Below are 112,966 nucleotides of genomic sequence, written 5' to 3'. Positions count from 1 at the left end.
CCCAGCGCCTGGGTCTCTTCCCGCAGCAGGCGGATGGCGGTTTCACCGTCCATCTCCGGCATTTGCAGATCGATCAGCAGAAGATCCCAGCAGGCTGCGCGCCAGCGCTCCAGCGCTTCCCGACCGTTGTTCACTACCTCGCAGCGGTGACCCAACTGCTCCAGCAGCCGTCTGGCGACCTTCTGGTTTACCAGGTTGTCCTCGGCGAGCAGGATATTTAGCCCGGTCTGGTCCCTGACCGGTTGCGCAACGGGGGCAGGCGTTGTCGTCACCACCGGCGTGGGCACCAGTATGCCGGCGATAACCTGATGCAGTTCGCGCTGCGCCACCGGTTTATGCAGATAGTGGGCAATGCCGATGCGCTTAAGCATATTGGCGTCAAAATGACGGCTCATGGAGCTGAGCATAATAATCTGGCTTTGCCGGGCTTCAGGCAAAGCGGAGAGCTCCAGCGCCAGGGATACGCCGTCCATATCCGGCATCTGCGCGTCCAGCAGGATCAGCGGCCATGGCGGGCCTTCGGCGGCCCGGCGTAGCGCCTCGCCAGCGTTGTTCACGCAGGTTGGCATCAGTCCCATCTGGCGAAGCATGGCGTCAAGCAGGCGCAGGTTGGTGCTGTTGTCGTCAACCACCAGCACCCGCTGGTGGTTGAAGCGGCTCAGCGGGGCGCTACCGGAGGCTGCGGCGTTCAGGCCTTCCAGCGGCAGGGTGAAGGCAAATTCGCTGCCTGCCCCAGGCTGGCTCTCCACCGTCAGCTCACCGCCCATCAGGCTGACCAGGCGGGCCGAAATGGTTAACCCCAGTCCGGTGCCGCCGTAGCGACGGGTGGTGGAGCTATCGGCCTGGCTGAAGGCCTCGAAGATCGCCTTTTGCTTCTCCGGGGCAATGCCGATGCCGGTATCGCGAATGCGAAAGCGCCAGCGGTTGTCGTCCTCGGCCGGCGCTATCGCCAGCAGGACCTCCCCCTGATGAGTGAACTTCAGGGCATTACCCAGCAGGTTGGTCAGGATTTGCCGCAGCCGGGGGCCATCGACGATCAGCACCTCAGGCACCGCAGGGGAGATATCCACCAGCAGCTCAATGCCCTTTTCGCTGGCGGCAGGCATATGCGGGCGGATCAGCGACTGAACAAAAGGGCGGATCTCCAGCGGCTCTACGTCCACCTGCATCTTGCCCGACTCAATGCGTGAAAAATCAAGAATGTCATTGATAATGTGCAGCAGCGACTGGGCTGAGCTCATCACCAGCGAAAGGTACTCTCGCTGCTCCGCGGTCAGCGGCGTGTCGAGGCAGAGCTGCGTCATGCCGAGAATGCCGTTCATCGGGGTGCGGATTTCGTGGCTCATATTGGCGAGGAAAGCGCTTTTCGCTTCGTTCGCCTCGCGGGCCTCCTTCGCCGCCTCAATGGCCAGCAGCTCTGCGGCTTTACGCCGGGTAATATCCTGCAAGGTGCCGATCACCCGCTCTGCCTGCTGCTGCATGTTGAGGGTGACGATCTGCCCCGAGAGCAGCATCCAGCGCCAGCCCTGCGTCGGGTGCTGGACGCGAAGCTCACATTCAAAAACCGGCATGTGCTCGTTTTGCGAGGCGATCATCGCCTGCTGCAGAGTGGCGCGATCGTCCTCGTGGACCAGGTTGAGCATAAAGCGCAGCGGAAAGCGCCACTGCGCCCGCGACTGGCCGACCATCGCCAGCAGGGTGTCATTCACCTGCAGGCTGTCGCCGGAGACCTGCCAGTCCCAGATGCCGATCTGGATCGACTCCGCGGTGAATAAAAAGTCATCATGCAGTTGATGACGCGAACGCCGGGCCTCGTCAAGCTCGGTGATGTCGGTATGCAGGCTGACAATCCCGCCATCCGCCAGCCGCTGATGCTGAACGTAAATCCGGCGGTTGCCCGACTGGCGGACCTCGCAGTGGTTCGTCTGGCGGCAGTTGCGGATAATCGCCTCGCGCAGCGTCTGTTGCCGGCCTGGGTCGATGTTATATCCGGCATCGATAAACTTCTCCGCCAGGCTCTCAAGAGAGGCGCCGACGGCGAGCCAGGGCGCGATCGTTGGATAAAACAGCGCCACCTTATCATTCCAGGCCTGCAGTCGTTCGCGCTCATCGTAGATCATCACCGCCGAGGGCAGGAGGTTAAGGTCGTTATGGTTAGCGGCATGCATGATTACTGGCCAACAGTTTGATAGTGGAGCTCCGCCTGGCGGCGCAGATACTCGAGCCCAGGGGCGATGGCCATTGCCCATGCGGTGAGGATCTCCTCATCGCACAGCGGATCGCAGGCGCGGACGGTTTTGAGCATCGCTTCCCGCCAGAGGGCAAAAAACCGCGGCGGTAGACGCAGGCCTTCCTCGCTCTGCGCTCGCGCCAGCCGTTCCAGAAAATCGGGTACAAATAGGTCGCCGTTGACCGCCAGCATGGCGAAAAAGCTCTTAAAGATCATCTGCTGGCCTTCCTCACCGGAGCGTTGGGAGAAGTGTTGCTCGGTTTCCGGTGACATATGGATAAAGGTGCTGTAGAAGGCCTGGAAGAAGCGCTGTTTGTCGTGCTCTGGTACGACGCGATTCAGGCTGGCTTCAAAGAGATCGCGATAAAACTTCATGGTGCGCTCCTCATGACCCGTTCGCCCGGCAGGCAGCGGCGGGGCGGGTTAAATTCGTCCGTCGCGCGGTGGGCAAAGTAGCTGTTGTCATCCGCGAGGCCGTTTTTGAACAACGGCCCGGCGTTGTGTTTGTAAAACAGCGCCTCCAGCACCATGGCGTTGGTGGAGAGGGTGAGGGTGGCGTTGACGTCGCCGGTGGCCTCGACCCGTCCTTCAAACCAGCCGCGCTGCGGGTCGTTAAGATGGGTAGTGACCGCCATCAGCGCATCGGTATACTCGGTTTCCCACAGCGTCCACAGGACAAAGACCGCTTTGGTGGTCACCTGCGCCAGCCGGGGGTAGTACTTCCCGTCGTCCCCGAGCGTATTCCAGGCGTAGCCATTCCCCCAGACGGTGTCTTCCACGTGCCAGGGCGCCTGGGTAAGCGAAAAATCGGCCCGGGCGGTAAGCACCTTATCCTGCGTCCAGCGCGTTTTCTGGCTGAGCCATATCCCTTCCGCCCGCTCGCGCATGGCTTTTTGCGCCATCTCCGGCACGCCGGGCGGCTGCCAGCCGAACTCCAGTCCAGGCAGCATGGCGGGCAGTGTAGAGAGCACCACGGGTTGCCAGGTGGTTCGCGGGTCGCGGTCGTCAACGGCGAGGCGGCGCTGATAAATAATCACATGGCGCGTCGGGGGGGAGAGGGCCTTGCCGGCCGGAAATCCCCACAGGCGAAACGCGCTGGCGGCGTATTCACTGTCTCCCAGCCGGAGCTCCTCGCGGATCGTCCGCTGACCGTTCTGCAGTGAGGCGGACCACAGCTCCCCGTCTTTATCGATAACCGGACAGAAGTTCCAGCGCAGGACAATTTTATCAATGTATTCACCATACTGCGGTGCGCGTTCGGCGGTGAGCCGCAGGGCGAGCATCAGTCGGGCCATATCTTTTGCTGACCAGCCGCTGGCCGCCGGTTTGCCGCTGAAGTCGACAGGGGTCGCGGTCTGAGTGGAGTATAGCCTGCCCGGCGAACCGCCGTCGGTCAGCGTCAGGCGATTGAGGGTGCCGAGCAGGGGCGTCAGGCGGGCGTCGAATTCCGCTTCCTTTACCAACCCCAGCTCTCTGGCGGCGAGCAGGGCGATAAGGGTGTCGCCCATCTGCCATAGCGTTGCGCGGGGCTGTTTGTCGCTGCCGTTGACCAGGCCGGTTTGCGGCTGGGTATTGTTCTCGACGTACCGCCAGGCGATCTGCGCCCACGTGCGCTCCTGCGGCGTCAGGCTGCTGATGCGGGCAGTGGTGTGCCAGCCGCCTTTGGTCAGCCAGCGCCACCCCGCGCCTTCGCGATAAAACAGCGCCAGGGCGATAAGAAAAAGGACGACGGCGATGGCCAGCCAGCGGGCTATGGTTTTAAGCATTGCGCGGTCACCGGCGGAAGTTTAACGGGCTCGTCAGCCTTGCAGGCGGCACACTGGCAGGCCTGGCAGGCGGGTTTGGTGCGCTGGGTGGTCCCGGTCTGCTCGCACCATGTTTTGACGGCGGGGGTGTTGCTCAGGAACGGGCGATTGCGCGGGCCGTTATTGGGTTCAAAGAGATCCACCAGCTTCTTGTCCCACAGCGACGGGGCGAAATCGCGGTTTTTCGGATTGTCGCTGGAAAACTGCAGCAGTTTTCCCTCCTTTTTAAATAGCAGTGCTTCCAGCATGATGCCGTTGTTGTTGGCGGTAAACTCATTGATTGGCCCGTCGCCGTTCTCATACAACCCCTCGTAATAGCCTTTTCCCGCTTCGTTCGCGTTTTCAATGGCGTCCAGCAGACGATCGGTATAGGGCGAGTTCCACAGCACCCACATCCCCATCGCCGCTTTGAGCGACACGGCGGCGCTATTCGGTACGAACTGGCCCTTGTCGGTTATGGTGTTCCAGTTAAAGCCGTCGCTGAACACGGTGTCATAGACAAAGTACGGGGATTTATCGAGCTGATGCTCGGAGCGGGCGGTGAGGATCCCGGTGATGGCGTAGCGATTCTCCTGGGCCTGGTAGACCCGGTCAGCGAAGTTTTTCATCCAGGGATGGGAGTACTCGCGCGGGCTGTTGTTCCGGTCACCAGGGTTATCAAAGCCAAACTCCATGCCATACAGCACGTAGGATTCACTGACCACATAGTTATGCTGGCTGGTTTGCCGTGGGTCGCGCGAATCATAGGGGACCAGCACGCAGTAAATCTCCGCCAGCTCGTAGGGCTGCGGCCGGCTGGCCTGACAGGTGTTAAATCCCCACAGCTGAAAGCCTGCCGCGCCGTACTCCTCGTATCCCAGACGGCCTTCCTGAACGTATTTGGGCTGGCCGTTTTCCAGATACGCCCCGTACAGCGTGCCGCAGGGATCGACCACATGGCTAAAATCCCACCCCAGCACCACATTATCGATGCTGTTGCTGTATTCCGGATAGCGCTCCTTGATCACCTTCAGCCAGATCAGCATTCTGCCGATATCCAGCGCCGAAAAGCCGATTTCACCCGGCTTGTTCTGGTAGTTAACCTTTTGTCCGCTTATCGTGTTATAGGCTTTGTTGGGTAGTTCGTTACGGAATAAATCGAGCTTATTCAACGTGGCGAGAAACTTCAGCATCCGACGGTCAAACTCCGCCTTATCAATAATCCCCAACTCACGGGCTGCGGTCATCGCGGCCAGATAGGAGGCGCTGTCCCACATGGTGGTGGAGGGGTATTTGTTCACCGCATTCACCAGCCCGGTGGTGGGCTGAAAGTTGGCGACGAAGTATTGCCAGGCGTTTCTGGCGATAGTCATCTCCCTCGGCGTCAGCTCCCCGCTGCGCGGGGCGTATTCCGCAGCCGGCAGACCGGTCGCGGCCTGCGCGCCGGAGAGCGAGAGCCACAGCGCCATGAGTCCGGCCAGCAGGGGAAAACGGGAAAAATAGGTCAGCTTCATGGCGTTGCTCCTGCTGAGGACGAGGGTAGAGGGGCAGGGCTCAGGCAGGCCAGACACAGCATCTGCCCCCGGGAAATGTAGGCCAGGCTTTCCAGCACGATCGCGTTGGTATCGCCGTCAATAACGTCGTTGACGCTGCGGTTGAGATTTAACCCTCGCTGCCAGCCCTTGCCCGGGACCTGCAGCGTCTGCACCTGCTGGCGCAGCGCCTCGCTCCAGCTATTACGGAACAGGGCGTACCAGGCAAAGGCGGTGCGGGTGGAGGTGATCGCCATTTGCTCCGGGGCGGCGCTGCGTGGGGCGAAGGCGCTCTGCGGCTGCCGGTTCGCCAGCGCGCTGGCATAATCCGGCGCGGGCTCGGCGTAGTCAGTGCTGATCGGCGGCTTGCTGACCCTCAGGCTATGACGGCGCTGCTGGATTTGCATGATGCGCCAGGCGATCTCCGCACTCTGCGCGTCAAAGCCCAGCTCAAGTCCGGTGAGCAGGTACGGCAGGCTGATCAGTGAAGGCTGCCGACCCCAGGGCGTGCGCAGCCCCTCGTCGGGCACCATGATGCCGTCGATATCGATCATCTGCTGCCCCTGCGGCGGGTTGGTCACCGCCAGCCCCGCCGCGCTGTCGATCAACCGCAGCGTATGGCTGGCGTACAGCCGGTAGCCAAAGCTGTCCCGCGGTTCATCTGCCGCCAGTGCCCAGTGGTGCAGCGGCGCCGCGGCCTGGCTGGCGGGGCTGTTGCTGATGAGCGCGCCGACCCGCCACTGATTAAACAGATCCCGCACCGCGGCGGCGTGCTGAGGATAGCGCCAGAGCAGGGTTTGCAGGGCGGTGAGCAGGCGTCCCATACCGATGGCGGAGGAGTCCGGGTTGCCGAGGATCTGCAGCGTGTCGGCATGGTACTGAGCGGCGGGCAATCCCTGGGCGTTGAGGGGCAGTTGACCGAGGGTAAACAGGGCGGCGGCAATGCGCTCATCACCTTCGGCGGCGGTCACAATATGCAGCTGCTCTGCGGCGACCACGGCGAAAAGATAGCTGCCGACGCTCCACAGGCTGAGCCAGGGTTCGCCATCGTGCGCGTTGGCCAGGCCGTTTGGCTGGGTATTGTTGACATAATACTGCCAGGCCACCCGCGCCCAGATCGCCTCGTCAAAGGTCAGCTCGCGCGGGGGAGGGAGCGGCGGAAAATCCTGGCTCAACGTCATCCCGCCGCTGCTCTCGACGCGCGCGGGCATTTGTTTTTCCACCCACACGACAATCGCAAAACCCAGCAGGAAGCCAATGAGGATAGTGAGATAGCTGCGCGCGGATAGCAGGGCGTCGCGGATCCTCATCGGCTCGCCTCCTGCTCTTCGGGGGGCGTCCACATGGCGGCGAAGATCAGTGGCAGCATGGCGGCAATATTCACCGCGCCCCAGAAAATGTTGATGACGTACCCGGAGGGGTCGTCAACCTGGCCGCGCACCACCTGAATACCGCCCCATATCAGCCCCGTCAGGGTGAGCAAAACGATGGCAATTTGCGGCTTGACGAGATAGAGAAAACGGCCCGTCTGTCGCTCTTTCGGCGTAACGTGAAATTTGATCTGCTCCCCGCGCAAAACGGTGTCCAGCGCCCGCAGATTCATCGAGAAAAAGGAGAGGTAAGAGGCCCGGCCGTCCCAGGCAGAAATGCCCCAGGTGCCGAACATAAAGGCCAGTTCGGAGACAATAAAAAAGGGTAAAAAGTGCAGATAGAAAGGGGTAGACCACGCCGACACCGGCGGAATGCCGGTGAAGAGATAGATAACAGGCGAGATCAAGAACACGGTGTTCCACACGCAGGCCAGATACGACCAGAAGGTGGTCGCGTACATCAGCGTTTGCGGCAGCGAGAGTTTAAAGCGGCGTCGGTTGAAGATGTTGTCATGGAACAGGATATCCAGCGATCCGGCGGCGTACTTAAAGCGCTGGATCATCCACGTCAGCATATCCTGCGGAGAGAGCATTTTCGACTCGATCCGCGGGTGCATTACCGAGCGCCAGCGGCGGGCAGCGTCGCCGTGCAGCAGGATGGAGGTATAAATATCTTCCGAGACGTGGAACTTATAGGGCGTCAGTTCAGTATCGAAGGCAACGTGGGGGCGCATGGCGTCCTGCAGCGCTTCCCGCGTTGCCGGGTCGCGAATATCCAGCGTATGACGGTCGATCTCGGCATCAACGCTCCAGACGTAGCTGCGCAGCGCCGCCTGCATCACCGCTTCCCGTCGGTGAACGGAGGCGGCGCCACAGCAGAACGCGGCGTTAGCCCAGTTGCGGCGCCGTAAAATCACGTCGTAAAACATGCGCGGATCGTTGAAAAAAGGATCGCGACCAATGGTCACCGGACCGACGATTTTCTGCGCCAGCCAGCCCACGCCATAGCCTGCGCCGCCTGCTTTACGCCGCAGCCAGCGCGCCAGATCCTCCCCCTCCGGGAGATCGAAAAACCATTGTGGGGTCTGCACCCAGGCGACGTCCGGATCGCGAAAATAGCCGAGCGTGTGGCTCAGCAGGGTCGGGAAAACGCGGGTATCGGCATCACAGATGATCAGAAAGTCGCCATCGGTATGTTCCAGCCCGTTGCGCAGGTTACCGGCCTTATAGCCGATATTGCTCTGACGGGTGATATAGTTCGCCCCCTCCTGCTCGCAGACCGCCTTCATCTCCGGGCGACGCCCGTCGTCAAGGACATGCACCTTATAATCGAGCGGACCAGGATAGGTCATCCGCATGGCGTCACGAATCGACAGCCTGACCAGCTCCACATCTTCGGAATAGGTGGCGATAAACAGATCGACTTTAATCGGCCTCGACTCCACCGCTTCATCCGCGCGCAGACAGTCGTTGATCTCCGTCGGGGGGACCCCTGGCGGAGGATCTTTTTCCTGCCATAAATTAATGGTGAACAGAACTGTGCCAATCCACGCCAGGGTTTCCGCCAGCACCAGAGGGATCGCATACCACAGTGCGTCCGTGTTTAAGGAGGCGGTCCAGCGCCAGTAAATATAATTAGCGCCAAGCACCAGGGCGGCCACAGCTAATACCTGCCAAATCATTCTCACCCAGCGCGGGGTGCTGAGCGGTTCAGGCGGTCGGCGATGTTCAAAACGGGAAAAATAAAAATCCATAGCAAGGATATCCTGATTCCGCGCTGGGTTTGAATGACAGGTCTGTTATCGATTGGGGGCGTTCTGCAGAACGCACAGGGGCTTATAAATAACAGTAAAGTGAGTGTAGATGGTGGCGCAAAAATTTCAACAGCGCGAACTGATAGTCACCGGGATGACTTAACATAGTGTGATACACGCCGGCGGAATTTATAAAACGAGCATTGCAAGATAGCCCATTCTACACTATCTAAATAATTTGTAATAAATGTTGCAGGGTAGACGGCAGGATCCCTAATGAGCCAGGTTGCTTCAGCGATTTCGCAAAAAGAAACTCATAAATCAATGCCCTGGCGTTACTCTCTGACCGGGGATCGCGACCTGCGTATCGACTTTATGCGCGGTATTGCTCTCGTGATGATGGTGGTGGCGCATACCGAAGTGATGTCGATATTTAATATTTTCAGCTGGGAACGATTTGGTTTGACCACCGGTGCCGAGGGCTTTGTGATCCTGTCCGGCTTCATGTTAGGGATGCTAAATCGTGTCAGATTACAAAAGGCAGTATTACTGACGGTGAGCTGGGGGCTTTATCTTCGCGCATGGAAAATATATCAGGTTAATATTATTATTATTGTCTCTTTTCTTTTGCTGAGATATTTGCCTTATATTAATGTCTATGAAGTCACTCATTTTACCGACCGCTTTTCCGGGACCAGTTGGTCGCTCTATCCGCTAACCCCGCAAATAAAAGAGACGTGGTTTAACATTATCCTCTATCTGCAGATTGGCCCGCATCAGACGCAGATCCTCGGACTCTATATTTTTTTGTTATTGCTCAGCCCGCTGTTTCTGGGAATGCTGCAAAAGGGTCACGTCTACCCATTACTGGGCGCCTCGCTGCTGGTATACGGCTGCTGGCAACGCTGGCCGATACGGGTCACGCCCTGCGAATTTGAATTCGCCTTTCCCCTGCTGGCCTGGCAATTTATCTTTGTGCTGGGCATGTGCTGCGGCTGGTACAAAGCGGAACTGATCTCTTTCGCCCGCACGCCGCCCGGCAAAGTCGCCGTGGCGGCGCTGGTGTTCATCGCGCTTATCCTTGCGTTTGTCGCCCAGAACCATACCAATCCTTTTATGCCGCCCGCGCTGCTGATGCACGTAATCCCGCCGGCGGATTTTAACGCCTTTTACCATACCTGGGCGGCGAAAAACGGCCTCGGTCCGGTACGGATCCTCAATGATGTCAGTCTGATGGTCACCATTTATCTGCTATTGACCTGGTGCTGGCGCCCCCTTAACCGGCTGGCAGGCTGGTTTTTAATCCCGCTCGGGCAGCGTTCGCTCTACATCTTTATTTTGCATGTTTACATCGTGCTCGCCGTAAGCCAGCTGGTCACCTTCGATCTGTGGCGCCAGGCGTGGATAGAGAACACCTTGGTCCATGCCGCAGCGCTGGGCGTTCTGTGGCTGATGGCCAAATACCGCGTCGCCGCACGCTGGATACCTAACTAAGGAAGGGCAAATGCGGGAGAAATATATGCTGGCCTGCGCGCTATGGTGCGCCATCGCAGGTGCGGAAGGCGCAGAGAAGAACGACGCACAACCGCTGCGTGACAAAAATGGTGAACCGGTGCAGGCCGGCGTGTTTACCAGCCGCTGGGGACGGCTTTTTTCCGGGAATGACAAGGTGTTTTCGGGAGCGCTGAGCTTTAGTTCGGGTTTAAAAGAGCAGTGGATGACCGTCCCCAACAGCTCAGACAGCGCAGAACAGAAGAAAAAATATAATCAGACGCTGAACCTCAGCCTGCAATACTCGCCCTACAGCTTCTGGTTCGCCAACGTGACATCCCGTTTACCGGTGACTGACACCAGCCGCTATACCGCCGATTTTCGCTATAGTTTTGGCTACGACGACTGGCATGCCAACACCTTCAGCCTGGTTTACAGTAACTATGGCGATAACCACTTCTGGACCTCGGGCAGCAAGCGTCACACCTATTTTGAGCAGGGGGCGATTACCCTGGCGTATAAGTTTTCGCTGCCGAAGCCCATGGAGCATGCGCTGTTGATTAACAAAGGCGACGCCATTATCTGCCAGGCAGGCTACAGCTGGGTGCCGCGTTATTACGATCTGGAGAGTAACGATATCCGCAAAAACAAAAATGTGCTGCTTGGGGGGTGTGGATATACCTTTAAACAACATTTTTTTGTGCGCGCCACCGCCTTCTGGTATCCGGACAGTAGTCAGCAGCAGCCGTGGAATGGCGATTATAGTTACAGTTTTGGCTACGCGGGCTATACGCCGGGATCGTTCTCTGTGCAGTATGCCAACTATGCCGGTACCCGCTACCCGGGGCATGACAGCGGCAGCGGCAAGTTTCGTGAAGGCACGATCAGCCTTATCTGGTTCTTGCCGATTTAGGAGGCGCGATGTCGGCACAGCACGTCCTGATTGTTGAAGATTCGCTGGTTTATCGTCGGCTGCTAAGTCGGATGTTGACGCAGTGGGGCTATATCGTCAGTGAGGCGGAAAACGGCGTCGACGCGCTGGCGATCCTCGAAAACCAGCCTGTCAGCCTGGTGATAAGCGACTGGGAAATGCCGGAGATGAATGGCCTGACGCTGTGCCGGGAAGTGCGCCGCCGCCAGTTTGGTCACTACGTTTATCTGATATTGCTCACCGCCCGCGAAGATCCTGGCGATCTAACGCAGGGGTTTGAGGCCGGGGCCGATGATTTTCTCAGCAAACCGGTAGAGCAGAGCGAGCTGCGGGCGCGGCTGCACGCCGGGGCGCGGATCCTCTCCCTCGAGGCTGACCTCGCCGCGCGCAATGCGCGGCTGAGCGAAGCGCTGCGACAGATTGAACAGGATCTGGAGCTGGCGGCGCGCATTCAACAGTCGGTTCTCCCGGCTCATCAGCTGCGCCATCAGGGATTTTTCGCCGACTGGATTTTCCTGCCCTCGGCCTGGGTGTCGGGGGATATTTTTAACGTCTTCCCGCTGGGCGATCGTCTCGGATTTTACTGCGTGGATGTCTCCGGACACGGTGTGGGGGCGGCGATGATGTCGCTCGCCGTCGCCCGCCAGTTTCTGCATGGCAGGGCCGTTGAGCGCTTTCTTTTTACGGCAGACAACCAGCCGGCGTCGCCGGCCGAGGTGGTGGCGATCCTCAATGGTCGTTTTTGCAGTGACGAAACAGAGATCGTCAGCTATTTCACGTTGATCTATGGCGTGATCGACCTGCAGACCGGTGCGGGCAAACTCTGTCAGGCCGGGCATCCCACGCCTTTTATCGTTAGCCCGGACGCTACCGTCCGCCCGGTCGGCAGCGGCGGGGCGCCGGTGGGGTTGATAGACCATCTCTCGTGGGCAGATGTCAGTTTTTCGCTGGCGCCGGGAGAGCGGCTGTGCCTGTTCAGCGACGGTATCACCGAATGTGAAAACCGGAGCGGTGAACAGTTTGGCGAGGCGCGTTTGCAAGCGTGGCTGCAGGACAGCGTGACGCAGCCGCTGCCCGCGCTGCTGCCGCGGTTTGCCCGGCACCTGATCCGCTGGCGCAGCGGCGACGCGCAGGAGACCCAGGCGATGGCCGATGATGTTTCACTCTTGATTATTGAACGTACAGGGGACAGTGATGAAAATTGAAACTGAACGGCAGGACTCGGTGACGATCCTGACGCCGGCGGTGCGTCGGCTGGATGCTTCCGTCGCGGTAGCCTTTAAGGCGGCAATCGCCCAGGAGATAGGCGAAGATAGCACCGATCTGATTGTTGATTTCAGTAAAATCGATTTTATCGACAGCAGCGGTTTGGGAACGCTGGTTTCCCTGATGAAAATGATGAACGGTAAAGGAGAAATGACACTGTGCGCGCTGAACCCCGGCATTCGCAATATGTTTACCCTGACCAGGATGGATCGTATTTTTCGTATTTGCGAGGATCGCACTTCAGCCCTTGCGCAGTTCAATCCGTGACGCGCCCGTGAATAACGTCATGAATTTTCCTGCCCAACTCAGCTCGCTATCACCGCTGGCGGCGTGGCTGGCTCAACAAATGGCGCCGCTGTCCGTCGGGGAGGAGTGGCGCTTCGCGCTCGATCTTGCCGTCTGTGAGACGGCCACCAATATCATTCGCTATGCGTTGCATGAGGATCGGCAACGTGTTTTTCGTGTCGAATTTATCGCGGCGGAAGACCGGGTGACGCTGCGCTTTATTGATGCGGGAGAGGTCTTTCCGGCCGAGCGCCTGGCGCTGGCGCGTGGCGATGAGCGCTTCGATGTCGATCCGTTAGCGGAAAGCGGCAGAGGTTTGCGGCTTATTCTGCGCGCGGTGGACTATTTTAATGTGGAAACCCGCGCCGGGGAGAATGTGACGACCCTGATAAAAGCGTTGCCGGATGCCGCTCTTCGCCATTCCACCGACGATCGCGTCAGGTGAAGGAACAGAGCTTGCCCCCAGGTGAATCCCCGGGGGAATTTTCCCGCCCGCGTTCACCCTCTTCATCCGTCTTATGGCTGGGCCTGAGCGGTGGACAGCGCGCCCAGGTGATAAGGGCGAAGAGTATCTAACGTCATCATGGCCGATTTGCAGAAAATGCATTTCGCACCAAAGGGATTTTTTTCCGTCACGTCAAACTGGGACGTTCTGTACTGGGAGCCATGGCAGCATGGGCATCTAAAATGGATATGTTCAATCATAATGTAAACCTTGTATGGGTAATGTTCTGTTGAAAAGACAATGGTCGTTTTCAGGGAAATTAATGCGGCTGATTTTTGTTAGGAGTAAGCCGGGTATTGGGTCAGTCGGAGGGCTTGTTTAACGAGCCAACAGGGGGCTGACAGGGCCTGTTTACAGAAAAAGAAAAATACTAACGGGACTGCTCAAAGGAAGGTGGTATCAGGGATAACGCCTGGAGATGAGAACACGTACTTAGATAATAACTTTTCGTCTGGTAAATCAACTTAACGATTAACGCACGAGCCGCAAATAATAGCAAACATTATTTTAGCCTTCCGGATGCCTGCTGCGCCAGGAGCGCCTTCATCAGCGCCGTCACCCAGTCGATAAATACCTGTACCCGGGCAGAGAGCTGCCGGCTGCTGGGGTAGAGCAGGGAGAGCGGCAGCGGCGCAGGGCGAAAATCAGCCAGCACCTCCGTTAACACACCGGATGCCAGATCGCGCGGGTTGAAGCTCAGGGCTCGCGGGCGATCGCGCTGCCCTTCAGCGCCGGCGAAACCGACACCTTTGACGGGTTTGTCAGCGCCTTTCAGGAGGCGCTGACGGCGCTGGGGGCCGATCGGTTTCATTACCTGGTTAATAATGCCGGCAATGCCAGCGGCATGGGGTTTCTGAATGCTACCGAAGCGGAGTTCGATGCGCTTTATCGCATCCATGTGAAGGGGTTTTTTTTCCTCAGCCAAAAATTATTGCCGCTGCTGGCGGATGGCGGGCGAATTGTGAATATCTCGTCCGGACTGACCCGTATCGTGATGGCGAACCGGGCGCCCTATGCGATCATGAAATCTGCGGTGGAAACCCTGACCCGTTATATGGCGTTTGAGCTGGGCGGCCGCGGGATCACGGTAAACTGCGTAGCGCCGGGCGCCATCGCCACGGATTTCAGCGGCGGGGTGGAGCGGGATAACCCGCAGGTCGCTCAGGCGGTGGCGAACATGACGGCGCTTGGCCGACCGGGGGTGCCAGAAGATATCGGGCCGATGATCGCCTCGCTGTTATCCGATGATCATCGCTGGGTTAATGCTCAGCGCATTGAAGTTTCCGGGGGAATGCGCATCTGAGTCGAGGAGATAACCCGGCCAGCGTATCGCTGAGCTGGTCAGGTTTGACTGTAGCGGAAACGGCAGCTCGAAAACCGCCGGCCGGTAAGCAAGAGAGCACCAGCGCGGCGATAGTCCATTTGTCTGGTCAGAGAAAATGCGTTACTCCGCCAGCAGGGCGGCGAATTTCGCCAGCCACTGCGGGTGGGCCGGCCAGGCGGGAGCAGTGACCAGATGGCCGTCAACATGCGCCTGATCGATACCGATATCGGCATAATGCCCGCCGCTCAGACGCACCTCCGGGGCGCAGGCCGGATAGGCGCTGCAGGTCCGCCCCTGCAGAATACCGGCGGCGGCCAGCAGCTGTGGCCCGTGGCAGACGGCGGCGATAGGTTTACGCGCGGCGTCGAACGCCTGTACCAGTTTAATCACCTGCTCGTTCAGACGCAGATACTCCGGCGCCCGGCCGCCGGGGATCACTAGCGCGTCGTAATCCTCGGCCTTCACCGCGGCAAAATCGGCGTTCAGGGTGAAGCGGTGCCCCGGCTTTTCGCTGTAGGTTTGGGCTCCGTCAAAATCATGGATCGCCGTCATCACATAGTCGCCGGTGGCTTTATCCGGGCAGACCGCATCGACCTGGTGGCCAATCATCTGCAGAGCCTGAAAAGGGACCATCGTTTCGTAATCTTCGGCGTAATCGCCGACCAGCATCAGGATCTTCTTGCTCATTATTTTTACTCGTTGTGGGAGAAAGGTGTCATAGATATAGCCTGGCGATCCGCAGAATGCGACCTCCTCAGGATGCTGAAGACGGTGGCATGCGCATCTTGTAACCGGGTTCATGTTTTTTTGGTAACGGCAACTTTTTCGCCAATGCTAATGTCTGTTACCACAGAAAAGCGTCCTGTTCAGGGGCACACCGCGCTGCAGTAAAAACGGCGAGCGCAGCGGCAATATCGTGCCGCAGCAGCTGTGGGATGGCATGGAAAAGGGGTTTTAATTCTGAGCCTTGAGGCACCCGGCGGCGCGGTGGCGCGAGAGGTTTGTTATCTAAGTCTGGCGCCGGGGACGGATCCGCAAAGCGCACCAGTCCCCCGGAGGCGAGACTGATCCTCACCGAAGATCGTATTTTATGGCGATCGACAGCTTGGCCTGATGAATCCAGTGGACCATGACGTCAGGACAGCGGCGTGGCAAAGCGCGCGCCGCCGCCGTGGGTCATCAGGCGCCAAACGCTCCGTCGATGGTGTGCATGGCGCCTGTGACAAACGACGCCTCCGGACCGGCCAGCCAGGCTACCATGCCCGCTACCTCTTCCGGTCGGCCATGACGCTTAATGGCCATAAAGCTGTGCATCAGCTCTTTCATTGGGCCGTTCTCCGGGTTGGCGTCGGTATCAATTGGGCCGGGCTGGACGACGTTGACCGTGATGCCGCGCGGGCCAAAATCCCGTGCCAGACCGCGCGCCAGCCCCTGCAGGGCTGACTTGCTGAGCGCATAGGCCGCCATTCCCGGCACCGGCATGCGATCGCCATTGACCGAACCGATGACAATAATGCGCCCGCCTTCCGGCATCCGGCGCGCTGCTTCCACGGAGGCATGGTAGGGGGCATGAATATTGATGCGGAACAGGCGATCGATGGCATCGCTGTCCTGCTCCAGGGCATCGCCAAAAATGGCGATCCCGGCATTGACCACTAACACGTCCAGCGGGCCGCTGTCTCGGACCAGGCTTATCACCGCATCGCGATCGGCGCTGTCCGCCTGCACCGCCGTGCTGCCGGTCTCCGCCGCCAGCCGCTCGGCCGCCTCCGGCGAACCGGAATAGCTGAACCTGACCGACGCGCCGTCGGCGACAAAGCGCCTGACGATCGCCGCGCCAATTCCCCGACTTCCACCTAAAACCAGCACTGATTTGTTGTGAAACGCTGTCATATCCCGCACCTCATGATATTGTAGTGATGATTACAATATGCTGCGGCAAAACAGGCTGTCAAGGATTAATATAGTGACCACTACAAAACAAGGGCGTACCCCGGGGCGCCCCCGTCAGTTCAATGCGGAACAGGCTATTGAAACGGCTCAGCGCCTCTTTCACGCGCGAGGCTACGACGCGGTGAGCGTGGCCGATCTGACCCAGGCTTTCGGCATCAACCCCCCAAGCTTTTATGCCGCTTTCGGCAGCAAGCTCGGCCTGTATACCCGCGTCCTGCAGCGCTACAGCCAGACCGGGGCCATCCCCATAGAGACGCTGTTGCAGGACGACCAGCCGGTGGCGGCGTCGCTCATCGCCGTGCTGCAGGAGGCGGCTCGACGATATGTAGCCGATCCGGCCGCCGCCGGCTGCCTGGTGCTGGAGGGGGGACATTGTCAGGATGCCGACGCTCGGGTGGCGGCAGGCGAATGGCATGCTGCGGCGAGGGCCAAAATCCAGCAGTATATCGCCCGCCATCACCCGCAGGATGCGCTGCGGGTGACTGACTATATGGATACGCTGATGCTTGGTCTGTCGGCGAAAGCGCGGGAAGGGGATAGCCTCCCGCGTCTTCTGGAGACCGTGCGGCTGGCAGGCGTGGCGCTGGAGCGTATCCTGCCGGCCTGAGTGGTCAGATAGTCTGTCCGCCCGAGACTTCGATCCGCTGGGCGGTTACCCAGCGGTTATCGTCACGCAGCAGGCTGGCGATCATCGGCCCAATATCCTCGGGAACGCCCACCCGTCCCAGCGCCGTCATCGCGGCAAACTGCGCGTTAACACTCGCGTCGTCCCGCACCAGCCCGCCGCCAAAATCAGTGGCGATAGCCCCGGGGGCGATGGTATTGACGGTGATGCCGCGCCCGCCCAGCTCGCGGGCCATGTACACGCTCAGCATCTCCACGGCCGCTTTGGCCGCAGCGTAGGCGGAGAAGCCAGGATATGAGACGCGAGTCAGTCCGGAAGAGAAGTTAACGATCCGTCCACCGTCAGCCAGCAGCGGCAGCAGGGTTTGAACGAGGAAAAACACCCCCTTGACGTGGACGTTAAACAGCCCGTCGAACTGCGCCTCGCGCGTTTCGGCCAGCGGGGCAAATTCGCCGTGTCCCGCGTTATTGATCAGATGATCGAAGGTGTTCCGTCCCCAGACGCTGGCCAGCGCAGCGCTCAGGCTGTCGGCGAAGGCCGGAAAGCGGGTGGTCTGCGCCATATCCAGCGGCAGGGCGATGGCCTTGCGGCCGCGAGCGTGAATGTCGGCCACCACCGCTTCCGCCTGTTCAATATTGCCGCGGTAGGTGACGATGACGTCCCCGCCCTGGCGGGCGATATCCAGTGCGGTCTGACGGCCAAGGCCGCGGTTGGCGCCGGTGATAAGTGCAATCTTAGTCATGTTCGATCCTCTCTGGTATGTGGAGTCCTTACAATAGGGGGGGGCCTACCAGACCGGGTTGCCCAATCCTTGTTATTTTTTGCCCATTCCTCTCCATACACTCCCCTCTGGCGGGAAATAGCGCATACTCAGGCTGTAAAATTTGCCTGAAAGGATCTTATGCGCGACGAACTCTTCGCTCTCTGCCGCCGGTATGCCGATGCTCATGTCGATAGCAGCGGGGTGGCGGTCACCCCGGTTTCCGGCATCACCCTGGTGCGGGCCCTGCACCCCGGCGATCTGCAGGCGGCCATCGCCAGGCCGTTAGTGGCTATGCTGCTGCAGGGGCGCAAAAGCGTGACCACCGGCCTGGCAAGCTTTGACTACGGTCCGGGGGAGGCGATGGTGATCGCCGCGGATGTTCCCACCACCAGCCAGATCACCGAGGCCAGTCAGCGCTTTCCCTATTACGCGCTGGTGCTGGAGCTGGACCTGGCTATCCTGCGCGAGCTGCAGGAGGCCGGGCCATCTGGTCCGGATGAGGCGCCCCGCGTCGGTATCGAACCGATGAATGCTGACGTGACGGACGCCGCTTATCGGCTGGCAAGGCTGTTTGATCAACCGGGGGCGCTGGCGGTGTTAGGCGAAGGGCTGCGGCGGGAGCTGCATTACTGGCTGTTGCAGAGTGTTCACGGGCCAGCCATCCGGGCGCTGGGCGCTGTAGACAGCCATTCGGCGCGGATCCGCCGGGCGGTGGCGATGCTGCGCCGGGATTTTATGCAGCCAGTCAGCGTCGACGCGCTGGCCGACGCCGCCGGCATGAGCGTCTCTGTCTTTCACCGTCATTTCCGCGCCATGACCACCTTGTCGCCCCTGCAGTTTCAGAAGCAGTTGCGCCTGATCCACGCCCGCCGCCTGATGCTGGCGGAAGGGATGAGCATTGCCCAGGCGGCCGGCGAGGTGGGCTATATCAGCGTGTCCCAGTTCACCCGGGAATACGCTCGCCTGTACGGTGCGCCGCCGGGCCGCGATCGCCGACGGGAGAAAATGAGCACCTGACCTGGCGCGCGGGATGGCGGCGGCTCCTCCCTGAGCCGGGTAGCGGTGGTTCAGTTGTCGAGTGTCGCCGTAATATGCACTTTGTTGCCCATTCGCGCCTCAATGATCCGATAGGCGGTTGCGCCCTCGCGGGCGGCCTGCTGGCGAATTTTGCTCTCCGCGTTGTCCAGGGTATCGCCGGTGACGGTGATGGTTCTGGCGTTGACCGCCAGCGGCAGCAGACAACTCAATACGATCAGTGGAATTAACTTTTTCATCTTCATTTTCATTCTGTCCTGTGAGAGAAAATCAGCGCGCGGCCTGCAGCCAGCCGGCAATGTCCTGGGTCGGCAGATGGTGGCGGGCATTCCAGGTGTCGCCCATCGGCCACCACACGCCATCCCCCCGGGCGAAGGCAGCGCGATAGCGCAGCATGGCGTTATCCGGGTCCGTCCGCAGCTGGTCCAGCAGGGCGGGCAGGGTGTGAACGGCTTTGCTGAACGTCTGCTGCGTCACGCGCTCCACGGTTTCCGCCAGCTGGCGGTAAGAGGTCGTTTCGCCGGCAACAAACACCACCTCGTTGACGATCCGCGGCTGATGCAGATAAATCGCGGTGGTCAGGCGGCCAATATCCGCCGGCGAGGTGACGGTCACCTGGGTGTCCCAGCCGCCAAGGGCGTGAAGGGTTCGGGTGGATAAATTCACCACATCGAAGTCTGGCTCGAAGAGAAAGCTGGTAAACATGCCGGTGGAGACAATGACCCACTCCGTGGCCTGCTGCGCGCGCAGCAGGGTCCGGACATCATACTGCTCGTCCCACACCGGCTGGCCGCTGCCTTTGCCGACCACATCGTAATTGACGCCAAACTGCCAGGGAAAATAGCGGGGCACTCCGGCGGCCAGCACCGCGCGGGTAATTTTTAGCTGTGTCCCCGGACCGGCTACAAAGCCCATGCAGTTAATCACGGTGGTGAATCCGCTAAACTGACCAGCCAGCGTCTCTATGTCGCTACCGGCAATGTCGACGGCGAGAAAGGTGGCCCCGGCGTCGGCCAGCGCCCGGTGGTTTGCCGACCGCAGCTGGCCGGCTTCATCCCAGGCCGCCGGCGAGACGATAACCGAGACCGCGCCCTGGCGCTGGATCACCGCAGGTACCAGCGCATCCAGTACGGCGGCGCCCAGTTGTCCCGCTCCCAGCACCAATACCTTTTCCTCGTGGTTAAGATTATCAGATTTCATTTTAACTCCTTACTCAGTTAAGCCTTGTATTGACTGGCTACAGGCTCAGTGTAGGGGGGGGGGCATCATTAGATAAGAACAGGATTTCGGGTTAGACTGTTCGTCTTAATGGGATAATAACCGCCAGTGGAGAACGAAATGGACAGACTGGATGCCATGCAGTTGTATGTTGCGGTTGTGGATGCCCACAGCTTCGCCCGGGCGGCGGAGGTGCTGGGGCAGCCGCGCTCAACGGTGTCGCGGGTAGTGAAGGAGCTGGAAGCCTGGCTGGGGGCGCAGCTTCTTCAGCGCACCACCCGCAAGCTCAGCGTGACGGCCGAGGGACGCCGGTATTACGCGGAGTGTAAACGGCTGCTGGCCGAGATGGCGGCGATGGAAGCCTCCTTTCCCGGCCGCTCGGCCCAGCCCGCCGGGCGGTTCAAGGTGGGGATGCCGCAATCTCTTGCCCGGCACTGCGTATTGCCAAGGATCGGCGAGTTTCTGCAGCAGTATCCTGACCTGGAGTTGATCCTCTGCTCAAGCGACAACGTGGAAGATATTATCCAGGAGGGATTCGACTGCGTGATCCGTAGCGGACAAATCGAAGATTCCACCACCCTGGTGGCGCGTCCTCTGGCCCGCTACCGCTGGATGGTCCTCGCCTCGCCGGCCTGGCTCGCGGCCCACGGCCGGCCGCAGAGCATCGACGAACTGCACCAGCACCGGGCGGTGGGCTACCTGAAACACCGTACCGGGCGGACCATCGACTGGCTTTTCTCCCTCGATGACGGCGATTGCGCGATCCGCATGCAGGAGACGCTGGTGGTCGACGATACCGATGCCTATATCCAGGCCGGCGTTCAGGGGCTGGGCCTGATCCGCATCGCCAGCTATCTGGCGCAACCTTATCTGCAGAGCGGCGCGCTGGTCGCCTGTCTGGAGCAGGCCGCTTCTGATCTTCCCCTGTCGCTGGTTTATCCGCAAAACCGCTATCTGCCGCCGGCGGTACGCGCGTTTTATGACTGGAGCAGACGCGTTCTGCAACCCCCGCTCAGCGAGGCCTGATGTCGGTGGCATTCGCTCCCGCTATGGTCCGCGCATGGCCTGTTTTATCCTCGCTATCAGCCAGTTCAGCGCCGGATCCTGCGCCCGGCGTTTGTGACGCAGTATACACAGGGTAAATTCCGGGTAGGCCACCGGCGGGGCGTCCCCGCGCAGGGCATACTGCTCCTGCCAGCGCTGCGCCAGCCCCTGGGGGACGGTGGCGAAGAGCGGCAGGGTGGTCAGCAGCAGGGGAAAGGTGGAGAAATTCTGCGTGGCAAAGCGCACGCGCCGCGCGAGTCCCTGACTGGCGAGCTGGCGGTCTATTTCCCCGTGGCCGGTTTCGCGATAGGCCACCATCACATGTTCCCAGGCGACGAAATCGCCCACCGACAACGGCCCGCGGCAGGGGATCTGCTGCGGCGACCAGAGAGTGGTCACCCCCATGCTCATCACCGGTTCACTGACGATCTCCCCGCGGCTCTGTTTGTTGAGGGATACCGCGACATCAATGCGATCCTCCTCCAACAGCTGGCGTACCTGGAAGGGGTCGGCGGCTAGTGTCTGGAGCGACACCCCGGGCGCCTCCTGCATCAGTCCGGGTAACAGCTGGGGCATCAGCCAGTGTTCGCTCCAGTCGCTGAGGCCGACGCGGAAAAGCTGCTGGGCGCTGGCGGGGGAAAACTCCCCGGCGCCAAACATTGCCGAATGCAGGTGTTCCATCAGCGGCTGCAGCTCGGTCATCAGCGCTTGCGCCCGCGGCGTCGGCAGCATGCCTCTGGCGCTGCGCACGAACAGTGGATCGTCAAACATCTCGCGCAGCCGTTTCAGCGCCCCGCTGATGGCCGGCTGGCCAAGATGCAGCGCCTCTGCGGTGCGGGTGACGCTGGCTTCGCGGTACAGCACCATCAAGACCGTCAACAGATTCAGATCGATACGACTAAAATCATTTTCAATGATTTTCTTCATTATAATAATCAATTTGAATGTGGGTTATCCCGGCAGCATAGTGAATATCACCCCGATAAATCAACCAGCGCAATGCGTGCGGAGGGAGTGATGCAAGCTTACCAGACAGGCGACAGCCTGATATTCAAAGTTCCGGAGCGCGAGATTAGCCTGCAGCCGGCGGCGCTCTATCCCGCAGCGTTCCCTGCGACGGAGGCGGACGCCGATAATCAGCCAATCGCGCTGTCGATCCACAGCTGGGTGGTACAGACTCCCCACGATCTGATTGTTATCGATACCGCCACCGGCAACGGCCGGGAACGCGGCGGCAATCCGCTCTATCATCAACTTAACACGCCGTATCTGGAGAATCTCCGCGCCGCGGGAGTGAACCCGGAGGAGGTGACCCTGGTACTACTGACTCACCTGCATACCGACCATGTCGGATGGAATACCGTCTGGCAGGACGATCGCTGGGTGCCGCTGTTCCCCAACGCCCGCTACCTGTGCTCGGCAAAAGAGCTGACGCGGGTGAAAAACAGCGAACGCTACCGGGCGCTGTGGCTCGACAGCCTGCTGCCGGTGATCGAAGCCGGCCTGCTGGAAACCGTCGATGTGGCGGCCCGGCCGCGGGTCGGCGGGCGGATCGCCTTTGTGCCCACCCCCGGCCACAGTCCGGACCATGCCGCGCTGATCCTCGCCGCCGGAGATGATTACGCCTGTTTCTCCGGCGATCTTCTTCATTCCCCGCGCCAGTTTACCCATCCGCACTGGAACTCGGCGTTCTGCGGCGATCCCCGGCAGGCGGAAGCCTCCCGACGGGAGATGATGGCGTGGGGAGCCAGCCATCATGCTCAATGGTTCACCGGGCATTTTGCCGGGTCTTCCTGCGGCTGGCTGGAGGAGGATAAGCAAGGTGACTATCGCTGGCGAGAGGCCGGGCAACAAGCTGCAGATAAGGGGAAACAGTGATGAATAATACGCAAAGCGTGTTGGTTTTTGGCGCCACCGGTCAGCAGGGCGGCTCGGTGGCGCGGGCGCTGCTGCACCGCGGCTGGCGGGTTCGGGCGCTGGTCAGGGATCCTTTCTCCGCCGGGGCCGTCGCGCTGGCGGCACGGGGAGCCGAGCTGGTGGTGGGTACCTTTGAAGACCGGGCGGCAATGCGATCGGCAATGGCCGGGGTCGACGGCGTCTTCAGCGTCCAGCCCAGTTCGCCGGGAGGGACGGTGACCGATGAGCAGGAGGTACGCTACGGGATAACCATCGCCGACCTCGCCGTCGAGTGCGGGGTGAAGCATCTGGTGTACAGCTCCGGCAGCGCGGCGGGGGAGACGCCCACCGGCGTAGCGCATTATGACACCAAAGCGGAAATTGAACGGCATATCCGCCGCCTGCCGCTGGCGGCGACCATCGTGCGTCCCGCCACCTTTATGGAGCTGTTGGTGATGCCCGGTTTTGGCCTTGATGAAGGTCATTTTCACTTTTTTATGCTGCCAGAGGGGAGGATGCAGGTGCTGGCGGTGGAGGATATCGGCCATCTAGTCGCGGCAGTTTTTGCCGCGCCAGCGCGGTTTGCCGGCAAGACGTTCGAGATCGCCAGCGACAGCGTGACCGGCCGTCAACTGGAGGCGTTATTCTCCGCGGCGGCGGGACGGCCGATCCCCTATTCGCGATTTTCCGATGAGGTGCTGGCCGCCAGCCCTTTTCTGCACAAGCTGACCGGGCTGGTGGACGACGGGCGGCTGGCCGGGCACGCCGACCTCGACGCCATGCGCCAGCTGCATCCGCAGCTGCACACCTTCGCCGGCTGGCTGGCGGGCCCCGGCCGTCCCGCCTTCGAGCGGGCGCTGACCAGCGGGGCCAGCTGGGCGTTTAATCGTTAAAGGCGATACCTCCTCTGCGCCGGCGTCTCGGTGTTTGGCCCGGCGTGACGACCTGCGCAGGGAGGGCCTACAGGTCGTTAAGACAACTCACGAGGAGTACGATTGTAAAATTTTAAGCGGTTTTCACGCACAACGATAGGTAAAAGCGAACATCCAGAATTTTCAGCCGCTTACAATGGAGGAAACACTCTGGGATCGCCTGAATAATGACAATTTACCGATGGGCTTCGGCCTGCCTGTTAAGCATGACCTGCGCCGCTACGGCGGCGGAATTTAAAACCATCGAGGCCGATCTGCTGGCCTCCAACCGGCTGTTCTGTATGACCGGCTATGATCATAAGCCGATCGGCGTGGCGTGGGAGAGCGTCAAATATAGCCGCTATCAGCCGCAGTCGGATGGCGACCGTATTTTCAGCGACACCGTCTCCCGGCGCTTTCTGGAAGAGGAGAATAAGACCGCCTTTTACAATGGCGCCAAATATCGCGTACTGGGTAAACCCGCCAGCGCCTGCTATGACTATTCCGCCGCGCGTATTCAACGCATGGCGGGCTACCTGAAGGTGTAACGGCCCCGCGAGGCGGGCGCTAAAACAGCGCCAGCCGGGCGAGACGGTCCAGCGCGTTGCTCAGCGCGTCGTCCCCAGCCGTCAGACTGATGCGGATAAACCCTTCGCCCCCTTCGCCAAAACCAGTGCCTGGCGCCACCAGAATATGCGCCTCCTGCAGCAGCAGGCGGGCAAACTCTTGTGAACGGTACCCGGGCGGCACGCTCAGCCAGAGGAAGAACGTGCCTTGTGCGGTACGAACCGGCCAGCGCAGCGCGGCCAGTCGACGCAGAACCCACTCCCGGCGCTGATGATACGCCTCCGTCAGCTGCGCAATCCGTTCTGCCGGCAGGCTGAGCGCGGCGATCGCCGCATCCTGAATCGCGCCAAACACCGTGCTGTAGCTGTGGGTGTGCAGCTTTTTAAATGCCCGAATGATCGAAGCGTTGCCGACCGCGAAGCCGAAGCGCCAGCCGGCCATATTAAAGGTCTTGGAGAAGGTGTAGGTTTCCACTCCCCACGCCTTCGCGCCGGGCTGAGAGAAAAGGCTCAGCGGCGCGTCACTGGCCGCGCTGCCGATGGCCGCATAGGCAAAATCGTGCAGGATCGGCACCTGGTGACGGTGGGCAAACTGCAGGGCGCTGGCGAACAGCGCCGGCGTGGCGAGGGCGCCGGTGGGGTTATGCGGATAGTTAAGCACCACCAGCCCGGCCTTGGCAGCCACCTCCCGGGGGAGGTCGTTAAAATCCGGCAGGAAATGGTTCTCAGCCCTGAGCGGCAGGCCATAAAACGTCGCCTGGGACTGCAGCGCCGCTGAGCGATAAATGGGATAGCAGGGATCGGTGGAGATGAGGTATTGCCCGGGACGGAGCAGCGCCCGCGGGATGCCGCCAATACCGATATGCGAGCCCTGAAATACCGCGACTTCGCTGTGCGGATCGAATTCCACATCATACTGGCGGCGATAAAAATGGGCGATCGCTTCGCGGACCTGCGGCTTGCCCCAGAATGAGGGGTAGCCATGGTTTTCACGACGATGAATGGCGCTCTGCAGCGCGTCAATCACTTCCGGCGGGGTGGGTTGATCCGGACTGCCGCTGGAGAGGTCGATCAACGGCAGCATGTCGGTGTTGACCTCCGCGGCCAGGTTTTCCAGCAGGCTGAACAGATTCTCTTCCAGGGCGTCCACCAGCGGTGAAGCAGCAAAATCAGGCATAATTTTCCCGGTTTACGTCATCAATAATCTGCCATCTTTAAGGGATTTATGGCGCCTGGCTAAATAACAATATCTGCAAAGGATGATTATTTTTAGGATATGTCGGGATGGCAAAAGGTTATGAGGAATAAGCAAAAGGAAATCCGGCGTTCTGGCTTACAACCCTCTTGCGGCTGTGATTTAATCGCTCAATATCGCCAACCTTCCAGGAAAATACCTTATGAACAAGTCAGTTGCGCTCGGGATGACGCTCGCCCTGTTATCCGCTACCTCTTTTTACGCCACCGCAGATCAAATTATTCGTATCGGCTTCAATCCCGGGCCGTATAAAGAGCAATTTGAAAAAGGGGTCGCCCCCTATTTATTGAGTAAAGGGTATAAAATCGAATATAAAGATTTTAGCGACGGTATTCAGGTCAATGACGCGGTAGCCCGCGGTGATATCGAAGCGAATATTATGCAGCATCCGGTATACCTGAAAGCGATCAATGAGCGGCTGGGGGCCGATAACGTGGGCATTGTGCAGGTACCCACACCGCCGATGGGCCTGTATGGCGGTAAACTGACCACCCTGGGCACCCCGGCAGCCGGCACGGTGGTGTCGGTGCCAAACCAGCCGTCGAACGAATATCGCGCGGTGCTGGTGCTGGAAAGTCTGGGCTGGGTGAAGATTAAACCGGACAGCGATCCCGCCACCTTTTCCCAGCGCAACATCGTTGCTAACCCCTATAAAATCGTGCTTAAGGAGATGGACAATGCCCAGCAGGTTCGCGCGCTGCCGGACGTCGACTATGGCCTGATTCAGGGCAATTTCGCCGTTTCCAGCGGCATGGCGCTCACCTCGGCATTAAAGCTGGAGGCCGCCACCAGCCATTTTATTAACGTCGTAACCGTTGCCGGTAAAAATCAGAAGGCGCAGTTTGCCAAAGATATTATCGACGGCTATCACTCTGCCGATTTCAAAAAATATATTCTCAGCCATCCGCAGTATGATGGTTACCTGCTGCCTGATTATTTAAAATGAATAACGCAATGATAGAATTTCGCCATGTCAGTAAAACCTTTTCCAGAAAAGGGCATCCGGTTCTGGCCCTGCAGGATATTAATCTCAGTATCGACCGGGGCGATATTTTCGGCATTATTGGCTACAGCGGCGCAGGAAAAAGCACCTTATTGCGGCTGATTAATCGGCTGGAAACGCCGGGCGAGGGCGAGGTGGTGTTGAATGGTGAGCCGCTACAGGACTGCAGCGGCCAGCGACTGCAGGCGATCAAAAAAGATATCGGCATGATCTTTCAGAATTTTAATCTGCTGAATTCGAAAACGGTATTTCATAACATCGCTATCCCGCTTATTTTGCAGGGCCGCGACAAGGCCTTTATCCAGGCGCGGGTTGCGGAGCTGCTGGCGTTTGTCGACCTGAGCGACAAAATGCACAGCTATCCTAATGAGCTGTCGGGAGGGCAAAAGCAGCGGGTCGGTATCGCCCGGGCGCTGGCCACCAACCCGTCGGTGCTGCTGTGCGATGAAGCCACCTCGGCGCTCGACCCCCACACCACGGTACAGATCTTACTGCTGCTGCAGGAGATTAATCGCCGCTATGGCATCACCATTGTGCTGATTACTCATGAAATGTCAGTGATCCAGAAAATCTGTCACAAGGTGGCGGTGATGCAGGCCGGGCGCATTGTTGAGCAGGGGACGGTGTTCGATCTCTTTGCCCAGCCGCAGCATCCGGTCACCGCCAGTTTCGTGCAGTCGGTGGTGCACGATCGCCTGCCGCAGCGGGTGGCGTCGCTCCTGCAGCGCGATAACGGCGCCCGGGCTTTACGCCTCGAATTTATCGGCGCGACGGCCCGGCAGCCGATCATTAACCACCTGATCCGCGAGTATGCTGTCGAGGTGAATATCCTGTTTGCCAGCATGTCCGAAGTTCAGGGCCGGATACTGGGATTTATGATTGTGCAACTCCTCGGCGAGCCTGACGAAACCGAAGGCGCTATCACCCATCTGGCCGACGCAGGAGTGAAAATCACCCATGTTTGATCTGATTGATACCGCCATTACCGGCGAGCAGTTTCTGCTGGCGCTGCATGATACCCTGATTATGGTCGCCATCTCACTGGGCTTTGGCGCGCTGATCGGCGTCCCGCTGGGAATTGTGCTGGTGGTTTGTCGTCCCGGCGGCATCGTGGCCAACCCGGTGGTGCATCAGGCGCTGAATCCGCTGATTAACGTGCTGCGCTCGCTGCCGTTTATCATTTTGCTGATTGTGATCCTGCCCTTCACCAGGCTGCTGGTGGGCACGACTATCGGCACCGCGGGGGCCATCGTGCCGCTGATCGTTTTTGTCGCCCCCTATATTGCCCGGCTGGTGGAGAGCTCGCTGCTGGAGGTGGATGAGGGGATCCTTGAGGCCGCAGACGCCATGGGCGCTACCCCTCTGCAGTCCGTCTGGCACTTTATGCTGCCCGAGGCGGCGGCGTCGCTGATTCTGGCCCTTACCACCGCGACCATCGGTCTGCTTGGCGCGACCGCCATGGCGGGAACGGTGGGCGGCGGCGGGATCGGCGATCTGGCGATCACCTACGGCTATCAGCGCTTCGACGCCTTTGCCACCCTCACCACCGCCCTGGTGCTGATTGTTATTGTCCAGCTTATTCAGACGCTGGGTACCCGCCTGGCTCGCCGGCTGCGTCGCGAATAACCGCTAATCCGCGCCGGGGTTGCCCCGGCTAGCGTGCGCAGACCGCGGCGAAGGCGCTGGCTACCCGCGCAATATTGCCGTGGTTGAGCCCGGCCACACAGACCCGACCGCTGGCGATCAGATAGATGCCGTGCACTTCGCGCAGAACGTCTACCTGATCGGCGCTAAAGCCGGTGTAACTGAACATGCCGCGCTGGGTCAGCAGATAGGAAAAATCCTCCGCCGGCAGGGCTGTCTGCAGGGATTTCACTAGCGCGACGCGCATGGCGCTGATGCGGGTGCGCATGGCCTCCACTTCTTCCTGCCACAGGGCATTCAGCTCGGGATCGTAGAGCACCTGCGACACCACCTGGGCGCCAAACCCCGGCGGGCTGGAGTAGTTGCGGCGCACGGTGGCTTTCAACTGGCCCAGCACGCGCCCGGCGGCATCGGCATTGTCACAGACCACCGACAGGCCGCCGACACGCTCGCCGTACAGCGAAAAAATCTTCGAGAACGAGTTACTAACCAGCGCCGTCAGCCCGGCGCTGGCGATGGCGCGGATGGCATAGGCATCTTCATCCAGCCCACGGCCAAAGCCCTGGTAGGCAATATCGAGGAACGGGATCAGCTCCCGGGCGATCAACACCTCAATCACCCGATCCCACTGCTCGGGGGTGAGATCGGCCCCCGTCGGATTATGGCAGCAAGGATGGAGCAGCACGATGCTGCGCGACGGGAGCTGCTGGAGGGCGGCAAGCATGGCGGGGAAATTGACCCCGCGAGTGGCGCTGTCGAACCAGGGATAGGTATGCACCTCGAAGCCCGCCCCGGCAAAGATGGCCACATGGTTCTCCCAGGTCGGATCGCTGACCCAGACCGCGGAGTCGGGGAAGTAGCGCTTGAGAAAATCCGCGCCCACCTTCAGCGCGCCGGAGCCGCCCAGCGTCTGGATGGTGGCGATGCGTCCGGCACGCAACGCCGGATGATGTTCGCCAAACAGCAGCGTCTGGACCGCGCGGCGATAGGGCGCCAGTCCCTCCATCGGCAGATAGAGGCTGGCCTTTTGCAACTGGCTCTGTAGCCGGTCAGCGGCCTGGCGGACCGCCTCCAGCTGAGGAATGATGGCCTGCTCGTTATAGTACAGCCCGATGCTGAGGTTAACTTTGTCTGCCCGGGGATCCTGTTGAAAGGCTTCCATCAGCGACAGGATAGGATCGCCCGCGTAGGCGTCGACGTTCTGGAACACAGTGGTTACTCCTGAAATGACCGTTAAAGGTGAAGCCATTACACCGCATAGCGTCCGGGGCGGTGGTTCATGGCGATAATCGAATTCAAAATCACGGCGCCGAGGACAGAGACCAGCAGCATCGGCAGGCTAACCACCCACAGGGAGGCGGTGACGATGCAGGCGTCCACTACCATCTGGAATTTACCGGCGCGGATGCCGCTTTTATCCTGCAGATAGAGGGCCAGAATATTGACGCCGCCGAGGCTCGCTTTATGGCGGAACAGCACCACAAAGCCGATACCGACCATGATGTTGCCGAAGAGGGTGGCGTAATAGGGGTTCAGGCGATCGACATGGATAAAGTAGCCGTGCAGGTCGGAGAACAGCGACACCAGTCCGACCGCGCAGAAGGTTTTCAGCGTGAAGGCGGCGCCCATCCGCCGGACGGAGAGCCAGTAGAAGGGCAGATTAATGGCGAAGAAAACCACGCCGAACGGCAGGTGGGTGGCGTAGTGGATCAGAAAGGCCATGCCTGCCGTCCCGCCGGTCAGGGCACCGGCCTGACGAAACAGGATAATACCAAAGGAGATCATTAGCGTGCCGAACAGCAGCGCCAGGGTATCCTCCAGCCAGGTGTGGGTCAGTTTTTCAGGGGAAAGGACGTTATCCATAAATAAGCACTATCTTTTCGTTAACAAGGATAAGCGCTTGTTTGCAAAAATCGCACCAGCGGAGAGTGCCCGGGCGATCGTTTGCGGAAAAAATAGCCGTGGTTTAGCCTAACCTGTTGTTCTGACAGGAAGAGAAAATTGCACGGGTCGTGCGTTTTATGGTTTCCTAATGCGTGAATTGTGCGAATTTGCCGCTTGTCGCGCATTGTCTGGCCCCGCGTCTGCACCAGCGCAGGGCACTGTGCCCCGGTTCAGCGCAGCGGGGTCGTGCCCGGCATCAGCTGGCCGTTCTCTTTCAGGCGGTTGAGCACAACGGCAGTTTTCAGATGGGCCACCCCTTTGTTTTGCGCCAAAATATGGCTGATCAAATGGCTCAGACCGGGCAGGTCCGGGACCGTTACCCGCAGCAGATAATCGGCGTCGCCGGTGGTTTTCCAGGCGTCCAGAATGGCGTCCACTTCACTGAGCATCTGATGAAAGCTCTCCACGCATTGCGGGGTGTGATTCAGCAGACGCACCTCAATCAGGCCAAGCATCTCCTGCCCGGCGGCATCCGGCGCCAGACGCGCATGGTAGCCGAGGATAAGCTGCGCCTGTTCAAGGGCGATACGGCGGCGCGAACACTGGGAAGCGGACAGTCCGATAAGCTCGCTCAGTTCCTGATTGGTTAAACGGCCATTGGCCTGCAGCAGGGTAAGAATTTTCAGATCATAGTCGTCGATGTTGTACATAGTGGCCACTAGCGGAACGTAAAAGTGGCTAACAGCCTAACAGTTTTTTGCCTGGCGTGAAGCCTGGGCGGACGGCGGCAAAGCGGATGCACCAAAACGGGTCAGGTTCATGCATTAAGTCGCTCTTTTTCTCATGATCTGTGCGTAATCTGGCCATTTTTCGCGTGTGATGCGCCAGGTCAGCGCCGCGATGAGCAGCTACCGGAACTGATACGAAAACAATAATTGAATATAATTCAATGAATTACTTTTTGTCTGCTGCTGCGCGGCGTTCCGCTGGCCTGAAAGTTGCTACCGGCGAAAGTGACTTTTTACAGACAGGGGCAGGTCAGAGATGACAACGCAGCAAGAGCATCAGTTAAAACGCGGGTTAAAAAACCGCCACATCCAGTTGATTGCCCTCGGGGGGGCGGTCGGCACCGGACTGTTTTTAGGTATTGCGCAAACGATCCGTATGGCAGGCCCTTCGGTCCTGCTGGGATACGCCATCGCCGGGGTTATCGCCTTCTTTATCATGCGTCAGCTTGGCGAAATGGTGGTAGAGGAGCCGGTGGCGGGTTCGTTCAGCCATTTCGCCAACCGCTACTGGGGGCCCTTCGCCGGGTTTATGTCAGGCTGGAATTACTGGGTGTTGTACGTGCTGGTAAGCATGGCGGAGCTGACGGCGGTGGGGATCTATATTCAGTACTGGTGGCCGGAGGTACCCACCTGGCTGTCGGCGGCGATCTTCTTCGTGGCGATCAATGCCATCAACCTGACGCACGTCAAAGTGTATGGCGAGCTGGAGTTCTGGTTCTCGATTGTCAAAGTGGCCGCCATCATCAGCATGATCGCCTTTGGCTGCTATCTGTTATTTAGCGGTCACGGCGGCCCGGCGGCGACGGTGGCCAACCTATGGCAGGACGGGGGATTTTTCCCTAACGGCATCACGGGCTTGGTGATGGCTATGGCGGTGATCATGTTCTCCTTCGGCGGGCTTGAGCTGGTGGGGATCACCGCGGCGGAAGCCGATGAGCCGCATAAAACCATTCCCAAAGCCACCAACCAGGTGATCTACCGGATTCTGCTGTTTTACGTGGGGTCGCTGGCGGTCCTGCTGTCACTCTACCCGTGGCGGAACGTCGTGGAAGGGGGAAGCCCTTTTGTGCTGATCTTTCACGCCATTGACAGCAATATTGTGGCCAACGCCCTCAATCTGGTGGTGCTCACCGCCGCGCTGTCGGTCTACAACAGCTGCGTCTACTGCAACAGCCGGATGCTGTTCGGCCTGGCTCAGCAGGGCAACGCCCCGCGTGCGCTGCTGCGAGTGAACCACCGCGGGATCCCATTGACCGCCCTGGCGGTATCCGCCGTCGCCACGGCGCTTTGCGTGGTGATTAACTATGTGATGCCCGGGAAAGCCTTTGCCCTGCTGATGGCCCTGGTGGTGGCCGCCCTGGTCATCAACTGGGCGATGATCTGCATCACTCATCTTAAGTTCCGCCGCGCGATGCAGCGGGCCGGGAAGGTAACGGCTTTCCAGAGTTTCGCCTATCCCCTGACAAACTGGCTGTGTCTGCTGTTTCTCGCCGGGATCCTCGGAGTGATGTATCTGACCCCGGACATCCGCATCTCCGTCTGCCTGATCCCGGTATGGCTGCTGATCCTTGCCGCAGGCTATCTGCTGCGCAGGAAAAGCGCGCTGGAGCCGGTGGCGGCGCTGGAGGAGCGTTAATCTGCGATGCCCTGCGTGGCGGCAGGGCGATATTGTTGCGCTGAAAACATATAGCGCCAATATATAGGATGGTTTATATAATTACGATAAATGATAACTAACAATATCACGCTGAATATAAATGAGAATGTGAGGTGACCGCGCGCTTTTTATTGATCTTGCGTACCGCTTTGCTACTATCCAGCCGGCATTGAGTCTTTATTTTATAATGCCTGGAAATGGAATGGTAAAATACATAATGGAGTAGGGTATGAAGCATGTGCACAAGCTGGCCTGGATTGGCCTGTTCGTCAATATTATTATCTGTTTTGTCGCGCGTAATTTATTACTCGATGAAGGACAACTGAATTTCCATAGTCGGGTGGACAGCATGTGGTCCTGGCTGGTTCTTGCCCTGTTTATCGCCGTGGTGGTTCAGGCGCTCAGCATTATGCTGTCTGGCCGCTATCCTTATATGGCCATTGTGCTAGCCTTTATTGGCGGTATCGTGATGATACCCATCAGCATGATCTTTCTGGTCGGCAGCCTGTTCAGCTTTCAAACGCGGATTAACGCCGGTTTTACCCCGTGGCGGTCAACAACCGGGGCGATGAGCCGCGACGATAATCACCAGCTATTAACCTTTAATGCATCCGCTTTTTATCCGCAGGGAGCGCTGGCGCTCATCGCCGGGATAATTATCTTAATGATTGGCATGGGTATTGGCGGCGTATTTATTGCCGCCGGTATTCTGGCGCTGTGCAACGGCTATCGTCTGCAGAATCGGGTGGTGATTGGCGTCAGCGGCGAGTCGATGATATTTACGCCGGGTCTCTATGCCGACACCTACATTATTCCTTTGCGCGATGTAGTTCTCGCTGAGCGCGGCAGTCATGATGCGAAAGTCCGGCTGCTCATCCCGTCGACAGGCAGAAGTATCACCTTGCGCAAAAAAATGCTCGCCGGCGATAACGTCAGCGACACCTTCGCTGCGATCCTTGCAAAACTGACCACCGTTTAGCGCCGGCAGGAAGAAAAGCCGCCAGCGACAACGAGGGCCCTGGCGGCGGAAGGGGAAACATCAACGGCAGGCGCGTCGGCCTGGCCTTTGGTATACAGCAACAGGCTGCCTGTTAATCCACGTTAGTAAAATAATCGCGCGCGGCGGTCTCGACGCGCTTCGCGTCCAGCCCGGTCTTCTCAGTGATCTGCTCGATAAACGGTTTAAATTTTTCGTCCATCACGTTCCCTCCTTCCCAGTGGGCGACGTAAAATTTGCACTGATAGCGATAAAAATGGAGAGTGGTATCTCCTAACGTGTAGTACATGAGCTTCTCCTGTCCGGTATTGCGGTCACCGCGTCCACAGCGTCAGCAACCTTTTTCTCATCACGATCGATCTGTTCTCTATCCTCCTCCCAATTGGCTGAAATTTCCAGCGGTGCTTTACGCAAAAAGGCAGGATAAAGAAAGGATAATCTGCTGACAGGCAGTGATTATTTCTGGAGTCAGGGCGGTGACCCGGTTACCTGCGGGCCGCGCAGATAACCGGAGTAGCGACAGGCTTAGCGCAGCGCGTTGCGCTCGTCGGCGGTCAGGTCGAGGGTCTGCGCCACGCCGCTTTCCGCGGAACGCACCGCCGCTTCCAGAACGGCCATTACCGCCAGCGCTTCAACCGGTGGCACCGGATTGGCGATCTGGCCCTTCAGCGCGTCGCGGATCTGCATATAGTACTGGCGCTGATCGCCCGACGGGGTAGGCTGAGTTTGGGCCTGCAGCGAGGCGTCATAGATCACCAGCTTGTCATCATCCTGACCCCAGCCGGCGCTCCCCGCTACCACACCCGCCAGCAGCTGGCTCTCCTGCTGGTCGGCCCGCGCTTTGACAACGCTGCCTTTATCGCCATGCACCATGAAGCGCGAGGAGCCCCCCGCGACCAGCATGCTGCAGTGGAGGATCGCTTTATGCGCCGGGTAGTTTAACACCACGTGCGCCCAGTCGTTGATCTCTGCGCCGTCGCGCAGGGTGGCAATGTTGCCCTGTACCGACTGCGGCAGACCAAACAGCTGCAGCGCCTGATCGATCAGGTGCGGGCCCAAATCGAACCATAAGCCGCTGCCGGGAACGTTCTGCTCGCGCCAGCGGACGCGGACTTCCGGGCGGAAACGGTCGAAATGGGACTCAAAATGTTTCACCGTGCCGATGGCGCCCTGCTCAATAACCTGACGGATCCCGAGATAGTCGCTGTCCCAGCGGCGGTTATGGAAGACGGAGAGCAGGCGCTGTTTCTCCTGCGCCAGGGCGATCAGCTCCCGGGCCTCCTGCATATCAAGGGTAAAGGGTTTGTCCACCACCACATGCTTGCCGGCGTTCAGCGCCAGGCGGGCCAGCGGCGCGTGCGTGGCGTTGGGGGAGGCGATGACCACCAGATCGACATCCGGATGCTGGACCGCCGCTTCCGGGGAGGCGATCACCGTGACGTCCGGCAGGTCGCGTTTGACTTTTTCTTCATCACGCGAGGCGACGAAGGCCAGGTTCAGGCCCGGCACCGAACGGATAAGCGGCGCGTGGAAGGTCTTACCGACGAAGCCATAGCCAATCAGGGCGATATTTATCGTGTTGTTACTCATCAGGTTCTCCGCGTTGTTAAGCGTCAGCAATATGTACAGAGAGGGCAGGGTCATCCCCCAGCTCAGGCCAGGGACGATCGAGGAAAAGATGGTGTATGTCGCTGAGACCGGCCACCAGCCAGGGTTCGCAATGGTTGACTTTGGTATGGTCCGCCACCAGCCAGTGTTCCGCGCTGGCGGCGAGCATGGCGCGTTTTACGTCGGCATCGGCCTCCTGGCTGGCGCTCAGTCCAAGCTCGGCATGCAACGCGCAGGCGCCGAGAATCGCGATATCGGCGCGGTAGCGCGACACCAGCGACAGCGTGGCGCTGCCGGCGAACAGCCGCTGCTCACTGTCCCACTGGCCGCCAAGCAGGATGAGCTGGATATCGGCGCGGTCGCTAAACAGCTGGGCGATATCCAGCGACGCGGTGATCACGGTCATGGGGCCTTTCAGCTGGGTAGCGACGGCCAGCAGGGTACTCCCGGCGTCGAGAAACAGCGTCGAGCCGGAGGGGATGCGCGCGGCGACCTGCTGGCCGAGACGCTGCTTGGTTCCGGGGAGCAGGGCGTTTCTTCCCTGGCGCGTCATCGCCGGGACGTTAAGCGCGATGGCGCCGCCGTGGCTTTTCTGCAGTACGCCCTGGTTTTCCAGCTCGCTGAGATCCCGGCGTATGGTATCGGCCGATACCTGCAGCGCATCAACCAGTTCGCTGATGCTCAGCTGACCGGTTTCACTTAGCCGGTCGAGGATGTGTTTTTGTCGGGCGAGCTTATGCATGACGAGAGACTCCGCAAGTTGACGCAATAAGCGGCATAATACAGCATAAAGTCGCAAAATAAACCGCAAAAAGTCGCACTGAGGCGCGCAAAACCTGAAGAACTTGATTTCACTACACTTTAACGTTAAATGAGGAAGGTGGGCGCGGCCCGGGGGAAAGCGCTTTTTAATGAAGCGATTAGCCCCTTTCACCGGGCAATAAACAGCGAAAAAGCGCGCTTTCGCGTACCTTATACAGAGTGCGTGCAATGTGACAGGCATGGATTAACGGAGGTTGAGTGGACGCGATTAAAGGCTCGGAGTTGCAGATACCGGACGCGATCTTCGCGTGGGTGCTCGACGGGCAGGGGGGCGTGAAGCCGCTCGCCGATAACGATATTATCGACAAAGAGAAGCCCTGCTGGCTGCATCTCAACTATACCCATAGCGACAGCGCCGACTGGCTGGCGGCCACCCCGCTACTGCCCAATAACGTGCGCGATGCCCTAGCAGGCGAGAGCACCCGACCACGGGTAACGCGGATCGGCGACGGGGCGCTGATCACCCTGCGCTGCATCAACGGCAGCACCGATGAACGCCCAGACCAGCTGGTGGCGATGCGTCTCTATATGGATGAGCGGCTGATCGTCTCCACTCGTCAGCGCAAAGTGCTGGCGCTCGACGATGTGCTGGGCGACCTGAAGGAGGGCAATGGGCCGACGGACTGCGGCAGCTGGCTGGTGGAAGTCTGCGACGCGCTGACCGATCATGCCAGTGAGTTTATTGAACAACTGCACGACCGAATAATCGACCTCGAAGACGACCTGCTCGATCAGCAGGTGCCGCCGCGCGGTTTCCTTGCCCTGCTGCGTAAACAGCTGATCGTGATGCGCCGGTATATGGCGCCGCAGCGCGATGTTTACGCCCGGCTGGCCAGCGAGCGCCTGCCGTGGATGAGCGACGATCAGCGGCGGCGGATGCAGGATATCGCCGAGCGGCTGGGGCGCGGGCTGGATGAGATCGACAGCTGCATCGCCCGCACGGCGATCATGAGCGATGAGATCGCCCAGATTATGCAGGAGTCGCTGGCGCGGCGGACCTATACGATGTCCTTGATGGCGATGGTGTTTCTGCCCAGCACCTTTTTAACTGGCCTGTTCGGCGTCAACCTCGGCGGGATCCCTGGCAACAGCTGGCATCTGGGGTTTAGCCTCTTCTGCCTGATGTTAGTCGTTGTCATCGGTGGTGTTGCATGGTGGTTACATCGCAGTAAATGGTTGTAAAGAATCGCCTTTTAGCAGCGACGATGCCGGGAAAACCCGGCAATGTTTGAGCGAAATCAATAAACCCTCTACCCATTCAGGGCAATATCTCTCTCGCAGGTGAATGCAACGTCAAGCGATGGGCGTTGCGCTCCATATTGTCTTACTTCCTTTTTTGAATTACTGCATAGCACAATTGATTCGTACGACGCCGACTTTGTTGAGTCGGCTTTTTTTTTGCGCTCTCCTGACCAGCTTCTACGCTTACTAAGACACCCGACGGTCTTCAGGCCGTTTACGCCTGCGGGTACGCCCGTATCACTTTCCGGGAGGCCACTATGCATTACGCTTCAGGGCTGACAGCCCAGTCTATCCCCATCTCGCCCGAGCCGAACGATCCGGTTCCTTTACCCGATCCACGACCGCGTCCGCAGCCGCAGCCCGATCCGCCGCCTGATGAAGAGCCGATTAAATTGTCGCATCAGGCGCGGAGATCTGCGAGGATACGCGCCTGCAGATCGTCTGTCCTTTAATACGAGAATACATTGTGACCGCTTTTTCTACCCTGACTGTTTTACCTGCCGCCCAATTAGCCAACCTTAACGAGCTGGGTTATCTGTCGATGACGCCGGTTCAGGCCGCCGCCCTGCCGGCGATCCTCGCGGGGAAAGATGTGCGCGTGCAGGCAAAAACCGGCAGCGGAAAAACGGCCGCCTTCGGGCTGGGTCTGTTGCAGCATATCGATCCGTCGCGCTTTGAGACCCAGTCGCTGGTGCTGTGTCCGACCCGCGAACTGGCCGATCAGGTTGCCGGCGAGCTGCGCCGTCTGGCGCGCTGCCTGCCGAACATCAAGATTTTGATGCTCTGCGGCGGGCAGCCGTTTGGCGCCCAGCGCGATTCACTGCAGCACGCCCCGCATATTATCGTCGCCACTCCGGGCCGTCTGCTCGATCATCTGCAGAAGGGGACGGTCTCTCTCGACGCGCTGCAGACCCTGGTGATGGATGAAGCGGACCGCATGCTCGATATGGGCTTCAGCGACGCCATCGACGAGGTGATCCGCTTCGCGCCGGCTGACCGGCAGACGCTGCTGTTTTCCGCCACCTGGCCTGCGGCAATCGCGGCGATCAGCGGCCGGGTGCAGCGTCATCCGGAAACGATTGAGATTGACAGCGTCGATGCGTTACCGGCTATCGAACAGCAGTTCTTTGAAGTTTCCCGCCACGGCAAGATTGCGCTGCTCCAGCGTCTGCTCAGCCAGCATCAGCCGGCGTCCTGCGTGGTGTTCTGCAATACCAAGCGCGATTGCCAGGCGGTCTGCGATGCGCTCAACGCCGCCGGGCAGAGCGCATTATCGCTGCACGGTGACCTCGAGCAGCGCGACCGCGATCAAACGCTGGTGCGCTTCGCGAACGGCAGCGTCCGGGTTCTGGTGGCGACCGATGTCGCTGCCCGCGGCCTGGACATCAAATCTCTCGCGCTGGTGGTGAACTTCGAGCTGGCCTGGGATCCGGAAGTGCATGTGCACCGCATCGGCCGTACCGCCCGCGCCGGCGAACAAGGTCTGGCTATCAGCTTCTGCGCGCCGGAAGAGGCGCAGCGCGCCACCATTCTGGCCGACATGCTGCAGTTATCCCTCAACTGGCTGCCGGCGCCGGCGGGTAACGCTATCACGCCGCTGACGGCGGAGATGGCGACGCTGTGCATCGACGGCGGAAAAAAGGCGAAAATGCGCCCGGGGGATGTGCTGGGGGCGTTGACCGGTGATATGGGATTTGATGGCGCCGATATCGGCAAAATTAACGTCCACCCGGCCCACGTCTATGTGGCGATCCGCCAGAATATGGCGCAGAAGGCGTATAAGCAGTTACAAAACGGCAAGATCAAAGGCAAAGCCTGCCGCGTACGACTGCTGAAGTAAGGGCAGAATAGCGCGTCTCAGGCGGCGGCCTGAGACGCTTGCAGGTTACTTCACTTCCACTACGTTCAGACGCAGCTCATCCAACCGGGCGTCCTCTTCCTCCGGCTGCCAGCCGGCAGGCTGCAGGGGAATCTCTTCCCTGTCAAACGCTAAATCGCCGCCGTCCACCACCTCGGAGCCGTGGGTGATGCCTTTAAAATCAAACAGATTAACGTCGCTCAGGTGCGAAGGCACCACGTTCTGCATTGCGCTAAACATGGTTTCAATGCGTCCCGGATAACGCTTATCCCAGTCGCGAAGCATATCGGCGATCACCTGGCGCTGCAGGTTAGGCTGCGAACCGCACAGGTTGCAAGGAATGATCGGGAAGCCCTTGGCCTGGGAGAAACGCTCGATGTCCTTTTCGCGGCAGTAGGCCAGCGGGCGGATGACGATGTGTTTGCCGTCGTCGCTCATCAGCTTCGGCGGCATTCCTTTCATTTTGCCGCCGTAGAACATATTCAGGAACAGCGTCTGCAGGATGTCGTCTCGATGATGGCCGAGGGCAATCTTGGTGGCGCCAAGTTCGGTGGCGGTACGGTAGAGAATGCCGCGACGCAGGCGAGAGCACAGCGAGCAGGTGGTTTTCCCTTCCGGGATCTTCTCTTTGACGATGCCGTAGGTGTTCTCTTCAACAATCTTATATTCAACGCCCAGCTGCTCAAGATACGCCGGCAGAATATGCTCCGGGAACCCAGGCTGTTTCTGGTCGAGATTCACCGCCACCAGCGAGAAGGAGATGGGCGCGCTTTTCTGCAGGTTACGCAGGATCTCCAGCATGGTATAGCTGTCCTTGCCGCCTGACAGACAAACCATAATGCGGTCGCCCTCTTCAATCATATTGAAGTCGGCGATCGCCTCACCGACGTTGCGGCGCAGACGTTTCTGCAGCTTATCGATGTTGTATTTCTCTTTCTTTGTAAGTTCTTGATTTTCTTGCATTATTAACATTCTCAAAATCTAAAAGGGGCATATAGGGGGCAAAATGTGTTAAAGCCCAAGCCGGGAATTCAACATAGAAACCTGGTCGCCGTTCATCTCTTCTATCCATGTACTATAAACGTCGTACACCATTTGCGCGTTTTCATGCCCCATCTGATTGGCTATAAAAGACGGGTTTGCGCCAGCCGTCAGGAGCCAGCAGGCAAAAGTATGCCGCGTATGGTACGGATTCCTGCGGCGAATGCCAGCGCGTTTTACTGCAGCTTCCCATCTACTGCCTATGCTGCTGTGCGAGTAGCAGGGTTTTTGCTCGCCTTTCCGTCTCCGCGGCATGAAAACAAATCGCAAATTCTGTTCCTCGCTTGAGCCGTATTCCCTGTGGTGAAACGTGATAGTGGATACCGGATGTCCAGCTGTCAGTTCATGCTGCGCTTTCAGCGCGTCCAGGGCAGGGCCAAGCAATTGTATCGTCCGATTTCCTGCTGCTAATGCCATACCGAGGCCTTTTGCTGAGGCGCTGGTGAGAGGTAACTCGCCGGAGATGTGCCGGGCGTGAGAAACCGTAAAAGCACCTGGGAAGCAATAAAATACCCGGCAATCAGTGCCGGGTTTTGGGGCTCACATAAGATTGGAAATCTGGCTGTAAGAGAGGTGTTTACTTTACTTGACCCTAAATGATAAGTCGAAACTCCTCATTTTTTAATGGAATATAGGTGAATGGAAGCGTTATAGGGAAGGAGTAGCCCTGCGGAAGAATGGCGATGCCTCAATCCCCCGCAGAACGCAAAGCGCGCAGCTAACCCGGCTGTGATATATAATCCCCTCCATACCAGCGGGGATGAAGAAGTGGATCCGCATCCTCCGGCGTTGCATGAAAAAGGCGTATTAGGGATCTATAGACATAAGGAAAACAACAATTGGTATCGGTTATGAAAAAAACATTACTTCTGGTTTGCGCTGTTCTTATATCAAACTTGGCACTTGCTGCAGGAAATAAAGAAGAAGTGGTGCCTGTGCGGATAAGTTGCCCTAATCCTTATTATCCAGTTTCTGCCATGGCTAATCGGATTAGTGGCACTGTAAATTACGCTGCCTCAGTAAATGAAAAAGGGGAAGTAACTTCTGTTGAGACAACTGGTGCTGAGCTCTTTTTTAGAGAAACAAGATCAGCAATGAGAAAATGCAAGTATGAGCCCGGAAAGCCAGGCATTGCGCGTGGAACAATAAGATTTCGTCCATCTCAACCGTAAATACTGCTAGCCTACCTGGATTTTCTGTACTGAGAGATCTAGCAGCCTGATGCTCTTGCAATGGGAGTCGAGCCAAGTGATGTTATGTTGGCAAGCTCTAGAGATTTACCTGGCAAAATCACTGGTTAAGGGGAGCAGGTTAGTCATGGTTGGCTGAAAAAAAACTGGAGACGAGTTAGGCTCTCCTGTTCCCAGTGTGATTGCTGAAAAATTTCGTGGCTGTGAGTTTTCGAACTTTCATTCATTCGGAGAGCTTTCAGGAAGGCGGTTTCTGATACCACTGAGCTAACTGAGCGGTTTGACAAGCTAGCTTAGGGGGTATCAAGTTAGAAACATGGTCGTTCATTCGTAAAATGAGCATGTCGGGGGAAGGCTTAAACATGAATTAGAACACGCAAAAGCTATTAAAATACCGGTGATGTGTATGGTATTGAGAACTGGCGAGTTATGATGCACAAAAAGCCATGTCGAAGTTCACTAAGCAATGGTGGTAAATGATGGACAATAAAAAAAGCATTTCTGATTACACCGAATCTGAGTTTTTAGCTTTTGTGAAAAAGATATTTAATCCGGATAATACAACCGAAGATGAAGATGTGCAAAATGTTTTAGAGTTTGAACGTATCACTGAACACCCTGATGGTTCTGATGTAATTTTCTATCCTCCAAAGGGCCGAGAGGATAGTCCGGAAAGGGTTGTTAAGGAAGTGAAAGAATGGCGGGCCAGGAATGGCAAGCCTGGTTTCAAAGAGTAGCTGATCGGTACAGTTGCGTTATCTTACCTATCTTAACGTGATAATAGATGACTTCTGATTGAAACTCGCGCCGGCGGTTTTTTATTACGTTGAATTTATTATCGGTGAAAGTAGTTCACAATTTTGATTTTTTATCAACCAGCCCTAAAGATGCCGTCGGAGCCTGAGCAACTTCCTTAACTTATGCGCTTTGAGGGCATTCCCGATGCAAAAGGCAATCAGAACACCAAGGTCTGCTTTCAGCAGGGTGCGGGTATTATCAGGTTATTGGATTTTAATAGCCTCAATCAATTACGCCCCCTGATTCCTAACGTTGTCCACCGCTCGGAAAACGGGGTGCCATGTGAAATGATCAGCAGGTACCGCACCATCTGCAATTATCTCATTCACCTCTTTTCCTCGAATAGCCTGCCTCATCCATTCCCAGGTGGATTCAGGTGCCAGGACCAGCGGCCGGCGCTGTGGGGGCTGGCTGTATGTAAATATAAAATAAATTCAGTTGGTTGGAGGGGGCACAACTTATTGGTGTTGTACATTTTTACTAATTTCTTGATTTTGCAGCATGTAATAGTGGCTCAATTCATAGTGTGGCATCAGAAGAGCACGCGTTGTGCCAGCCGCTGGACAACGTGGCGCTGGCGCGTAGCAATTAATGAGGTCTGACAGACAACCGTGGCGTGTATGGTACGGATTCAGGGGCGGAATGTCAGCATCTTTCCGGCACTTTCCGCTGCGGGCAGGCAAGCTGGTGGAGCAGAAGTAAAAATAAACAGCCCGCCGGGCGGCGGGCTATGGCGCTAGCGGACGACCAGCACCGAGCACTCGGCGTGGCGGACCACCGCGGCGGCGTTGGAGCCCAGCAGATAGGTGGTGATATCCGGCCGGTGCGAAGCGATGATCACCAGGTCGGCGGGTAGCGACTTGGCCAGCGCGAGGATCTTATCTTTTGGCGATCCTTCGGCAACGTGAAAATGTTTCCGATCTTCCGGGATAGAGAACTGTTTCGCGAGTTCTTTAAGCTGCGTTTCCGTTCCTTCACGCAGCTCATCCATACCAGGCAGTTCGGCGGTATAGGCCATTCCCAGTGAGGCATAATAAGGCAGGGAAGGGATAACGGAGAGGAAATGGACCTCAGCGTCGTCAATCCGCGCTTCCGATTCAACGTGACTGATAATGCGTTCAGTAAATTCTTTATCAGAGATATCGATGGGGACAAGAATCATTCTGCTCATAAAACCTCCTGTTTAAGTATCCCCTCATATTGTACGGCATTATGACACGTTTTGTATCATGACCGCAGTCACACTTTGACATTAACGTGACTTGTGTTCGGGAAATTTTCCCTTTATCACGCCGTCATAAAACCGACCTTTTGACACCACCTGTAAAAAGTCACGAAAAATACGCGGTGGAACGCCGGTATATTGCAACGGCGGCTGGTGATAAAAACAAATTTCCAGCGTGGCGGAGGCGTCATCATAGGCGACAGAGATAATTCGGGAAGATTTAACCGGGTGATGATGCATGATGGACGTCCTCGGGCAGGCACTGACTGAGCACGACTATATCACTAAACGGACGCTTATTTTAAGCGGTGGGATATATTGTTTTGTTTTAGCTGCTGCGATGCAGAGAGAGAAAGCCCGCCGGAACCGGCGGGCTGGCGCATCAGAACTGGTAAACCAGGCCCAACGCGACGATGTTGTCGGTAGAGATACCGTTGTCTTTGTAGAAGCTGTCGTTGTCATCCAGCAGATTGATTTTGTAATCAACGTAGGTGGACATATTACGGTTGAAGTAATAGGTGGCGCCGACGTCCATATATTTGACCAGATCTTTATCGGCGTAGCTGCCGGTATTATAGAGATCTTTGCCTTTGGACTGCAGATAGGAGATAGCCGGACGCAGACCAAAGTCGAACTGATACTGAGCGGTGACTTCGAAGTTTTGCGTTTTGTTGGCCACGCCGTCGTTGCCGTAAGGGGTCATGTTGCGGGTTTCAGAGTACATGGTCGCCAGGTAGATATTGTTGGCGTCGTACTTCAGGCCAGCGGTCCAGGCTTCAGCTTTATCGCCACGGGCGTTGGTCTGGGTCATCTGGTCGTTGGTACGGTCAGATGAGGTGTAGGCCGCTGCCGCGCTGATGCCCATGCCGAAGTTATAGGAGGTAGAGAGACCGAAACCGTCGCCGTTGTCAAAGCGAACATCGCTGTCGCTGCTGCGGTTGTTGGTGCCGACGTTGATGTCCTGGGCGTTCTGGCCTTCGTTTTTACCCTGATACTGCAGGGCGAAGTTCAGACCGTCTACCAGACCGAAGAAGTCGCTGTTACGGTAGGTCGCGACGCCGTTGGCGCGGCCTGCCATAAAGTTATCCGCATAGGTGTAAGAGTCGCCGCCGAACTCCGGCAGCATATCGGTCCAGCCTTCGACGTCGTACAGCACGCCGTAGTTACGACCGTAGTCGAAGGAACCGTAATCGCCCACTTTGATACCGGCGAAGGCCAGACGGGTCCACGCCTGATCGCCGGCGCTTTCGGTATTGTTGGCCTGAACGTTGTATTCCCACTGGCCGTAACCGGTGAGCATATCGTTGATCTGGGTTTCGCCTTTAAAGCCAAAGCGAACGTAAGTTTGGTCGCCGTCTTTTTTCGAGTCGCTGGAGAAATAGTGCAGACCGTCTACCTTGCCATAGACATCTAATTTATTTCCGTCTTTATTATAAATTTCCGCCGCATGCGCGGCGCCAGCGGCTAATAAAGCCGGAATAACGAGGGCCAGTACTTTTCTTTTCATGAAGAAATTCCTTTAACTGTTTTTATGTTTTAGCTTCCGGGAAGGAAGTGAACTCATGCTAAAGGAGCGGTCTGAGATATGATAAGACTCAATTGTTACGATATAAGTAAAATCTAAATAAAATAATACTGAAGTAATGGTGATAATTATGATGAATACATCTTCAACTAATATACAAAATAAAAATTATACATATTCAGTTTGATCGCGTATTATTCGAGCGTTATATGCCTTTATTGTCATGCCAAGCATTTTTATTTGCCGTCGCATTCTGCGGAATGATTTTGTTATCGGTAAAACGACAAGCCCGAACTTCATGTTCGGGCTTTTTTTATGGCTGCGGGATGGAAAATAACCTTAGCTCTCGCTCGGTGATTTCTCCGCTTTGCCAGCCAGCTGGGCGAGGAAGTCGTAGCGCTTCTGCAGGTCGGCGGCAGCATCTTTCCACAGCTGCTCCGCCACTTCCGGCTGCTGGGCGTTCAGGCGACGGAAGCGTTGCTCATTGAGCAGCGTCTCAGCCAGGGCGTCTGACGGTGGGCGAGAGTCGAGCGCCAGCGGGATCTTGCCTTCTTCCGCCCGACGTGGGTCGAAGCGGTAGAGCGGCCAGAAGCCGGTGGCGGTCAGCTGACGCATTTGATCGTGGCTGAGCGCCAGATCGTAGCCATGCTCTTCGCAAGGACTGTAGGCGATGATCAGCGACGGCCCCGGATAGGCTTCCGCTTCCTGAATCGCTTTCACCGTCTGGTTCAGCTGCGCGCCCAGCGAAATCTGCGCCACATAGACATGACCATACATCATCATGCTGACGCCAAGATCTTTGCGTGCCTTGCGTTTACCGTGCTCGCCAAACTTAGTGACCGCCCCCAGCGGGGTGGCTTTTGACGCCTGGCCGCCGGTGTTGGAGTAACACTGGGTATCCAGCACCAGAATGTTGACGTTTTCCGTCAGGCTCAGCACATGATCCAGGCCGCCGAAGCCGATATCGTAGGCCCAGCCGTCGCCGCCGATCAGCCAGACGGATTTCTCCACCAGCGCGTCGGCATCGGTCAGCAGCTCTTTAGCGCCTTGCACGCCGGTCAGCGCCTGGCGCAGGGCCGCCACCTGTTCACGGCGCGCTTCCGGCGTCGCCTCGGCATGCAGCGCCGCGTTCAGCTCTGCCGGCAGCTGGTCGGCGAATTCGCTCAGCAGGCGCATCACGCGCTGACGATGTTGATCGACGGTTAAGCGGAAGCCGAGCCCGAATTCAGCGTTATCCTCAAACAGCGAGTTGGCCCACGCCGGGCCGCGGCCGTTGGCGTCGGTCGTGTACGGGGTCGAGGGCAGGTTGCCGCCGTAAATGGATGAGCAGCCGGTGGCATTGGCAATCAGCATCCGGTCGCCATACAGCTGGGTCAGCAGTTTGATATACGGCGTTTCGCCACAGCCGGAGCAGGCGCCGGAGTATTCAAACAGCGGGCTGATCAGCTGCGAAGTGCGGATATCAATACGCTCCAGTTTGCTGCGGTCGATTTCCGGCAGGTTGAGGAAGTAATCGTAATTCACTTTCTCCTCTTCCACATGCTCCAGGCGCGACATCATATTGATGGCCTTGATCTCCGGATTCTGGCGATCTTTTGCCGGGCACACTTCCACGCACAGGTTGCAGCCGGTGCAGTCTTCCGGGGCGACCTGCAGTACGTATTTCTGCCCGCGCATATCGCGGGACTTGACGTCCAGCGAGTGCAGACTGGCAGGGGCGTTCTCCATCTCTTCCGGTGCGACCACTTTGGCGCGGATCGCCGAGTGCGGGCAGGCGGCGACGCAGTGGTTGCACTGGGTACATAGCGCTTCCTTCCAGATGGGGATCTCTTCGGCGATGTTGCGTTTCTCCCAGCGCGTGGTGCCCATGGGCCAGGTGCCGTCCGGCGGCAGGGCGGAGACCGGCAGCGCATCGCCGAGACCGGCCAGCATCGCGGCGGTGACCGTTTTGACGAAATCCGGCGCGGCGTCGGAGACCACCGGCGGGCGGTTCGGACTGTTGGCATTCACCGGCTGCAGCGGCACTTCCGCCAGCGACTCGCGGGCCAGGGCCAGCGCCTGCCAGTTGCGTTCCACCAGCTCCTGGCCTTTGCTGCTGTAGCTTTTGGCGATGGCCGCCTGCAGTTCCGCCAGCGCGCTGTCGCCAGGCAGGATGTGAGTCAGATGGAAGAAAGCCATCTGCATCACGGTATTAATGCGCGCCCCGAGGCTACATTCGCGGGCGATCTTCGCCGCGTTGACCACGTAAAAACGCGCTTTTTTCTGATTCAGGGTGGCCTGCACTTCCTGCGGCAGGCGGGACCAGACTTCATCGGCGCTGTACGGCGTGTTGAGCAGGAAAATGCCGCCGGGCTTCAGCCGCTCGGCCATCTGGTATTTATCGATAAACTGCAGCTGGTGGCAGCCAACGAAATCGGCCTGCGAAATCAGATACGAAGAACGAATCGGCTTTTCGCTGACCCGCAGATGGGAGACGGTCAGGCCGCCCGCCTTCTTCGAGTCATAGACAAAGTACCCCTGGGAGAACCACGGGGTGGAATTGCCGATGATTTTGATATTGTTTTTGGTGGCCGACACGCTGCCGTCGCTGCCGAGGCCGTAGAACAGCGCTTCGAGCTTGGCCTCTGATGGCAGAGTATTTTCGCCCAGCGGCAGCGACAGGTTGGTCACGTCGTCATAGATGCCGACGGTAAAGCGCGGCTTCGGCTGGGCGGCCTGCAGCTCATGGAATATCGCCAGCACGCATTCCGGACCGAACTCCTTGGAAGAGAGACCGTAGCGGCCGCCGATGGTCCGCGGCAGCGTCTCGCGCTCGCCGCGGTTAAAGGCTTCCGCCAGGGCGGTCATCACGTCGAGATACAGTGGCTCCGCGTGCGCGCCAGGTTCTTTGGTGCGATCCAGCACCGCCACCGCCCGGGCGCTCTCCGGCAGCGCTGCCAGCAGGTGGGCGGCGGAGAATGGGCGATAGAGGCGCACTTTCAGGACGCCGACTTTCTCGCCGCGGCTCAGCAGTTCATCGACCACCTCTTCGCAGGTGCCGATGGCCGAGCCCATAATGACGATCACGCGTTCCGCCTGCGGATGGCCGTAAAACTCAAACGGTTTGTACTGGCGGCCGGTGGCGGCGGCGAAGTCATCCATCGCTTTCTCGACATGATCATAAACCGCGTCGTACCACGGGTTGGTGGCCTCCCGCGACTGGAAGTAGGTGTCAGGGTTAGCGGAGGTCCCGCGGATCACCGGGTGTTCCGGATTGAGCGCGCGCTGGCGATGCTCAGCGATTTTCTCCTGCGGCAGCAGGGCGCGAATCGTGTCGTCCGCCAGCGGGGCGATTTTGTTGATTTCGTGCGAAGTGCGGAAACCATCAAAGAAATGAATAAACGGCACCCGGCTTTGCAGGGTGGCGATATGCGAGATCAGCGCGAAATCCTGCGCTTCCTGAACGCTGCTGGCGCACAGCATGGCGCACCCGGTCTGACGGACGGCCATCACATCGGAATGGTCGCCGAAGATCGACAGCGCGTGGGTGGCGACAGTGCGGGCGGCGACGTGCAGGACAAACGGCATCAGCTGGCCGGCCAGTTTGTACAGCGTGGGGATCATCAGCAGCAGGCCCTGCGATGAGGTAAAGGACGTGGAGAGGGCGCCAGTCTGCAGCGCGCCATGTACGGCGCCAATGGCGCCTGCCTCCGACTGCATTTCGACCACGCGGGGCACATCGCCCCAGACGTTTTTCAGCCCATTGCCGGCCCAGGCGTCAGCCTGTTCCGCCATCGTTGAACTGGGCGTGATCGGGTAGATGGCGATAACTTCACTGGTGCGAAACGCGACGGAAGCGACCGCGCCATTACCATCAATCGTAATCATATGAAGACACCCTTACATTGCGCAAAAGAATGGACGCGTGAAACCGCGACGCGCCCTGTAATTATATAAGAGCTAGTTTAGCAAACCGTTGGCGCCGCCATTTTTGCATTTGTGTCCTCAATACGACGGCTACCCGTGACCAGATCAATATTTTGCGCGGTTCGCGGAGAAAGTAGCTTTTCTGGACGTGAAGGCGAGCCATCGCCCGGTGACTATCCCGGTGCAGATCAACCTTTACGCAGAAATTTGCTAGAAAATGTTAATGAGACGCATAAATACGTACTTCCCCTCTCGACGCCGCGCGCCACGCTGCCTATTATTCTTGGGTTTGCTTTTTAAGACGTTTCCGAGGGGAGAGAAAATGCGAGCTGCGATGTTAGTGGGATGTGCGGCGCTGTTGCTGTCGGCGTGCAGTAGTGAACCCGTTCAGCAGGCCACGGCGGCGCACGTCACGCCAGGAATGCGGGCGGCGATGAGCGACGCCGGTCAGGCCAACTGCGCCATGATAGGCGGCTCGTTATCGGTGGCTCGTCAGCTCGATGGTTCAGCGATTGGCATGTGCGCGCTGCCGAACGGTAAACGCTGCAGCGAGCAGGCGCTGGCGGGCGGAAGCTGCGGCTATTAATGGCAGCCCCGCAGCGGGATCAAAACGCCGGCTAGTGCATCAGGTCGGCGAGCTTATAGACCAGCGTCTGGTCGGCGGTCGCCAGCGTCAACTGGTTTTCCGTCAGATCAACCTGCGCGCCCTCGCGCAGCATCTTACCAATGGTCGCATCAAGGGTATTAAGCTGGGCATCGTGGCACAGCATCCGGGTCATCGCCAGCGATTTGACCTTCAGCTCGCCGTCCGACACCTTACCTTCCCCGCTGAAGCCGTTGCACATATTGCCCGAAACATACATATTGCCGGTAATAGCCATCTTCTCGCCGAAGCTCAGCTCCAGCGGCCGGTCGCCAGCGTTTACCGCCTGGCCGTTGACGCTGGTCAGCACGAAACGATGATGCTGTAGCTGTTCCGCGCCGGTGGACACCTTACTGTTATAGACACAGCCGGACAGCAGCAACCCTGCCGCCAGTAATGCCGCAAATTTGTTCATTTTCACTCCAAAACATTCACATTACTAATAAAACAAAGCCAGTGTAACGGTATCGCAGCGGGGATCTGTGGGGATTATCTGAATGTGCTCCCCCCGGGGAGAGGAGCACAAAAGGGAAAGGAATCAGACGATAGCGTTCGGGCAGGTTTCACCGTTGGCGACCTGCTGCAGATTGCCCAGGGTGGTCTCCGAAATGCTGATCAGCGCCTCGGCGGTGAGGAACGCCTGATGGCCGGTGAACAGCACGTTGTGGCAGGCGGAGAGGCGACGGAAGACGTCATCCTGGATCACGTCGTTGGATTTGTCTTCGAAGAACAGATCGCGTTCGTTCTCATAAACGTCCAGCCCCAGCGCGCCAATTTTTTGGTGCTTCAGGGCATCGATGGCCGCCTGGGAGTCGATCAGCGCGCCGCGGCTGGTGTTAATCACCATCACTCCGTCCTTCATCTGATCGAAAGCCCCGCGATTGAGCAGATGGTAGTTTTCGTCGGTCAGCGGGCAGTGCAGGGAGATCACGTCCGACTCCTTGTACAGCGTGGCGAGGTCGACATATTCCACCCCCAACTCCAGCGCGGCGGCGCTTGGGTACGGGTCGAACGCCAGCAGACGCATGCCAAAACCTTTGAGGATCCGCAGCATCGCCACGCCAATTTTCCCGGTGCCAATCACCCCGGCGGTTTTGCCATACATGGTGAAACCGGTGAGGCCTTCCAGGGAGAAATTAGCATCACGGGTACGCTGGTAGGCGCGGTGGATGCGGCGGTTAAGCGACATCATCATGCCGATCGCATGCTCAGCCACCGCTTCCGGCGAGTAGGCCGGGACGCGCACGACGCGCAGGCCAAGCTCTTTCGCCGCCTCGAGGTCGACGTTGTTAAACCCGGCGCAGCGCAGGGCGATATACTTCACGCCGTGGGCCTTCAGTTCCTCCAGCACCGGACGGCTGCCGTCGTCATTGACGAAGATACATACCGCTTCGCAACCGTTGGCGGTTTTGGCGGTTTTCTCTGTCAGCAGGAAGTCGAAGAATTCCAGTTCAAAGCCGTAGGTATCATTCACGTGCTGCAGGTACTTTTTATCGTACTGCTTCGTACTGTAAACCGCGATTTTCATAAGACTTTTCTCCAGTGATTATAACGTCACGGTAGCATATTTAAAATAATCGTACAATTATTAAAAAATAGTTTAAATGGCAGGTGCTTATCCTAATTCTAGAGCATATCGCGGATTTGAGGAATCTCTTTGAAAGACAAAGTTTTTTTTACCACAAACTCAGGCTTAAAGCGCCGGGGGAGAGCAGCAGAAACGGCCACAGCAGACCGGAGCTGACGTTAGCCAGCTGAAACGACCACAGCGGCAGGCCGCTGGCGCCGCTGACCAGGGGCAGGGTGGCTCGCAGGGGAGAGAGAAAGCGGCTGAAAAAGACCGCCCACAGCCCGCGGCGCTGAAAAAAGAGTCGGCTGCGGGCCAGCCGCTCGGCGGTCAGCCAGCGTAACTGCGTAAGGCGGTGACGATAGCGAACGCCCAACCACCACGAGAGCCAGAATCCGCCGATGGCGCCGAGGCTGGCGCTGGACCACATTAGCAGGAAATGACCGAGGCTGGCGGAAGCGAATGTCCCCAGCAGCAGCAGGCCGGAGGTGCCCGGGATGGCCAGCGACACCAGCGCGCAGGATTTAGTGAAAGTGAGCAAGAAAACCATCAGTAATACCAATGGATAGTGGCCCTGTGCGCTCTCAATGAGCGAGATAATTAACGACACCGTCTCTCCCGCAAGCAATACCTATCTTTCTGGAGTGTGGCAGGGGGGGCTTAAACAAAAGTTAAATGGTGACGGCCGATCGCCGCGCCGCGATACCGGCTGGCAACTATGCTTTAACAGGTCGCAAACTTTCACTCACTGGTCGAACGTGTCACAATGGGCGCCTTTCGGCTTTTACTTATGTTGAATCAGGATATTAACTGCCCATGAAGGGTAAATATAAAGCCGCCATCGCGCTGGTGTTAGCGCTGGTGTTACTGCCGCTAACCCTGCTGTTGACGCTGACCCACTGGGTGCCGACGCTGGCGGGCATCTGGTTGCCCGTGGGCACTCATATCGCTATGCAGGAGAGCCCGCGTCTTACGCGTTCCGCCCTGCTGATCCCCGATCTGCGCTATCTGGTGGGCGAGTGTGAACTCGCCAGGGTGACCGATGCCCGTCTCTCGCGCCCCAGCCGCTGGCGGCTGCATATTGGCCAACTTGACATCAACAGCGCCTGCCTGAGCAAACTGCCGGCCAGCGATCCCACGCCCGGATCGCCGCGCACCCTTGCCGAATGGCAATCGATGCTGCCCTACAGCTGGTTAACTATTGATAACCTGCGGCTGTCGCCGTGGGAAAAATGGCAGGGGCGGCTGGTGATGTCACTGACCCCTGCGCAGCAGGATATCGGCTTTGCCGGTAACGATTTGAGCCTGCAGGCGCGCTTGCGCGGCCAGGCGCTTACCGTCAGCCAGTTCAGCGCCCGGCTGGCTGACGATCAGCCGCCGGTGAAGCTGGTGGGGACCTTCCATCTGCCGCTGGTGCCGGATGGCCTGCCGGTCGATGGCCAGATGCAGGGCACCTTCGAATTCCCGCAGACTGCGGAATGGATCGATGCCGAGCTGACGTGGCAGCATAATCGCGGCCAGCTGCTGGTCACCCCACGCGGCGAGGTGGAGCCCATTCTCGACCTGCCGTGGGAGATCACTCCGGAGCGGATCACCATCAGCGACGGCCGCTGGCGCACCCGCTACGAGGCGTATCCGCTGAGCGGCCGCGTGGCGCTGTCGGTGGGTAACTGGCAGCAGGGCACGGAACAGATGATCGTCAGCGGTCGCTTGAATGTTCTCACCGAGGGGCATGCCGGAAAAGGCAACGCGGTGCTGAATATCGGCCCGGGCAAGCTGAGCATGGATAACAGCGACCTGCCGCTGCGACTCACCGGCGAGGCCAAGCTGGGGGAGATGATCTTTTACGCCGCGCTGCCGGCCCAGCTCAGCGGGTCGCTGGTCAGCCCGCAGCTGGCGTTTCACCCCGGGGCGCTGCTGCGGTCGCGCGGGCGGGTGATCGACGCGCTGAACATTGACGAAATTCGCTGGCCGCTGGCCGGGGTAAAGGTCACGCAGCAGGGCGTCGATGGCCGCCTGCAGGCGATCCTCCGCGCCCATGAGCAGCAGATGGGCGACTTTACGTTGCATCTGGACGGTCTGGCGAACGATTTTCTGCCCGACAGCGGCCGCTGGCAGTGGCGCTACTGGGGCGAGGGGCATTTCACGCCTATGCAGGCGCGCTGGGATGTGAAGGGCAGCGGTGAGTGGCGGGACAATGCCATTACGCTGAGCAGCCTCTCCACTGGCTTCGACAAGCTCGAGTACGGCACGATGCGGGTCAGCACGCCGCGTCTGACCCTCGAGCAGCCGATCCGCTGGCTGCGCGATGCTGAGCATCCGCGGCTGACCGGCGCGCTGTCGCTGGATGCGGCAAAAACTACCTTCACCGGCGGCAGCTATCTTCCGGCATCGACGCTGAAATTCGCCCTCGACGGCCGGGACCCGACGTGGTTCCAGTTCACCGGCGCGCTGCACGCCGATACCATTGGCCCGGTGCGGTTGACCGGTCGCTGGGATGGCGAACGGCTGCGCGGCCAGGCGTGGTGGCCAAAACAGTCGCTGACGGTATTCCAGCCGTTGGTGCCGCCGGACTGGAAGATGAACCTGCGCGAAGGCAGTCTCTATGCGCAGGTGGCCTTCTCGGCGGCAGCCGGGCAGGGATTTGAGGCAGGCGGCCATGGCGTCCTGAAGGGCGGCAGCGCCTGGATGCCGGATAACCAGATCAACGGCGTCGACTTCGTTCTGCCGTTCCGCTTCAGCGACGGCCACTGGCAGCTGGGCACCCGCCGTCCGGTCTCCCTGCGCATTGGCGAAATCGTCAACCAGGTCACCGCGCGCAACCTGACGGCGGACCTGCAGGGCACCTGGCCGTGGAGCGAGGCCAATCCACTGCAGCTTAGCGACGTCAGCGTCGACCTGTTAGGCGGCAAGCTGACCCTGCTGCAGCTGCGCATGCCGCAGCGCGACCCGGCGCTGATCCGTCTGCAGCACATCTCCAGCAGCGAACTGACCAGCGCGGTCAAGGTGAAGCAGTTCGCCATGTCCGGGGCGGTGAGCGGCGCGCTGCCGCTGTGGCTGGAGAACAATCAATGGATTATCCACGACGGCTGGCTGCGCAATGACGGACCGATGACCCTGCGGCTGGATAAAGACACCGCCGATGCGCTGGTGGCGGACAACGTCTCCGCCGGGGCGGCGATCAACTGGCTGCGCTATATGGAGATCTCCCGTTCATCGACGCAGATTAACCTGAACAATCTGGGCGTGCTGACGCTTAAAGCCGCCATCAACGGCACCAGCCGGGTGGACGGGAAAAGCAGTACCGTGCATTTAAACTACGCTCATGAGGAGAATATTTTCGATCTGTGGCGCAGTTTACGCTTCGGCGACAATTTACAGGCGTGGCTTGAGCAAAATGCCACGCTGCCCGTGCGGCGCTGTACGGACGGTAAGACATGTAAGGAACCTAAATGAAGAAGCTGTTACTGGCCATAGTGGCGTCGATGCTGCTCGCCGGCTGTACGCCGCGTATCGAAATTGCGGCGTCGAAAGAGCCCATCACCATCAATATGAATGTCAAAATTGAGCATGAGATCCATATCAAGGTCGATAAGGATGTGGAAAACCTGCTGAAATCCCGCAGCGATTTGTTCTGAGGCGACGATGAGAAAACGACTGTTAACCGCGGCGCTGGCGCTGACTCTGCTTAGCGCGCCCGCGCTGGCGTTAACCCTGAGCGAAGCGCGCCAGCAGGGGCGGGTGGGGGAGACGCTGAACGGCTATCTGGCGCCGCTGCGTCAGGATAAAGAGACGCTGGCGCTGGTGAAACAGATCAACGCCGCGCGCAGTGAAAGCTACCAGCAGCTGGCGGATGACAACAATCTGCCGGTGGATGAGGTAGCGAAAATGGCCGGACAGAAGCTGGTTGCCCGCGCTCAACCCGGCGAGTACGTTCAGGGGCTAAACGGCCAGTGGCTGCGCAAATAATTAGCGGCAGCGCTTGCGGTATTCGCCCGGCGAGACGCCAAAGCGCTGCTTAAAGGCGGTGGAGAAATGGCTATGGTCGTTGAAGCCCCAGCGGTAGCCGATCCCCGCCAGCTTTTCGTCATCGTGGACGTCCTGTAACGCCCGGGCGCACAGATCCAGCCGCCGGTTCTTAATATACTGCGCCACCACCAGCCCTTTGTCGGCAAACAGCCGATAGAGGCTGCGCACCGACATTCCCATCTCGCTGGCCAGCCACTCCGGCCGCAGATGCTCCGACTGAATGGATGCGTCGATTAACGCTATTATCTTCTGAAACTGCTTGTCCCGCCGGGACGGGGTCGGCTCACGCTGGCGCAGCACCGGGCGCAACAGGCAGGCGATCGCCTCCAGCGCCGCTTCACTTTCGCTGGCGGAGAGCGCCGCGCCGCCCATACTCTCCAGCAGCAGTCGCTGGCTGAGCTGTACCATCGGCAGAGACTTATCCAGCCGGCAGGCGGTAACTATCTCGCCCGTCGGCGCCACCCGCTGGCGCGGCAGCAGCAGCGAAGCCTGACGCGAGGTCTGCTGCCAGACGATAGAGCATGGGCGGGCGGCATCGATCAACGTGATATCCCCCGCCGCCAGGGTCACCTGGCGATCGTCCTGTTCGATCACCGCTTCGCCGGCGAGCTGAAACACGGTATAGAACCAGGCGTCGTTATCGCGTTTTATCTCATTGCGCGTGCGGTAGAGATTGACGCCGGCGGCGGTGACCGTGCTGACCTTGAGGCTGCCGGCGTAGCGGGCGTCAATCTCGCCGTGAAAGCGGCCCTCCAGCGGCCGGGCGGCGAAATGGCCGCAGACCTGATTGATCGTCGCCAGCCAGCGCTGGTACGCCAGCCCCCCCTCAGCCGTGGTCATCATTCGCCCTTCTCCTGTAATAATAATGTTTCTGCATTGTTGCATTTATGCCGCCTCAGGCAAGGGCGCGATGGCGGGTATATGAAAGAACTATTACCTGCGGCACATTTCTGTCAGGGCAGGCGACGGAATTGCGGCGACTGTCACAGCGGCGCAAACGAATGTCACAGAGAAAAAAGCGCCCGCCGCCAACCGGACATAGACTGAAAGCACTATCCGCGAAGAATAAGGAAAGTGTATGTCCACCTCTCAGATAGCGCTGCTTGCCAGCGTCCAGCAGTTTTTAGACCGTCAGCATGGCCTGTATATCGACGGCGCCCCCTGCGCCGCGCAGAGCGAAAACCGGTTAACCGTCTGGGATCCGGCCACCGGGCAGGCGATCGCCACCACCGCCGACGCCAGCCCGGCGGATGTTGACCGGGCGGTGATGTCCGCCTGGCGTGCCTTCGTCGACCGCCGCTGGGCCGGGCGCACCCCGGCCGACCGCGAGCGCATCCTGCTGCGCTTTGCCGATCTGGTGGAGCAGCACGGCGAGGAGCTGGCGCAGCTGGAAACCCTCGAGCAGGGTAAATCCATCGCCATCTCCCGCGCCTTCGAGGTCGGCTGCACCCTGAACTGGATGCGCTACACCGCCGGGCTGACCACCAAAATCAGCGGCCGGACGCTGGACGTCTCGATCCCGTTCCCGCAAGGGGCGCGTTATCAGGCGTGGACCAAAAAAGAGCCGGTGGGGGTAGTGGCGGGCATCGTTCCGTGGAATTTCCCGCTGATGATCGGTATGTGGAAGGTGATGCCGGCGCTGGCGGCGGGTTGTTCGATCGTCATTAAACCCTCAGAAACCACCCCGCTGACCCTGCTGCGGGTGGCGGAGCTGGCGACCCAGGCGGGCATTCCTGACGGGGTGTTCAACGTGGTCACCGGCAGCGGCGCCGGCTGCGGCGCGGCGCTGACCGCCCATCCGCAGGTGGCGAAGGTGAGCTTTACCGGCTCGACGGCCACCGGGAAACAGATTGCGCGGGTGGCCGCCGACCGCCTGACCCGCGTGACGCTGGAGCTGGGCGGCAAGAACCCGGCGATTGTGCTTAAAGACGCCGATCCCCAGTGGGTCATTGAGGGGCTGATGACCGGCAGCTTCCTTAACCAGGGGCAGGTCTGCGCCGCCAGCTCGCGGATCTACATTGAAGCGCCGCTGTTTGACACCCTGGTCAGCGGCTTCGAGCAGGCGGTGAAATCACTGCAGGTGGGGCCGGGGATGCTGGAGACGGCGCAGATCAACCCGGTGGTCTCCCGGGCCCACTGCGACAAGGTGGCGGCCTACCTTGAAGAGGCCCGACAGCAGAAGGCGGAGCTTATCAGCGGCAGCGCCGGGCCGGATGCCGGGGGGTACTATATTCCGCCGACGCTGGTGGTTAACCCGGACGCCGGACTGCGCCTCACCCGCGAGGAGGTGTTTGGCCCGGTGGTGAACCTGGTGCGGGTGGCCGACGGCGAGGAGGCGCTGCGCCTGGCCAATGACAGCGATTTTGGCCTGACCGCAAGCGTCTGGACCCGCGACCTGACCCAGGCTCTCAACTATACCGACCGCCTGCAGGCCGGGACGGTATGGGTCAACAGCCATACCCTGATTGACGCCAACCTGCCGTTCGGCGGCATGAAGCAGTCCGGCACCGGTCGCGATTTCGGCCCGGACTGGCTCGACGGCTGGTGCGAAACCAAATCCGTCTGCGTGCGTTACTAACCCTCCGTCGGGGAAGGCGCATCGCTTTTCCCGACGTCCCGCTTGCCGACCTCCGCTCTTTCTCGCTACTGTGGAGGGCAATCTTTGCCCGCGCAGGGCGGAGAATGATGAGGAGGACTTCGGCATGACTGCATTTCCTGAAGTTGCACTAATTGGTCCCGGCGCCATCGGCACCACGATCGCCGCCGCCCTGTTTGCGGTGGGGAGGGCGCCGGTGGTCTGCGGGCGCACTGCCCATTCGTCGCTGGTGCTGCGCACTGATGAGGGTGAGATCGTGGTGCCCGGCCCGGTGCTCACCGACCCGACGGCGATAGCCGCCCCCTTCGACCTGGTGTTTGTCGCGGTGAAGGCCACCCAAACGGAGGCCATCGCCCCGTGGCTGGCGGCCCTGTGTTCGCCAGACACCGTGGTGTGCGTGCTGCAAAACGGCGTCGAGCAGCGCCAGCAGTTTGCCCCTTTGACCGGCGGCGCGACGGTGCTGCCGTCGGTGGTCTGGTTTCCGGCGCAGCGCGACGCCGATGCTTCGGTCTGGCTGCGCGCCGCGCCGCGCCTGACGCTGCCGGATCTGCCGGGGGCGGAGCGGGTGCAGCAGGCGCTGGCGGGAACCCACTGCGCGGTGGAGCTGGCGGCGGATTTTACCAGCGTCGCCTGGCGTAAACTGCTGCAGAACGCCGTCGCCGGACTGATGGTGCTGACCGGACGACGCGCCGGGATGTTCGCCCGGGAGGAGATCACCGCCCTCGGACTGGCCTATCTGCGCGAATGCCTGCAGGTGGCGCGGGCGGAAGGGGCCGTCCTGAGCGACAGCGTGCCGGAGGAGATCATCGCCGGCTTTCATCGGGCGCCTGCCGACTTAAGCACCTCTATTCTGATCGATCGCCTGCATGGCCGACCGCTGGAGTGGGATATTCGAAACGGGGTGGTACAGCGTCGCGGGCGTCAACACGGCATACCGACGCCGCTCAGCGATATCATCGTGCCGCTGCTGGCGGCGGCCAGCGACGGCCCGGGCTGACCCCGGGCTGGCGCGGGGTTAATCCACCAGGGAGGGATCGAGGTCGATCATCAACTGCTTCATCTCGGCAAAGTGCTGCCGGGAGAAATCGGCAATTTTCTCCCAGTCCTGGGCGGTTTTTTCCGCCACCGCGTCCGACAGCACCTTCAGCGGCTGGCCGGTTGACCAGGCGGTGATCAGGATCTGACAGGCGCGCTCCAGGGTCCAGATATCGTCGAACGCTTCGCCGATAGTCGGGGCGGTCACCAGCACCCCATGGTTGCCCATCAGCAGACGGCGTTTATCCGTCAGCAGCCCCGCCAGCCGGGCGCCTTCTGCCGCGGTGTCCGCCATCCCGCCGTACAGGGTATCGACGGCGACCCGGTTAAAATAGCGGGCCGTGTTCTGGTCGATGGGTAGGATCTGCGGCGTCGCCAGACAGGCGAGGCTGGTGGTGTACACCGGGTGCAGATGCAGCACCACCCGCACGTCGGGCAGTCGCTGATGGATCTGCCCGTGAATGGCCCACGCGGTGGCATCGACGTCAGGTCGCGAGGCGCAACGTTCATCATCGGCGTGCAGCACCAGCAGATCGCTGGCGCGGATGCGCGAAAAGTGTTTCCACTTCGGGTTGAGTAAAAACGTTTTCCCGTCAGCGGAGAGCGCGGCGCTGAAATGGTTGGCCACCGCCTCATGCATGCCGAGATGGGCAATGATGCGAAAGGTGGCCGCCAGGTCGATGCGGATCTGCTCTTCATCGGAATCGCGCATGGGCATTACTCCGCTTTCGGCATCAGGGTCTGCAGATCCTCTGCCGTCGGCGCCTGGAAGTGATATTTCTTCAGCAAGGCGGCATATTCCGGCGTCGCGCTGTATTTTTTCAGCGCCTGTTCGAGGGCGGTTTTCACCTCCGTGTTGCCTTTTTTAACGCCAAAGCCGTTCAGCACTGGATAGATCAGGGTGTCAGAGGAGATCGCCACCCGGTCGCCCAGCTTTTCCACCACCCCGCGCGCCACGGCGGCGTCGGTGATCTGCGCATCCACTGCGCGGGACAGCAGCGCCTGGGTGGTCTGCGGGTCGGTGGTATAGACGCTCAGCGCAATTGGCTTCAGCCCTTTCTTCACGCAGTAGTCGGCGGAAAGCTTCTGCAACTGCGCCAGCCACGAGGTGGCGCCCATCGAGCCGATTTTATGCCCGCAGAAGTCTTCCGGCGTCTTAGGCTGGTAGTCGCCCCCTTTGCGGGCGAGGATCGCTTCCCCGCTTTTCAGGTACGGCACCATGTCGATCACCTTCAGGCGCTCGGCGGTAATGTACATCGACGAGTTGATGATATCGAAGCGCCCGCCCTGCAGTCCGGGGATCAGGTTGGGGAAGCGGGTGTCGATATTCACCGCCTCGCGGCCCATGCTCTTCGCCAGACCGTCGAGCAGTTCAATATCAAACCCCGCCGGTTTGTTGTTCTCCATGTACTCGTAAGGGAAAAAGGTCATGTCCGAACCGGCGGTGATCTTGCCGCTTTGCTGGAAGGCCAGCGCGTTCAGGGATGTCAGAGCCCCCGCTGCGCAGAGCAGCAGAGCCAGCGGGCGTGGTGCGAAAAAGCGTGTCATAAAACCTCCGGAGTGTGGGCGAATTACATGCTGGCGCGATCGGCACCGGCCTGCTGAACAAAAAACGAAGCGCCGCGCGGCTTCTGCGGCAGGCGAAGCTGGTTATTGGTACTGCGCACCAGACCGCTCTCTTCCCCGGCCACCAGCTGGCCGGCATGGCGGCTCGGCAGCGGGTTTTCGCCGAAGGGTAGCGCATCCTCGGCGGCGTAGACGCTGATGAACAGGGTGCGCGGCAGGGCGGTTTCGTTGGGGCTGGAGGCGTGCAGCAGGCGGGTATGCATAAAGCAGACTGAGCCCGCCGGGCCAAAACAGGCCTGCGGCTGCTGGCAGTGAGCCGTCACCACCTCGTCATCCACCGCCCCGGTGAAGCGACCCTCCTGCCAGTGGGACCACAGCGGCCCCTGATGGCTGCCCGGCACCACATTGAGCGGGCCATTCTCCGGCGTCACCTCGCTGACCATCAGCAGTGCGGTGATAATGTCGTCATTGCTGTGCGGGGTGAAGAGGAAATCCTGATGCCATTTCACCTCGGTGGCGGTGTGCGGCAGCTTGGAGTTAATTTTGCTGTGGTGAAAACGGGTGCCGTTGCCGCCGATCAGCTGCCCGGCGATGGTCGCCATCCGCGAATTCAGCGCAGTATGGCGATAGGCCTCGGAGATCTCCGTCGGGGAGGCGACCCGGCGCAGCGACGGATGGTCGGGAGCATGGTCGCGTTCGATATCGAAACGCGGCCGCCCGTCGAGGGTTTCTCCCCACGCCGTCGCGTGACGGCGGCTCTCCTCGACCCAGCCGTCGAAATCGCTCTGCAGCGTGGCGATGTCGGCGGCGGAAAGCACCCCTTCGACCACCAGATAACCCTGCTGATGAAACTGCTCAATTTGCCACTGCGCAATCATAGTTTTTCCTCTTCACGTCCCGATAATTAAGCCAGAGAAACATCTTTCAGAAAGGCCTCGACCCGCGGGTGTTGCCCGCTGCGCATCGCCTGCGGCGTGTCATCGCACACCACCCGGCCTTTCTCCATAAACACGATCCGGTCAGACACTTTGAAGGCGAAGTTCATCTCGTGGGTGACGATCACCATCGTGATGCCTTCGTGGGCCAGGGATTCGATAACCTGCAGCACCTCATTCACTTTTTCCGGATCCAACGCCGAGGTGGGCTCATCGAACAGCATGATCTGCGGACGCATCATCAGGGCGCGGGCGATCGCCACCCGCTGCTGCTGACCGCCAGAGAGCTGGTGCGGATACTTCCAGGCGTGTTCCAGCATGCCCACCTTGTGCAGCAGTTCGCAGGCGTGCTGGCGCAGCTCCGCGTCGCTCGCCAGATGGTGATAGCGCGGGGCCAGCAGCAGATTGCCGAACACGGTCAGATGCGGGAACAGGTTGAAGCTCTGGAACACCATGCCGATATTCAGACGGTGTTCGGCATTCTCCATAAAGCGCGGCTTCTGCTGCCCCTGATGGTCGAGATGAATAAAGGGCTGGCCGTTAATCTGAATTTCGCCGTTATCGATCTGCTCAAGACCGTTTAGCAGGCGAATGAGGGTGGTTTTCCCCGAACCCGACGGGCCGATAACCGAAACCACTTCGCCGGGCTGGATCTGCAGGCTCACCGCCCCCAGCACTTCGACATTGTTGTAGGCCTTATGCAGCTTAGAGGCCTGCAGTGCCGGCTCCTGGCCCTGGGAGACGCTGCGCGCCATCGCCGGGCGCCGGGCGGTCGCCAACTGCTGCATCTCGGCATCCACCGGCCGGGCGGTGTCGCGTCGGGTGACATCGAGGTAGTTCTCCAGCCGTTTCAGCAGAAAATCGAACACCGTGACGATAAAGATGTAATAAAACGCCACGGCGGTCATGGTCTCCATGACCAGAAAGTTTTGCGAGTAGAGCTGCTGGCCGACCATCAATATTTCGGTCAGGGAGATCACCGACACCAGCGAACTGAGCTTCACGATGGCGATATACTCATTGGCCAGCGCCGGCAGGGCGACGCGCAGCGCCTGGGGAATGATCACCCGCCACTGGATCCCGGCGTAGCGTAAACCCAGGGCCCGCGCGGCTTCACTCTGCCCGCGGGGGATGGAGAGCAGCCCGCCGCGATGGATCTCGGCGATATAGGCCGCTTCGCTGAGGACCATCGCCAGCAGGCCGGCCCAGAAGGGATCGTTCAGCACCGGCGCGAAGGAGGGCAGCGCCTGCGGCATGTTGTAGACAAAAATCAGCAGGACCAGCAGCGGCATACTGCGAAATAACCAGATATACAGCCGGGCAGGGGTGGATAACCAGCCGCGCGGCGACTGTTTAGCCAGCGCCAGAATAAAGCCGAGCACAATACTGCAGCCCCAGGTCAGCAGACTTAATTTAATGACGGTCCAGGTGGCCCACCAAAAATCGGCATCGCTGAGCAGGCTTAACATGTAGTTCCAGTTAAACGTCATGGGCTATTTCACTCGTCATAATTAACCTAAATGAAAGCGGCTCGGCTGTGCATTAATGGGGAGCCGCCGGTGTTCATCGTGCGAATACACTATGCTGGCAGGATGCTTTCAGAGGCAATTAGTAAATTTTTGGTCTTTAAGTTTAAAAAAACTATACAGCGTTATTAACGATATGGAATTTAAAGTGATTATCAGGATACTTTGCGTAAACAATTTAAAAACAATAGCTGCAATTGAATAACGATATTTTATGCAGGCAGGTTATTTTGCGCGAAACTGGGGCGACCGCTGCCTGCTCAATGTGCAGCGTGTTGCATGATGGTGCAAAAGCGGAAATAAACCGTGCCGGCGCGGGAGGAGAATAAATAATATCGCCCCCTGGCGGGCAATGCGCCGCCATTTTTCGCGGGTGGCACGCGGATTGCTTGGGACTTAGAGGAAAACTATTTCCTGCGTGCGCCGGACCATATTTTATCAATGGTGATGCTATGAACCGATTTACCCTGAAGCAGCTCAAATATTTCGTCACCGTGGTGGAGACGGAGAGTATCGCCGAGGCCTCCCGCCAGCTGCACATTGCGCAGCCGTCGATTTCCATTGCCATTAAGAATCTGGAGAGCACCTTCGACCAGCAGCTGTTTATTCGCCACCACGCGCAGGGCGTCTCGCTCACCTCCAGCGGTCGGCGGATCTACGATAAAGCGAAGGAGCTGCTGCGCCTGTCGTGGGAATTTGAGCAGAATTCGCGGGCGGATAAAGAGCTGGTTTCTGGCATGATCTCCATCGGTTGCTTTGAATCGGTAGCTCCGCTGTATATGCCGAAGCTGGTGGCTGGATTTAAGAAATGCTATCCGGAAATTACGCTGCATCTGTATGACGGCGAACAGCATGAGCTGATGCATGGCCTGCACCGCGGCCGCTTTGACCTGGCGCTGGTCTACGATCTGGAGCTTGGCCACTCGATCAATAAAGAACGGCTTAACGCCCCGCATAAACCCTACGCGCTGCTGCCCGCCGCGCATCCGCTGGCGCAAAAGGCGCAGGTGACGCTGCAGGAGCTGAGCCGCGAGCCGATGATCCTCCTTGATGCGGTCCCGAGCAAAAATTATTTCATCTCCATCTTTAAGGAAAAAGGCTATCACCCGGAAGTAGCTTACAGCTCACCCTCTATCGAAATGGTGCGCTGTATGGTCGGTCAGGGGCTCGGTTTTTCGGTGCTGGTCACCCGGCCCTGTTGCGATATGACCTACGATGGTGAAAGGGTGGTGCAGCGGGATATTGCCGACGATATGCCCGCCTCAACCTTAATTATGGCGCATCTCGCTAATAATGAGCCGACGCGGCCAACGCAACTGTTTATGGATTATTGCCGCAGTATCGAATTAACCCCCTCTCACGGCTGAAATAACGCCTGTCGATCCGGCAGGCGTTATTTTTTTTGTCGTCAATCAGCCTCGTAAAATTCTATTCAGTCGATCGTTTTATAATATTTTACCAATTCGTCACAGTTAAATAACCTGAAAGCCGTCAATTCCGGCGACCTCGTCGGCAACTGTGCTTGAAGGATAGAGAAATGACTGAACAGATAACCGAGATCGATACCCTGGTGGTCGGCGCGGGGCAGGCGGGCGTCGCCATGAGCGAGCATCTGACCCGGCTGGATATTCCCCACCTGGTGCTGGAGAAACAGGGTATTGCCCAGGCCTGGCGCAGCGGGCGCTGGGATTCGCTGGTGGCCAACGGCCCGGCCTGGCACGATCGGTTTCCGGGGATGGTGTTCCCGGACTGCCCGCCGGATAGCTTTGTCGGCAAAGAGCAGGTTGCGGACTATTTTGCCGCCTATGCCCGCAGCTTCAACGCGCCGATCCGTACCGGGGTGGAGGTGTACAGCGCCGAACGCCTCGCCGGGCGACCGGGCTTTCGTGTCGACACCTCCCAGGGGGTGATTGAGGCGCAGCGGATCGTAGCGGCCACCGGACCCTTTCAGCGCCCGGCGATCCCGGCGATCGCCCCGCAGAGTCCGGCTATTCAGCAGCTCCACTCGGCGCACTATTTTAATCCGCAGCAGCTGCCGGAGGGCGGCGTGCTGGTAGTGGGGGCCGGATCCTCCGGCGTCCAGATTGCCGATGAGCTGCAGCGTGCCGGACGCGCGGTGTGGCTGTCGGTGGGGGCGCACGACCGGCCGCCGCGTCGCTATCGCCAGCGCGATTTTTGCTGGTGGCTCGGGGTGCTGGGAATGTGGGACGCCGCGGCCAATGCGCCGGGGAAAGAGCATGTCACTATCGCGGTGAGCGGCGCGCGCGGCGGCCATACCGTCGATTTTCGCCAACTGGCGCATCAGGGGGTCACCCTGGTGGGGCAGACCCGCGGCTTTGACGGCGCCAGGGCGTTGTTCCACCCCGACCTGGCGGAGAATATCCGCCGCGGCGATGCCTCTTATCTTGCGCTGCTCGACGCCGCCGACGACTGGGTAGCGCGCAACGGTTCGGATCTGCCTGAAGAGCCCTCCGCCCGTGAGTTTCTGCCCGATCCGGCCTGCGTCAGCGACCCGCTGCTTAGCCTCGACCTGGCCGAGGCCGGGATCGGCGCCATCATCTGGGCGACCGGATATACCACCGACTATCGCTGGCTGAAGGTCAACGCCTTCGATGACGCGCAGCGGCCACAGCATCACCGCGGCGTGTCGACGGAGCCGGGGGTCTATTTTCTCGGCCTGCCGTGGCTGTCGCGGCGCGGGTCCACCTTTATCTGGGGCGTCTGGCACGATGCCAAATATATTGCCGACCAGATCGCCATTCAGCGCCAGTATCAGCGTTACCAGCCGTCCTGATAACCGTTTCCTGAAGGAGTGCTTTGATGCCAACCCATACCCGTATTCGCATGTTTAACACCAAAGAGACCTACCCGAACCAGGCGCTGAACAACGATCTGTGCCAGGCGGTGCGGGCCGGGAATACCGTCTACGTTCGCGGCCAGGTCGGCACCGATTTTGCCGGCAACCTGATCGGCCTCGGCGACCCGCGAGCCCAGGCGGAACAGGCGATGAAGAATGTCGAGCAGCTGCTGAAAGAGGCCGGCAGCGACCTCTCGCATATCGTCAAGACCACCACTTATCTGATCGACCCCCGCTATCGCGAGCCGGTCTATCAGGAGGTGGGAAAATGGTTGAAAGGGGTCTTTCCCATCTCCACCGGGGTGGTGGTGTCGGCCCTGGCGCAGCCGCAGTGGCTGATGGAGATTGACGTCACGGCGGTGATCCCTGACGACTGGCAGGGGGAGGCGGCAGAATGACCCTTTCCCTTACCGCCCGTTGCCCGGAAACGGGTCAGTTGGGCATCGCCATTAGTTCATCGAGCATGGCCGTCGGGTCGCGCTGTCCGTGGCTGCTGCCCGGCGTGGGGGCGGTTTCCAGCCAGAACATTACCCTGCCGTCGCTGGGGCCGCAGATCCTCAGCGCGCTCGAAGCGGGGGCCAGCGTTGAGCAGGCCCTGAAGCAGGCGCTGGCGGAGGATCGCTTCCGCGAATATCGCCAGGTCGCGGCGATTGACGCCGACGGCGACACGGCGGTGTTCAGCGGGGAATTCACTCTTGGGATCGGCGGCGCCCTGGCGGGGGATAACTGCGTGGCGGCGGGCAACATGCTGGCCAGTGAGGGGGTGATCGCTGCGATGGTGGGCGCCTTTGAGGCCGCCACCGGTGAGCTGACCAGCCGGCTGCTGGCCGGACTGCGCGCCGGGATCGTCGCCGGGGGCGAGGCCGGGCCGGTCCACTCGGCGGCGGTGAAGGTGGTGGACGATTACCCGTGGCCGGTGGTCGACCTGCGCATTGACTGGGCGGAAGCGGATCCGCTGGCGGCCCTTGAGCAGCTGTGGCTGGCGTGGGAGCCGCAAATGGAGGCCTATATTACCCGGGCGCTCGACCCGCGCGAGGCGCCGGCCTATGGCGTGCCTGGCGATGAATAACACGCCGGGAGCGATCCTTGCCGCGCTGCTGGCCTTTGATACCACCAGCCGCCATTCAAACATGGCGATGATCGACTGGATCGCCGATTTTCTCGCCGCCCGCGGCGTGGCGTCCCGCCGCTTTTATGACCCGTCGGGGGGAAAGGCCAATCTCTACGCCCGGCTGGGGCCGTCCGGCGGCGGCGGGGTGATGCTCTCGGGCCATACCGACGTGGTCCCGGTGGACGGGCAGGACTGGAGCGTGCCGCCGTTCAGCCTGACCGAGCGCGATGGCCGCTACTACGGCCGCGGCAGCGCCGATATGAAGGGCTTTCTCGCCTGCGTGCTGGCGGCGGTGGATGACTTTCTGGCGGCGCCGCTGCGGATGCCGCTGCATCTGGCCTTCTCCTATGACGAAGAGGTCGGCTGCCTCGGCGTGCGCAGCCTGGTGGATTTTCTGCAGGCCTCGCCGGAGAAACCGGCGCTGTGCCTCATCGGCGAGCCGACGGAGATGCAGCCGGTGTTCGGTCATAAAGGCAAACTGGCCATGCGCTGCTGCATTGAGGGCCAGGCCTGCCATTCGGCCTATGCCCCGCAGGGGGTGAACGCCATCCGCTACGCGGCCAGGCTGATCAACCGCCTGGATCGGCTGGGCGAGCGTCTGGCCCGGCAGCTGGACAGCCGCTTTTCGCCGCCTTTCAGCACCCTGCAGGTGGGCACCATTCAGGGCGGCGCCGCGCTGAACATCGTTCCGCAGTCCTGTCGCTTTGATTTTGAAATCCGCTACCTGCCGGGGATGCGTCCCGAAGCGGTTACCGAAGCGCTGGCGGCCTACGCCCGCCGCCGGCTGCTGCCGGAGATGCGCCGGGTCGGCGGCGGAAGCGACATCCAGTTTCAGCTGTTGAGCCACTACCCGCCGCTGCTCAGCGATCCACAGTCCGACTTCGCCCGCTGGCTGGCGCAGTGGTGCGGCAGCGATCGGTTTTCCACCGTGGCGTTCGGCACCGAAGGGGGGCTGTTCGACGAGATGGGCGTCGCGACCCTGGTCTGCGGGCCGGGCAGCATGGCCCAGGGCCATAAGGCCGATGAGTACATCAGCATCGACCAGACCGAACGCTGCATGGCGATGCTGGGCCAGCTTTGCGCGTGGATGCGCGCCGAGCCCGCAGAACCGCTTACCTGATCCACCCACACAGGAACCCAAGCGATGCACAACCAACACTCTCACCATATCGATCAAGCGACAGTCGACCGCTGGCAGGCGGATGGCGTGGTATTACTGAAGGGCGTTTTTACCCCCTGGGTTGAGCGCCTCGCCGAGGGGGTCACGGCGCTGATGGCCAGCCCCAGCGAATATGGTCATGCGCGCACGGTGATCCCCAAAGATGGTTCGCCGCCTTTTTTTCAGGATTACTGCAACTGGTCGCGGATCCCGGCGTTTAGCGAGTTTGTCTTCCAGTCGGCCGCCGCCGAAATCGCCGCGGCGCTGATGCAGTCGCAGACGGCGAAATTTTTCCATGAGCATACGCTGGTCAAACCCGCCGGGGGCAGCACGGTCACCCCCTGGCATCATGACCAGCCTTACTATTGCGTCTCCGGCCGACAGAACGTCAGCTTCTGGATCCCGCTGGACCCGGTAGCAGAGGCCACCTCGCTGCGCTGCATTCGCGGGTCGCATCGCTGGGAGGCGGAGTACAGTCCCACCCGCTTCAATGGCACCAGGCTCTACGAGCACACCCGGTTCAGCGCGCTGCCGGATATCGACGCCCATGAGGACGAGTACGATATCGTCAGCTGGGCGCTGGAGCCGGGGGATGCGGTGGCCTTTCATTTTCGCACCGTCCATGGCGCCCGCGGCAACCCTGGAGCGCGGGCGCGACGGGTCTTCTCCGCCCGCTGGGTGGGGGATGACGCCGCCTTTGCCGACCGCGGCGGCGTGACGTCGCCGCCGTTCCCCGAGCTGACCCTGCGGGACGGCGACCCGCTGGATTCTCCACTGTTCCCCCAGGTCTGGCCACCAGCGTAAGCGGCTTCGGACGGGATCTGCTATGATCCCGTCTTTCGTTGTCTGGAGCCAGTCGATGTTCAACGACGCCATTGTTTATGACCGCTACGGGCCGCCGGCCGCGGTGCTAACGCTGAAACGCGCCCCGCTGGCGCCGCTGGCCGGTGGACGGGTGCGGGTCAGGATGCGCTATGCCCCGGTGAATCCTTCAGATCTGATCCCCATCACCGGCGCCTATCGCCACCGTACCCGACTGCCGGCCGTCCCCGGCTACGAAGGCCTTGGCGAGGTGGTCGCCGCGCCATTCGGCAGCCGGCTGACCGCGGGCCAGCGGGTGCTGCCCCTGCGCGGGGGCGGCACCTGGCAACGGTTTATCGATCTCGATGAGACCTGGCTGGTGCCGGTTCCCCCGGCGGTGGACGATCTGCTGGCCGCCCGCGGGTATATCAATCCGCTGACGGCGATGCTGATGCTCAGTCGCTGGCCGGTTGCCGGGAAACAGATCGTGCTGACCGCCGCCGCCTCCTCCTGCGCCAGCCTGCTGGGGCAGTGGGCGCTGGCCATGGGCGCCCGTTCGGTAAGCGGGATTATTCGCTCGCCGCAGCATCGGGCGCGTCTGGAGCAGGCCGGGATCTATCCGATCCTCGACGCCGATCGGGCGCTGGTGGAGAAGGTCAGCCAGCACAGCGATCTGGTGTTTGACGCGGTGGGCGGGGAGCTGGGGAACACGCTGTTGTCGGTGCTGCCCGCGTCGTCGACCCTGGTCTCCTACGGCTTATTATCCGGGCGGCCGTTGATCCAGACGCGCGCCAGCGCGGCGGTGCGCAAGTTTCATCTGCGGGAGGCGCTGCCTGGCCTCAGCGTGGCGGCATGGCGGACGGCATTCGATGAGATCTGGCAGCGGCTGCCGACGACTACGCAACCGCCGGCCCAGCGGGTGGCGTTGAACGACTGGCGCGAGGCGATTGCCGCCGCCGGCCAGCCGGGAAGAGGCGGTAAAATCCTGCTCGATTTCACCGTGGGTTGAGATTACTGTTTCTTCTCGCCGAGGGTCGGCGTTTCGTCAAAGAAGTTCCATGGCTTCAGCAGGGCGTGCGCCCATTCGGTTGGCATGATCGGCCACTCTTCAGCGCGCGCCACGTGGGTGGTGCCGGTGGTGATCCACACCACGTCATCCTGGTGCGTCAGCGACTCATCGTCCTTGGCATACTGGCCTAACCCGGTATCGTGAGCGGAGCGGTTGGGGTATTTGCCTTCCGGATAGCGTTCGCTCGGGTGGTAGCGCGTCACCCACAGCTGTTTATCCATAAAGCTCAGACGATGGTAGATCCACTCGTCGGGGGCGAACTTGGCGCCGGTCGCCGCCGGATGGGTGCCGCCAGCGTAAGGGATGATCTGGTAAGAGACTGGGTTACCCATGCGGTTCTCTTTGCTGGTGTTGCTCAGCAGGCGAATCGTACCCGGGTCGAATTTCTGCGCCGCTTTCTGTTCGCTGTCAATCGTGTACTGATTCACCTGCATGGTGCTGGTGCGCGGGCCGCCGGCGGTGTTGGGCTTCACCTCCGGGTCCATCGCCACCAGAGTGTTGTTTTCGCCGTCCACGTCGAGGTCGAGGCGGAAGTTATAGATATGCTGGTGGGTGGTGCCGACAATATTATGGTCGATCAGCGTTCCGTAGCGGGTATCTTCTTTGGCGCTCGGGTCGTGCATGGTTTTCGCCAGCACGCCTTTCACCGCCTCAATCCCGGTGGCGCCGGCATCGATGCCGATGGTGCCGTTGTCGTGGAACACCCAGTCAAAGATATAGTCGTAGTTGCCGACGGTGCTGATCCAGCGCACCACCAGCTCCCGGCGCTCGGTACTGACGTTGGGCTTGCCCATCTCCAGGTGCTTATATTCCGGCCCGGCGTAGCGCTCGAATATGGCGACGGCGTGCGGGATGGTGGTCGGCGCGCCGGTGTAGTCGGCGATGGTTTCATCCAGCAGCACCGCATTCGACGGCGCGTCTTTGCCGCGTACAATCGGCGAGGTCAGGGTGCCCATGCCGTAATCGCCGGAGTCCAGATAGGCTTTGAAATACCAGCCGACGTCCGGGTCGCCGTAGGGGACGATCATCCCGCCGAGCGAACCTTCATACATCACCTGGCGTTTTTTGCCGTTATCGTTGTAGGTCACCGTCGAGAGGATTGGCCCGACGCGCGAGTTAAGACGCAGATGGAAATCCCAGTTCCGCCAGTGAATGGTATCCCCGGTAATGGTATAGTTTTTGCCTTCCGGTTCAGTAATATCCAGCGGTTTCACCGCCGGGGCGTTGCGGTCGCGGCCATCATACGGACGCGGTTCCATCGGCACCGGAATCACCGGGCCTTCCTCGATTTTGATGATTTTCTTTGCTTCCAGGTCGACCACCGCCACCAGGTTTTCAATCGGGTGCGCCCAGTAGTTGCCGTCGCCGGTATCGAGATAGCTGACCACCTTCAGCAGACGCGCATCCTGCTGCAGGCCATCTTTGCCATCGAAGTAGCCGACGGTGAGCGGGGTGGTGACCACCTTGCCAGGATCGGTAATACCGTGTTTTTTCAGCACCGCCGCGAATTCGCTGCTGGCGTTGATGATGTTCTGCACGCTGGCGAAATCATCGAGCAGCACCATGCCGTGCGCGCCTTTGATCGGCGTCCATGAGAGGATTTTTTTGTTTTGCAGATCGACGACGGCTTCAATGACATGTTTGCCATCGAGCATCACCACATCGGCAGTGCGGGGGGCATCAACGGGCGTTCCCTGCAGGGCAAAGGCCCATACCGCCGCTTTATCCGGCTCGTGCAGGGAAATCTCAGTAAAGCGGGTATTCGGCTGGAACTCCGGCGCGGTTTTGACAATGGTCACCGCTTCGCTGATTTCCGCCGCCGAGAGCGAGTTTAACGGGTGAGGGCGTTTTTCCACCTGGAAGGTCTGGTCGAGACCGGACTGGAACACGTCGTTGATAAAGGTATCGGAGACCCAGGCTTTACCTTCCTTCATCACCACCGGCACCGGTAGGTCAAGGGATTTACCGTTGACGATCGCCGTTTTGGCGCCGGGCTTCACTTTGACGTAAGCGCCATCTTTTACCAGGGTAAACATTTGCGCATAGTCATCCCACTGCACGTCAGCGCCGAACGCCTGCAGCGTTTTATCCAGCGGTACCATGTGGGCTTCGCTACCGTGAGCGAAGACCGGTGATTGCCAGGCGCAAACCACCGCGACAGCGAGAGCCAGTGCGGTTTTACGAGGAGAAAATTTCAAGCCGTTTGCCATTGTGACCTCATCTTATTGTTGTGTTGTCTTATGCCGCTGCGAATGTCGGCTTTGTCACCCTTAAGCTACCAGCCCGCGGCGCCGTAGCGTTTGTTTGCTCTTGCCAGGTTATTTGTCAGTTTTGCCAGAGGGACGTAAAAAATGCCTCCGCAGAGGCATTAAGCACGAGCGCCGATTTTTTTGCCGGGTGGCGGCTAACGCCTTACCCGGCCTACAGCCCCAAATCACTGCTGGCGCTAGCGCTGGGGCCGCTGAAACTGCCGGTGCTGGCGGCCTCAACATCGCTGAGACGTTCCCGGCAGGCCGGGGCAGCCCGCATGGATGCGGGCTGAGGGCCGTGTTTTGCATGGACGCTGCCTCGGCCCGACCCGAAGCCTGCAGGGATAAGTCGAAGGGACCGCGCAGCGGCGATTTTGCTGGCCGGAGCCCGGGGGTTCAGGGGGCGGCGGCGACTGGCCGCCCCCTGTGCGCTCCCTGCGCCATGCCAGGCATAACGCAGAAGACTAACCGGGAGCGCCATGTGCGCTGAAGCCACAGATAACATAAAGGACTTCCCGGGGCGAAACCGTTGCAAGCAATAGCTAAAGGATCGGCCAACAGAGCGCCAGCGGTCTATTTTCCGCCATTACGCCGGGAAATCCCCCTGCTGGCGCGCCACCAGGGTGAGAATGGAATACAGCGCCACCGCCTGCTGGTGCTGGTTGAAAATCTCCACCGCCCATTCCACCACGCCGGTGGCTTTCTCCTCAGCGCTGCGCTGCCGCTTGACCGTTTTCCGCTTACAGGTCAGACGCACCTGGATGGTGTCTCCCGGCTTGACCGGTTCAATAAAGCGCAGGTTTTCCATCCCGTAGTTGGCGATAACTGGCCCGACGCCGGCATCGACGAACAGACCGGCCGCCGCGGAGATCAGGAAATAACCGTGAACCACCCGCTCGCCGAAAATCGACTCGGCGGCGGCGATTTTGTCCATGTGGGCGTAGAAATGGTCGCCGCTCAGGCAGGCGAAGTTAACGATATCCGCTTCGGTCAGCGTACGGCGCGGGGTCAGCAAACTGTCGCCGGGCTGGATCTCTTCGAAATATTTGCGAAACGGGTGAATGCGATCTTCGCTCACCTGGGCGCCGCGTACCCACTGCTGGCCGATGGTCGCCAGCATCGTTGGGCTGCCCTGGACGGCGGTGCGCTGCATATAGTGTTTCACCGAACGCAGTCCGCCTAGCTCCTCTCCGCCGCCGGCGCGGCCGGGGCCGCCGTGCACCAGCTGCGGCAGCGGCGAACCGTGGCCGGTTGATTCTGCGGAGGATGCTTCGTTCAGGATCTGAATACGGCCATGCGCGCGGGCGGCGCCGAGGATAAACTCCCGCGCCAGTTCGCCGCTGGCGGTAACCAGCGTCCCCGCCAGGCTGCCGCCGCCGGCGCGTGCCAGCGTCAGCGCATGCTGGCGGTCCTGGTAGGGCATCAGGGTCGCCACCGGGCCAAAGGCTTCAATAGCGTGAACCGCCGGGGTTTCATCCGGCTGCGCGCAGTAGAGCAGCGTCGGCGGGAAAAAGGCTCCGGCCGCGCTGAGGTCCGCCTGTCCGCCAAGCAGCGCTTCGCAGCCGGCGGCAATCAGTTTATTGACGCTCTCCTGTACGTCCCGACGCTGCTCGTGATTAACCAGCGCCCCCATCTTAATCCCTTCCTGCGCCGGGTCGCCGACGGTCACTTTATGCAGGCGGGCGATCAGCGCATCGCTAACCGCATTGATCTGCGCCAGCGGGACGATGATGCGGCGGATAGCGGTACATTTTTGTCCGGCTTTCGCCGTCATCTCGCGGACCACTTCCCGGATAAACAGCGCGAACTCCGGTTGCTCCGGCGTGACGTCTTCGCCTAACACACAGCAGTTGAGCGAATCCGCTTCCATGGTAAAGGGAATCGATTTGGCCACCAGGTTGGGGTGCGACCGCAGCTGCTGGCCGGTGGCGGCAGAGCCGGTAAAGGTCACCACGTCCTGGCTATCGAGGTGGTCGAGCAGATCGCCCGCGCCGCCGCAAATCAGGCTGATGGCGCCCTCCGGCACCAGGCCGCTGTCGACAATCGCTTTCACCATTGCCTGGGTGAGCTGGGCGGTAGCGGTTGCCGGTTTAATGATAGCTGGCATACCGGCAAGCCACGTGGGGGCCAGTTTTTCCAGCATTCCCCAGCAGGGGAAGTTGAAGGCGTTGATATGTACGGCGACGCCCGACTTCGAGGTCAGCACGTGACGGGCGGCAAAACCGCCCTGTTTTGAGAGCGGGATCAGCTCGTCTTCCGGCCACAGGATATCGTCCGGCAGTTCGCGACTGCCCAGCCCGGCATAGGTGAAAAGGGTGCCGATACCGCCTTCAATATCCACCCAACTGTCGGCGCGGGTGGCGCCGGTTTGCGCCGAGATGGCGTAGAACTGGTCTTTCTGCTCCAGCAAGTGTTTCGCTACCGCTTTTAACATCGCGCTGCGTTCAATAAAGGTCATGGCTTGCAGCGCCTTACCGCCGCGCTCAATCGCGAAGCGGCGCGCCTGCGCCATATCCAGACCTTCACTGGTCACCTCCCACAGCGCCGTGCCGGTGATGGCGTGATGAATAGTACGGGCGCGGCCCCGGCCGGTCTGCCAGGCGCCGGATAAGTAGCTGGCTAACTGCTGCATCGCAAATCTCCAAATGTGTTACGTGTGATATCTATAAATAGTTCTTTTATGAATCATAAAATGCAAGCCAGTATTTAATAAATTATTAACATTGTGATCGCGATGGCGTTACGCCTTATGCTTAAGTTACTGTATTTATTGTGGTTTACAAAAGGTTTTGCGGAGATTATCACAAAAAGAGCAAACAAAATTTGTGGTTTTATTTAACCAATATGTAACCTTCAATAAACAAAGTGATTCACATAAATGTTTTTGTTGTGAATATCGGAATCATAAAGGTGATGACGTGACAGAAGAACAACGCTTTGACCAGCGCATCGCGCAGGAAACGGCCATCGAACCGCAGGACTGGATGCCGGATGCCTACCGTAAGACCTTGATTCGGCAGATAGGCCAGCACGCGCACTCGGAGATCGTCGGCATGCTGCCGGAAGGCAACTGGATCACCCGCGCGCCGACGCTGCGCCGCAAAGCGATCCTGTTGGCTAAGGTACAGGATGAGGCTGGACACGGGCTGTATCTCTATAGCGCCGCGGAAACCCTTGGCTGCGCGCGGGAAGATCTGTATCAGAAGATGCTCGACGGGCAGATGAAATACTCCTCCATTTTTAACTACCCGACGCTGAGCTGGGCGGATATCGGCGTGATCGGCTGGCTGGTCGATGGCGCGGCTATCGTCAACCAGGTGGCGCTGTGCCGGACCTCCTACGGGCCCTATGCCCGGGCGATGGTCAAAATCTGCAAAGAAGAGAGCTTTCACCAGCGCCAGGGATTCGAAGCCTGCATGGCGCTGGCGCAGGGCAATGACGCGCAGCGGCAAATGCTGCAGGACGCCATTAACCGCTTCTGGTGGCCAGCGCTGATGATGTTTGGCCCCAACGACGACAACTCGCCAAACAGCGCCCGCAGCATGGCGTGGAAAATCAAACTGCACTCCAACGACGAGCTGCGTCAACGCTTCGTCGACAACACCGTGCCGCAGGTGGAGATCCTCGGCATGACCGTCCCGGACCCGGATTTGCAGTTTGATGAAGCCAGCGGCCACTACCGCTTCGGCGAAATCGACTGGCAGGAATTTAACGAGGTGATTAGCGGCCGTGGGATTTGCAATCACGAACGCCTGGCCGCCAAGCGTAAGGCCTGGGAAGAGGGCGAATGGGTGCGCGAAGCCGCGCTGGCCCATGCGCAAAAACAGCAGGCCCGCAGCGCGGCATAAGGAGAGACAACATGAGCAAAGTTTACTGGCCGTTATATGAAGTGTTCGTTCGCAGCAAACAGGGGCTTTCCCATCGTCACGTCGGCAGCCTGCATGCCGCCGACGATCAAATGGCGCTGGAAAACGCCCGCGACGCCTACACCCGCCGCAGCGAAGGCTGCTCCATTTGGGTGGTGAAGGCCAGCGAAATCGTTGCTTCGCAGCCGGAAGATCGCGGCGAATTCTTCGACCCGGCGGAAAGCAAAGTCTACCGCCATCCGACTTTCTATACCGTGCCGGACGGCATGGAACATATGTGAGGCGGCGATGAATAACCTGAATCCCGTCGCCACCTACGCTCTGCGTCTTGGCGACAACGGCCTGGTGCTGGCCCAGCGTTTAGGCGCCTGGTGCGGCCATGCCCCGGAGCTGGAGATCGATCTGGCATTGGCCAACATCGGCCTCGACCTGCTTGGCCAGGCGCGCAACTTTTTAAGCTATGCCGCCGAGCTTAACGGCTGCGGCGACGAAGATACCCTGGCCTTCGGCCGCGATGAGCGCCAGTTCAGCAACCTGCTGCTAGTGGAGCAGCCCAACGGCAATTTTGCTGACACCATCGCCCGCCAGTTCTTTATCGACGTCTGGCACGTCGCCCTGTACAGCCGGCTGGTGAACAGCCGCGATGCGCAGCTGGCGGCCATTGCCGCTAAAGGACTGAAAGAGGTGCGCTACCACCAGCGCTTCAGCCGTGGCTGGCTGGAGCGTCTTGGCAACGGTACCGAGGTATCCCAGCGCAAAATGCAGCAGGCGGTCGACAATCTGTGGCGCTTCACCGGCGAACTGTTCCTTGCCGATGACCTGGAGCTCAGCCTGGCCGGGCAGGGCATTGCGGTTGATCCGCGCGAGCTTCAGGCCGAATGGCAAAGCACCGTGCATACCGCGCTGCTTGACTCAGGCTTATCGATCCCGCAGGAAGCGGCCTTCCGCAGCGGCGGCAAACAGGGGCTGCACAGTGAACATCTCGGCCCGCTGCTGGCGGAGATGCAATATCTGCAGCGTTCGCATCCCGGCCTGCAGTGGTAAGGGAGGGGAAGATGCAACGTTTAGATGACATCGCTCCCGCCGAGGTGCGCGCTATCTGGAGATTGTTAAGCGCGATCCCGGACCCGGAAGTACCGGTGCTGACCATCACCGATCTCGGCATGGTGCGCAGCGTCGCGCGCCACGGCGACGGCTGGGTGATTGGCTTTACCCCGACTTATTCGGGCTGCCCGGCGACGGAGCATCTGCTGAGCGAGATCCGCGCGGTGATGAGCGAGCATGGTTATCTGCCGGTCCACATCGTCCTGCAGCTGGACCCGCCCTGGACCACCGACTGGATGAGCCAGGACGCCCGTGAGCGCCTGCGCCAGTACGGCATCAGCCCGCCGCAGGGGCACGCCTGCCATGCGGATATGCCCGCCGAGGTGAGTTGTCCACGCTGCGGCAGCACCCATACCTCGCTGCTTAGCGAATTCGGTTCCACGGCCTGCAAAGCGCTCTATCGCTGCGACAGCTGCCGGGAACCTTTTGATTACTTTAAATGTATTTGAGGTTGCCATGACGACGTTCCATTCGCTTAAGGTGGCGAGAGTCGAGCCGGAAACCCGCGATGCGGTGACCATCACTTTTGCGATCCCGCAAGCCCTGCAGGCGGAATACTGTTTTCGCCCGGGCCAGCATCTGACGCTAAAAGCCCGTCTGGGCGGTGAAGAGCTGCGCCGCTGTTACTCCATCTGCCGCAGCCGCACGCCGGGAGAGATCAGCGTCGCGGTCAAAGCCATCGACGGCGGGCGCTTCTCGCGCTACGCCCAGCACGATATCCAGCAGGGGATGGAGCTGGAGGTGATGGTGCCGCAGGGGCATTTCGGCTATCAGCCGCAGGCCGAACGGCAGGGCGACTATCTGGCGATTGCCGCCGGCTCCGGGATCACGCCGATGATGGCGATCGTTAGCGCCACCCTGGCCACCGAGCCGTACAGTCGCTTCACGCTGATCTACGGTAACCGCAACAGCCACAGCATGATGTTCCGCCAGGCGCTGGCCGATTTAAAAGACCGCTATCCGCAGCGCCTGCAGGTGATACATCTGTTCAGCCAGGAGTCGATGGACAGCGATCTTTTACAGGGGCGCATTGACGGCGACAAACTGCGCCAGCTCGCTGACCATCTGCTGGATTTCAGCCGTTTCGACGAGGCCTTTATCTGCGGTCCGGCGACGATGATGGACGAGGCGGAAGCAACGTTACGTGAACTTGGCGTAGCGGAGAAATCGATTCATCTCGAACGCTTCAATACGCCGGGCGGCAGCGTTAAGCGCGCCGCCGGGGTGCAGGCGGAGGGACGCACGGTCACCATCCGCCAGGACGGGCGCGATCGGCTGATCGCCCTCAGCGCCGAAGACGACAGCATCCTGGATGCCGCATTGCGTCAGGGGGCAGACCTGCCGTTTGCCTGCAAGGGCGGGGTGTGCGCCACCTGTAAATGCAAAGTGCTGCGCGGCGAAGTGGCGATGGCCGCCAACTATAGCCTCGAAGCGGATGAGCTGGCGGCGGGTTATGTACTGAGCTGCCAGGCGCTGCCTACCAGCGGCGACGTAGTTGTCGACTTTGACGCGCGGGGGATGGCATGAGCGAGCTGCTGATCCACCGCCATGGCCGGGTGCTGCAGCTGACGCTCAACCGTCCGCAGGCCCGCAATGCACTGAACAATGCCTTATTAACCCAGATTGCCGAGGCGCTGGAGGTCGCGGCCGCTGATAACCGCGTCAGCGTCTGCGTCATCAGCGGTAACCCGCGCTTCTTTGCCGCCGGGGCCGACCTGAATGAGATGGCGGAGAAAGATCTCCCGGCGACCCTGGACGATATCCGCCCGCGGCTGTGGGCGCGTATCGATGCCTTCCCCAAACCGCTGATCGCCTCGGTCAACGGCTACGCCCTCGGAGCCGGCTGCGAGCTGGCCCTGCTGTGCGATCTGATTGTCGCCGGGGACAACGCCCGCTTTGGCCTGCCGGAAATTACCCTCGGCATAATGCCGGGCGCTGGCGGCACCCAGCGGCTGATCCGCAGCGTTGGCAAGGCGCTGGCCAGCCGGATGGTGCTGAGCGGCGAGAGTATTGACGCCCGTCAGGCGCAGCAGGCCGGGCTGGTGAGCGATGTCCATCCGGCGGCGTTAACCGATGAGTATTCCCTGCAACTGGCGACCACCATCGCCCGCCATGCGCCGCTGGCGCTGCGGGCGGCGAAACAGTCGCTGCGCCTGTCGCAGGAAGTGAGCCTGCAGGCCGGTCTCCAGCAGGAGCGCCAGCTGTTCAGCCTGCTGAGCGCCACCGAAGACCGCCGCGAAGGCATCGACGCCTTCTTACAAAAACGTAACCCGGACTTTAAAGGACGCTAATCGTGGAAGCTTTCATTCTCAGCGCAGTGGAACAGGGCGTCATGACCATCACTCTCAATCGCCCGGACCGCCTCAACAGTTTTAACGATCGGATGCATCAGCAGCTGGCGGAATGTCTGAAGCAGGCCGAGCGCGACGACGGCGTGCGTTGCCTGCTGATCACCGGCGCCGGCCGCGGATTTTGCGCCGGCCAGGATCTGAATGACCGCAACGTCGACCCCAGTGGGCCGCCGCCGGATCTCGGCCTGTCGGTGGAACGCTTTTACAACCCGTTAGTGCGCCGTCTGGCGGCGCTGCCGAAACCGGTGATTTGCGCGGTCAACGGCGTAGCCGCTGGCGCAGGCGCCACCCTGGCGCTGGGCTGCGATATCGTGCTGGCCGCGCGTTCGGCCAAGTTTGTGATGGCGTTCAGCAAGCTCGGGCTGGTGCCGGACTGCGGCGGCAGCTGGTTCCTGCCGCGGGTGGCTGGCCGCGCGCGCGCGATGGGGCTGGCGCTGCTGGGCGACAGCCTCAGCGCGGAACAGGCCGCGCAGTGGGGGATTATCTGGCAACTGGTGGACGATGCCGAACTGGCGGATACCAGTCTGCAACTGGCGCGCCATCTTGCGGCCCAGCCGACGTTTGGTCTTGGGCTGATTAAAAAGGCGCTGCTGGCGGCGGAAACCAACAGTCTCGACGCGCAGCTGGATCTGGAGCGCGATTATCAGCGCCTCGCCGGGCGCAGCGATGATTACCGCGAAGGGGTCAGCGCGTTTCTGGCCAAACGGCCACCACAGTTCAGCGGGAAATAGATGATGACGACATCCTTAGCCAACGTGGCGGTGATCGGCAGCGGCACCATGGGGGCCGGCATCGCCGAAGTGGCTGCTGCCGCCGGGCACCCGGTACTGATTTACGACATCGATCATCAGGCCATCGTCCGGGCGATCGATGGCATTGCCAGGCGTCTTGTCTCTCGGGTCGAGCGCGGCAAACTGGCGTCAGAGCAGGCCGACGCGCTGCTGGCGCGGCTGCATCCGGCCCACGATTTAGCCGCGCTGGCCGACGCAGATTTAGTGATCGAAGCGGCCTCTGAAAGCCTGGAGGTGAAAGCGGCGCTGTTCGCGCAGCTGGCGGCGATCTGCTCGCCGTCAACATTGCTGACCAGCAACACTTCGTCGATTTCGATTACCGCCATCGCCGCCGGGGTCAAAAACCCGGAGCGGGTGGCCGGGCTGCACTTTTTTAATCCGGCGCCGGTGATGCAGCTGGTGGAGGTTGTCAGCGGCCTGGCGACGTCTGCGGAAGTGGTGGAGCAGCTGTGCCAGTGCGTGAGCGGCTGGGGGAAACGGCCGGTTCGCTGCCGCTCGACGCCCGGCTTTATCGTTAACCGCGTGGCGCGTCCGTTCTATGCTGAAGCCTGGCGGGCGCTGGAGGAGCAGGTGGCCGCCCCGGAGGTTATCGATGCCGCTTTGCGTGACGGCGGCGGTTTTCCGATGGGACCGCTGGCGTTGACTGACCTGATTGGCCAGGACGTCAACTTCGCCGTGACCTGCTCGGTATTTAACGCCTTCTGGCAGGACCGGCGTTACCTGCCATCGCTCCTGCAGCAGGAGCTGGCGCTGGCCGGGCGATTGGGGAAAAAGAGCGGTCACGGCGTCTATCGCTGGCCTGCGGAGACGCAGCCGGAGGTGACGCTGACGCCGGTCGCCACTGGCGCGCAATCCGTGATGACGGTAAGTGACAGTGTCACCGAGCTGGACGAGCTTTTGTTGCTGGAGACCGAAGGCGAAACCGCCCTGGCGCTGAGCGTTAAGCATCGTCGTCCGGTGGTGGTGTATGACCTGTGCGCCAGCGATACGGTGGTGCTGGCCGCCGCGGCGACCAACGCGCCGGCGGCGACGGACAAAGCGGTGCACTATTTCCAGCAGCAGGGCAAGAAAGTGCTGCGCATCGCCGATTATCCCGGCCTGCTGGTGTGGCGCACGGTGGCGATGCTGGTTAACGAAGCGCTGGACGCACTGCAGAAAGGGGTGGCCAGCGCGCAGGATATCGATACCGCCATGTGTCTTGGCGTCAACTACCCGCAGGGCCCGCTGGCGTGGGGGGAAAGCCTCGGCTGGCGCCGCGTGCTGCGCCTGCTGGAGAACCTGCATCACCATTATGGCGAGGAGCGCTATCGCCCCGGTTCCCTGTTGCGCCAGAAGGCGCTAATGGAGAAGCACCATGAGCAATGATCCGTGGCGCAACGCGCGCGCGATGTACGAAAAAGATACCTGCGCCAGAAAGATGGGGATCGAACTTATCGAAATGGACGATGGTTTTGCGCAGATGACCATGACCGTCTCGCCGGACATGCTTAACGGCCATCAAACCTGTCACGGCGGTCAGCTATTTACCCTTGCCGATACCGCTTTCGCCTACGCCTGTAACAGCCAGGGGCTGGCGGCGGTGGCTTCGGCGGCCAGCATTGATTTCCTTCGCCCGGCGTTTGCCGGGGACCGGCTGGTCGCCACCGCCCGAGTCAAACAGCAGGGCAAGCTGACCGGGGTCTACGACATTGAAATTGTTAATCAACAGCAAAAAATTGTGGCCCTGTTTCGCGGCAAATCGCACCGCATCGGCGGCACAATCACAGGAGAAGTCTAATGCGCGAGGCCTTTATTTGTGACGGGATCCGCACGCCGATTGGCCGCTACGGCGGCGCGCTGGCCAGCGTGCGCGCCGACGACCTGGCGGCGATCCCGCTGCGGGCGCTGCTGAGCCGCAACCCCAGGCTTGACCCGACCGCGATCGATGACGTGATTTACGGCTGCGCGAATCAGGCGGGCGAAGATAACCGCAATGTGGCGCATATGGCGACGCTGTTGGCAGGTTTCCCGCATACCGTACCGGGCACCACGATTAACCGTTTATGTGGGTCTGGTCTGGATGCGATCGGCTTTGCCGCCAGAGCGATCAAAGCCGGCGATGCCGATCTGCTGATTGCCGGCGGCGTAGAGTCGATGTCGCGCGCGCCGTTTGTGATGGGGAAGGCCAGCGCGCCGTATCAGCGTCAGGCGGAGCTGTTTGACACCACCATTGGCTGGCGTTTTGTGAACCCGCTCATGGCGCAACACTTCGGAACTGACAGCATGCCGGAAACGGCCGAGAATGTAGCTGAATTGTTAAATATTAGCCGCGCCGATCAGGATGCTTTCGCCTGGCGCAGCCAGCAGCGCACGGCGCAGGCCCAGCGCGATGGCATTCTGGCGCAGGAGATCGTGCCGGTGCAGATTGTCGGACGGAAAGGGGCGGTCAGCGACGTGCGCGAGGACGAGCATCCGCGCCCGGAAACCACGCTTGAGCAGCTGGCGCAACTGAAAGCGCCGTTCCGCCAGGGCGGCGTCATTACCGCGGGCAATGCTTCCGGCGTCAACGATGGCGCCGCGGCGCTGATCGTCGCCAGCGAACAGCAGGCCGCTATCCAGGGGCTCACGCCGCGCGCGCGTATCGTGGCGATGGCGACGGCAGGGGTCGAACCGCGGCTGATGGGGCTGGGGCCGGTACCGGCGGTGCGTAAAGTGCTGGAGCGGGCGGGACTCAATATCCACGATATGGATCTGATTGAGCTGAATGAGGCCTTCGCCGCCCAGGCCCTGGGCGTGCTCAGACAGCTTGGCGTGCCGGACGATGCGGCGCATGTGAATCCCAACGGCGGCGCCATCGCGTTAGGCCATCCGCTGGGCATGAGCGGCGCGCGTCTGGCGCTGAGCGCCAGCCTTGAGCTGCAGCGCCGCGGCGGGCGCTATGCGTTGTGTACGATGTGTATTGGCGTGGGTCAGGGCATCGCCATGATCCTCGAGCGAGTGTGAGCTAATTTACCTGCGAGTACCCTACAATGATAACTACTACAAAATTAGATCCGATTGAAACCGCCTCGCGTGATGAGCTGCAGGCCCTGCAAACCCAACGGCTGAAGTGGACCCTGAATCATGCGTATAACAATGTGCCGATGTATCGTCGCAAATTCGACGCCGCCGGCGTGCACCCTGACGACTTTCGCGAACTGAGCGACCTGACCAAATTCCCGTGCACCACCAAACAGGATCTGCGCGACAACTATCCCTTCGATACCTTCGCGGTGCCGATGGAGCAGGTGGTGCGCATTCACGCCTCTTCCGGGACCACCGGCAAACCGACGGTGGTGGGCTACACGCAGAACGATATTGATAACTGGGCCAATATCGTCGCCCGTTCGCTGCGCGCCGCCGGCGGCACGGCGAAAGATAAAATTCACGTCGCTTACGGCTATGGCCTGTTCACCGGCGGCCTTGGCGCGCACTACGGCGCAGAACGCTTAGGCGCGACGGTGATCCCGATGTCCGGCGGACAGACCGAAAAACAGGCGCAGCTGATCCGTGATTTCAAGCCGGATATGATCATGGTGACGCCGTCCTACTGTCTGAATCTGATTGAAGAGCTGGAGCGCCAGATGGGCGGCGATGCCCGCGGCTGTTCATTACGCGTCGGCGTCTTTGGCGCCGAGCCGTGGACCCTGGCGATGCGCGCGGAGATCGAGCGCCGGCTGGGGATCACCGCTCTGGACATATACGGTCTGTCGGAGGTGATGGGGCCGGGGGTGGCGATGGAGTGTCTGGAGACTGTTGACGGCCCGACCATCTGGGAAGACCACTTCTTCCCGGAAATCGTTAACCCGGACGACGGCACGCCGCTGGCCGATGGCGAACACGGCGAACTGCTGTTCACCACGTTGACCAAAGAGGCGCTGCCGGTGATCCGCTATCGTACCCGCGATCTGACGCGCCTGCTGCCGGGCACCGCCCGCACCATGCGCCGTATGGACCGCATCAGCGGACGCAGCGACGATATGCTGATCATCCGCGGGGTTAACGTCTTCCCGTCGCAGCTGGAAGAGGAGATCCTTAAGTTTGAACATCTGGCGCCGCACTACCAGCTGGAGGTCAATCGCCGCGGCCATCTTGATTCGCTGGCGGTGCGCGTGGAGCTGAAAGAGAGCGGGCTGGCGCTGAGTCACGAGCAGCGCTGCCAGATTTGTCACCAGTTGCGCCACCGCATCAAGTCGATGGTCGGGATCTCCACCGATATCACTATCGTCAACTGCGGCAGCATTCCGCGCTCTGAAGGCAAAGCCTGTCGGGTATTTGATCTGCGTAAAGCGGTGGTCAGCGGTTAAACCTCTCCCCGGTGGCGCTGCGCTGACCGGGGCTACACGGTTAGCCCGGCTGAGGCCTTTACGCCCTCAGCCGGGGAAATTCCTGTGCTATGATTCATAAAGGAAAAATATAACAACAGCATGAATCAGATGAGTAAACTCGACGCCTTTATTCAACAAGCCGTGACGGCGACGCCGATCAGCGGCACGTCATTGATCGCCTCGCTGTATGGCGACGCCTTATTACAACGCGGTGGGGAAGTGTGGCTGGGCAGCGTCGCGGCGCTGCTGGAAGGATTAGGCTTCGGCGAGCGCTTCGTCCGCACCGCGCTGTTTCGCCTCAATAAAGAAGAGTGGCTTGATGTCGTCCGTATCGGCCGCCGCAGCTTCTATCGTCTGAGTGACAAAGGGCTGCGCCTGACCCGTCGTGCGGAACATAAAATTTATCGGGCGAACGCCCCGGAATGGGATGGTACCTGGCTGCTGTTGCTCTCGGAAGGCCTGGAAAAAAATGTGCTGGCCGACGTCAAAAAGCAGCTGCTGTGGCAGGGATTTGGCGCGCTGGCCCCGAGCCTGTTAGCCTCGCCGTCGCAAAAGCTGGCGGATGTCCAGTCGCTGCTCCACGAAGCAGGCGTCGCCGAAAACGTCATCTGTTTTGAAGCCCACTCGCCGCTGGCGCTCTCCCGGGCGGCGCTGCGCAGCCGGGTAGAGGAGTGCTGGCATCTCACCGAACAAAACGAGATGTATGAATCGTTCATCTCGCTATTCCGGCCGATACTGCCGCTGCTCCGTGACTGCGACCCCGCGGAGTTAACGCCGGAGCGCAGCTTTCAGATCCAGCTCCTGCTGATTCATTTCTATCGCCGGGTGGTGCTCAAAGATCCGCTGCTGCCGGAAGAGCTGCTGCCGGCGCACTGGGCGGGGCAAACCGCCCGCCAGCTGTGTATCAATATTTACCAACGGGTGAGTCCCGGCGCGCTGGCGTTCGTCAGCGAGAAAGGTGAAAGCTCGGTCGGCGAGCTTCCCGCGCCGGGCCCGCTCTATTATCAGCGCTTTGGCGGTTTGCCGGGCGCATAAGGAGGTTGCATGCCGATTTATCAGATTGATGGACTGACCCCGGTGGTGCCGGAGGAGAGTTACGTCCACCCGACCGCGGTGTTGATTGGCGACGTGATCCTCGGCAAAGGGGTCTATGTTGGGCCCAACGCCAGCCTGCGCGGCGATTTTGGCCGCATCGTGGTCAAAGACGGGGCCAATATACAGGACAACTGCGTGATGCACGGCTTCCCAGGCCAGGATACGGTGGTGGAAGAGGAGGGCCATATCGGCCACGGCGCTATTCTGCACGGCTGCGTAATTGGCCGCAATGCGCTGGTGGGGATGAGCGCGGTGATTATCGACGGGGCGACTATCGGCGAAAACAGCATTGTCGGCGCCTCGGCCTTCGTCAAAGCCAACGCCGAGATGCCCGCCAACCATCTGATTATCGGAGGCCCGGCAAAAGCGATTCGCGTCCTGAGCGAACAGGAGCTGGCGTGGAAAAAGCACGGTACCCGTGAATACCAGGCGCTGGTGGAACGCTGTAAGCAGACGCTCCACCAGGTTGAGCCATTACGGGAAGTGGAGGACGGGCGTAAGCGGCTGGAGTTTGATGAAAACCTGCGGCCAAAATCCTCCACCTGAGGGGTAAATATAATGGCAGAGAAATTATCCGCTCACTGTCACTGCGGTGCGGTGGCCTTTACCGTTGAGCTCAGCGACGGCTTCAACACCGTTCGGCGCTGTAACTGTTCATATTGTCGAATGCGTGGGGCGGTCGCGGTCTCTTCGCCGCGTTCAGGAATCGATGTGGTACGCGGCAGGGATAAGCTCACAGAGTATCGCTTTAATACAGGGGAAGCCGTGCACTTTTTCTGCTCGGTATGCGGGATCTACACCTTTCATCAACGGCGATCAAACCCACAGCAGTATGGGGTGAATGTGGCCTGCATTGACGGCGTTTCACCTTTCGATTTTCCTTGCGTGGAAGTCAACGACGGCGTGAATCATCCAAAAGATGGCGGCGGAGGCGTGGTGGGGTATTTGCGCTACGAGAAAAAACAAAAAAAATCTCCTCCCGCAGGAAGCGAGAGGAGTTAACTATTAGGCTGCAACCACGCTGTCGATGGCCGCTTTCGCGTCAGACTGCGCTTTGGCCGCGACTTCCGGGCCGTAAGCGATACCTTCGGCGAACACGAAGTTCACGTCGGTGATGCCGATGAAGCCGAGGAAGGTGGACAGGTACGGGGTGACCAGGTCGGTCGGGGTATCTTTATGGATACCGCCGCGGCTGGTCACAACGACCGCGCGTTTACCGGTCACCAGACCTTCCGGCCCTTTTTCGGTGTAGCGGAAGGTAACGCCGGCGCGAGCCACCAGGTCGAAATAGTTTTTCAACTGCGTCGGGATGTTGAAGTTGTACATCGGCGCAGCGATAACAATCACATCGTTGCCTTTCAGTTCAGCGATCAGCTCGTCGGAAAGGGCCAGCGCTTCCTGCTGACGCGGAGTCAGCGGCGCGTCGCTCGGACGCAGGGCGCCAACCAGTTCACCATCCAGAACCGGGATCGGATTAGCGGCCAGGTCACGCACGGTGATCTCGTCGCCCGGGTGTTTTTCCTGCCATTGTTCAACAAAATAGTCGGAAAGCTGACCAGATTGTGAGTACCCTGCCAGAATACTGGATTTCAGAACTAATACTTTGCTCATGGGTGTTTCCTTTTTTAATGTGATTGACGGGTCAGTGCCCTGGTGCTTGATGACACTGTATTCACAATCGCGCCACAGAGATAGCGCAATATATCGAATCCTATGTTCAGATTTTTTGAACAAGGCATGAGTGGCGCAGATGTGGTACTCTAAGGCAATACTTCAAAAGAGATTTTCCCGGCAGAGCTCTGCCCGATAACGCTATGACAGAACAACAAAAAATCACCTTCCCCCAGCTTTATCAACAGCTCGACGGCCTGATGCTGCGCGACAAAACGCGCTTTGCCCGCCGTCTGCACGGCGTGAAGAAGGTTAAAAATCCTGAATCGCAACAGGCCATCCTTCAGGAGATGGCGCAGGAGATAAGCCAGGCAGCCAGTAAAGTCCTGCTGCGCGAAGCGGCGCGTCCGGCCATCACCTATCCGGAAAATCTGCCGGTTAGCCAGAAAAAACAAGAAATTCTCGAGGCGGTACGCGATCACCAGGTGGTGATTGTCGCCGGGGAGACCGGTTCGGGTAAAACCACCCAGCTGCCAAAAATCTGCATGCAGCTGGGCCGCGGGCTGAAAGGGCTAATCGGCCATACCCAGCCGCGCCGTCTGGCCGCGCGAACCGTGGCCAACCGTATCGCCGAGGAGCTGCAAACGGAGCCGGGCGGCTGTATCGGCTATAAGGTCCGCTTTAGCGATCACGTCAGCGACAACACCATGGTCAAGCTGATGACCGACGGTATTCTGCTGGCGGAGATCCAGCAGGATCGCCTGCTGATGCAGTACGACACCATCATTATCGATGAAGCGCACGAGCGCAGCCTGAACATTGACTTCCTGCTCGGCTATCTGAAAGAGCTGCTGCCGCGCCGTCCTGACCTGAAAATTATCATCACCTCGGCGACCATCGACCCGGAACGTTTCTCAAAGCATTTCAATAATGCGCCGATTATCGAAGTCTCCGGGCGGACTTACCCGGTGGAAGTGCGCTATCGGCCGATAGTGGAAGAGGCGGACGATACCGAGCGCGATCAGCTGCAGGCGATCTTTGATGCCGTCGATGAGCTCGGGCGCGAAGGGCCCGGCGATATTCTGATCTTTATGAGCGGCGAGCGGGAGATTCGCGATACCGCCGATGCGCTGAATAAGCTGGATCTGCGCCATACCGAAGTGCTGCCGCTGTACGCTCGCTTGTCCAACAGCGAGCAGAACCGCGTCTTCCAGCCGCACAGTGGACGACGCATCGTGCTGGCGACCAACGTGGCGGAAACCTCGCTGACCGTACCGGGCATTAAGTACGTTATCGATCCCGGTACCGCCCGTATCAGCCGCTACAGCTACCGCACCAAGGTGCAGCGCCTGCCGATCGAGCCAGTTTCCCAGGCGTCCGCCAACCAGCGAAAAGGCCGCTGCGGTCGCGTCTCGGAAGGGATCTGTATTCGTCTTTATTCAGAAGACGATTTCCTGTCGCGACCGGAATTTACCGATCCGGAAATTCTGCGCACCAACCTGGCGTCGGTCATCCTGCAGATGACCGCCCTGGGCTTAGGCGATATCGCCGCCTTCCCGTTCGTTGAAGCGCCGGATAAGCGCAACATTCAGGACGGCGTGCGCCTGCTGGAAGAGCTGGGCGCCATCACCACCGATGAGCAGGCCACCGCCTACAAGCTGACCCCGATGGGCCGTCAGCTTAGCCAGTTGCCGGTAGACCCGCGTCTGGCGCGGATGGTGCTGGAGGCGCAGAAGCACGGCTGCGTGCGAGAAGCGATGATCATCACCTCCGCGCTGTCGATTCAGGATCCGCGCGAGCGGCCGATGGACAAACAGCAGGCCTCTGACGAAAAACACCGCCGCTTTCACGATAAAGAGTCTGACTTCCTTGCCTTTGTGAACCTGTGGAACTATCTCGGCGAACAGCAGAAAGCCCTGTCGTCGAATCAGTTCCGCCGTCAGTGCCGGGTCGATTTTCTGAACTATCTGCGCGTGCGCGAGTGGCAGGATATCTATACCCAGCTGCGCCAGGTGGTGAAGGAGCTTGGCCTGCCGATCAACAGCGAGCCAGCGGAATATCGCGAGATCCATACCGCGCTGCTGACCGGTCTGCTGTCGCACATCGGCATGAAGGATGCCGATAAACAGGAGTTTACCGGGGCGCGCAACGCCCGCTTTTCCATTTTCCCGGGGTCCGGTCTGTTTAAAAAGCCGCCGAAGTGGACGATGGTGGCGGAACTGGTGGAGACCAGCCGGCTGTGGGGCCGCATTGCCGCCCGCATTGAGCCGGAGTGGGTGGAGCCGGTAGCGCAGCACCTGATCAAACGCTCATACAGCGAGCCGCACTGGGAGCGGGCGCAGGGCGCGGTGATGGCGACGGAAAAGGTCACCGTCTACGGCCTGCCGATCGTGGGCGCGCGTAAGGTCAACTACAGCCAGATCGATCCGGCGCTGTGCCGCGAGCTGTTTATCCGCCACGCGCTGGTGGAGGGCGACTGGCAAACGCGCCACGCCTTCTTCCGGGAGAACCTGAAGCTGCGGGCGGAAATCGAAGAGCTGGAGCATAAGTCGCGCCGCCGCGACATTCTGGTGGACGACGAGACCCTGTTCGAATTCTACGACCAGCGCATCAGCCACGACGTCATCTCCGCCCGCCACTTCGACAGCTGGTGGAAGCAGGCCAGCAAAGAGACGCCGGATCTGCTCAACTTTGAGAAGAGCATGCTGATTAAGGAAGGGGCGGAGCAGGTTAGCAAGCTGGACTATCCGAACTTCTGGCATCAGGGCAACCTTAAGCTGCGGCTTAGCTATCAGTTTGAGCCGGGCGCCGACGCCGACGGCGTGACGGTGCATATTCCGCTGCCGCTGCTGAACCAGGTGGAGGAGGCCGGGTTTGAATGGCAGATCCCCGGCCTGCGTCGCGAGCTGATTATCGCGCTGATAAAATCGCTGCCGAAGCCGGTGCGGCGCAATTTTGTCCCGGCTCCCAACTATGCGGAAGCGTTTCTTGGCCGGGCGACGCCGCTTGAGCTGCCGTTGCTCGATTCCCTGGAGCGCGAGCTGCGTAAGATGACCGGCGTGACCATCGACCGCGAAGCCTGGCAGTGGGATCAGGTGCCCGATCACCTGAAAATCACTTTCCGGGTGGTGGATGATAAAAACAAGAAGCTGCAGGAAGGGCGCTCGCTGCAGGCGCTGAAAGAGGCGCTGAAGGGCAAAGTTCAGGAGACGCTGTCGGCGGTCGCTGATGATGGCATCGAGCAGAGCGGGCTGCATATCTGGAGCTTTGGCACCCTGGCGGAAAGCTATGAACAGAAGCGCGGCAACTATAAGGTGAAAGCCTGGCCGGCGCTGGTGGACGAGCGCGACAGCGTGGCCATCAAGCTGTTTGATAATCCACAGGAACAGCAGCAGGCCATGTGGCGCGGTCTGCGTCGCCTGCTGCTGCTTAACATTCCGTCGCCCATTAAGTATCTGCACGAGAAACTGCCGAACAAAGCCAAGCTCGGGCTCTATTTCAACCCGTACGGCAAAGTGCTGGATCTGATTGACGACTGTATCTCCTGCGGCGTTGATAAGCTTATCGACGAGGCGGGCGGTCCGGTATGGACGGAAGAGGGCTTCAACCAGCTGCACGATAAAGTTCGCGCCGAGCTCAACGAGACGGTGGTAGAGATCGCCAAACAGGTCGAGCAGATCCTCACTGCGGTGTTCAATATCAACAAACGGCTGAAAGGCCGGGTGGATATGACCATGGCGCTGGGGCTGTCGGACATCAAAGCGCAGATGGCGGGGCTGGTTTACCGCGGCTTTGTCACCGGCAACGGCTTCCGTCGTCTTGGCGATACGCTGCGCTACCTACAGGCGATTGAAAAGCGCCTGGAGAAGATGGCTATCGATCCGCACCGCGACCGCGCGCAGATGCTGAAAATTGAGAGCGTGCAGCAGGCGTGGCAGCAGTGGCTGAATAAGCTACCGCCGAACCGCCGTGAGGACGACGATGTCCGGGAGATCCGCTGGATGATCGAGGAGCTGCGGGTGAGCTTCTTCGCCCAGCAGCTGGGGACCCCGTACCCCATCTCGGACAAACGTGTCCTGCAGGCGATGGAGCAGGTGACGCCGTAATCCCACCCTTTCCCCTGCCCGGCGGCGCAGTGCTTGCCGGGCAGGGGAAACCCGGGAGCGGTCGCGAAGCCGTACGCCGTACCCGGTTATCTCCCCGCCCTGATGCTTCCCCGCCGAATGAAAAATGAACGGAATCTGAAAATCGACCTGCCGGCTTGGGTCATCGGCAGTCTCCGCGTATTTTTAGCCTTGTTTCGCAGGAAAACCAGAACACGGAGTCTATTTTTACCCTTCTTGATATGGACAAATTCCTCATGCTGGCGCTGGCTATCCTTGTGATGCCCGCGTGTAAACCCTTCGTTGACGCTTCCTCCTGCGATGAAACACAGCGGGCGATCAACGATGCGAACTTTTTTATTTTGACCTCCCTTCCGCCGCTGAACGGCGAAGTGCAGAGCGTGCAAATCGTCGGCAGCCAGAATAACGAATATGGCGCCCTTCGTTTCGCGCGATGCCGCCGGCTGGCAAGCTATGAGCGGGCAAAAACCCTTAACACCGCACATGGCTCAACGATCGTCAGAGATAATGTTCGCTGGCGAAATGATAAAGGATGGATGCGGGAATATATCCGGCAGACCCGGAGCGCGACGGGAAATATCAGCAAGATGGTGATGCGCGAACAGTTTTATACCGATTCTCTCGGGCGGATTGTGCGCGCCGAAAATGTGTCCGCGACGCAGCAACCGCCCAAAGTCCTGCATACGACCACCTATCAGTATGACGACCGGCACCGCCTGGTCCGTAAAACGGTCAACGGCGGTATGATGGTCATGCTTGCTGTCGATTACCGCTATACGGATGGGCGCCTTAGCCGCATGGCTGACTCGGACTCCACCTCGACGCTGCGTTGGGATGAAAAAGGGCGCTGGATATCCCGGGAAACGACCTCAACGTATAATGGACCACGCCAGGCCCGTTGTTTAGGGTGGGATCCCGAGGGGAACTGTACTGCGGAGTATGGCGAGCAGCCTGCTGCAGGGGCAATGAAAGATCAGTCTCTGCACTACCAGTATACCTATTATCCTCGATGATCCTCCGCGGCAGAAAGCCCCGCGGGCCCGGCAGCATAGGTTCATGCAGGCTGGTGCTGCCGGGCAGGAGAGCGGGGTTTCTCCCTCTCTCTGGGGGAGAGGGCCGGGGTGAGGGCATCAGGCCGCCCGGATCTCAGCCATTCACCAGCGCCAGCGTAAAGCCATCCCATCCCTTAATGCCCACCGTCTGCAGCGCGGTGGCGGTGAGCCGCGGGTTATCGCCGATCATCTCGATAAACCGACGCACGCCCTGCACACGCGCGTCATCGCTTTGCCCATTAATCACCTCGCCATCGCGCACCACGTTATCGCCCACGATCAGCGTCCCGGGGCGGGAATAGTGCAGCGCCCACTCCAGATAGTGAGGATTATTATGTTTATCGGCATCAATAAAGATCAGGTCGAATGGCGGCGTGTTCGCCAAATTTTCCAGCGTGTTCAGCGCGGGTCCTTCAATAAGCTCAATGCGCTCGTTTAGCCCGGCGAGGCGGATATTCTGGCGCGCCACCCCCGCATGCGTCGGGTCGGCCTCGAGGGTAATCAGCTTTCCGTCGGCGGGCAGCGCACGCGCCATCCAGATGGCGCTATAGGCGCCGAGCGTGCCAATTTCAAGGATCCGCCGCGCCTGGGTCATGCGCACCAACAGCGCCAGAAATTGCCCCTGATTGGCCGCAACATCATGTTCAGGTAGCCCGGCGCGTTTGTTGTTTTCCAGAACCTGTCTCAGCACGTCATCATCAGGAATAAGCGAAGAAATCATGTAATTATCGACAGCAGACCACTGTTGTTGCATAGATTAACTCCCTGGTGGTAGTAGTGGACGGGTGGCGCAACGCTATCCCGGCCTGAATACTGGCTTCCGCGCTCTGGACGGTGGCGGACCGACGCGAGCAGGCTTTTCACGCGTTCATCCAGCCGCCTCCCAGCGCCCGGTACAGATCGATCTGCGCCAACAGCAGGTTATTCTTCACCTGGACCACGCTAAGCTGGGTGGAGAACAGCGTTCGCTGGGCATCAAGCACATCCAGATACGAAGAGTAGCCGTTACGGTAGCGATTCTGCGCAATGCGCAATGTTTCCTCCGCTACCGCCACCTGTCCCTGCAGCTCGGTCAACTGTTCGCCATAGCGGCTAATGGCGTCAAGGCTGTCATTGACCTCTTCGAACGCGCCGCGCACCGTTTTCTCATAGCTGTACAGCGCCTGATTGCGCTGGGCCATGGAGACATCCACCTGGGCGTTTAACGCCTGACGGTTAAGCAGCGGCGCCAGGATGCTACCGCCAATGCTCCACAGTCGCAGCGGATCGTCGAGCAGATCCGGCAGCGTCCGGTCCTGCAGGCTGCCGGTGGCGGTCAGGTTGATAGACGGCAGCAGCTGCGCCTGCGACGAGGCCAGGGTGGCATCGGCGGCTACCAGCTGACGCTGGGCCTGTACGATATCCGGGCGGCGATTGAGTAGGGTGGACGGCAACTGCGAGGGCAGACGCAGCGGGGTGAGCCCGGCGAATTCGCCACGTTTGACCGCGCCGGGGTTATCCCCCAGCAGCACGCTGAGGGCGTTTTCCTGCTGCGCAATCTGGTGCTGCAGCGGCGGGATCTGCGCCCGCGTTGAGCGCAGCTCCGAATCCGCCTGCATCAGCTCAAGGCGCGAGGTATACCCGGTTTCAAACTGACGTTTGGCCAGCCGCCAGGCGTCTTCCCGTGATTGGAGCGTCTGCTGCGTGACCCGCAGCTGCTCATCCAGCGACAGCAGCGTCACGTAGCCCACGGCCACCGAGGCGGCGACGCTCAAATTGGCCGCGGCGGCAGCGGCTTTCTGCGCCTCGAGGCTGGCCCCGGCGGCGCTGGCCGCGCTGCGGTTCGCGCCCCAGATATCGACATCATAGCTGGCGGTCAGGCCGCCTTTGTACAGCGTGCTGTGGATCGGCAGGCCGGTGGCGGCGGACTGCGCGCGGGCGCGGGTGCCGGTCAGGCTGGCATCCAGCGAGGGAAAAAGGCTGCTGTCGGCGGCATACGCCCGCGCCTGATACTCATTGACCCGCTCGCGGGCGATCAGCACATCGCTGTTATAGCGCAGCGCCCGGTCGACATACAGATTCAGCGCACTGTCATGAAAATTGCGCCACCATACGCCTTCCACCGGGCTGGCAGGGCCAACGTCGGCCCGCCAGGCGGCAGGGATGGTCAGGGTCGGCTGCGCGCGCTGGACATCGGCGGACTGACAGCCGACCAGCGCCAGGATGATGACAAGGGTGACCGGGCGGATCATGGCTGCTTCTCCGCGCGGGTATCAATGGTCACCTGCACCGACATGCCGGGGCGCAGGCGCTCGCTGTTGCGCTGCCCCTCGTTAACCGTGATGCGCACCGGGATGCGCTGGGCGATCTTGACGAAGTTGCCGGTAGCGTTGTCCGGCGAAATAGCGCTGAACTCCACCCCGGTCGCCGGGGAGATACTCTGCACCTTGCCGTGGAAGGTCTCGCCGTTGAGCGCGTCAACGGTGAAGGTAACCGGCTGGCCGATACGCACATCGGCCAGCTGGGTCTCTTTCAGGTTGGCGATCACCCAGTGCTGCGGCGGGACCAGCGAAGTCAGATGGGTTCCGGCGCTGACGTAAGCGCCAAGACGCACCGAAATCTGCCCCAGCTGGCCGCCGGTGGGGGCGATGATCTGCGTATTCTGCAGGTCAATCTGCGCCAGTTCAAGGGCGGCTTTGGCGCTGGCCACGTCGGCCTCCAGCGAATCGCGATTGACGATGGTCGATTCGAGGTCCTGGCGCGACATCTCCAGTGCCGCTTTCGCCTGTTCAATATCCGCTGCCCCCTGGGCGGCGCTGGCGCGGGCGGAATCACGCTCGCGGATCGACAGCGAGCCATCGGCGGTCAGTTCCTGCACCCTTTTTAAATCGGCCTGGATTTTCAGATTCTGCGCGCGGGCGTTTTGCAGCGCGGCTTCGTTTTTGGCGATCGTCGCCTCGGCGCTTTTGCGCTGCTGCAGGTTGTTGCGCAGCGCCGCCTCCTTCATCGCCAGGGTGGCCTGGGCCTGGTGCACCCGCTGCTTATAGATGCGATCGTCTATCTGGAACAGTACCTCGCCCGGCTGAACGATGGCGAAATCCTTGACGTTGACGGCAGTGATGTAGCCGTTGACCTGTGGGCTGATAAAGGTGGTCTGCCCGCGCACGTAGGCGTTGTCGGTAAACTGGCTATGCCGGGTGAACGGCGGTAGCTGCCAGGCATAGAGGATCACCAGTACGCCGACGAGGCCTATCGCCGCGGCGGTAAAAATGGAGACCACGCGAATGTTGTTTCGGGTATTGGCCTGTTGTTTGGCCGCATCCTGCTGACTCATAACGACTCCAGAGATGAAATGATGATAATTATTTGCTGCCAGTGGCGCGTTTTAATGCGATACGGGCGGTTAGTCGTAAGCGAATTAAGCGCCAGAAAACCCACACTAACGTCCCGGCGGAGATCGCCGCCGTCAGCAGATAGGTATCATTCCAGGCGAGAATATTGGCCTGCAGCGTCGCGGCGTTTTGCAGGAGCGTCGTGGCCTGGACGTTAAGCAGCGTGCTGTCGCCGATCTGGCTCTGGTACATCTGGCTGTACTGCTGCAGACGCTCGACGATCAGCGGGTTGAGGGTGGTGATCTGATCCGCCAGCTGACTGGAGTGAAATTTCTCCCGCCAGGTCTGGAAAGTACCGAGGATCGCCGATCCCAGCAGGCCGCCGATGTTCTGGCTCATGCCGAACAGCACCGAGAAGCTGACCAGGTTGCGCGGATCGGCGAACACCCCGCCAATACCGGCGAGCATCGCCGGCGCCAGAAAGAAGGCGCTGCCGAAGCCAAGCAAAAACTGGCTGAACATCAGTTGTTCCGGGCGGGTGAGGGCGTTGGACTGACTGTCGAGCAGCGAGGCCACCATGATCAGCGCCAGGGCGGTGGCGGTCGGCCAGTAGAGCTTCTGCGGGTTAAGCGTCAGGCAGCTGGCAATGATCCCGCACAGAATGCCGGCGAAAATTGACCACGCAAGGTTGGTCATCTGTTCGTTTTGCAGGCCAACGTACTGCAGCCAGCCGATCACCCCGGTATTCTGCTCCGCCAGCACGATGCGGATCAGCAGCATAATCAGACCGAGGCGCAGGATACTGCCGCTGGAGAGCCATTTGGTATTGAGCAGGGGATTGCTGCGGTTATGCTCGAAGGCGATGGCAGCGACGATCAGCACCACCGCCGCCGCCAGCGACCAGCCGATCCACGGCGCTTCGAACCACCACTCGAGCCGCCCCAGCGACAGCACCGCGCACACCAGCGCCATGCCGGGGGCCAGCAGGAAGAAGGTGATAAAATCCTTCTTCTCGAACACCTTTTTACGATCGCTCGGCGGCAGCTTCAGCGCGATGACGCAGGCCAGCGACACCAGCGCCAGCCCCAGTTCAAAGAAGTAGAGCCCGCGCCATTCGTCGCTCTGCAGCAGCTCGGTGGAAAAGAGGCGCGCCAGCGGAATGGCCAGCGACGAGCCAGTGATACCGATGGTCAGCCCTTTAAGGCGGTGGCGTGCGGGCCAGGCCTGCACCTGATAGTAGATCCCCAGCGAGCTGAGCGCCGCGGCCACCATGCCGTGGGCGGCGCGGACCATCATCGCCGAGCTGAGATCGTTGACGAACAGGTGGAAGAAGGTGACCAGCACATAGAGCACCAGAAAGCCTTCGGTAAAGGCGCGCAGCCCGAACTGTTGACGAAATTTCACCAGCAGCAGGTTGATGGAGACGTTGGTCATGACATACACCGCCGGCAGCCAGGCGATCTCCGTCGACCAGGCGGCGAAGGTGCCCTGCAGCAGCTGCAGATTGGCGGTGACTACCGCGTTGCCCAGCGCGCCGGTGAGGCACACCAGCAGCCCGACCACCCCGTAGGCCAGGCGCTTCGCCGGGCTGTGCAGCGGCGTCGATGGCGAGCCGAGCAGGGCCGGTTTTTCATGCGGCGCCCAGTCATGGGGGGCGTAAGGGTTACTCTGACGACGGGGCATTATTTCTTCTCCACTTCGCGCAACAGCTTTTCCAGCACCCGCTGAGTTTGTTCCCGCTCCTGCGGAGTAATCGCCGTCAGGATCTCTTCACGCAGATCGTCCGCCACCGTTTTGACCTGCTCGAAGAGGGCCTGCCCCTGGTCGGTGACCACCAGCAGCCGCTTGCGTTTATCGCGGTCGGTGGTGACGCGCTCCACCAGACCGAGGGTCACCAGGCGGTTGATCAGCGGCACAATGGTCGCGCTCTCCACTCCCAGCTCCTGCGCCAGTTCGCTTTGCGACAGCGGCTGGTGATGGCGGGCGATAGCGGCGACCGCTACCCAGCTGGCCTGGCTGAGGCCGAGGTTTTTCAGCCGACGATTAACCGCCAGCCGCCAGTGATGGGCAGTCAGATATAAAAGATGGGAGAAGTTTAGCTGTCGATGGTCCATAGGTCGTCTGCCAAAATCGTTAGAGCTCTAACGAGTTTATGCCTGACGACCGACGAAATTCAAGGGAAAGGATAAATAAGGGTTAACGGTGTGTGCTTTTATTGTAGCGAACAGGAGGATACCCCCTCAGGCCATTTACTCATGGAGGATGCTCTTATTCTGCGCCATCACCCAGGTGATAAAAGCGCGCAGGGGCGCGGGAATATGTTTGCGACTCGGATAGTAGACGCAGAAATGATCCGCCGGGTAGCGGTAGCTGGGCAATAAGCGGATCAGGCTACCGGCGTTCAGTTGCGCGGAGACCAGCGACTGATAGACAAAGGCGATCCCCAGTCCGCTCTCCGCCGCCTGGATCATCGCCGTATCGGAATCGACGACCAGATCGCCTTTGACTGCGACTTCGCCTGGCTCGCCGTCGGGGCTGATAAACTCCCACCGATACTTTTCGCCGCTGGGAAAACATCGGTTGATACAGCGAAAATTGATCAGCGACTGCGGGGTGTCGGGCGCTCCGGCCTGGCGGAGATAGTCCGGGCTGGCTACCGGGATCAGCGACAGTTTCTCGCCAAAGGGGATGGCAATCATATCTTTGGGCACATCCCGGGAATAACGAATGCCAGCGTCAAAACCGGACTCGATAATATTCACTTTCCGATCGGTGGTAAACAGCTCCAGCGTCACGTCAGGATAGGCGGTTTTAAAAGCAATAAAATAGCGCTGAAAGAAAAGGTCGAGAACAATGCGCGGTAAATTGACTTTCACCACCCCTTCCGGGGTCAGACGGTGATAATTCAGACTGTCGACTACCCGGCGATAATCATTCACCACCGGCGTCATATTATTAAGAAATTCCTCACCCACGGCGGTTAAAGACAAACTGCGCGTCGAGCGATTGAGCAGGCGCACGCCTAATTTTTCTTCCAGATGATTAATAGCGCTGGTGAGGGCCGGCGGTGAAAGATTTAATGCTCTGGCAGCTTGTCGAAAACTACCATGTTTCACTATGAGTATTAATATTTCAATTTGTTGCAAATCAGGCAACGTTTTCATTGTTAATTTCCAGCTAACACCGCGTTCGGAATAGATTAATTGTTATCAATGTAAAAGGGAAGTATATATTTAATAACATTCAGCACGTAAGGAAAATAAGGTGAAAACACGTTATCTCGGAAAAGAGAAGTTCCAGGTTTCCGCATTGGGTCTCGGGTGTATGGGAATGAGTTTTGCCTATGGCGGCGCTGAGGAGTCGCAGGCGATAAATACCATCCATGCCGCAGTGGACATGGGCGTGACCTTCCTCGATTCCGCCGAAGTGTATGGGCCTTTTGACAATGAAGTCCTTGTCGGGAAAGCGATTAAAGGCATCCGCGATAAGGTGCAGATTGCCACCAAATTTGGCTTTCGTATTCTGCCGACCGGCCAGGGGCTGGAGCGGATGGCCGGCGTCGACAGCCGTCCGGAACATATTCGTGAGGCGGTGGAAGGGGCGCTGAAGCGGCTGAATATCGAGACCATCGATCTGCTCTATCAGCACCGCGTCGATCCCGCGGTGCCGGTGGAAGAGGTGGTGGGCACCATGGCCGACCTGGTTAAAGAGGGTAAAATTCGCCACATCGGGCTGTCGGAAGTGTCAGCCCAGACGCTGCGCCGGGCCTGCAAGGTGCATCCGATTACCGCGGTGCAGACGGAATACTCGCTGTGGACCCGTGAGCCGGAGGGCGGCATCCTCAAGGCCTGCCGCGAGCTGGGGGTGGGCTTTGTCCCTTACAGCCCGCTGGGGCGCGGCTTCCTGACAGGCAAAATCACCGACCCCAGCCTCTTCGCTGCCGATGATTTTCGTCGCAATCTGCCGCGTTTCCAGGCCGAAACCATGCGCAAAAACCAGCAGTTGCTCGACCGTCTGCAGGAGGTCGCCGGCCGCTACGATGCCACCCTGGCGCAGATGGCTCTCGCCTGGGTGATGAGCAAAGGCGAAGATATCGTGCCGATCCCCGGGGCACGAAAAATCAATCACCTGCGCGATAATGCCGCTGCGGCCGATATTATGCTCTCGCCTGAAGATATTCACACCATCGATCATATTTTCGCTGCCGAAAACGTCGCCGGCTTACGCTATAACCAGGGCGACTTTAATTTAATCGATAAATAATCTCCTGAATACGTTCCTCCCGCCGTTCTGGCGGGAGATAAGGTAACTTATGACTATTGCTGTTTCCCGTCCGGCGGGATTGCCTGCGGCGGTGTATGCGCTTTCCGTGGGTTCATTTGGTATTGGCACCACCGAATTTGCGATTATGGGTTTATTACTCGATGTGGCCCATGATTTTCATATATCCATTACCCTTGCCGCCTGGTCTATTACCGCTTATGCCTGTGGGGTGGTGATTGGCGCGCCGCTGCTTACGCCGCTATTAAGCCGTTATCGCAAAAAACCGGCGCTGTTATTTTTGATGATCTTATTTTCCATTGGAAATTTAGGCTGCGCGATCGCCGGTAATATGACCATGCTAATTATTGCCCGGGTAATAACCGCTTTCGCTCACGCTTCGTTTTTCGGAATAAGCTCAGTCTATGCCGCGGAGCTGGCGCCGGTAGATAAACGAGCTTCGGCGGTCTCCGCCGTGTTTCTCGGCGCCACCCTGGCCAATATTCTGGGCGTGCCGCTCGGCGCCTGGGTGGGGCAGTACCTTGGCTGGCGCTATACCTTCTATATGGTCACGCTGATCGGCGTTCTCTCCGCCCTGGCAGTCATTGCCCTGGTGCCTGGCCGTCAGGCGCAACCGTCGGCCCAGAGCCGGATCCGTGATGAGCTAAAGGTGCTCCGCCATCCCGCGGTGCTGCGCAGCCTGCTGATCACTGCCCTCGGGTTCTCCGGCGTCTTCGCCGCCTTCACCTACATCGCGCCGATGCTGAAAACCGTCACCGGGATGAGCGAACACCTTATTCCGCCGGTGCTGATGCTGTTCGGCGTTGGGATGGTCGCCGGGAATCATCTTGGCGGCCGACTGACCGACGGCGGCGTCCGCCGGGCGCTGCTGCTGACTCTCGCTTTGCTGAGCGTCGTCCTGTGCCTTTTCCCGTGGGCTATTCAGACGCTGCCTGGTGCCTGCGCGGCGGTGTTTTTGCTGGGGGCGGCGATGTTCTCCACCATTCCGCCGCTGCAGATGCAGGCGCTGGACAGCAGTGAGAGCGGTAAAAGCATGGTCTCCTCGTGCAATATCGCCGCCTTTAACCTCGGCAATGCCGGCGGCGCCTGGTTTGGCGGGCTGCTGCTCGCCTCTGGCGTCTCTCTATCTCACATTCCTCTGGCCGGTGCTTGCCTGACCGCCAGCGGATTGGTTATCGCTAGTGTGACGTTGTCACCTTTAAAAGGAAGTCAAGCATGAAGTATCGGTATTTAGGTTCCACCGGGCTGTCGGTTTCGGAGCTCTGTTTCGGCGCCATGACGTTTGGCGAGAAAGGGGCCTTTCTCGGCGCGCCGGGGCGCAACTGGTCGGAATTCGGCGTGGTGCCTGAGCAGACGGCCTACGATCTGGTGTACAAAGCGCTGGACGCCGGGATTAACTTTTTTGATACCGCGGACTGTTATAAGAACGGCCAGGGCGAAGAGCTGCTCGGCAACGCGCTGAAGGGAAAACGCCAGCAGGTGATTATCGGCACTAAAGGGCGCTGGCAAACCGACCCCAACCCGAATGCGCTGGGGGCGTCGCGCTACCATATCATCAATGCCGTCGAGGCCAGCCTGCAGCGGCTGAAGACCGATTATATCGATATCTATCACCTTCACGGGTTCGATCCGCGCACCGCACTGGAGGATACCCTGCGCACGCTGGATACCCTAATCCGCGCCGGGAAAATTCGCTATATCGGGGTCTCCAACTACGCGGCCTGGCAGCTGGCGAAGGCGCTGGGGATCTCGGAGCGCCTTGGGCTGGAGAAATTCTGCGTCTATCAGGGCTATTACAATATCGCCGCGCGTGAACTGGAGCATGAGATTATCCCGCTCAGCGTCGATCAGAACGTCGGCATCACCGTCTGGAGCCCGCTGGCCGGGGGCTTTCTCACCGGCAAATACCCGCGCAATCAGGCGTTTCCCGAAGGTAGTCGCCTGGCGAACGCCACGCCGTTCGAATCCGCGCCGATCGCCAACCGCGAGCAGGCCTGGCAGACCCTGGAGGTGATGCAGGAGATTGCCCGCCAGCGCAACGCCAGCGTCGCGCAGGTGGCGCTCAACTGGCTGCGTACCCGTCCGGGGATCGCTTCGCTGGTGATCGGCGCGACCAAATTGGCCCAACTGGAAGATAACCTGGCGGCGCTGAACTGGACGCTGAGCGACGAGGAGACGGCGATCCTCAACAGCGTGAGCGAGAAAGAGAAACCATACCCCTACTGGCATATCTGCAATGTCGCCGGCGATCGTCGTCTGGCCGATGATATCTATCCCTAATCACCCTGCACCCAGGCAACACGCGTATGCCCCACATGGGGCATACAGAGAGGCTCGATCGTGAAAAAAGTACTCATTGTTGGCGCCGGCCCGGTAGGGTTAATCATTGGCTGCTATCTGAATAAGTATGGAATTGATTTTGATATCATTGATAAAAATACCCACAGCACCACCTGGTCCAAAGCGCTGAGCGTCAGTCCGGCGACCATTAAAGCCTTCCACGGCTTAGGCCTTGCCGGGGAACTGATCGCCCAGGGAAAACAGGTGCAGTCAGTCTACGCTTACTATAAAAACCGCAAATTTCTGCATATTGATAACCGCCGACTCGCCACCTGCTATCCCTTCCATGTCAGTATCCCGCAGCCGCGGACGGAGAAGATCCTCGAAACGGCATTAGCCGCCGCCGGGCGGCAGGTGAGACGCGGGCACCAGCTGGTCTCCTGGCGGCGGGAGGGGGAGCGCTATCACGTCTCCCTGCTCGACGATGCCCGTCGGGCCTGTTCCGCCGCTTATGACTATATTATCGGCGCCGACGGCGCGGCCAGCACCGTCCGGGAGCTGGCCGGGATCGGCTTTAGCGGTCATGACTATCCGCTGCATTTTGTGATGGCGGATGTGCAGTTCGACCCCGCGGCGGCGCTCCCGGGGACCTCCTACCATATTGATGAGCAAGGCTTTCTGATTTTCCTGCCCATGCCGGACAATCAGGTCAGGATTGTGATTAAAAAAGCCGGGCGCTTGCCGTCGCCGCGTCCGGTGCCGGACCTGCAGGAGATTAACGCCGCGCTGGCGCGCTACTGCCCTCAGGTGCCGCCGGCGCAGAGGCTCACCTGGTCCTCCAGCGCCAATTTCTATAACCGCATCGCCGATGACAATCTGCAGCACCATATTATGCTGGCGGGAGATGCCTTCCACCTGTTCAGTCCCATTGGCGGGCAGGGGATGAACACCGGCGTCCAGGATGCGGTGAACCTCGCCTGGAAGCTGGCTTTCTATCTGCACGGCGTGGCCACTGACCGACTGCCGGCGTCCTATCGCACCCAGCGCTTCGCCGCGGTGAGCGGTGTGCTGCGCTCCACCGATCGCGATACCGGCCTGATCGCCGGTCTGGTGCCGAGAAATCATATCGATGGGGTCTACTTTCCGGAGTTTTGCAACCGTAACTTCTATCGTCACCAGCTGCCGCTGCAGTACGCCGGTTTCACCGCGACGCAGGCGCAGGAGACGGACGGCCTGGCAGGGCACCATGTTCCCTGGTACGTTTTTGCCTCCCCGCAGTCGACGTTTCGCAACAGCTATGACGCCTTCGCCAGCGGTAAGGTGGTGATCTTTTCCGCCCGCGCCGCCTGTCCTCCTTTGTCCCGCCTGAAGCAGGCCGGCTGGTTTATGTTCTGCCCCCTCGAGCCGGCGGACAAGGCGTTTCTTGAGGCGCTACAGATCGGTCCCGATGACTACGCGGTGGTTAATCCCGATGGCTATGTGGGCTTTACCGGCAGCGAAGCCGGGACGCGGCAGTATCTTTCCTCGCTCTACGTAATGGAATAATCATGAACAAAGTCTATATCGTCGCGGCCTGCCGTACGCCGGTGGGGCGCTTTCTTGGTGCCCTGAAAACGGTCTCCGCGGTGGAGCTGGCAGCGCTCACCGTCAGGCACAACCTGCAGCAGGCCGGCATTGACCCGGCGTGGATCGATGAGGTGATCTGCGGCTGCGTCCTCGCCGCCGGGCAGGGAATGGGACCGGCGCGTCAGGTTGCGCTGCGGGCAGGGATCCCGGTGCAAACGCCGGCTTACACCCTGAATATGATCTGCGGTAGCGGCATGAAAAGCATGACCGAAGGGGCGATCCATATCCAGAGCGGTTATGCCGACCTGGTGGTCGCCGGCGGAATGGAAAATATGAGTCAGGCGCCGTTTTTGCTGCAGGGAGAGATAAGGGGCGGGATGAAATTCGGCGCATTCAGCAGTGAGGATGTGATCCAGCGCGACGGGTTAACCGATCCGCTGCTGCAGATCCCGATGGGGGAAACGGCGGAGGCCATCGCCGCGCAGGAGCAGATCTCGCGCGCGGCGCAGGACCGGTATGCGCTGGAGAGCCATCAAAAAGCCTCCGTCGCCAGCCGTGCCGGCTATTTTGCCGATGAGATTGTGCCGGTGACGGTCAGCGCGAAGCGGGGCGTCAGCACGGTCCGCGAGGATGAGCCGATCCGCCATGATCTTAGCGCCGGGCAGCTGGCGGCGCTGAAACCGGCTTTTCGCGCTGACGGCAGCGTCACGGCGGGCAACGCCTCCGGGCTGAACGATGGCGCCGCGTCGGTGATCCTCGCTTCGGCGCGCGCCGTTGCCCGCTATGGCCTGCAGCCGCTGGCGGAGATCGTCTCCTTTGGCGAAGGCGGCGTCGATCCGTCCATGATGGGGCTCGGCCCACTGCCGGCGATAGCGTGCGCCCTGCGCCGCGGTGGTTTTCAGCTCAGCGATATGGCCCGGCTGGAGATTAACGAAGCCTTTGCCGCGCAGGTATTGGGGGTGGTCAGGGGACTGGCCAGAGAGCATCAGATGACGGAGGAGGAGATTGCTTCCCGCCTGAACGTCCACGGCGGCGCGATCGCCCTCGGTCACCCGCTGGGCAGTTCCGGGACGCGGATCGTGGTCAGTCTGGTGCACGCGCTACGCCGGGAGAATCAACCGACCGGCCTGGCGTCGCTGTGCATCGGCGGCGGGATGGGGATTGCGTTACTGGTGAAAACGATCTGAGGAGACAAGCGCCATGGAAAAATTAATTGTGGTGGGTGAGAAATTTACCGATTTTGCCCGGCGGCATGAGAATGTGCTGACGGTTAATGAGTTTGAGCGATTTGTCTGGAGCGGCGAGCTGGCCGGCGTCGATAAAATCGTTATTGGTCAGGGGGTACAGCTCGACGACATCTCCCGCACCATCTGCATTATTCGTCAGCACTATCCGGATAAAATCCGCCAGATCGTCAATCTCCAGGATCTCTATTATCAAAACAACCGCGATCATCAGCGGCTGGTACATAAACGTAAAAAAGCGAATATCCTCATCACCTCGCCGGAAAAACGCGATGAGGATAACTATTGCGCGCGCCTGATCCTGCAGGATGCCTCGGAGTTACTCTGCGACCACCAGACCGGGCAACATATTCAGGGGATGGTGCTGATCGAGGCGGCGCGGCAGACCATCATCGCCACCTCGGAAAAATTCCTGCTGGCGGAGGCCGGCGTGGCAATGGCGGAGAAGTACTTTACCCTGAGCTCGCTGCAGGTGGCCTTTTCCTGCTTTGTTTTTCCGCTGCCGGTGACCATCGTCCTCAACGTAGTATCACGCAAAAGTTCAGCCCATGGCCGCTTCACCTGCGAATGCTCGGTGGGGTTTGACCAGACCGGCACCCGCAAAGCGGAAGTTGGCTTTAGCTTCAGCGTCTATGACCTTAACTACATCACTCGCAAAGAGTGCGAGCAGGCGGCGCAGTGCCATCAACATTATCTGGTCAGTATTGAGCAGGGGGACGGGGATGAGCATCGCCTTTTTTGATGTGGATGAAACGCTGATAACCGGCAAAAGTATGTTCCTGTTTCTGCACCGCTATGCCGAGGAATATCCGCTGCAGTGCGGTTTGACGGCCGCGGCGATTGTCCGCCAGCTTCAGGCGCTTAGCGAAGCGGGTCAACCGCGGGAAGCGATCAACCGCTACTATTACTTGCTGTTTCGCCACGAGTCGCGCCCCCGGGTGCGGGCGGTCGCCGAGCGTCTGTATCGCGAAGGCGGATATGGTTTTCACCACGAGGTGGTGGCGCGCCTCAGGCAGCATCAGGCGCGGGGGGATGACGTGGTGTTTGTCTCCGGGTCGATGACCGACATTCTCTGGCCGGCGATGGCGGCGCTGGGGGTGGAACATGCCCTGTGCTCGGAGCCGGTGGTGGTGGATGACCGCTATACCGGCGAGCTCTGGCGGACCGCCATCGGCGAACACAAGGCGGCGCATGCTCAGTGCTATGCGCAGGAACAGGGCCAGCCGCTGGCGGCGTGCTACGCCTTTGGCGATCATATCTCGGATCTGCCGCTGCTCACCGTGGTTGGCAACCCCTGCGCGGTGAATCCCTGTCCGGGTCTGCTGGCGGAGGCGCAGCATCGGGGATGGCCGGTGCTGTGGTCCACCGTCGGCTGACGGCGCGACGGCAAAAAAAAGGGGCGGCGCAATGCCACCCCTGGTGCACTTTCTGACGGGGATCAGCCCGGGTAGATGCCGCGGTCTTTACGCGCCATCAGGATGCGCTCGCAGGCCACGATATAGGCGGCGGTACGCAGCGTACATTCTTTCTCGGCCGCTTTATCGCAGACGTGAATGATGGCGTCGGTCATGATGCGGTCCATCTTGGCGTTGATCTCCTCTTCGCTCCAGAAGAAGCTGGCCATGTCCTGCACCCACTCAAAGTAGCTGACGGTCACCCCGCCGGCGTTACAGATAACGTCCGGCACCACGATCACGCCGCGCTCGGCCAGCACATCGTCCGCTTCCGGATAGGTTGGGCCGTTGGCCCCTTCCAGCACCAGTTTGCAGGTCAGCTTCTCAGCGCGCTCGCGGGTGATTTGCCCTTCCAGCGCCGCCGGGATCAGGATGTCCATTGGGGTGGTCCAGAAAGCCTCTTTATCAATCTCCTGGGCGCCCGGGAAACCCGCGATCTGCTTTTTCTCCGCCTGCCAGGCGGTGAGGGCAGCCATATCAATCCCGCCTTCGTTGTACAGGGTAGCGGTGTGATCCTGAATAACCACGATACGGGCGCCGACGCCGGCGAACAGGCGCGCTGCTTCGCTACCGACGTTACCAAAGCCCTGCAGCGCCACTTTAGCGCCTTCAATTTCGATTCCGGCGCGACTGGCCACTTCCCGGCCGGTGACGAACACGCCGCGTCCGGTGGCTTTTTCACGACCGAGGGAGCCGCCGAGGTGGATCGGTTTGCCGGTGACCACGCCGGTGATGGTGGTGCCATGGTTCATGGAGTAGGTGTCCATCATCCACGCCATTACTTTGCCGTTGGTGCCAACGTCCGGCGCCGGAATATCTTTCTGCGGCCCGATGATAATGCCGATTTCGCTGGTGTAGCGGCGAGTCAGGCGTTCCAGTTCACCTTCCGACAGCGAGAAGGGGTCGACGCGGATGCCGCCTTTGGCTCCGCCGTAAGGAATATTGACCGCGGCGCACTTAATGGTCATCCAGGCAGAAAGTGCCATGACTTCGTTAAGATCGACATCCGGATGGTAGCGAACACCACCTTTACCCGGTCCACGCGAAAGATTGTGCTGAACGCGATAGCCCTCGAAGTGGCGAATGGTGCCGTCGTCCATCTGCACAGGGATGTCGACGATCAGCGCACGCTTCGGATGGCGCAGGGTTTCCACCCAGTAGGCAAGATCGCCGAGATAAGGCGCGACACGGTCGATCTGGCGCAGGTAGGTGGTCCATGGAGATGTACTACTTTCAGATGCGTAAGATAACTTTTCCATAAGAGTCCTGTTTCTCAGTGTTATTTATGTCGTGTAAAACCGTGGAATAGCTACAGCAGTAAACTCTGTGCAATGAATGGTATCACCAATTTTATAAAGCGGTATTTGACGGCAATTCCGATTTTTAAATTTTTGTTAGATTTTTTATTTTTTAAGTGAATAACTACGCACAAGAACCACCCGCAAGCTGTGCATTTTAATTCACTTTTTATTCACTTAAGTGAATAGGAAAATATTTTTTCTATGTTTTTCATTATCTTGATGATCTTCAAAAAGTGAATAAATTGCGTTTCCCCGTATTGACAATCTTATTGTTCACAGGCCAGCATTAGCCCGCACAACAACATGGCGTTAACCATGAATTAACAATTACCCGCATAAAGAATAGGGCTTATATTTTCTGTGGTGAATATTTTTACCATCGCAGCGGGCGCGCTCGTGCCCAAAATAAGCCGAGGGTCAGGGTTAATGTCGATTGTCCAACGCGACGGGAGCGTTTTCCGTCGCCTTACGCTCCGGAGATAAATTATGTCAGGCAGCATGACTCGCGAAGATTTTGACGCTTACCTGGTTCCCTGTTTTGCCCCCGCGCCGTTTATTCCGGTGAGGGCGGCGGGCTCCCGCGTCTGGGACCAGCAGGGGAAAGAGTATATTGATATGGCGGGCGGCATCGCAGTGAACGCCCTGGGCCATGCTCACCCGGCGCTGGCGGAGGCCCTGCAGGGGCAACTGGCGAAACTGTGGCATATCGGCAATGGCTATACCAACGAACCGGTGCTGCAGCTGGCGAAAACCCTCGTGCAGTCCACCTTTGCCGACAAGGTGTTCTTCTGCAACTCCGGCGCCGAAGCGAACGAGGCGGCCCTTAAGCTGGCGCGGAAATATGCCCACGATAAGTTCGGCGGTGAAAAAAGCGAAATCATCGCCTTCAACCACGCCTTCCATGGCCGGACGCTGTTCACCGTCTCCGTCGGCGGCCAGCCGAAATATTCCAGTGATTATGCGCCGCTGCCGCAGGGCATTACCCATCTGCCCTATAACGATATCGAGGCGGTGACTGCGGCGATCTCCTCGCGCACCTGCGCGGTGATTGTCGAGCCGATTATCGGCGAAGGCGGGGTGATCCCGGCGGACCCGGCGTTCCTCCAGGCGCTGCGCGCCCTTTGCGATCGCCATCATGCCACCCTGATATTTGATGAGGTACAGACCGGCGCCGGGCGTACCGGCCATCTCTACGCCTACCAGCATTACAACGTCGTCCCGGACATCCTCACCAGCGCCAAAGGGCTGGGGGGCGGCTTCCCGATCGGCGCGATGCTGGCGAAAGAGGCCTGGGCGCAGGTCTTCCAGCCAGGCACCCATGGCACCACCTTCGGCGGCAACCCGCTGGCGGCGACCGTCGCCAACGCCGTGCTGGCCCATCTGGATGCGCCGCTGCTGGCGGGCGTCGGCGAGCGCCATGCGCTGATCGTCGACCAGCTGAATGCCCTCTCTGCCCGTTACGATGCGTTTAGCGCCGTGCGCGGCGCCGGTCTGCTGATCGGCGCCGAGCTGGCGGGACCGCTGCGCGGGAAGGCCAAAACCCTGACCAACCTGGCGGCGGAAGAGGGTGTGATCGCCCTGATTGCCGGTCCGGACGTGCTGCGCTTCGCGCCGGCGCTCAATATCCCGCTGGCAGATATTGCGGAAGCCTTCGTGCGCCTCGATCGCGCCGTTGCCCGCTTAACCCGCTAACCGGGAGGACGGCCTGTGATGCTATTTCGTCCCGTACGGGAAAACGATCTTGACGACATCGTCCGCCTTGCCGCGCGGGCGGGGGTCGGCATGACCTCCTTACCCCATGATGCCGGGCGCCTGGCCGCCCGGATCCGCCGCAGCATTGACACTTTCGCCGGCGCGCTGCCGCGCGGCCAGCAAGGCTTTCTGTTTGTGCTGGAAGACACCGCGCTGTCGCGGGTGGTGGGGGTCAGCGCCATTGAGGTGGCGGTAGGCCTGGACGAGCCGTTTTACAATTTTCGCATTCAGAAAACGGTCCGCGCCTCGAAAGCGCTGGGGGTCTATAAGCCCCAGGAGCTGCTCAATCTGAGCTATGACCACACCGGCCACAGCGAGCTGTGTACGCTGTTTCTCGACCCTGAGTATCAGCGCAACCGCAACGGTCTGCTGCTCTCCAAAGCGCGGTTTTTGTTTATCGCCGCCTTCCGCGAGTGGTTTTCGCCGCACCTGTTTGCCGAACTGCGCGGCTGCAGCGATGAGCAAGGGCAGTCGCCGTTCTGGGATGCGCTGGGCCATCACTTCTTCGAGATCCCGTTCGCCGATGCCGACCGGCTGACCGGCACCGGCATGAAAACCTTTATTGCCGAGCTGATGCCGGCGTACCCGATCTATATCTCGCTGCTGCCGGAGAATGCCCGTCAGGTCATCGGCCAGGTGCACCCCAACACCGCCCCCGCGCGGGCGATCCTCGAGAAAGAGGGGTTCAGCTGGCGCGGCTCGGTGGATATTTTCGATGCCGGTCCGGTGCTGGAGGCGGAGACCGATCAGATCCGCGCCGTGCGCGACTGCCAGTGCCTGCCGGCTCAGCAGTTGGCGGGCACGCTGTCGGCGCCGACGCTCGTCGCCAACGGTCAGTTCGACAATTTTCGGGCGCTGCTGGTGGCCCACGAAGAGCAGGTCTCACTGGACGCCGCCGCGCTGGATGCGCTGCAGGTCACTGAGACCGACCGCGTTTATACGGTAACCCTGAACCCAGAGGAAAACAGATCATGGCGGTAAAAGCACAGTTCATAGCCGGGCAGTGGCAGCCGGGCAGCGGCGCAACGATGAGCAAACTGGCCCCGGAGGATCAGTCTCTGCTGTGGCAGGCGGCCAGCGCGGGGGCCGACGACGTCCAGGCGGCCTGCGCCGCGGCGCGCGCCGCGTTTTATCCATGGTCGCACCGCCCGCTGGCCGAGCGTATTGACGTCGTACAGCGTTTCGCCGCGCTGCTGGAGACGCATAAAGAGGCGCTGGCGACCCTGATTTCCCGGGAGGCCAGCAAGCCGCTGTGGGAGACCCGCACCGAAGTGCAGGCGATGATCGGCAAAGCCGCCATCTCCATCGAGGCCTATCACCAGCGGACGGGCTTTCACGAGTCGACGCTACCGGACGGGAAAGCGCTGCTGCGCCACAAGCCGCACGGCGTGATGGCGGTCTTCGGCCCTTACAACTTCCCGGGCCACCTGCCCAACGGGCATATCATTCCGGCGCTGATCGCCGGGAATACTATCGTATTTAAACCCAGCGAGCTGACGCCGGCCACTGCGGAACTGACGGTCCAGCTGTGGCAGCAGGCGGGCGTCCCCGACGGGGTGATTAACCTGCTGCAGGGCGGGAAAGCCACCGGCCAGGCGCTGCTGGAAAACCGCGATATCGACGGCGTGCTGTTCACCGGCAGCGCAGCGGCGGGTTTCCACTTCCATCGCTACTTCGGCGGCCAGCCGGAGAAGATGCTGGCCCTCGAAATGGGCGGCAACAACGCGCTGATCGTGGCTGATGTGGCCGATGTTGATGCGGCGCTGCATGTTATTATCCAGTCGGCGTTTATCTCCGCCGGACAGCGCTGCACCTGCGCACGCCGGCTGATTGTTCAGCGCGGCGAGCAGGGGGATGCGCTGCTGCGGCGGCTGGTGGAGGCCAGCGCGCAGATCCGCGCCGGGAAATGGGATGACCAGCCGGCGCCGTTTATGGGTGGGGTGATTTCCCTTGAGGCGGCGCAGAACATGCTGGCGGCGCAGCAGAAACTGGAGGCGCTTGGCGGCAAGGTGCTGCTGCGCCTGCGCCAGCCCGACCCGCACTCCACGGTGCTGACCCCGGGGATCGTCGACGTCACCGGTATCGAGGTGCCGGATGAAGAGTACTTTGGCCCGCTGCTGACGGTTATCCGTTACGACGACTTCCCGGAGGCGATTCGCCTCGCCAACCAGACCCGCTATGGCCTGGCCGTGGGGCTGATCTCCAGCGATGCGGCACAGTTTGACCAGCTGGCGGACGAGGCGCGCGCCGGGATCGTCAACTGGAACAAGCCGCTGACCGGCGCTTCCAGTAAAGCGCCGTTTGGCGGGGTGGGCGCCTCCGGTAACCACCGCGCGGCAGCGTGGTACGCCGCCGATTACTGTGCCTGGCCGATGGCCTCTCTGGTCAGCGACACGCTGACGCTTCCGGCGAACGTATCGCCGGGCCTGCCATTCTGATAACGGATCCTGTGAGGACATATGTCTGGTTTTGAAGCTAACTTTGATGGCCTGGTCGGCCCGACGCACCACTATGCCGGACTCTCCGTCGGCAATGAAGCCTCGCAAAATAACCGCGATGGTCTCTCTAACCCTAAAAAGGCGGCGCTGCAGGGGCTGTATAAAATGAAAGCCCTTGCCGATCGCGGATTCGTGCAGGGGATTCTGCCGCCGCAGCCGCGGCCGAACCTGCGTCTGCTGCGCGACCTGGGATTCGAGGGCAGCGATGAGCAGGTCATCCGCCAGGCGGCCCAGGCGGCGCCGCAGCTGCTCTCCGCCTTCAGCTCCGCCTCGTCGATGTGGACTGCCAACGCGGCGACCGTTTCGCCGTCGGCGGATAGCGCCGATGGCAAAGTTCATTTCACCGTCGCCAACCTGAACAATAAGCTGCACCGCATGCAGGAGGCGCCCACCACCTCGGCGATCCTGCGCGCCACCTTCGCCGATCCGCGCTACTTCGCCCACCACGCGGCGCTGCCGCAGCATGGCGACCTCGGCGACGAAGGTGCGGCCAACCATAACCGCTTCTGTCGGGAGTATGACCGGCAGGGGGTGCAGCTGTTTGTCTACGGTCGACGCGCCAGCGGCGGGATCGCCCCGGTGAAGTATCCGGCGCGGCAGACCCTGGAGGCCAGCGAAGCAGTGGCTCGCCTGCATCAGCTGGATCCGCGCTACACGGTGTTTGCCCAGCAGGCGCCGCAGGCTATCGATCGCGGCGTGTTTCATAACGACGTTATCGCGGTCAGCAATCGCCATGTGCTGTTCCACCATCAGCAGGCGTTTGTCGATCAGTCGACAGTATTGGCGACGCTGCGGGCAAAAAGCGACAGTCTTGATATTCCGTTTACCAGCGTGGAAGTGCCGGACGAGCGGGTGTCGCTCGATGACGCG

At 60.0% G+C, this 112,966-nt stretch carries 103 protein-coding genes and 7 pseudogenes (2 of these 110 only partly in view); 63 read left to right on the top strand and 47 right to left on the bottom strand.

All coding sequences use genetic code 11. From position 1 onward, the window contains the following. The 6 genes in view from ACLH1I_RS11560 to ACLH1I_RS11535 are tightly spaced (at most 2 nt apart) and all read right to left on the bottom strand, a layout consistent with a single transcriptional unit that may run on beyond the window. A protein-coding gene (locus ACLH1I_RS11560) for a response regulator (protein WP_151628548.1) crosses the window boundary here: on the bottom strand, window positions 1-2,168 show its 5' portion. It extends 526 nt beyond the left edge of the window; only the first 2,168 of its 2,694 coding nucleotides appear in the window; the start codon lies at window positions 2,166-2,168; its stop codon lies beyond the left edge, outside the window. A gap of 2 nt (window positions 2,169-2,170) precedes the next feature. Further along, window positions 2,171-2,605, bottom strand: a complete 435-nt coding sequence (locus ACLH1I_RS11555; protein ID WP_004179506.1) for a globin — start codon at window positions 2,603-2,605, stop codon at window positions 2,171-2,173. After that, entirely contained in the window at window positions 2,602-3,996 is a 1,395-nt protein-coding gene (locus ACLH1I_RS11550) for a DUF3131 domain-containing protein (protein ID WP_065802412.1), read from the bottom strand. The genes ACLH1I_RS11555 and ACLH1I_RS11550 overlap by 4 nt, the downstream gene beginning before the upstream one ends. Next, on the bottom strand, window positions 3,981-5,528 hold the full coding sequence (locus tag ACLH1I_RS11545; RefSeq protein ID WP_004203929.1) for a DUF3131 domain-containing protein: 1,548 nt from the start codon (window positions 5,526-5,528) through the stop codon (window positions 3,981-3,983). The genes ACLH1I_RS11550 and ACLH1I_RS11545 overlap by 16 nt, the downstream gene beginning before the upstream one ends. Next, window positions 5,525-6,856 (bottom strand): DUF3131 domain-containing protein, encoded by a 1,332-nt coding sequence (locus ACLH1I_RS11540; RefSeq protein WP_062913859.1) that lies wholly within the window; start codon window positions 6,854-6,856, stop codon window positions 5,525-5,527. The genes ACLH1I_RS11545 and ACLH1I_RS11540 overlap by 4 nt, the downstream gene beginning before the upstream one ends. Then, complete coding sequence (locus ACLH1I_RS11535) at window positions 6,853-8,670, bottom strand: glycosyltransferase (protein ID WP_154982120.1); 1,818 nt, start codon at window positions 8,668-8,670, stop codon at window positions 6,853-6,855. The genes ACLH1I_RS11540 and ACLH1I_RS11535 overlap by 4 nt, the downstream gene beginning before the upstream one ends. Before the next feature lie 276 nt (window positions 8,671-8,946). Between ACLH1I_RS11535 and opgC the strand changes: the two genes are divergently transcribed. The 5 genes from opgC to ACLH1I_RS11510 are packed head-to-tail and all read left to right on the top strand — an operon-like array spanning window position 8,947 to window position 13,088. After that, window positions 8,947-10,164, top strand: a complete 1,218-nt coding sequence (gene opgC / locus ACLH1I_RS11530; RefSeq protein ID WP_198079774.1) for an OpgC domain-containing protein — start codon at window positions 8,947-8,949, stop codon at window positions 10,162-10,164. A 10-nt stretch (window positions 10,165-10,174) separates the two neighbouring features. Beyond that, window positions 10,175-11,074, top strand: a complete 900-nt coding sequence (locus tag ACLH1I_RS11525; protein WP_004203934.1) for a hypothetical protein — start codon at window positions 10,175-10,177, stop codon at window positions 11,072-11,074. Between the two features lie 8 nt (window positions 11,075-11,082). Continuing rightward, window positions 11,083-12,297: a PP2C family protein-serine/threonine phosphatase gene (locus ACLH1I_RS11520; RefSeq protein WP_065697062.1), complete on the top strand. Its 1,215-nt coding sequence runs from the start codon at window positions 11,083-11,085 to the stop codon at window positions 12,295-12,297. Next, complete coding sequence (locus ACLH1I_RS11515; RefSeq protein WP_017898773.1) at window positions 12,287-12,625, top strand: STAS domain-containing protein; 339 nt, start codon at window positions 12,287-12,289, stop codon at window positions 12,623-12,625. The genes ACLH1I_RS11520 and ACLH1I_RS11515 overlap by 11 nt, the downstream gene beginning before the upstream one ends. Window positions 12,626-12,644: 19 nt before the next feature. Then, a complete protein-coding gene (locus ACLH1I_RS11510; RefSeq protein ID WP_096833733.1) occupies window positions 12,645-13,088 on the top strand; it encodes an ATP-binding protein in 444 nt (147 codons plus the stop codon). 71 nt (window positions 13,089-13,159) lie between these two features. Here ACLH1I_RS11510 and ACLH1I_RS11505 read toward each other — a convergent pair whose 3' ends face one another. Further along, window positions 13,160-13,348: a hypothetical protein gene (locus tag ACLH1I_RS11505; protein ID WP_004183775.1), complete on the bottom strand. Its 189-nt coding sequence runs from the start codon at window positions 13,346-13,348 to the stop codon at window positions 13,160-13,162. A gap of 302 nt (window positions 13,349-13,650) precedes the next feature. Further along, window positions 13,651-13,830, bottom strand: a pseudogene (locus ACLH1I_RS11500) (LysR family transcriptional regulator); the annotation flags it as partial. Here ACLH1I_RS11500 and ACLH1I_RS11495 point away from each other — a divergent pair. Beyond that, a pseudogene (locus ACLH1I_RS11495) lies at window positions 13,828-14,451 on the top strand (SDR family NAD(P)-dependent oxidoreductase); the annotation flags it as partial. The pseudogenes ACLH1I_RS11500 and ACLH1I_RS11495 overlap by 3 nt on opposite strands. A gap of 141 nt (window positions 14,452-14,592) precedes the next feature. Here the strand turns inward: ACLH1I_RS11495 and ACLH1I_RS11490 are convergent. Together ACLH1I_RS11490 and bdcA are read right to left on the bottom strand one after the other, a co-directional pair. Then, window positions 14,593-15,159: a DJ-1/PfpI family protein gene (locus tag ACLH1I_RS11490; RefSeq protein ID WP_004203955.1), complete on the bottom strand. Its 567-nt coding sequence runs from the start codon at window positions 15,157-15,159 to the stop codon at window positions 14,593-14,595. Window positions 15,160-15,651: 492 nt separating this feature from the next. Further along, on the bottom strand, window positions 15,652-16,365 hold the full coding sequence (gene bdcA / locus ACLH1I_RS11485; protein WP_004203956.1) for an SDR family oxidoreductase: 714 nt from the start codon (window positions 16,363-16,365) through the stop codon (window positions 15,652-15,654). A 73-nt stretch (window positions 16,366-16,438) separates the two neighbouring features. Here bdcA and ACLH1I_RS11480 point away from each other — a divergent pair, with 73 nt between their 5' ends. Beyond that, the gene (locus ACLH1I_RS11480; protein ID WP_004203957.1) at window positions 16,439-17,032 is read left to right on the top strand and encodes a TetR/AcrR family transcriptional regulator; all 594 of its coding nucleotides are present in this window, start codon (window positions 16,439-16,441) and stop codon (window positions 17,030-17,032) included. Window positions 17,033-17,036: 4 nt separating this feature from the next. Here ACLH1I_RS11480 and ACLH1I_RS11475 read toward each other — a convergent pair whose 3' ends face one another. Further along, on the bottom strand, window positions 17,037-17,792 hold the full coding sequence (locus ACLH1I_RS11475) for an SDR family NAD(P)-dependent oxidoreductase (protein ID WP_017898767.1): 756 nt from the start codon (window positions 17,790-17,792) through the stop codon (window positions 17,037-17,039). A gap of 159 nt (window positions 17,793-17,951) precedes the next feature. Here ACLH1I_RS11475 and ACLH1I_RS11470 point away from each other — a divergent pair, with 159 nt between their 5' ends. After that, on the top strand, window positions 17,952-18,830 hold the full coding sequence (locus tag ACLH1I_RS11470; protein ID WP_151628551.1) for an AraC family transcriptional regulator: 879 nt from the start codon (window positions 17,952-17,954) through the stop codon (window positions 18,828-18,830). A 50-nt stretch (window positions 18,831-18,880) separates the two neighbouring features. Here ACLH1I_RS11470 and ACLH1I_RS11465 read toward each other — a convergent pair whose 3' ends face one another. Both ACLH1I_RS11465 and ACLH1I_RS11460 read right to left on the bottom strand, forming a co-directional pair. After that, window positions 18,881-19,087: a DUF1471 domain-containing protein gene (locus ACLH1I_RS11465; RefSeq protein WP_032431226.1), complete on the bottom strand. Its 207-nt coding sequence runs from the start codon at window positions 19,085-19,087 to the stop codon at window positions 18,881-18,883. A 31-nt stretch (window positions 19,088-19,118) separates the two neighbouring features. Then, complete coding sequence (locus tag ACLH1I_RS11460; RefSeq protein WP_151628552.1) at window positions 19,119-20,048, bottom strand: aromatic alcohol reductase; 930 nt, start codon at window positions 20,046-20,048, stop codon at window positions 19,119-19,121. 138 nt (window positions 20,049-20,186) lie between these two features. Between ACLH1I_RS11460 and ACLH1I_RS11455 the strand changes: the two genes are divergently transcribed. Continuing rightward, window positions 20,187-21,092, top strand: coding sequence for a LysR family transcriptional regulator (locus tag ACLH1I_RS11455; protein ID WP_151628553.1), 906 nt, complete (start codon window positions 20,187-20,189; stop codon window positions 21,090-21,092). A 21-nt stretch (window positions 21,093-21,113) separates the two neighbouring features. Here the strand turns inward: ACLH1I_RS11455 and ACLH1I_RS11450 are convergent, their stop codons facing one another. Continuing rightward, the gene (locus tag ACLH1I_RS11450; RefSeq protein ID WP_131076501.1) at window positions 21,114-22,037 is read right to left on the bottom strand and encodes a LysR family transcriptional regulator; all 924 of its coding nucleotides are present in this window, start codon (window positions 22,035-22,037) and stop codon (window positions 21,114-21,116) included. Between the two features lie 87 nt (window positions 22,038-22,124). Between ACLH1I_RS11450 and ACLH1I_RS11445 the strand changes: the two are divergent. The 3 genes and pseudogenes from ACLH1I_RS11445 to ACLH1I_RS11435 all read left to right on the top strand — a co-directional run bounded on the left by ACLH1I_RS11445 (window position 22,125) and on the right by ACLH1I_RS11435 (window position 24,465). Further along, window positions 22,125-22,995: pseudogene (locus ACLH1I_RS11445) on the top strand (MBL fold metallo-hydrolase). Further along, window positions 22,988-23,899: an NmrA/HSCARG family protein gene (locus ACLH1I_RS11440; protein ID WP_117131627.1), complete on the top strand. Its 912-nt coding sequence runs from the start codon at window positions 22,988-22,990 to the stop codon at window positions 23,897-23,899. The pseudogene ACLH1I_RS11445 and the gene ACLH1I_RS11440 overlap by 8 nt, the downstream one beginning before the upstream one ends. 206 nt (window positions 23,900-24,105) lie before the next feature. Then, a complete protein-coding gene (locus tag ACLH1I_RS11435; RefSeq protein WP_048294633.1) occupies window positions 24,106-24,465 on the top strand; it encodes a hypothetical protein in 360 nt (119 codons plus the stop codon). 19 nt (window positions 24,466-24,484) lie between these two features. Here the strand turns inward: ACLH1I_RS11435 and ACLH1I_RS11430 are convergent, their stop codons facing one another. Continuing rightward, window positions 24,485-25,660 (bottom strand): aminotransferase class I/II-fold pyridoxal phosphate-dependent enzyme, encoded by a 1,176-nt coding sequence (locus ACLH1I_RS11430; protein WP_017898758.1) that lies wholly within the window; start codon window positions 25,658-25,660, stop codon window positions 24,485-24,487. A gap of 220 nt (window positions 25,661-25,880) precedes the next feature. Here ACLH1I_RS11430 and ACLH1I_RS11425 point away from each other — a divergent pair, with 220 nt between their 5' ends. From ACLH1I_RS11425 to ACLH1I_RS11415, 3 genes are read left to right on the top strand one after another with little or no spacing between them, the layout of a single operon-like run. After that, window positions 25,881-26,684 carry a MetQ/NlpA family ABC transporter substrate-binding protein gene (locus ACLH1I_RS11425; RefSeq protein ID WP_198079772.1) on the top strand — a complete coding sequence of 268 codons (804 nt, stop codon included), beginning with the start codon at window positions 25,881-25,883 and terminating at the stop codon, window positions 26,682-26,684. 8 nt (window positions 26,685-26,692) lie between these two features. Next, window positions 26,693-27,706, top strand: a complete 1,014-nt coding sequence (locus ACLH1I_RS11420) for a methionine ABC transporter ATP-binding protein (protein ID WP_151628556.1) — start codon at window positions 26,693-26,695, stop codon at window positions 27,704-27,706. Beyond that, a complete protein-coding gene (locus tag ACLH1I_RS11415; protein WP_151628557.1) occupies window positions 27,699-28,367 on the top strand; it encodes a methionine ABC transporter permease in 669 nt (222 codons plus the stop codon). Before ACLH1I_RS11420 ends, ACLH1I_RS11415 begins: the two co-directional genes overlap by 8 nt. A gap of 28 nt (window positions 28,368-28,395) precedes the next feature. Here the strand turns inward: ACLH1I_RS11415 and ACLH1I_RS11410 are convergent, their stop codons facing one another. From ACLH1I_RS11410 to ACLH1I_RS11400, 3 genes are all read right to left on the bottom strand, one after another. Beyond that, the gene (locus tag ACLH1I_RS11410; protein WP_151628558.1) at window positions 28,396-29,595 is read right to left on the bottom strand and encodes an amino acid aminotransferase; all 1,200 of its coding nucleotides are present in this window, start codon (window positions 29,593-29,595) and stop codon (window positions 28,396-28,398) included. A 38-nt stretch (window positions 29,596-29,633) separates the two neighbouring features. Next, complete coding sequence (locus tag ACLH1I_RS11405) at window positions 29,634-30,248, bottom strand: YitT family protein (protein WP_040218056.1); 615 nt, start codon at window positions 30,246-30,248, stop codon at window positions 29,634-29,636. Between the two features lie 251 nt (window positions 30,249-30,499). Then, window positions 30,500-30,979: an Lrp/AsnC family transcriptional regulator gene (locus ACLH1I_RS11400; protein ID WP_002902405.1), complete on the bottom strand. Its 480-nt coding sequence runs from the start codon at window positions 30,977-30,979 to the stop codon at window positions 30,500-30,502. A 334-nt stretch (window positions 30,980-31,313) separates the two neighbouring features. On the opposite strand from ACLH1I_RS11400, the gene ACLH1I_RS11395 reads away from it, so the two are divergent. Continuing rightward, complete coding sequence (locus tag ACLH1I_RS11395; RefSeq protein ID WP_004203977.1) at window positions 31,314-32,693, top strand: amino acid permease; 1,380 nt, start codon at window positions 31,314-31,316, stop codon at window positions 32,691-32,693. 250 nt (window positions 32,694-32,943) lie between these two features. Continuing rightward, a complete protein-coding gene (locus ACLH1I_RS11390; protein WP_004203979.1) occupies window positions 32,944-33,693 on the top strand; it encodes a hypothetical protein in 750 nt (249 codons plus the stop codon). A 112-nt stretch (window positions 33,694-33,805) separates the two neighbouring features. On the opposite strand, the gene ACLH1I_RS11385 is transcribed toward ACLH1I_RS11390, so the two are convergent. From ACLH1I_RS11385 to ACLH1I_RS11375, 3 genes are all read right to left on the bottom strand, one after another. Next, window positions 33,806-34,000, bottom strand: a complete 195-nt coding sequence (locus ACLH1I_RS11385; RefSeq protein WP_004203980.1) for a hypothetical protein — start codon at window positions 33,998-34,000, stop codon at window positions 33,806-33,808. A gap of 236 nt (window positions 34,001-34,236) precedes the next feature. Next, the gene (locus ACLH1I_RS11380) at window positions 34,237-35,355 is read right to left on the bottom strand and encodes an oxidoreductase (protein WP_064794803.1); all 1,119 of its coding nucleotides are present in this window, start codon (window positions 35,353-35,355) and stop codon (window positions 34,237-34,239) included. Beyond that, the gene (locus ACLH1I_RS11375; RefSeq protein ID WP_004203983.1) at window positions 35,318-36,061 is read right to left on the bottom strand and encodes a DeoR/GlpR family DNA-binding transcription regulator; all 744 of its coding nucleotides are present in this window, start codon (window positions 36,059-36,061) and stop codon (window positions 35,318-35,320) included. The genes ACLH1I_RS11380 and ACLH1I_RS11375 overlap by 38 nt, the downstream gene beginning before the upstream one ends. A gap of 278 nt (window positions 36,062-36,339) precedes the next feature. Between ACLH1I_RS11375 and zntB the strand changes: the two genes are divergently transcribed. From zntB to dbpA, 3 genes are all read left to right on the top strand, one after another. Beyond that, a complete protein-coding gene (zntB, locus tag ACLH1I_RS11370; RefSeq protein ID WP_004203984.1) occupies window positions 36,340-37,323 on the top strand; it encodes a zinc transporter ZntB in 984 nt (327 codons plus the stop codon). A gap of 335 nt (window positions 37,324-37,658) precedes the next feature. Next, window positions 37,659-37,835 (top strand): hypothetical protein, encoded by a 177-nt coding sequence (locus ACLH1I_RS11365; RefSeq protein WP_369707506.1) that lies wholly within the window; start codon window positions 37,659-37,661, stop codon window positions 37,833-37,835. Window positions 37,836-37,849: 14 nt separating this feature from the next. Continuing rightward, window positions 37,850-39,223 (top strand): ATP-dependent RNA helicase DbpA, encoded by a 1,374-nt coding sequence (dbpA, locus tag ACLH1I_RS11360; RefSeq protein WP_004203986.1) that lies wholly within the window; start codon window positions 37,850-37,852, stop codon window positions 39,221-39,223. Window positions 39,224-39,268: 45 nt separating this feature from the next. Here the strand turns inward: dbpA and ttcA are convergent, their stop codons facing one another. Then, window positions 39,269-40,204: a tRNA 2-thiocytidine(32) synthetase TtcA gene (gene ttcA, locus ACLH1I_RS11355; RefSeq protein WP_004203988.1), complete on the bottom strand. Its 936-nt coding sequence runs from the start codon at window positions 40,202-40,204 to the stop codon at window positions 39,269-39,271. A gap of 48 nt (window positions 40,205-40,252) precedes the next feature. Then, window positions 40,253-40,687, bottom strand: a pseudogene (locus tag ACLH1I_RS11350) (tyrosine-type recombinase/integrase); the annotation flags it as partial. A gap of 446 nt (window positions 40,688-41,133) precedes the next feature. Between ACLH1I_RS11350 and ACLH1I_RS11345 the strand changes: the two are divergent. From ACLH1I_RS11345 to ACLH1I_RS11335, 3 genes and pseudogenes are all read left to right on the top strand, one after another. Next, entirely contained in the window at window positions 41,134-41,454 is a 321-nt protein-coding gene (locus ACLH1I_RS11345) for a TonB family protein (protein ID WP_071600372.1), read from the top strand. Window positions 41,455-41,626: 172 nt separating this feature from the next. Continuing rightward, window positions 41,627-41,743, top strand: a pseudogene (locus tag ACLH1I_RS11340) (hypothetical protein); the annotation flags it as partial. Between the two features lie 205 nt (window positions 41,744-41,948). After that, entirely contained in the window at window positions 41,949-42,209 is a 261-nt protein-coding gene (locus ACLH1I_RS11335; protein ID WP_004203992.1) for a bacteriocin immunity protein, read from the top strand. A 291-nt stretch (window positions 42,210-42,500) separates the two neighbouring features. Here ACLH1I_RS11335 and ACLH1I_RS11330 read toward each other — a convergent pair. The 5 genes and pseudogenes from ACLH1I_RS11330 to nifJ all read right to left on the bottom strand — a co-directional run. Continuing rightward, window positions 42,501-42,668 (bottom strand): annotated as a pseudogene (locus tag ACLH1I_RS11330) (SOS response-associated peptidase); the annotation flags it as partial. Between the two features lie 338 nt (window positions 42,669-43,006). Beyond that, window positions 43,007-43,441, bottom strand: coding sequence for a universal stress protein UspF (gene uspF / locus ACLH1I_RS11325; protein ID WP_017898748.1), 435 nt, complete (start codon window positions 43,439-43,441; stop codon window positions 43,007-43,009). A gap of 81 nt (window positions 43,442-43,522) precedes the next feature. Next, entirely contained in the window at window positions 43,523-43,735 is a 213-nt protein-coding gene (locus ACLH1I_RS11320) for a KTSC domain-containing protein (protein ID WP_004203998.1), read from the bottom strand. Between the two features lie 142 nt (window positions 43,736-43,877). Next, window positions 43,878-45,002 (bottom strand): porin OmpK37, encoded by a 1,125-nt coding sequence (ompK37, locus tag ACLH1I_RS11315; protein ID WP_023318087.1) that lies wholly within the window; start codon window positions 45,000-45,002, stop codon window positions 43,878-43,880. Window positions 45,003-45,359: 357 nt separating this feature from the next. Continuing rightward, the gene (gene nifJ, locus ACLH1I_RS11310) at window positions 45,360-48,887 is read right to left on the bottom strand and encodes a pyruvate:ferredoxin (flavodoxin) oxidoreductase (RefSeq protein ID WP_064794805.1); all 3,528 of its coding nucleotides are present in this window, start codon (window positions 48,885-48,887) and stop codon (window positions 45,360-45,362) included. A 361-nt stretch (window positions 48,888-49,248) separates the two neighbouring features. On the opposite strand from nifJ, the gene ACLH1I_RS11305 reads away from it, so the two are divergent. After that, entirely contained in the window at window positions 49,249-49,512 is a 264-nt protein-coding gene (locus tag ACLH1I_RS11305; RefSeq protein ID WP_004140155.1) for a DUF333 domain-containing protein, read from the top strand. Window positions 49,513-49,543: 31 nt separating this feature from the next. Here ACLH1I_RS11305 and hslJ read toward each other — a convergent pair whose 3' ends face one another. From hslJ to ACLH1I_RS11290, 3 genes are all read right to left on the bottom strand, one after another. Further along, window positions 49,544-49,984: a heat shock protein HslJ gene (gene hslJ, locus ACLH1I_RS11300; protein ID WP_004204013.1), complete on the bottom strand. Its 441-nt coding sequence runs from the start codon at window positions 49,982-49,984 to the stop codon at window positions 49,544-49,546. A 123-nt stretch (window positions 49,985-50,107) separates the two neighbouring features. After that, window positions 50,108-51,097 carry a 2-hydroxyacid dehydrogenase gene (locus tag ACLH1I_RS11295; protein WP_004204014.1) on the bottom strand — a complete coding sequence of 330 codons (990 nt, stop codon included), beginning with the start codon at window positions 51,095-51,097 and terminating at the stop codon, window positions 50,108-50,110. A gap of 148 nt (window positions 51,098-51,245) precedes the next feature. Beyond that, the gene (locus ACLH1I_RS11290; RefSeq protein WP_004204015.1) at window positions 51,246-51,746 is read right to left on the bottom strand and encodes a DedA family protein; all 501 of its coding nucleotides are present in this window, start codon (window positions 51,744-51,746) and stop codon (window positions 51,246-51,248) included. A gap of 206 nt (window positions 51,747-51,952) precedes the next feature. Between ACLH1I_RS11290 and ACLH1I_RS11285 the strand changes: the two genes are divergently transcribed. The 3 genes from ACLH1I_RS11285 to ACLH1I_RS11275 are packed head-to-tail and all read left to right on the top strand — an operon-like array spanning window position 51,953 to window position 55,105. After that, window positions 51,953-54,592, top strand: coding sequence for a YdbH family protein (locus ACLH1I_RS11285; RefSeq protein WP_004204016.1), 2,640 nt, complete (start codon window positions 51,953-51,955; stop codon window positions 54,590-54,592). Further along, window positions 54,589-54,774: a YnbE family lipoprotein gene (locus ACLH1I_RS11280; protein WP_004204017.1), complete on the top strand. Its 186-nt coding sequence runs from the start codon at window positions 54,589-54,591 to the stop codon at window positions 54,772-54,774. Before ACLH1I_RS11285 ends, ACLH1I_RS11280 begins: the two co-directional genes overlap by 4 nt. 7 nt (window positions 54,775-54,781) lie before the next feature. Then, the gene (locus ACLH1I_RS11275; protein ID WP_004204018.1) at window positions 54,782-55,105 is read left to right on the top strand and encodes a YdbL family protein; all 324 of its coding nucleotides are present in this window, start codon (window positions 54,782-54,784) and stop codon (window positions 55,103-55,105) included. Here the strand turns inward: ACLH1I_RS11275 and feaR are convergent, their stop codons facing one another. Beyond that, the gene (gene feaR, locus ACLH1I_RS11270; RefSeq protein ID WP_017898744.1) at window positions 55,106-56,008 is read right to left on the bottom strand and encodes a transcriptional regulator FeaR; all 903 of its coding nucleotides are present in this window, start codon (window positions 56,006-56,008) and stop codon (window positions 55,106-55,108) included. A gap of 235 nt (window positions 56,009-56,243) precedes the next feature. Between feaR and ACLH1I_RS11265 the strand changes: the two genes are divergently transcribed. Continuing rightward, a complete protein-coding gene (locus ACLH1I_RS11265) occupies window positions 56,244-57,743 on the top strand; it encodes an aldehyde dehydrogenase family protein (RefSeq protein WP_048294657.1) in 1,500 nt (499 codons plus the stop codon). A gap of 124 nt (window positions 57,744-57,867) precedes the next feature. Beyond that, window positions 57,868-58,758, top strand: coding sequence for an oxidoreductase (locus ACLH1I_RS11260; RefSeq protein WP_032455923.1), 891 nt, complete (start codon window positions 57,868-57,870; stop codon window positions 58,756-58,758). Between the two features lie 18 nt (window positions 58,759-58,776). Here ACLH1I_RS11260 and ACLH1I_RS11255 read toward each other — a convergent pair whose 3' ends face one another. Genes ACLH1I_RS11255 through ACLH1I_RS11240 form a run of 4 tightly spaced genes read right to left on the bottom strand, consistent with a single transcriptional unit; the run spans window position 58,777 to window position 62,787 of the window. Then, on the bottom strand, window positions 58,777-59,508 hold the full coding sequence (locus ACLH1I_RS11255; RefSeq protein ID WP_032455924.1) for a class II aldolase and adducin N-terminal domain-containing protein: 732 nt from the start codon (window positions 59,506-59,508) through the stop codon (window positions 58,777-58,779). Between the two features lie 5 nt (window positions 59,509-59,513). Then, window positions 59,514-60,344 carry an ABC transporter substrate-binding protein gene (locus tag ACLH1I_RS11250; protein ID WP_198079770.1) on the bottom strand — a complete coding sequence of 277 codons (831 nt, stop codon included), beginning with the start codon at window positions 60,342-60,344 and terminating at the stop codon, window positions 59,514-59,516. A 23-nt stretch (window positions 60,345-60,367) separates the two neighbouring features. After that, window positions 60,368-61,240 (bottom strand): phytanoyl-CoA dioxygenase family protein, encoded by an 873-nt coding sequence (locus ACLH1I_RS11245; protein WP_049116246.1) that lies wholly within the window; start codon window positions 61,238-61,240, stop codon window positions 60,368-60,370. Window positions 61,241-61,266: 26 nt separating this feature from the next. Next, complete coding sequence (locus tag ACLH1I_RS11240; protein WP_064794806.1) at window positions 61,267-62,787, bottom strand: amino acid ABC transporter permease/ATP-binding protein; 1,521 nt, start codon at window positions 62,785-62,787, stop codon at window positions 61,267-61,269. Between the two features lie 488 nt (window positions 62,788-63,275). Here ACLH1I_RS11240 and ACLH1I_RS11235 point away from each other — a divergent pair, with 488 nt between their 5' ends. From ACLH1I_RS11235 to ACLH1I_RS11205, 7 genes are all read left to right on the top strand, one after another. After that, the gene (locus ACLH1I_RS11235) at window positions 63,276-64,190 is read left to right on the top strand and encodes a LysR substrate-binding domain-containing protein (protein WP_004204026.1); all 915 of its coding nucleotides are present in this window, start codon (window positions 63,276-63,278) and stop codon (window positions 64,188-64,190) included. Between the two features lie 170 nt (window positions 64,191-64,360). Continuing rightward, the gene (locus ACLH1I_RS11230) at window positions 64,361-65,617 is read left to right on the top strand and encodes a flavin-containing monooxygenase (protein WP_004204027.1); all 1,257 of its coding nucleotides are present in this window, start codon (window positions 64,361-64,363) and stop codon (window positions 65,615-65,617) included. A gap of 26 nt (window positions 65,618-65,643) precedes the next feature. Continuing rightward, a complete protein-coding gene (locus tag ACLH1I_RS11225) occupies window positions 65,644-66,078 on the top strand; it encodes a RidA family protein (RefSeq protein WP_004190423.1) in 435 nt (144 codons plus the stop codon). Next, window positions 66,075-66,749 carry a DUF1028 domain-containing protein gene (locus tag ACLH1I_RS11220; RefSeq protein ID WP_017898739.1) on the top strand — a complete coding sequence of 225 codons (675 nt, stop codon included), beginning with the start codon at window positions 66,075-66,077 and terminating at the stop codon, window positions 66,747-66,749. Before ACLH1I_RS11225 ends, ACLH1I_RS11220 begins: the two co-directional genes overlap by 4 nt. Next, window positions 66,742-67,911: an acetylornithine deacetylase gene (gene argE / locus ACLH1I_RS11215; RefSeq protein WP_049116292.1), complete on the top strand. Its 1,170-nt coding sequence runs from the start codon at window positions 66,742-66,744 to the stop codon at window positions 67,909-67,911. Before ACLH1I_RS11220 ends, argE begins: the two co-directional genes overlap by 8 nt. A gap of 24 nt (window positions 67,912-67,935) precedes the next feature. Further along, entirely contained in the window at window positions 67,936-68,754 is an 819-nt protein-coding gene (locus tag ACLH1I_RS11210) for a phytanoyl-CoA dioxygenase family protein (protein ID WP_004204030.1), read from the top strand. Between the two features lie 22 nt (window positions 68,755-68,776). Continuing rightward, window positions 68,777-69,760, top strand: coding sequence for a zinc-dependent alcohol dehydrogenase family protein (locus tag ACLH1I_RS11205; RefSeq protein ID WP_198079768.1), 984 nt, complete (start codon window positions 68,777-68,779; stop codon window positions 69,758-69,760). 2 nt (window positions 69,761-69,762) lie between these two features. On the opposite strand, the gene tynA is transcribed toward ACLH1I_RS11205, so the two are convergent. After that, window positions 69,763-72,030: a primary-amine oxidase gene (tynA, locus tag ACLH1I_RS11200; protein ID WP_064794807.1), complete on the bottom strand. Its 2,268-nt coding sequence runs from the start codon at window positions 72,028-72,030 to the stop codon at window positions 69,763-69,765. Window positions 72,031-72,655: 625 nt separating this feature from the next. Beyond that, a complete protein-coding gene (gene paaZ / locus ACLH1I_RS11195) occupies window positions 72,656-74,701 on the bottom strand; it encodes a phenylacetic acid degradation bifunctional protein PaaZ (RefSeq protein ID WP_062913883.1) in 2,046 nt (681 codons plus the stop codon). 286 nt (window positions 74,702-74,987) lie between these two features. On the opposite strand from paaZ, the gene paaA reads away from it, so the two are divergent. The 14 genes from paaA to ACLH1I_RS11125 all read left to right on the top strand — a co-directional run bounded on the left by paaA (window position 74,988) and on the right by ACLH1I_RS11125 (window position 86,624). After that, on the top strand, window positions 74,988-75,917 hold the full coding sequence (gene paaA, locus ACLH1I_RS11190; RefSeq protein ID WP_004176377.1) for a 1,2-phenylacetyl-CoA epoxidase subunit PaaA: 930 nt from the start codon (window positions 74,988-74,990) through the stop codon (window positions 75,915-75,917). Between the two features lie 11 nt (window positions 75,918-75,928). After that, entirely contained in the window at window positions 75,929-76,216 is a 288-nt protein-coding gene (gene paaB, locus ACLH1I_RS11185; RefSeq protein WP_002902768.1) for a 1,2-phenylacetyl-CoA epoxidase subunit PaaB, read from the top strand. A 7-nt stretch (window positions 76,217-76,223) separates the two neighbouring features. Further along, on the top strand, window positions 76,224-76,979 hold the full coding sequence (gene paaC / locus ACLH1I_RS11180; protein WP_048324000.1) for a 1,2-phenylacetyl-CoA epoxidase subunit PaaC: 756 nt from the start codon (window positions 76,224-76,226) through the stop codon (window positions 76,977-76,979). Window positions 76,980-76,990: 11 nt separating this feature from the next. Further along, a complete protein-coding gene (gene paaD, locus ACLH1I_RS11175; protein ID WP_048324003.1) occupies window positions 76,991-77,488 on the top strand; it encodes a 1,2-phenylacetyl-CoA epoxidase subunit PaaD in 498 nt (165 codons plus the stop codon). Window positions 77,489-77,495: 7 nt separating this feature from the next. Continuing rightward, window positions 77,496-78,566 carry a 1,2-phenylacetyl-CoA epoxidase subunit PaaE gene (gene paaE, locus ACLH1I_RS11170; RefSeq protein ID WP_048324005.1) on the top strand — a complete coding sequence of 357 codons (1,071 nt, stop codon included), beginning with the start codon at window positions 77,496-77,498 and terminating at the stop codon, window positions 78,564-78,566. Beyond that, window positions 78,563-79,330, top strand: coding sequence for a 2,3-dehydroadipyl-CoA hydratase PaaF (gene paaF, locus ACLH1I_RS11165; protein WP_198079767.1), 768 nt, complete (start codon window positions 78,563-78,565; stop codon window positions 79,328-79,330). The genes paaE and paaF overlap by 4 nt, the downstream gene beginning before the upstream one ends. Window positions 79,331-79,332: 2 nt before the next feature. Beyond that, the gene (gene paaG / locus ACLH1I_RS11160) at window positions 79,333-80,121 is read left to right on the top strand and encodes a 2-(1,2-epoxy-1,2-dihydrophenyl)acetyl-CoA isomerase PaaG (protein WP_004204040.1); all 789 of its coding nucleotides are present in this window, start codon (window positions 79,333-79,335) and stop codon (window positions 80,119-80,121) included. Continuing rightward, window positions 80,122-81,546 (top strand): 3-hydroxyacyl-CoA dehydrogenase PaaH, encoded by a 1,425-nt coding sequence (gene paaH / locus ACLH1I_RS11155; protein ID WP_192796510.1) that lies wholly within the window; start codon window positions 80,122-80,124, stop codon window positions 81,544-81,546. Beyond that, window positions 81,536-81,958, top strand: coding sequence for a hydroxyphenylacetyl-CoA thioesterase PaaI (gene paaI, locus ACLH1I_RS11150; protein ID WP_048294676.1), 423 nt, complete (start codon window positions 81,536-81,538; stop codon window positions 81,956-81,958). The genes paaH and paaI overlap by 11 nt, the downstream gene beginning before the upstream one ends. After that, window positions 81,958-83,163, top strand: a complete 1,206-nt coding sequence (gene pcaF / locus ACLH1I_RS11145) for a 3-oxoadipyl-CoA thiolase (protein WP_017898728.1) — start codon at window positions 81,958-81,960, stop codon at window positions 83,161-83,163. Before paaI ends, pcaF begins: the two co-directional genes overlap by 1 nt. A gap of 26 nt (window positions 83,164-83,189) precedes the next feature. Further along, window positions 83,190-84,506 carry a phenylacetate--CoA ligase PaaK gene (gene paaK, locus ACLH1I_RS11140; protein WP_023318113.1) on the top strand — a complete coding sequence of 439 codons (1,317 nt, stop codon included), beginning with the start codon at window positions 83,190-83,192 and terminating at the stop codon, window positions 84,504-84,506. A gap of 129 nt (window positions 84,507-84,635) precedes the next feature. Further along, window positions 84,636-85,562, top strand: a complete 927-nt coding sequence (gene paaX, locus ACLH1I_RS11135; RefSeq protein WP_025999095.1) for a phenylacetic acid degradation operon negative regulatory protein PaaX — start codon at window positions 84,636-84,638, stop codon at window positions 85,560-85,562. Between the two features lie 9 nt (window positions 85,563-85,571). Further along, window positions 85,572-86,168 (top strand): phenylacetic acid degradation protein PaaY, encoded by a 597-nt coding sequence (gene paaY / locus ACLH1I_RS11130; protein WP_198079765.1) that lies wholly within the window; start codon window positions 85,572-85,574, stop codon window positions 86,166-86,168. 9 nt (window positions 86,169-86,177) lie between these two features. Beyond that, window positions 86,178-86,624 carry a GFA family protein gene (locus ACLH1I_RS11125; protein ID WP_086424422.1) on the top strand — a complete coding sequence of 149 codons (447 nt, stop codon included), beginning with the start codon at window positions 86,178-86,180 and terminating at the stop codon, window positions 86,622-86,624. Between the two features lie 3 nt (window positions 86,625-86,627). Here the strand turns inward: ACLH1I_RS11125 and azoR are convergent, their stop codons facing one another. After that, on the bottom strand, window positions 86,628-87,233 hold the full coding sequence (gene azoR, locus ACLH1I_RS11120) for an FMN-dependent NADH-azoreductase (protein WP_002902889.1): 606 nt from the start codon (window positions 87,231-87,233) through the stop codon (window positions 86,628-86,630). Between the two features lie 203 nt (window positions 87,234-87,436). On the opposite strand from azoR, the gene hrpA reads away from it, so the two are divergent. Together hrpA and ACLH1I_RS11110 are read left to right on the top strand one after the other, a co-directional pair. Beyond that, entirely contained in the window at window positions 87,437-91,339 is a 3,903-nt protein-coding gene (gene hrpA, locus ACLH1I_RS11115) for an ATP-dependent RNA helicase HrpA (RefSeq protein WP_198079763.1), read from the top strand. A gap of 155 nt (window positions 91,340-91,494) precedes the next feature. Beyond that, the gene (locus tag ACLH1I_RS11110) at window positions 91,495-92,370 is read left to right on the top strand and encodes a hypothetical protein (protein WP_225983747.1); all 876 of its coding nucleotides are present in this window, start codon (window positions 91,495-91,497) and stop codon (window positions 92,368-92,370) included. A 133-nt stretch (window positions 92,371-92,503) separates the two neighbouring features. On the opposite strand, the gene ACLH1I_RS11105 is transcribed toward ACLH1I_RS11110, so the two are convergent. The 6 genes from ACLH1I_RS11105 to ACLH1I_RS11080 form a co-directional block, all read right to left on the bottom strand. Continuing rightward, the gene (locus ACLH1I_RS11105; RefSeq protein WP_198079761.1) at window positions 92,504-93,163 is read right to left on the bottom strand and encodes an O-methyltransferase; all 660 of its coding nucleotides are present in this window, start codon (window positions 93,161-93,163) and stop codon (window positions 92,504-92,506) included. A 106-nt stretch (window positions 93,164-93,269) separates the two neighbouring features. Then, window positions 93,270-94,640 (bottom strand): efflux transporter outer membrane subunit, encoded by a 1,371-nt coding sequence (locus ACLH1I_RS11100; protein WP_048324017.1) that lies wholly within the window; start codon window positions 94,638-94,640, stop codon window positions 93,270-93,272. Further along, entirely contained in the window at window positions 94,637-95,722 is a 1,086-nt protein-coding gene (locus ACLH1I_RS11095) for an HlyD family secretion protein (RefSeq protein WP_004204059.1), read from the bottom strand. Before ACLH1I_RS11095 ends, ACLH1I_RS11100 begins: the two co-directional genes overlap by 4 nt. A 28-nt stretch (window positions 95,723-95,750) precedes the next feature. Continuing rightward, complete coding sequence (locus ACLH1I_RS11090) at window positions 95,751-97,403, bottom strand: MFS transporter (RefSeq protein ID WP_048324020.1); 1,653 nt, start codon at window positions 97,401-97,403, stop codon at window positions 95,751-95,753. After that, entirely contained in the window at window positions 97,403-97,834 is a 432-nt protein-coding gene (locus tag ACLH1I_RS11085; RefSeq protein WP_004204063.1) for a MarR family winged helix-turn-helix transcriptional regulator, read from the bottom strand. Before ACLH1I_RS11085 ends, ACLH1I_RS11090 begins: the two co-directional genes overlap by 1 nt. A 135-nt stretch (window positions 97,835-97,969) precedes the next feature. Next, window positions 97,970-98,884, bottom strand: a complete 915-nt coding sequence (locus ACLH1I_RS11080; protein ID WP_017898723.1) for a LysR family transcriptional regulator — start codon at window positions 98,882-98,884, stop codon at window positions 97,970-97,972. Window positions 98,885-98,984: 100 nt separating this feature from the next. Here ACLH1I_RS11080 and ACLH1I_RS11075 point away from each other — a divergent pair, with 100 nt between their 5' ends. The 7 genes from ACLH1I_RS11075 to ACLH1I_RS11045 are packed head-to-tail and all read left to right on the top strand — an operon-like array spanning window position 98,985 to window position 106,467. Beyond that, window positions 98,985-99,983 (top strand): aldo/keto reductase, encoded by a 999-nt coding sequence (locus ACLH1I_RS11075; RefSeq protein ID WP_198079759.1) that lies wholly within the window; start codon window positions 98,985-98,987, stop codon window positions 99,981-99,983. 49 nt (window positions 99,984-100,032) lie between these two features. Continuing rightward, window positions 100,033-101,220 carry an MFS transporter gene (locus tag ACLH1I_RS11070; RefSeq protein WP_198079758.1) on the top strand — a complete coding sequence of 396 codons (1,188 nt, stop codon included), beginning with the start codon at window positions 100,033-100,035 and terminating at the stop codon, window positions 101,218-101,220. Beyond that, window positions 101,217-102,281 (top strand): aldo/keto reductase, encoded by a 1,065-nt coding sequence (locus tag ACLH1I_RS11065; protein ID WP_023289473.1) that lies wholly within the window; start codon window positions 101,217-101,219, stop codon window positions 102,279-102,281. The genes ACLH1I_RS11070 and ACLH1I_RS11065 overlap by 4 nt, the downstream gene beginning before the upstream one ends. A 60-nt stretch (window positions 102,282-102,341) precedes the next feature. Continuing rightward, window positions 102,342-103,826, top strand: coding sequence for an FAD-dependent oxidoreductase (locus tag ACLH1I_RS11060; protein WP_048324026.1), 1,485 nt, complete (start codon window positions 102,342-102,344; stop codon window positions 103,824-103,826). A 2-nt stretch (window positions 103,827-103,828) separates the two neighbouring features. Then, complete coding sequence (locus ACLH1I_RS11055; RefSeq protein ID WP_017898718.1) at window positions 103,829-105,034, top strand: acetyl-CoA C-acyltransferase; 1,206 nt, start codon at window positions 103,829-103,831, stop codon at window positions 105,032-105,034. A gap of 13 nt (window positions 105,035-105,047) precedes the next feature. Beyond that, window positions 105,048-105,833 carry an AfsA-related hotdog domain-containing protein gene (locus ACLH1I_RS11050; RefSeq protein ID WP_004204071.1) on the top strand — a complete coding sequence of 262 codons (786 nt, stop codon included), beginning with the start codon at window positions 105,048-105,050 and terminating at the stop codon, window positions 105,831-105,833. Continuing rightward, window positions 105,814-106,467, top strand: coding sequence for an HAD family hydrolase (locus ACLH1I_RS11045; RefSeq protein ID WP_048324029.1), 654 nt, complete (start codon window positions 105,814-105,816; stop codon window positions 106,465-106,467). Before ACLH1I_RS11050 ends, ACLH1I_RS11045 begins: the two co-directional genes overlap by 20 nt. Window positions 106,468-106,529: 62 nt before the next feature. On the opposite strand, the gene ACLH1I_RS11040 is transcribed toward ACLH1I_RS11045, so the two are convergent. Beyond that, window positions 106,530-107,804, bottom strand: a complete 1,275-nt coding sequence (locus tag ACLH1I_RS11040) for a Glu/Leu/Phe/Val family dehydrogenase (protein WP_064794810.1) — start codon at window positions 107,802-107,804, stop codon at window positions 106,530-106,532. 212 nt (window positions 107,805-108,016) lie between these two features. Further along, window positions 108,017-108,163 (bottom strand): annotated as a pseudogene (locus ACLH1I_RS11035) (hypothetical protein). Window positions 108,164-108,332: 169 nt separating this feature from the next. Here ACLH1I_RS11035 and ACLH1I_RS11030 point away from each other — a divergent pair. The 4 genes in view from ACLH1I_RS11030 to astB are tightly spaced (at most 21 nt apart) and all read left to right on the top strand, a layout consistent with a single transcriptional unit that may run on beyond the window. Then, on the top strand, window positions 108,333-109,538 hold the full coding sequence (locus ACLH1I_RS11030; RefSeq protein WP_004204075.1) for a bifunctional succinylornithine transaminase/acetylornithine transaminase: 1,206 nt from the start codon (window positions 108,333-108,335) through the stop codon (window positions 109,536-109,538). Window positions 109,539-109,556: 18 nt separating this feature from the next. Then, window positions 109,557-110,579, top strand: a complete 1,023-nt coding sequence (gene astA / locus ACLH1I_RS11025; protein WP_072140450.1) for an arginine N-succinyltransferase — start codon at window positions 109,557-109,559, stop codon at window positions 110,577-110,579. Further along, window positions 110,570-112,036 (top strand): succinylglutamate-semialdehyde dehydrogenase, encoded by a 1,467-nt coding sequence (gene astD / locus ACLH1I_RS11020; protein WP_198079756.1) that lies wholly within the window; start codon window positions 110,570-110,572, stop codon window positions 112,034-112,036. The genes astA and astD overlap by 10 nt, the downstream gene beginning before the upstream one ends. Before the next feature lie 21 nt (window positions 112,037-112,057). Beyond that, window positions 112,058-112,966: the 5' portion of an N-succinylarginine dihydrolase gene (astB, locus tag ACLH1I_RS11015; RefSeq protein ID WP_004204080.1), read on the top strand. 432 nt of this gene lie beyond the right edge of the window; 909 of the gene's 1,341 nt are visible here — the first part of the coding sequence; its start codon is at window positions 112,058-112,060; its stop codon lies beyond the right edge, outside the window.

This window comes from Klebsiella sp. 1SOBk10mer, assembly GCF_046602535.1.
GTDB classification, from domain to species: Bacteria; Pseudomonadota; Gammaproteobacteria; order Enterobacterales; family Enterobacteriaceae; genus Klebsiella; species Klebsiella quasipneumoniae.
The sequence above is the reverse complement of the archived record's forward strand: the minus strand, read 5'-3'. Positions and strand labels throughout refer to the sequence as shown.

Coding starts and splice junctions, on each gene's coding strand:
- ACLH1I_RS11555 (WP_004179506.1), bottom strand. CDS start 2,605: ATGAAGTTTTATCGCGATCTCTTTGAAGCCAGCCTGAATCGCGTCGTA.
- ACLH1I_RS11550 (WP_065802412.1), bottom strand. CDS start 3,996: ATGCTTAAAACCATAGCCCGCTGGCTGGCCATCGCCGTCGTCCTTTTT.
- ACLH1I_RS11545 (WP_004203929.1), bottom strand. CDS start 5,528: ATGAAGCTGACCTATTTTTCCCGTTTTCCCCTGCTGGCCGGACTCATG.
- ACLH1I_RS11540 (WP_062913859.1), bottom strand. CDS start 6,856: ATGAGGATCCGCGACGCCCTGCTATCCGCGCGCAGCTATCTCACTATC.
- ACLH1I_RS11535 (WP_154982120.1), bottom strand. CDS start 8,670: ATGGATTTTTATTTTTCCCGTTTTGAACATCGCCGACCGCCTGAACCG.
- opgC (WP_198079774.1), top strand. CDS start 8,947: ATGAGCCAGGTTGCTTCAGCGATTTCGCAAAAAGAAACTCATAAATCA.
- ACLH1I_RS11525 (WP_004203934.1), top strand. CDS start 10,175: ATGCGGGAGAAATATATGCTGGCCTGCGCGCTATGGTGCGCCATCGCA.
- ACLH1I_RS11520 (WP_065697062.1), top strand. CDS start 11,083: ATGTCGGCACAGCACGTCCTGATTGTTGAAGATTCGCTGGTTTATCGT.
- ACLH1I_RS11515 (WP_017898773.1), top strand. CDS start 12,287: ATGAAAATTGAAACTGAACGGCAGGACTCGGTGACGATCCTGACGCCG.
- ACLH1I_RS11510 (WP_096833733.1), top strand. CDS start 12,645: ATGAATTTTCCTGCCCAACTCAGCTCGCTATCACCGCTGGCGGCGTGG.
- ACLH1I_RS11505 (WP_004183775.1), bottom strand. CDS start 13,348: ATGATTGAACATATCCATTTTAGATGCCCATGCTGCCATGGCTCCCAG.
- ACLH1I_RS11490 (WP_004203955.1), bottom strand. CDS start 15,159: ATGAGCAAGAAGATCCTGATGCTGGTCGGCGATTACGCCGAAGATTAC.
- bdcA (WP_004203956.1), bottom strand. CDS start 16,365: ATGACAGCGTTTCACAACAAATCAGTGCTGGTTTTAGGTGGAAGTCGG.
- ACLH1I_RS11475 (WP_017898767.1), bottom strand. CDS start 17,792: ATGACTAAGATTGCACTTATCACCGGCGCCAACCGCGGCCTTGGCCGT.
- ACLH1I_RS11470 (WP_151628551.1), top strand. CDS start 17,952: ATGCGCGACGAACTCTTCGCTCTCTGCCGCCGGTATGCCGATGCTCAT.
- ACLH1I_RS11465 (WP_032431226.1), bottom strand. CDS start 19,087: ATGAAAAAGTTAATTCCACTGATCGTATTGAGTTGTCTGCTGCCGCTG.
- ACLH1I_RS11460 (WP_151628552.1), bottom strand. CDS start 20,048: ATGAAATCTGATAATCTTAACCACGAGGAAAAGGTATTGGTGCTGGGA.
- ACLH1I_RS11455 (WP_151628553.1), top strand. CDS start 20,187: ATGGACAGACTGGATGCCATGCAGTTGTATGTTGCGGTTGTGGATGCC.
- ACLH1I_RS11450 (WP_131076501.1), bottom strand. CDS start 22,037: ATGAAGAAAATCATTGAAAATGATTTTAGTCGTATCGATCTGAATCTG.
- ACLH1I_RS11440 (WP_117131627.1), top strand. CDS start 22,988: ATGAATAATACGCAAAGCGTGTTGGTTTTTGGCGCCACCGGTCAGCAG.
- ACLH1I_RS11435 (WP_048294633.1), top strand. CDS start 24,106: ATGACAATTTACCGATGGGCTTCGGCCTGCCTGTTAAGCATGACCTGC.
- ACLH1I_RS11430 (WP_017898758.1), bottom strand. CDS start 25,660: ATGCCTGATTTTGCTGCTTCACCGCTGGTGGACGCCCTGGAAGAGAAT.
- ACLH1I_RS11425 (WP_198079772.1), top strand. CDS start 25,881: ATGAACAAGTCAGTTGCGCTCGGGATGACGCTCGCCCTGTTATCCGCT.
- ACLH1I_RS11420 (WP_151628556.1), top strand. CDS start 26,693: ATGATAGAATTTCGCCATGTCAGTAAAACCTTTTCCAGAAAAGGGCAT.
- ACLH1I_RS11415 (WP_151628557.1), top strand. CDS start 27,699: ATGTTTGATCTGATTGATACCGCCATTACCGGCGAGCAGTTTCTGCTG.
- ACLH1I_RS11405 (WP_040218056.1), bottom strand. CDS start 30,248: ATGGATAACGTCCTTTCCCCTGAAAAACTGACCCACACCTGGCTGGAG.
- ACLH1I_RS11400 (WP_002902405.1), bottom strand. CDS start 30,979: ATGTACAACATCGACGACTATGATCTGAAAATTCTTACCCTGCTGCAG.
- ACLH1I_RS11395 (WP_004203977.1), top strand. CDS start 31,314: ATGACAACGCAGCAAGAGCATCAGTTAAAACGCGGGTTAAAAAACCGC.
- ACLH1I_RS11390 (WP_004203979.1), top strand. CDS start 32,944: ATGAAGCATGTGCACAAGCTGGCCTGGATTGGCCTGTTCGTCAATATT.
- ACLH1I_RS11385 (WP_004203980.1), bottom strand. CDS start 34,000: ATGTACTACACGTTAGGAGATACCACTCTCCATTTTTATCGCTATCAG.
- ACLH1I_RS11380 (WP_064794803.1), bottom strand. CDS start 35,355: ATGACCCTGCCCTCTCTGTACATATTGCTGACGCTTAACAACGCGGAG.
- ACLH1I_RS11375 (WP_004203983.1), bottom strand. CDS start 36,061: ATGCATAAGCTCGCCCGACAAAAACACATCCTCGACCGGCTAAGTGAA.
- ttcA (WP_004203988.1), bottom strand. CDS start 40,204: ATGCAAGAAAATCAAGAACTTACAAAGAAAGAGAAATACAACATCGAT.
- ACLH1I_RS11345 (WP_071600372.1), top strand. CDS start 41,134: ATGAAAAAAACATTACTTCTGGTTTGCGCTGTTCTTATATCAAACTTG.
- ACLH1I_RS11335 (WP_004203992.1), top strand. CDS start 41,949: ATGATGGACAATAAAAAAAGCATTTCTGATTACACCGAATCTGAGTTT.
- uspF (WP_017898748.1), bottom strand. CDS start 43,441: ATGAGCAGAATGATTCTTGTCCCCATCGATATCTCTGATAAAGAATTT.
- ACLH1I_RS11320 (WP_004203998.1), bottom strand. CDS start 43,735: ATGCATCATCACCCGGTTAAATCTTCCCGAATTATCTCTGTCGCCTAT.
- ompK37 (WP_023318087.1), bottom strand. CDS start 45,002: ATGAAAAGAAAAGTACTGGCCCTCGTTATTCCGGCTTTATTAGCCGCT.
- nifJ (WP_064794805.1), bottom strand. CDS start 48,887: ATGATTACGATTGATGGTAATGGCGCGGTCGCTTCCGTCGCGTTTCGC.
- ACLH1I_RS11305 (WP_004140155.1), top strand. CDS start 49,249: ATGCGAGCTGCGATGTTAGTGGGATGTGCGGCGCTGTTGCTGTCGGCG.
- hslJ (WP_004204013.1), bottom strand. CDS start 49,984: ATGAACAAATTTGCGGCATTACTGGCGGCAGGGTTGCTGCTGTCCGGC.
- ACLH1I_RS11295 (WP_004204014.1), bottom strand. CDS start 51,097: ATGAAAATCGCGGTTTACAGTACGAAGCAGTACGATAAAAAGTACCTG.
- ACLH1I_RS11285 (WP_004204016.1), top strand. CDS start 51,953: ATGAAGGGTAAATATAAAGCCGCCATCGCGCTGGTGTTAGCGCTGGTG.
- ACLH1I_RS11280 (WP_004204017.1), top strand. CDS start 54,589: ATGAAGAAGCTGTTACTGGCCATAGTGGCGTCGATGCTGCTCGCCGGC.
- ACLH1I_RS11275 (WP_004204018.1), top strand. CDS start 54,782: ATGAGAAAACGACTGTTAACCGCGGCGCTGGCGCTGACTCTGCTTAGC.
- feaR (WP_017898744.1), bottom strand. CDS start 56,008: ATGATGACCACGGCTGAGGGGGGGCTGGCGTACCAGCGCTGGCTGGCG.
- ACLH1I_RS11265 (WP_048294657.1), top strand. CDS start 56,244: ATGTCCACCTCTCAGATAGCGCTGCTTGCCAGCGTCCAGCAGTTTTTA.
- ACLH1I_RS11260 (WP_032455923.1), top strand. CDS start 57,868: ATGACTGCATTTCCTGAAGTTGCACTAATTGGTCCCGGCGCCATCGGC.
- ACLH1I_RS11255 (WP_032455924.1), bottom strand. CDS start 59,508: ATGCGCGATTCCGATGAAGAGCAGATCCGCATCGACCTGGCGGCCACC.
- ACLH1I_RS11250 (WP_198079770.1), bottom strand. CDS start 60,344: ATGACACGCTTTTTCGCACCACGCCCGCTGGCTCTGCTGCTCTGCGCA.
- ACLH1I_RS11245 (WP_049116246.1), bottom strand. CDS start 61,240: ATGATTGCGCAGTGGCAAATTGAGCAGTTTCATCAGCAGGGTTATCTG.
- ACLH1I_RS11240 (WP_064794806.1), bottom strand. CDS start 62,787: ATGACGTTTAACTGGAACTACATGTTAAGCCTGCTCAGCGATGCCGAT.
- ACLH1I_RS11235 (WP_004204026.1), top strand. CDS start 63,276: ATGAACCGATTTACCCTGAAGCAGCTCAAATATTTCGTCACCGTGGTG.
- ACLH1I_RS11230 (WP_004204027.1), top strand. CDS start 64,361: ATGACTGAACAGATAACCGAGATCGATACCCTGGTGGTCGGCGCGGGG.
- ACLH1I_RS11225 (WP_004190423.1), top strand. CDS start 65,644: ATGCCAACCCATACCCGTATTCGCATGTTTAACACCAAAGAGACCTAC.
- ACLH1I_RS11220 (WP_017898739.1), top strand. CDS start 66,075: ATGACCCTTTCCCTTACCGCCCGTTGCCCGGAAACGGGTCAGTTGGGC.
- argE (WP_049116292.1), top strand. CDS start 66,742: ATGAATAACACGCCGGGAGCGATCCTTGCCGCGCTGCTGGCCTTTGAT.
- ACLH1I_RS11210 (WP_004204030.1), top strand. CDS start 67,936: ATGCACAACCAACACTCTCACCATATCGATCAAGCGACAGTCGACCGC.
- ACLH1I_RS11205 (WP_198079768.1), top strand. CDS start 68,777: ATGATCCCGTCTTTCGTTGTCTGGAGCCAGTCGATGTTCAACGACGCC.
- tynA (WP_064794807.1), bottom strand. CDS start 72,030: ATGGCAAACGGCTTGAAATTTTCTCCTCGTAAAACCGCACTGGCTCTC.
- paaZ (WP_062913883.1), bottom strand. CDS start 74,701: ATGCAGCAGTTAGCCAGCTACTTATCCGGCGCCTGGCAGACCGGCCGG.
- paaB (WP_002902768.1), top strand. CDS start 75,929: ATGAGCAAAGTTTACTGGCCGTTATATGAAGTGTTCGTTCGCAGCAAA.
- paaC (WP_048324000.1), top strand. CDS start 76,224: ATGAATAACCTGAATCCCGTCGCCACCTACGCTCTGCGTCTTGGCGAC.
- paaD (WP_048324003.1), top strand. CDS start 76,991: ATGCAACGTTTAGATGACATCGCTCCCGCCGAGGTGCGCGCTATCTGG.
- paaE (WP_048324005.1), top strand. CDS start 77,496: ATGACGACGTTCCATTCGCTTAAGGTGGCGAGAGTCGAGCCGGAAACC.
- paaF (WP_198079767.1), top strand. CDS start 78,563: ATGAGCGAGCTGCTGATCCACCGCCATGGCCGGGTGCTGCAGCTGACG.
- paaH (WP_192796510.1), top strand. CDS start 80,122: ATGATGACGACATCCTTAGCCAACGTGGCGGTGATCGGCAGCGGCACC.
- paaI (WP_048294676.1), top strand. CDS start 81,536: ATGAGCAATGATCCGTGGCGCAACGCGCGCGCGATGTACGAAAAAGAT.
- pcaF (WP_017898728.1), top strand. CDS start 81,958: ATGCGCGAGGCCTTTATTTGTGACGGGATCCGCACGCCGATTGGCCGC.
- paaK (WP_023318113.1), top strand. CDS start 83,190: ATGATAACTACTACAAAATTAGATCCGATTGAAACCGCCTCGCGTGAT.
- paaX (WP_025999095.1), top strand. CDS start 84,636: ATGAGTAAACTCGACGCCTTTATTCAACAAGCCGTGACGGCGACGCCG.
- paaY (WP_198079765.1), top strand. CDS start 85,572: ATGCCGATTTATCAGATTGATGGACTGACCCCGGTGGTGCCGGAGGAG.
- azoR (WP_002902889.1), bottom strand. CDS start 87,233: ATGAGCAAAGTATTAGTTCTGAAATCCAGTATTCTGGCAGGGTACTCA.
- hrpA (WP_198079763.1), top strand. CDS start 87,437: ATGACAGAACAACAAAAAATCACCTTCCCCCAGCTTTATCAACAGCTC.
- ACLH1I_RS11105 (WP_198079761.1), bottom strand. CDS start 93,163: ATGCAACAACAGTGGTCTGCTGTCGATAATTACATGATTTCTTCGCTT.
- ACLH1I_RS11100 (WP_048324017.1), bottom strand. CDS start 94,640: ATGATCCGCCCGGTCACCCTTGTCATCATCCTGGCGCTGGTCGGCTGT.
- ACLH1I_RS11095 (WP_004204059.1), bottom strand. CDS start 95,722: ATGAGTCAGCAGGATGCGGCCAAACAACAGGCCAATACCCGAAACAAC.
- ACLH1I_RS11090 (WP_048324020.1), bottom strand. CDS start 97,403: ATGCCCCGTCGTCAGAGTAACCCTTACGCCCCCCATGACTGGGCGCCG.
- ACLH1I_RS11085 (WP_004204063.1), bottom strand. CDS start 97,834: ATGGACCATCGACAGCTAAACTTCTCCCATCTTTTATATCTGACTGCC.
- ACLH1I_RS11080 (WP_017898723.1), bottom strand. CDS start 98,884: ATGAAAACGTTGCCTGATTTGCAACAAATTGAAATATTAATACTCATA.
- ACLH1I_RS11070 (WP_198079758.1), top strand. CDS start 100,033: ATGACTATTGCTGTTTCCCGTCCGGCGGGATTGCCTGCGGCGGTGTAT.
- ACLH1I_RS11065 (WP_023289473.1), top strand. CDS start 101,217: ATGAAGTATCGGTATTTAGGTTCCACCGGGCTGTCGGTTTCGGAGCTC.
- ACLH1I_RS11055 (WP_017898718.1), top strand. CDS start 103,829: ATGAACAAAGTCTATATCGTCGCGGCCTGCCGTACGCCGGTGGGGCGC.
- ACLH1I_RS11050 (WP_004204071.1), top strand. CDS start 105,048: ATGGAAAAATTAATTGTGGTGGGTGAGAAATTTACCGATTTTGCCCGG.
- ACLH1I_RS11045 (WP_048324029.1), top strand. CDS start 105,814: ATGAGCATCGCCTTTTTTGATGTGGATGAAACGCTGATAACCGGCAAA.
- ACLH1I_RS11040 (WP_064794810.1), bottom strand. CDS start 107,804: ATGGAAAAGTTATCTTACGCATCTGAAAGTAGTACATCTCCATGGACC.
- ACLH1I_RS11030 (WP_004204075.1), top strand. CDS start 108,333: ATGTCAGGCAGCATGACTCGCGAAGATTTTGACGCTTACCTGGTTCCC.
- astA (WP_072140450.1), top strand. CDS start 109,557: ATGCTATTTCGTCCCGTACGGGAAAACGATCTTGACGACATCGTCCGC.
- astD (WP_198079756.1), top strand. CDS start 110,570: ATGGCGGTAAAAGCACAGTTCATAGCCGGGCAGTGGCAGCCGGGCAGC.